Here is a 115,343-nt window from a genome sequence, read left to right as displayed (position 1 = left end):
GCTTGGAATCGTACGTTGAGCGTGACTGATAACCCTGAAGCACAGGATCCAAATACCACTCGTGATGCCACTGCTTTCCGCGTGTTAATGCAGCCGGCGTATTTCCAGGTTATGGACGGTATTGACCTCACGGTACCGATTGGTCTGGGAATTGGTTTGGATGGTCGTTCCTCCGCGGTTAATCAAGCCGGCTTCGGAGTTGAGCATGGTGGCGATTGGAGTGTTGGGGTCAAGGCCACCTACCTGCAGGATCTAGAGTTTGGTGTCAACTACGTCAATTTTTTTGGGCGTAAAGACCCTTTGCTCGACAACAACGCAATCTTTACTTATGGCCAGAGCCTGGCCGACCGTGACTTCGTTTCTGCCTACGTGAAGAAAACATTCTGAGTAAGAGGGTATAAAAATGATCAATAACAATCCCCTGAAGATGTCGCTGATTGCCTTGTTCCTCTTCAGCACACCAGTTGTCATGGCCGCCGTGAGTCCTGAAGAAGCGGCGCATCTTAAAAACGACCTGACGCCCTTTGGCGCTCAGAAGGCTGGTAACTCTGACGGAAGTATTCCGGCTTGGACCGGTGGCTATACACAGACCCCCGCTGGCTATAAGCAAGGTGACAAGAGAGCAGATCCTTTTGCCTCTGAAAAGCCAGTAGTGTCCATCAGTGGCAAGAACCTTGCCGAGTACTCGGACAAGCTTGCCGAGGGCACTAAGATCATGTTGCAAAAATACCCAAACTATCGGTTGGACGTTTATCCCACACACCGTACAGCTGCTGCACCTCAGTGGGTGTATGACAATACCTTGAAAAACGCTACTAGCGGAAAACTCGATACTGCCACTGAAGACGTCAGCGGCGTATTTGGAGGGATACCGTTTCCGATTCCAAAAAACGGTATGGAGGTTCTGTGGAATCACAGGCTGTCGTGGAACGGCGGTGATTCTTTTGCCAGCTCATTCGACACTTGGTTAATGACTGCCGGCGGAAAAAAGGTCTTGGCCACGCGCACGCCTTATTTCTTCCAATACCCGTATTACTTCCAAGAAGGTAGCGCTGAGAAATTCGACGGTAACTATTATCAAGGCAAGATCATTACCGAACTGCCAGCATCTAAAAATGGTGAGGGGTTGATGATTTACTACAACACTACCCAGTCCAAACGTGCCAGCTGGCAGTATCTTGTAGGCCAGCGGCGAGTACGGCGTTTACCTAACATTGCTTACGACACACCAAACTTCGTGACTTCAGGAGTTAGTTACTTCGACGAAGCCTTTATGCTGTTTGGTCCCACCGATAAACACGATCTGAAACTGGTGGGTAAAAAAGAGCTGTATATCCCCTATAACTCGAACAAGTCGGTATTGGTCCCTAGCGACGAACTGGTTACCCCGAACTTTCTTAATCCTGATCATGTGCGTTGGGAAAAACACCGTGTATGGGTGGTAGAAGCCACTCTCAAGGCAGGACAACGCCACGTGGTACCCCGCCGTACCTACTACGTTGATGAAGATACCTGGCAGATCGTACTGATCGATGGCTACGACGCGCAAGGTAAGCTGATTCGTCAGTCCTGGTCCTTACCTTACCTGGCAGGTGACTTGCCAGCACTGACAACGCAGTTCATGTGGGGCATCTACAACATCGATACCGGCGCCTATGTGCATGGACTGTCGTCCAACGACACGCCAAAACACTATGAGCGCACGGCGCGTCAACCATCGTCTGTTTTCACCCCTGATGCCATGGCCAACGAAAGTTCGCGCTGATGCATTGTAAACCGGGCGGACTCGTCTCGAGCCTCCCGGGTCCTGAACAGTTAGGGAGGTGAGAGCACGATGAAGATTCAACTAGGGTGGTCAACTTTTATGCTGCTGGCAGCCCTGTACATGGGGGAGGATGCCATGGCACAGGCGTTACGGCCGCCGGTGCTGGACCAGCCATCCATTATCAACCCGCGCGCCAGCCAAGGGGTGATGTTAAGTATCACTCGTGCCGGTGAGCGGTTGGTTGCGGTAGGTGAGCGCGGCCAAATTCTTCTATCCGACGACAGTGGGCATTCTTGGGTTCAAGCTTCGGTGCCGGCCAATGTGGCCCTGACTGCGGTGCAATTTATTGACCAACAACAAGGGTGGGCGGTTGGCCATCTGGGAGTGGTCTTGCACACCCAAGATGCTGGTCAGACTTGGGAAAAACAACTGGACGGTATGCAGATAGGGCAGCTGTACCTCTCTCAGGCTCAAGGCAGTGCCGAGGCTGTACGCGAAAGATTGCTCAAAGACGCTCAACGTCTGGTGGAAGATGGGGCGGATAAACCACTGCTGGATGTGTTCTTCAGCGACAGCCAGAACGGGTTTGTCGTGGGCGCCTATAACCTGTTCCTCAGAACTTACGATGGCGGCAAGACTTGGACGCCCTGGTCGCAAGCCATCGCCAACCCGCAGGCGTATCACCTCAACAGCCTGTTGCAGAGTGGTGGTTCACTCTATATCGCCGGAGAACGGGGCTTACTGCTCCGCAGTCGCGATAACGGCAATAGCTTCCAGCCCATCGATTTCCCCTATGACGGCAGCCTCTTCGGGATCGTTGCCAGTCTCCATGGGGAACTTGTGGCTTATGGATTGCGCGGTACCGCGTTCTGGTCTGCAGATCAGGGCAACAGTTGGCAGCGCATTGAAACGACTTTGGACAGCGCGTTCTCTTCAGCTACGGCGCTGGCCGATGGCTCGCTGTTGTTGGCGACCCAGACAGGTGACCTGCTGGTCAATGCTCCAGGAAGCCCGCAATTCAAGCCCGTTCCTGAGGCGCGGGGTGTATCGACGGCCGCTGTGGCGATGAGCCCGGCAGGCGAGGTAGTTATTGCAGGCCTAAATGGGTTGGTGCGTGAAGGCCTTGGTGCCTCAGCCAGCGCACGATGATAGGTAAGAGCCAGATGTTCGGAGTTTAACGTGAATAATTATAAAGCCGTCGAACCGCAACAGGTCGTACGCCACCTTGCAGACTTCGACCGTCAATCGGGCAGTCGTGCTGAACGAGCGATCTTTAATCATCGACCTCTCGTAGTCATGTTGTGCCTGCTGGTGACCCTAGTCCTAGGATATAAGGCGCTTGGCATTGGCTTGAATGCTAGCTTTGAAAAAACCATTCCCACCGCGCATCCTTATGTAAGTAATTTCTTGCAGCACCGTAATGACCTAAGTGGACTCGGCAACTCAATACGAATTGCCGTGACGACAAAAAAAGAAAGCATTTTCGACAAGGATTACCTCGACACCCTGGCGCGGATCAATGACGAGGTATACCTGTTTCCAGGCGTCGATAAGCCCTATATGAAATCCCTGTGGACCCCCAGCACGCGCTGGATGGCCGTCACTGAGGAGGGGCTGGAAGGCGACACAGTGATCCCTGCTGGTTATGACGGCTCGACGCAGAGTCTTGCGCAGATTCGAAGCAACGTGGCTCGCTCCGGTGAGATCGGTCAACTCGTAGCTGGCAACTTCAAGTCCAGTGTGATTTTCGTGCCCCTGCTCGAAAACAACCCCGAAACTGGCAAGCCGCTGGACTACGGGCAATTGTCTGAACAGCTTGAAACCTTGAGGCATAAGTATCAGAGCCAGGATATCGAGATCCACATTACCGGCTTCACCAAGATCCTCGGAGATCTCATTGAAGGCCTGAGCCAGATTATGATGTTCTTCCTCGCGGCAGTGGCAATTACCATTGCGATTCTGCTGTGGTACACACGCTGTATTCGCAGCACGGCCGTAGTGGTGACCTGCTCGCTGATTGCGGTGCTTTGGCAATTGGGGCTATTGGCGACCCTCGGTTTTGAGTTGGACCCATATTCGATTTTGGTACCGTTTCTTGTGTTTGCCATCGGTATGAGCCATGGCGCTCAGAAAATGAATGGCATCATGCAGGACATTGGTCGTGGTACCAACCGGGTAGTGGCTGCGCGCTACACCTTTCGCCGGTTGTTTGCAGCCGGGATGACTGCGCTGTTGTGTGACGCAGTAGGCTTTGCTGTGCTAATGGTGATTCAAATTCGAGTCATCCAGGACTTGGCGATCACGGCCAGTATCGGCGTTGCCGTGCTGATTTTCACCAACCTGATCTTGTTGCCGATTTTACTTAGCTATTTCGGTGTTAGCGCCAAGGCTGCCGCCCGAAGCCTACGTTCTGAAGGCGATGAGTCAAACGCTCAAAGCAAACACCCTTTGTGGCGACTACTCGACTTGTTCACTCAACGTGGTTGGGCGACGACGGCCTGTGCGGCCTGCCTGCTGCTAGCGGTGGCCGGTTTTGCGATCAGCCTCCACTTAAAAGTAGGTGACCTGGATCCCGGAGCGCCGGAGTTACGTCCCGATTCGCGCTACAACAAGGATGCTGCGTTCATGAACAGCAACTATGCCGCCAGCTCGGACATTTTCCTGATCATGGTGCAGACCGGAGAAGATCAGTGCACACACTACTCGACCTTGTCAGCAGTAGATGCATTAGCTGCGCGGTTAGAGAAACTGCCTGGAGTAGAGTCAACTAACTCCATGGCAACCATGAGCAAAATTGCCACCTCTGGTTATAATGAAGGCAGTTTCAAATGGTACGAACTAATCCCGAACGACAGTGCACTCGGTACTGTCCAGGGGCGGGCCCCACGAGAACTGTTCAATCAAGGCTGCTCGTTACTTTCTTTGTATGTCTATCTGGCTGATCACAAGGCCGATACGTTGAGCCGTGTTGTTGAAACTACGGAAGCATTCATCGCCGAACACAGAGGTGCTGATGCCAAATTTCTGTTAGCAGCTGGAAGCGCTGGTATTGAGGCTGCGACCAATATTGTGGTTAAGCAGTCGATGCGTGAAATGTTGCTCTTGGTTTATGGCGCAGTAATCGTTCTATGCTGGGTAACTTTTAAGTCTTGGCGTGCGGTGGTTGTGGCAGTTCTTCCTTTAGCGCTGACCTCGATATTGTGTGAGGCATTAATGGTTGGCCTAGGGATGGGCGTAAAAGTTGCGACGCTACCGGTTATCGCTCTCGGGGTGGGGATCGGGATCGATTATGCGCTCTACATTCTGAGCGTGATTATGGCCAGAATGCGTGCTGGTGACACTTTATCTCAGGCGTATTACAGTGCGCTTCTATTTACCGGGAAGGTTGTATTGCTGACTGGTATTACCCTGGCAATAGCTGTAGTGACCTGGGCTTTCTCTCCAATAAAATTCCAGGCTGATATGGGGATACTCTTAGCGTTCATGTTCATCGTCAATATGCTCGGCTCTCTCATCCTGCTTCCTGCTCTTGCGTACTTCCTGCTTCCGCGACGTCTTTTTGTACGAGATTTAGAGCCTGGCGAGACGGCGCCCGCGGAAGTCGTTAGAACGACGAATATGCAGCGAACCGCTCAATCGCTAAGTAGCTAAGTAGCTAAGCCAGCAATAGGGCAACCCCCGGAATATGCTAGTTGTGTTCTGGGCTTATTGAAAAACAAAAAAATACAATTGGTGTGGAGTTAGTCATGTATCCGAAAAATACTTGGTATGTCGCATGCACCCCTGATGAAATTGCGGATAAACCTTTGGGTCGACAAATTTGCGGTGAGAAAATAGTTTTCTACCGCGGAATCGAAGGGCATGTGGCAGCTGTGGAGGACTTCTGTCCCCACCGAGGAGCACCTCTATCACTCGGGTATGTCGAAAATGGCAATTTGGTTTGTGGCTATCACGGATTGGTGATGGGATGTGACGGTAAGACTGTCGAAATGCCAGGACAGCGTGTTCGTGGCTTTCCTTGCAACAAAACATATGCAGTTGAAGAGCGTTACGGCTTTATATGGGTCTGGCCTGGTGATCAACAACAAGCAGATCCTGCATTGATCCATCATCTGGAATGGGCCGTGAGCGATGAGTGGGCCTACGGCGGGGGTCTATTTCACATCGCTTGCGATTACCGGTTGATGATTGACAATTTAATGGACTTGACCCATGAAACGTACGTCCACGCTTCCAGCATTGGTCAGAAGGAGATTGACGAAGCGCCGCCGGTTACAACAGTAAACAATGATGAGGTAGTTACTGAACGGCACATGGAAAACATAATGGCCCCCCCGTTTTGGCGTATGGCGTTGCGGGGTAACAACTTGGCTGACGATGTGCCAGTAGATCGTTGGCAGATTTGTCGTTTCACTCCGCCAAGCCACGTTTTGATTGAGGTTGGAGTGGCGCATGCGGGTAAAGGTGGGTACCACGCAGACCCACAGTTTAAAGCCGGTAGCATTGTGGTTGACTTCATTACACCTGAAACCGAGACATCAATCTGGTATTTCTGGGGTATGGCGCGCAATTTCAATCCAAAAGATGAAGCTCTGACTGCGACGATCCAAGAAGGCCAAGGCAAGATTTTTAGCGAAGATTTAGAAATGCTAGAGCAGCAGCAACAAAATCTGCTCAAGCACCCACAACGCAATCTGCTCAAGCTCAATATTGATGCAGGCGGCGTACAGTCCCGAAAAATCCTAGACCGTCTGATTGCGGCTGAGCAAGCCCATAATGCTGCCATAATTGCTGTGGCTAAATGATGCACGGAGTTCGCCATGATTGACGTTATTGTTGTTTCTCGCACTCAGGAAGCTTTGGATATCTGTAGCTTCGAGTTGGCAAGCGCCGATGGTGCATCATTACCATACTTTAGTGCGGGTGCTCATATTGACGTGCACTTATCAGACGGAATAGTTAGACAATATTCGCTCTGCAATCATCCTGAGGAGATTCATCGTTACTTGATTGGAGTCCTCAAGGACCCAGCTTCTCGCGGCGGATCTAAAGCGTTGCATGAGCAAATTCAAGTTGGCCATCGATTGACTATAAGTGAGCCGAAAAATCTATTCCCATTAGAGCCAGCAGCACACCGCAGCCTGCTATTCGCGGGTGGTATCGGAATTACTCCAATACTTTGTATGGCAGAGCGTTTGTCCCATACAGGCATGGATTTCGAACTTCATTATTGCGCACGCTCTAGTGAACGAGCCGCATTTACGCAGCGAATAAAGGCCTCCCCGTTTGCTGATCGCGTGTTCTTTCACTTCGATGAAGAGCCCGAAACGACGTTGAAAACTGCAAACGTGTTAGCCGATCCACAACCGGGTACGCATTTGTACGTGTGCGGCCCCGGCGGTTTTATGCAGCATGTCTTGGACACCGGAAAAGCACAGGGCTGGGCTGACGATCATCTTCACCGAGAGTATTTCAGTGCTGCACCGGTGGATACGTCAAATGATGGGAGTTTCACTGTCAGGATCGGAAGTACAGGTGAATCTTATGAAGTTCCGGCTGATCAAACAGTGCTACAAGTATTGGAACGACACGGTATTGAAATTCCAGTATCCTGCGAGCAAGGTGTATGTGGAACTTGCCTAACTCGCGTCTTGGAAGGAACGCCTGATCATCGAGATATGTTCCTCACAAAAGATGAGCAGGCAGCTAACGATCAGTTTACCCCCTGCTGCTCTCGTTCAAAATCGCCAACTCTCGTTCTTGATATCTGATTTAACACCAGCGCAGGCGATCAATCAAGTTGATGGTCTGCGTTACTTGATGTTTGGTGCGTCATTTTAACTAATAATAAAAATAGGCTTTGTTGGGTGGATAAATGAGCGCGAATACTGGTTTTCTAGCAAATTTAGGTGTTCAGGCAAAACTTACAATTGGGTTCTCTGCAGCTATCTCGATCGGTATGGTGGTTACTGTCTCAGGTTTGTCAGGAACTTATATGCTTTCACTTCTCATGGACCAAGAATGGAAGGCGAGTTCGATTTCAAAATTAACAGGAAAACTGGAGTCTGCATACCTGGTCGCAACTATAGAACATAGCGACAAAACAGTTGCTGCACTTCGATTAGCAGAAAATAACCTTAAAGATGGGGTTGCTGCACTTGACGGTCGGGAGTTTGGCGGACCTTTCGCAGAGGTCTATTCTCTTTTATCCTCCGACGATGGCAATGTATTGAACATTGCCGATGCAAAGATCGAGCGAAATTACTCTGCGATTTTCAGTAAAATTGATCGTGTTTTGATGAATATCTCCACCGAAGTTCGAGAGCGTCAGAAACAGGTCGTTTTTGGCCTCTACTTGCTCCTCAGTCTGGCAACCCTTATGGCAATAATTGGTAGCGCTTTCGCGGTATGGGTTATTTCACGGCAGATTGTTCCGCCGCTCAAACGTACCGTGGCGATCGCTGAAGATATTGCAGCAGGAAACTTAAAAAATGTTTCAGCCACGACTCGGCGTGATGAAATTGGCCAATTGCAACGCGCAACTCAGAAAATGTCTTATGGGCTCCGAGAATTAGTGAATAGTATCGATAAGAGTACTCGTACGCTAATTCTTGCCTCCGACAACTTGCTAGGTGATAGCGATCGTGAGCGGCTGAATATTGAGAAGCAACGTATAGAAGTTGAACAAGTAGCTAGCGCGATAAATCAGCTTGTGATGACCGTGCAAGAGATTGCCCGAAGCACGGAAATAGCTGCAGGCACCGCCGCGAGTTCAGACACAAAGGCACGATCGGGAGAAATCGTTGTAAGTGAAACGGTTTATCAGGTAGAGCTGTTGGTGCAAGAAATGCAGCAATTAAATCTCGCGATGGAGCAAGTAAAACAGGATAGCGAAAAAATTGGACAAATAGTTAATGTCATTAACGCAATCGCAACCCAAACGAATCTGTTAGCACTAAACGCGGCGATAGAAGCAGCGCGGGCTGGAGAGCAAGGTCGTGGATTTGCCGTTGTAGCAGACGAGGTGAGAACATTAGCGATGCGTACTCAACAATCTACTACCGAAATCGAGGGGCTCGTAAGCATCTTGCAGCAGGGAAGCACCAACGCTTCAAAATTGGTAATGCAAGGAAACGAGCGAACGCTTGAAGTGGTTAAAAGGGCGAAAGAGGTTCGATCGCTACTGCTTGAAATTAGCGTATCAGTTGCCGACATTCAAACTATGAATCAGCAGATTGCCTTGGCCGCTGAGGAACAGGGAACCGCGGTGGAGGAAATACATAAAAATATATCCTGTGTTCGCCAACTGGCGGATCAATCCGCTGCGGCATCTGCAAGCAATAACCGGTCAATCCGAGAGTTGTCCAGCTTAGGAAGGGATTTGGAAGTTTCTGTCGGAATTTTCAGGTTATAAATTTAACTGGAATAGTTAGTGGCACAACATATTGTGCGCTAATTTTCTTATTTTTAGATTCCGGGCCGCATGAAATCATTAAGAATCAACAAGCAAGCGTCACTTTTTAACCTGGAAGTCGTCAGAAATTGCTGACTCGCTTTCGCTTGAAGGGCGATGTTCTTTTCGAGAGGATGAGGGTAGCACCACAGTCATCCGTTTGATCGCAAAGTATCGCCCAGCAGGCGTCCTCGGATGGGTGCTACCTATTTATACTGAAAGCTTCATCAACCAGAACTTTCTCCAGCTCTTTTTAGTCGGACTTTTGCAAGCCTCGTTTGCGTAATCGACCACGTTTTTGCGCGCAAGCCAGGCAGCTCACCATAGATCGGGTGTAAGCATAGATATAAGTAGTGTGCATGTCGGTCTTCGCCAAGGGGGCACATATGGAAGAATAAGTTGCCAATCTGATCATTGGTTCATTGGTTCATTGGTTCATTGGTTCATTGGTTCAATGGTGAGATTGGCAGCTACATTCTGCTGGTTCGAACTTCATTACAGAAACAAATGGCCCCATTTTATTTTCTACTGACCACTGAAGGGAAGGTAGGCAGTAAATGCAATAGGCTACGTAAACCAAAAACTTATATTGGTGCCTATGGAAACCTTCAAGACTATCGAATGCCTGGTGGGCAGCTCCGGGGGCGGCAGTTTCGCCAACGATGTTCGATAACTTAGTAATACCAGCTGCGGGGCCAACACAAAGGAACTGAGTAGGCCTCAATGAATTGCCCCTGGTTTGATAGACGCCATTGAGCGGCATTTATTGTTACGAAGCATGCTGGTCAAGTCCGATGCAAATGGCTGGTCAGATTTTTGCCTTCAGGTGGTCAAGTCAGTGCAATTCCCCACTCTCCAAAAAAACCATTTTTCCCGCCTGAAATCGGGACTCGTTCATGAAAGAGGAGTATCGGGTATTAGATAATGTCTGGCGCAGCCGCATAATCGCATCGGTTATGGATCGTGCATTCGTGTCCAGCGTCTTGCAGAAATCTGTCAGCTCGAAAAACATCTGGTCGAGCAGCTCCAAGCTCGGCCTCAAGAAAGAAAACGAATTTGAAATGAAGCTTCGCGCCTTGCTCGCCGAGTATGGTTACAGCCTGAAAGACATGATCAACCTACTTGCCCCGCAGGCGGGCCGTCGCACTCCATGCGTTGAGTCCAAAACCGACAGCTGTAAGCTGCATCAGGTAAAGGTATACAAGAATCCACACACCGGCGAAGTCGTTGAAACCAAAGGCGGCAACTTTAAAACGCTGAGGGAATAGAAAGTACAACACCGTACCGCGACTGTAGAGTCTTGGCTGGCTAAGGGATATTCGTTTGATACAGAAAGGGCCCTTCGAGGGCCTTTTTTATTAATAGTTTCTACTACAGGTGAGTTTTAAGTTTAGAAATTTTTAATTTTTATACTGCGAGCAACTCATGGCTGTCTTAGGCGTTAGATATAGGCTCTCGTCTCGGTGCAAGATCGTAGAGGCCGAACTCCGAGAGTCTTACGCTTGCTTCAATCATCCTAGTTGCTGTGCGAAGTCGTGAACTTCAACTGTAGGAGTGCGTAAAAAACTGCGGGGCGTTTCAGTTTTTGATGATTCCGTTTCAAGTTTTAATGGAACTTGTCGTTGCACGGGGCTCACAGAGTTCCCAACCAGATGGCTCTGCTGAGTTTTATTCAACTCTCGCCCATCGTGGCCTCGATCGATAATGTAGTTTTCGGGGAACGCCTGGGCGCGGTAAAGCTCACGCGGTTTGAGCATTCGCAGGCAGATGTCGACCATCAGGTACTTGGTGCCATCAACATCAATCGTTACCAGCGCAAGCTTCTCCGTGACGGTTGGCCGAGTGGGGAGGTTCGACGCCTTACCGTGCTCCAGCATAAAGTCGGCAACTCGAAGAGCGCCGGTCATTTGATCCTCTGTGATTCGGAGGCCGAGGTCAGATGCAAGTTGCATCAGGGATGCGGTGGCCAATTGCTGTTGGCTGCCTGCGCTGGTGATGGTGCTAAAGGGCGCCAATGCGCTGTGTGCGGGTGTCGTGTTCTTGCCACCGTTGGCCTGAACAATGATGGGGGCCACAACCGAGAAATGCCCTCCTTTGACCTGCGCGCATATAGTCCGCAGTGGGCTGTTGGCCGGCATGTTTCGCTGGTGTGTGGCGTTGGCGTGTTCGGAGATGAATGGCGCCACTATCGGAGTGCCCAGCATCAGTTCACCACGGTTGGCGCCGGTGACTGTGCGCATTGGCTCGTCGATGCTGTGCAGGCGAACCGCCCCTTGGTGAGTGACTGGGACAATGAATGGTCGTCCGTTAAGGACAAACTTCTCGATGCCTGTGGCGACACGCACATTTGTGGTCTTAACCAACGGTCGGGTACGGGCCCAGATACTCGGACCCAGATCGTTCCAGTCGATGCACTCCGCAGCAGTGCGGTATGGCAGTTGCCCCTTTTTGGGCTCGGCCGCATGGCTCGCCTCCGGCCACTCAATTGGATGACCGTCACGTCGCGCCATCAGAAAGAGGCGTTCCCGAGTTGTCGGGGCTCCATCGTCACAGGCTCGCGAAACGCGCCATGCGACGTCGTATCCCAGCCGGCGAAGGCTTGCGACGAAATGGTCCCAAGTGCGATTAACCGGACTGCCGTGACGTTTGTACTTACGACGTTGCTTGCGACGATGGAGCGCATTGCCGGTGAGCTTACCTTTGTCGGGCACCAGAAACTGTTCGTGCCGTGGAACGTGCTCGCCGGGATTGGCAATGCTCCCATCCAGTTTGATGACGCGGCCGGATTTAGCGCAGCGCTTTGCAACCAATGGGCTCCATAGCTGCATCTTACGAACATTTTCCATGCTGATCGTCACCGGTCTGACCTTGCCGGCCCATTTGATGAGGACCCAGCCAAGATCTCGGATTTCCTTCTTACGCGACTGACCACCGGCCGCTTGGGAGTGGTGGGTACAGTCTGGACTGAAGTGGGCCCATCCTACCGTTCGGCCGCGGCATGCGTTAACGGGATCAACGCCCCATACATCCGTTTGATAGTGCTCAGCGTGTGGGTGATTTGCAGCATGCATCGAGATGGCCGTTGGATTGTGATTAACGCAAAGCGTCACCGGCCTGTTCAAACCCATTTCCAACCCGGTCGAGGCGCCTCCGCCGCCTGCAAAAAGGTCGACGATGATCCAGCTATCTGAGTCGTCGAGAGCGAGTCCGTATTGGGTCGAAAAATCGATGGTCGGGAATTTTTTTGGGAAAGAACTCATGCTGTAAACACCGCTTCCAGGTCAGAGGAGGGCGCGTCGCCCGTTTCTGATCCAGATCTTCCATGCATTCTCAAAACTGCAACTTCAATGCCCCCTTCTGCGGTTGGTACCGATGGGCCATGCGCTTGGGGCTGATCAGATCTGTCGTTTTCCTCCTCGGGTGCGAGAATGCTCACCTGAACTTTCGGAAGGTGTTTTCAGTGGGCAGCATCAGGTTTTGGGGTTTCATTGTGTGGGTATGGTTCGTGGCTTTTTGGGCATTTCCACGCGTTTTTCGGCTGCGGTTGTAATTGACGATGGAACCATTGTCGGTATCCCGCCGGGGATCTGCCAAACGCTCAACCTGCCAGTTGATAATGCGCGCTGCATATTCCGGGGGGAGATACAGGGCACTGTGCGACTCACCTGGGAAGTTGTCAGTGAGGCAGGGCGGGGGGGGAGTTGGAACAGGGTAAGTATCCACTCGCTACTGCAAAGTCGAGGGTTGCCGGTGGAGGGTTTACGGAGTTTGCGTTGTTCGCGGGGTTGGCAAGCTTGCTGCTTCTACCGGAGGGGGTGCTGTTTCTCCGCAGGCGCCAGTCGGTAGCAATGCCAACGCGAAAGACCGCGTAGTCCCGCTTACTACTCAAGGCCCAGCTAAGGGCCAGGGTGTTGGCATCGGCCACAAGTTCATTTCGCGAGAGCTCTCCGAATAGTTTGACTTATACTCTTGAACTGAGTGGCGTATGTTTGACCACGTCACCTCATTATACCTTCCTGCATGGCAGCATAATCGACATGAGCCCATGGCTAGTCACCTGGGAGAGGCTGGATGTGCGGCCAGAGCCCTACGAAAAAGTCGCGGCCATACTTAGCGGCCGGCGGTCAGAACGCTCAGTGGCAGAGTTTATGGAATTTCTTTACCTCCGTGCCACGTGCGATGCCAGGTCAATGGCGTTCTACGCTAACCGTCCAAAAGAAATGATCGTACGTGCCCAGTACCCGCAGCCGATAAACGGGGTGCCCCATGAACGAATTACCTGTGGGCAAAATCCGTTTTTGTATGGGCGCCGCGTCGCGAATCTGAAAATTTCGCAAGACGGCGAGGATGAAGTTTTAAAGTGGCACGAGCCGCCTATTTTTTGTTGGAAAGGAGAGTCACGGACCGAGTTTGAAACGGCAGAAGCGGGGGTACTGAATGAATGGCGGCGCCCAAAAAATCGCCCTCTTAGTGAAGACGTTTATCGCTGGAGAAAATAGGAGGCGGTGTGAAAGCATTGATGCGGCGGTGATAGCAGCGACCGTCCGCAAAGGGTTCGATTGCTGCCTGCTTGCGAAGGGCTGCAGTCGACCCATACCTAAGGGTGGCGAACCTTTGGACGTGGGGGCTGAAGTGACCGTCAGGCCTGCGGAGCTCATCGAAAATGGGCCCCGCAGGTGCTTATGGATGACAAATCCATCCCTGATGCCCCTGAATACTAAGCGGGACGCGGTGCTTCAACAGGCGGGGTGCCATCGTGAAACATCGTTTTCAGTTGAGCACGCAGTTCCGGTGAGTCGGTGTGCTTGTGAACACTGACGGCATGCTGTGCGGCGGCCTCGAGCAGTTCGCTTTCAGAGTCTGCGGACAGTGCGACTGAGCATTGGGAATCGCTCGGAAACTCGCGGCAGTCGATGTATTTACGCGCCATGATTTTCCTCCCTACGATGAAGGCAGGCGGTGGCCTGCGTGAACGATCGCTCGAAGCGTCACCTCAATAATCAAAGACGATTGCATGTCACATCGAGTGCGCCGATGCTAAAAGTATAGGCCCACTCGATGTCAGCGTTAGTTGTGCCAGGCATGGAGAACGGTCGCCCGGAAAACAGGGAACAGATCACTCTTGGGCCGTTTCCTGACTGTCGCCAAGGGCAGCAAGCGGCCGATTCTGTTGAAAAAGTCGGATTTTCAGCTCGCCTGAACTCAGGCACGGCCTTTAGCGGAGAACCTACTCACCACATTGAGTGGTTTCTCGGCCCTTCGTTGACCTTTGCTGCTCTGTTATTGGGTTAGTTTGAGGTTTTTTGCTTCGTGCAGGCGCACCTATCCCGTAGCAGGTGGCCCTTGAGATGCAAGTTTGGCCAGACGCCGCAGGTTCTGTACCGCGGCCGCCAGCGTAAACTCATCGGTCGCGCCACTCATGCCACGTAGTCGCAAGCGATCCAATTTCAGGATGCGCTTGAGGTGGGCAAACAACATTTCGACCTTCTTACGTTCGTGGCGAGAGCGCACGTACGCAGGTGTCGCTGCGATGCGCCGAGCCACATCACGAGCAGCTTCATGGACGCTGCGGGCGATCTTGCGAAACGCAGTGTTCGGGCAGCACTTGGCTTTCATCGGACACGTCGCGCAGTCGGTCTGCCTGGATCGGAAGATGATGGTGTTGGCTTTGGTGACGTGCGAACGCTCGTTCTTGAAGGCTCGCCATTCGCTACGTAATGCATTGCCGGCCGGACAGCGGTATTCCTCAGCCTCTTCATTCCAGTGGAAATCGTTGCTCGAAAAACTGTCGTTCTTACGCTCGGTTTTGTCCCACACCGGCACATGCGGCTCGATGTCCTTTTCCTCTACCATCCAGGCCAGCATCGGCGCGGTACCGTAAGCGGTGTCGCCAATCAAGCGTTCCGGCTTGATGTCGAACTGCGCTTCGACCCGATCGATCATCGTCTTGGTGCTCTCGACTTCTGCGGTTCGATGAGCCGGTGTGGGTTCCACATCCATGATCACGCCGTGCTCGGTATCGATCAGATAATTCGTAGAGTAAGCGTAGAATGCTGGGCCACCTGGAGCAGCGGTCCAGCGGGCTTGAGGATCAGTCAGCGATAGGCGCTTCGGTAGCGTTTCGGCCAGAGCTTCTTCATCGAGGGCTTCAAGGTACTCGCGCACAGCGCGGGTGCTCAGGGCTGGATCGCTCCAGTTGACCTGTTCATCACCCGGTACACCGCGCTGTCGACTCGCATCCGCTTTGATGATGCTGGCGTCCACGGCAAAGCCTTCGCCCTTGACCAGGCCGGCGTCCATGCAACGACGCAGCACTTCATTGAACAGCCAGCGAAACAGATCGCTGTCCCGAAAACGGCCGTGTCTATTTTTGGAAAAGGTCGAGTGGTTGGGGACTTCATCTTCAAGGCTCAACCTGCAGAACCAGCGATACGCCAGGTTCAAATGGGCCTCTTCGCACAGCCGACGCTCTGAGCGAATGCCGTAGCAATAGCCCACGATCAGCATGCGGATCATCAGTTCGGGATCAATCGACGGACGCCCAATCGGGCTGTAAAAATCGGCGAGGTAATGGCGCAAGTCGCTCAGATCGAGACACCGATCAATGCTACGCAGAAGGTGATTGGCGGGGATGTGATCTTCAAGGTTGAACGAGTAAAACAGCCGTTCCTGCCCACTCGGTAGCTGTCCCATCATGCTGCGTGCTTCCCTGCTGGCCAATGCAGAGATTTTGCCGCAGGCCAGACAGGGGAGCTACTTTTTCAACAGAATCGGCCAATAGCGGACGTAGATGGCGGGTTCGCTTCTGGCCAAAAGCCGCTCTTGCTGAAGGGCAACGGCAACGGCAACGGCACGCTGGCAGCTCGGATCATGCTGTTCAAGGGGAACGACATGGTTTAATACGCGTACCAAGAAAGTGAATCACACTGTGTCCTGCTCTTCGGATTCATTGCGATCCCGAATGCAGCTAATCCCTACAAACCTATGAGTGGAAATCCCCGAGTCGTTGTACGTCACACAGCGACCCGCAGTTTATTCAAGCGGCTGAGTAAGGCCAAGGTAGCAAGGACGGGTCACCCTGCCCTGGCAGCTTTTAAGCTCTTTCAGCTCTTCAGGTTATTGCCGTCTATCATTTTCTTAATTAAGGCATTGATCTGGCGGGGGAAGGTATTACTCACCACGTCTCACGGAGTGTTGGAGATAAACGGGATCATCCAGATGTTGATCGACTAACGGTGGGAGCCACTGCTCATCGTCTGGCCGTGGGCGTCCACGAACACCAGGCTCATCGTGTACGAGTCAATACGAAGCCACAGGCTAATGTTAAAGTTAAAACCGCCGCTATACGCCCGGGCCAATTCGCAGTCACCCGATGGATGACTGCAGACTTTCAGGCGCAGGTGGTAATGACCTAGCCCTTCTGGAATTAATACAAGGAGGGCCGACAAAAAAGCCAGTGTCGGAAAAGACTGTTTACAGCCGTGGCCGCAACATCTCCCGCGCTGGAGGAACCTCGACCACAGCGGCATTTTTCGGCACACCCTGGTAGGACTCGACGTCAATATAGACGTGGGAGGTATTCGCGTCGTTGGCCTTCGAAGACAGCGTGAAGAGCGCCTCTTCGTCCCTCATAAAGCTGGCGAAGCCGTACATAGACAACATGATCAGGGCCAACCCCAGTATTTATCGAATGTGCATTACGACTGGCTCAGTAAATGCAGCGTCTCCATGGCCGGAGTGATGGGGCGGATGATAAAGAGTGAGCAGAAATATTAAAGGGCAATCTCTAATAAATACCTGCTCACTATCGACGAGGCACTAATTGGCCGTAACCAGTTTGAGGCCGATCACGCCTGCCAGTATCAGCATAATGCACAGAATCCGTAACGGCGCGGTGGAGTCCCCCAGCAACGCCATGCCAATGATAGCGGTACCGGCGGCGCCGATTCCGGTCCAGACAGCGTAGGCGCTGCCCACCGGAAGCGTGCGCAGGGAGATGGACAGCAGGATCACGCTGAAGACGCCGGTCACGACGGTGAGCAATCCGGGGGTGAATCGGGTGAAGCCATCCGAGGCCTTCATCGAGAACGCGAAGGCAATTTCAAGAATGCCGGCCAAGCCGAGAAGTAGCCATGCCATAGAGTGACCCTCGAGAAATACAGTAGGTGTGGCGAGGGGCCAAGCCTCCTCGCCACCACGAACCTGCTTCGGCTTAAGCCTTGGCAGCCGCCGCTGGAGCGGTTCGGAAGGTGATGCCCAATCGATTGAAGGCATTCATCAAGGCAATGCCATAAGTGAGATCGGCCAGTTCCTTGACACTGAACTCGGCTGCAGCTGCAGCGTAGTCAGCGTCCGAAACATCACTGGCGGTGACCGCTTCGGCAAAGGCCAGCGCCACACGCTCACGGAGGGTGAAGACCGCGCCAGCGTCATGCCATACGGGCACCAGCGTCAATTTGTCCACGGCCAGGCCTTGCTTGAGCAAGTCTCGCGAGTGCATGTCGATGCAAAAGGCACACCCGTTGATTTGCGAAACCCGCAGGTAGACCAGGTCGATCAGTTCCTTGGACAGGCCGCTATTCTGCAGGTAGACGTAAACCCCGCCGAACGCCTTGTAACCTTCAGGGGAAGCTTTGGAGTAGTCGAGACGCGTTGTCATGGTTAAATCCTGTAGCGGTTGGATGAGACCACCATCTTGGAGCGCCATGGCCTAGCCCGAAAGATCCATGATCTGGCTTGAGTGCTAGACCATGAATGCGTCGTTATGGTCTAGTCGAAATCTTTATTCTTGGCTCTCTGGAATGGATCATGGGATTAGTAGGCTGGGGGCCATCCATCCAGGAAGCAGCGCACCATGAATATCCTCCATGTTAGTGCCAGCCCTCGCGGGCAAGCGTCGGAGAGCAACGCGCTCTCCTACAAGATCATCGAAAGCCTGCGCCAGCGGCACCCAGCTGCCGAGGTGACCCAACGCCTCATCGCCGGCAACGCCCTGGCGCCAGTGGACGAGCCTTATGCAACATCCCAGCAGTCCCTCGTGGATGTCTCGTCCGACGGTTCTATGGCCCAGTCCGAGCGGCTTGTTCGCGAGTTGGAGCTGGCCGATGTTGTGGTGATCGCTACGCCCATGCATAACTACACGGTACCCGCGGCGCTCAAGCTATGGCTCGATCACATTGCGCGGGTGCGCCGCACCTTCGATATCTCGGCCCAGGGCAAGATAGGTATGTTGCAGGACCGGCCGGTGTTCGTCGCAATCGCCTCGGGCGGGCGGTTTTCCGGGGAGCGTGCCCACCAGCCGGACTTTTTAACACCGTACCTGAAAACCATACTCGGCATGATCGGGCTGCACGACGTGACCTTCTTCACCGTTGAAGGCACTGCTTCACGCCCGGAAACACTGGCCCAGACGCGCCTCCAAACCGACCAGGCGCTGCACGACTACTTTGCAACCTAAACAGGACCCGTCGCCGGATGAGCACCTCGATTAAGGCCTTTTCACCGCTGGACGCCGGCGCCACTGAGCCGATTTACCGGCAACTTTACTGGCGCTTCCGCAGCGCGATTGCCGACGGTTTGCTCAAGCCGGGCCAACGCATACCCGCGGCCCGGGCCCTGGCCAAAGAGCTTGGGCTGGCCAGGGGCACCATCGACACGGCGTATTCGCTGCTGGCGGCCGAAGGTTATATCCAGGCCCGTGGCCAAGCCGGCACCGTGGTGGCTGAAGGGATCAAGGCCAGCCTGCCGGTACGCCCCATGACGGCCAGCGAGCACAACGCCGTCCGGCACAAGGCGGCCGTTTTGCCGTTTCAAATGGGGTTGCCGGCACTGGATGCGTTCCCGCGCAAGATCTGGTCGAAAATCGCCGCGCGTTGCGTACGGGCCACACAGGTCGCCGACATGGCCAACCCCTGCATCTTCGGCCTGCACTCGCTGCGCACGGCGATTGCCAGCTACCTGCAGGTTGCCCGGGGTATCCACTGCTCGCCTGCACAAGTCTTCGTCACCTCGGGCTACCGCAACTCGCTGGGGCTGATCGCCCACGCACTGCTGGAACCGGGCGATCGGGTGCTAGTGGAAGACCCGGGCTACCTGTTCACTCGGCCGTTGCTGGATTACCTGAATATCAACGCCATACCGATACCCGTGGACCAGGACGGCATGCAGGTATCCCACGCCGTGCAACAGAGTAAAGGCGCCCGCGCTGTGGTGGTCACGCCGGCCCATCAAAGCCCGCTGTGTGTTTCGCTGTCCTTGCCCAGGCGCCTGGAACTGCTGGATTGGGCCAGCCGTCAGCAAGCCTGGATCATCGAGGACGACTACGACGGCGAATACCGTTACGTCAGCCGCCCACTGCCGGCCCTCAAGAGCCTGGACCGCGACGGCCGGGTGCTCTATGCCGGGACCTTCAGCAAGGTGTTATTTCCCGGCATCCGCCTCGCCTATCTGGTGGTGCCTGCGGCTCAAGTGGAACGCTTCGAACACGTGAGCCAGACCTTCCTAGGCGGTTGCCCGGAACTGACCCAGGCGATCGTCGCGACGTTTATGACTGAGGGGCATTTTGCGCGGCATATCCAGCGGATGCGAAAACTCTACGGTGAACGTCGGGAAGCCACGGCCAGGGGGCTGCGCAAAGCATTGGGCGAGCATATTTCGATTGATGCCCAACCGGGCGGGATGCACTTGATCCTGCGCCTGAACGCTCAACAGTCAGACCGCCTGTGCGTGGAACGCCTGGCACAGGCCGGCATTTATGCAGAAGCCTTGAACGACTGGAATATTGAAGGCCAGACTGGCCCCGGCCTGCTGCTGGGCTTTGCCAATATCGAATCGGAGGCCGTCGCCGAGGTCTTTGGAAAACGCATCTTGGATGCGCTCATGGCCTGATCCGCAAGCTAGTTCTTGGCTCTTTCGCCCTATGGCCGGGTCCGCTAGGCTGCACGGCTTGTTCTCACCAGTCTGGAGTCTCCATGCCCACTCCCCTGCGCAGCCTCGCGGTTTTCTGCGGTACCAATTTCGGCTTCAACCCGGAGTATGCGGAGGGCGCTCAGGCCCTAGGCCGGGAAATCGCCCGGCGCGGCATTCGCCTGGTCTACGGCGGCACCCAAAAAGGCTTGATGGGCGTGGTGGCGGATGCTGCATTGGCTGAAGGTGGCGAAGTCGTCGGCATCATCACCCTGTTGCTGCATGAACGCGGTCATTCCCACGCCGGGCTCACCCATCATGAAGTGACCCAGGACATGCGCAGCCGCAAGACCCGAATGAGCGACTACGCCGACGCTTTCATTGCCTTGCCCGGCGGGCTGGGAACATTGGAAGAATTGTTTGAAGCGGCCACGCTGACACAGGTAGGCGAACACCACAAGGGCGTGGCGTGCCTGAATACGGCAGGGTTCTTCAACCCGGTGCGCAGCCTGTTCGATCATGCGGTGAAGGAAGGCTTCATGAAGGTCGAACACAGCCAGATGCTGATGTTCAACGAAGACCCCGGCGCCCTGATTGATGCCCTGGAGCAGTGGCACGCACCGGTGGTTTCCAAACTTATCGAGCCGATGGCGAAGTAATTGTTTTTGGCCTTGGCGATGCTGCTCCCTAATCCTTTCGCCAAAGCCTTTTTATTTACCACTGATGGGTAGCAATGGCCTGCACAGTGCGCTGCGAGCCAAACCAGCACCATGAGGAGGAAGAGTAGGTTTGGGGGGAGCGAGCAGCTTTTGGCGTAAGGGACCCGGCGCTGAGCCGGGTCAATGGTTGTTAGCGAAGACTTTGTCCAGAGAAACCGAGAGTCATAGATAGTTCTTGAGCCACCGACGTACCGATCCGCTTGGCGAATCGATCGAAGGGGTTGTCCTTGATCGAGAAGTCCACAATCTTGCTTGCGCCTACGACTTCGCGGGCAACATAGTCCACATCCCCCAGCTGATCGATCAGGCCAAGCTGCTGTGCCTGTTGGCCGGACCAGATGAGCCCTGAAAAGAGTTCCGGATGGTCAGCTGACCTCAGTCTGTCGCCGCGGCCGGCCTTGACCGCGTCGATAAATTGATTGTGGGTGGTCCTCAGGACTTCGCCCCAGAATGCGGTTTCTTCGGCGTTCCTGGGCTGAAACGGGTCCAGAAACGCCTTGTGCTCGCCAGCTGTGTAAGCCCGGCGTTCGACTCCCAATTTTTCCATCACACCGACGTAGCCAAAGCTTGCTGCGGTGACGCCGATGGAACCGACCAGGCTCGCCTTGTCCGCGTAGATCTCGTCGGCGGCGCTGGCGATGTAGTAAGCGCCTGATGCACCCAGATCCGTTATCACTGCATAGACCTTGATATTGGAGTGCAAGCCGCGTTGACGCTTGATCTCGTCGTACACATAGCCGGCCTGAACCGGGCTGCCACCAGGGCTGTTGATCTTCAGCACTACAGCCTTGGTGCGAGCGTCGGCGAAGGCCTGGCCAATGCTTTTCTTCAGTACTTCCGCGCTAGCTGCTTCGCCCTCGGCGATAGGGCCGTTTACATCGATGCGTGCCGTGATTTCCTTGGCGTCAGCGCCGTCGGCGCTGAAGTGTTCGACCGCCAGCGTTGCTGAGATGATGGCCAGTGTGCCTATCCACATCACGTACTTGAAACGGCGCCGGCTCCGTTGTTCGCGGAGCATCTCGTGGACCAGCTTGTCGAGCACCTCAATAGGTTGAGTCATAACTTTCCTCATTCGGGTTCTGATATTTGGGGTGAGGATGCCCCAAGGAACTGCTGATTAGGCCCAGATCGGCCCCTAAACCCAGACCCAATCCACAGAAGGGATCCTTAAGTAATATGCGAGGACCAGCCCCCGGCAGTCGGTGGATCAGCAATCGGCATCCGTCAAAATGCTTGCGGTTCGCTCAACTGTGGCAAAATCGCGAGCAGCTTTCGGTGGTAATCGGAGGTTGAGAACTGAGGCCGGGTACCCTGCCTCAAGACCCATGCAGGTGCCCTTGAACAATCCACTCATCACATTGCCGGATGATTCGCACAGCGAAGCGCTGCGGAAGGCCCCATATTCTCTGGAAGCGGAGCAGGCTGTTCTGGGCGGATTGCTGCGTGAGAATTTGGTTTGGGAACAGCTTTCTGACGTGGTGTGCGAAGGTGATTTCTACTTCAGCGATCACCGTCATATTTTTCGGGTGATCAGCCTGCTGGCCGAACGTGGGCATCCGTTCGACATGGTTACGGTGCGAGACCGGTTGTCCTTGGAAGGCTTGGATGAAGGCTCACCTGACCTCGATTACATCACCGAGCTGGCCAAGAACACTTGGTCCGACGCAAATGCAAAGTCCTATGCGAGCGTCATCAGGGAGCGAGCAAAACTGCGGGAAATCATCGCCACATGCGAGGACATCCAAACTCACGCTCTGCATCCAGAGGGTAGGTCAGCCTCAGACCTCATTGAAGAGGCCGAGCGAAAGATTCTTCTAGTCTCTGGAAAGCAGCCGAAGGAGGGCGGCCCTGTTGGGGTCAACGAGCTCCTGGTCAAGGGCCGGGAAAAGATTGAATCCCGATCGAAAGGCCAAGTTGCCGGGTTGCGAACCGGGTTCGATGACCTGGACAAAATTGTCGACTCTCTGCAGCCCGCTGATCTGGTCATTGTTGCGGGTCGGCCCTCAATGGGCAAAACAACCTTCGCGATGAACATCGTTGAAAATGCAGTGCTCAAGACCGACAAGGTGGTCATCGTCTACTCCCTTGAGATGCCCGGTATCTCCTTGATCAACCGGATGATTGCCTCGATTGGCGAAATAGACCTGACCAAGGTTAACAACGGTCAACTGCAGGATACAGATTGGCCGAAGCTGGTTAAGGCAGCTGACTTGCTCAACCAACCGAACCGCTTCTTCATCGACGATTCCTCAGGGGTAAGCCCATCGGCGATGCGGGCCGAAACACGACGGATCTTCAGGGCGCATGGCGAGATCGGCCTGATCATGGTCGACTACCTGCAGCTGATGAGGATTCCTGGTTCAAGTGGGAAAAATCGGACCAACGAGATTTCCGAAATCTCTCGATCCCTCAAGGCGCTCGCGAAAGAGTTCGGATGCCCGGTGGTTGCACTGTCACAACTAAACCGCAGCCTTGAGTCGCGGCCGGATAAGCGCCCACTCAACTCAGACCTGCGCGAGTCGGGAGCCATCGAACAGGACGCGGATGTCATCATGTTCGTATACCGCGATGAGGTGTATAACCCCGACTCGAAGTTCAAGGGCACTGCCGAGATCATCATTGGTAAGCAACGTGAAGGTGCTACCGGGTTCTGCAGGCTAGCCTTTGTCGGCAAATACAGCCGGTTTGAAAATCTGAAGGCGGGAACTCACGAATTCAATGAGCTTGAGATGGGGCGCAAACCCCCACGAGTATCGCCGCGGGTTGGGCGCGTCCATGTCCCCGAAGTGGCCACCGTCGACAACTACAAGAAGGCACGGCGCAAGCCACGCAAGAAGTAGTCGCTCGAAAAGGCGGACTAGCGGCCGACCTGTTGAGTGGCCAAAAAAAAACCGGCATATGCGCCGGTTTTTTGTTGTGGACGATCTAGTTGAGCTGAAGCCGCTGAACCGAGCGCAAAGTCCTAACCACCTCAGTAGTACGCGGGGTGAGGGAGTAGCATTGCTCGATTCGATCAGCGAAGCCTTCAAAACTTACGCGTTTGACCTGAGCTGACCCGTCCTTGAGGACGTGGCCAAAGCTGATCAATGCGTGAGTCACGATTTCTGCTTGTTCAGATGTGCCGAGATACGAATCTACGCCAATGGTTTGGCCGCACACAATAATGGGATCTTGCATTTCTCGCTCCTACAGGGGGGAGTGAGGCGATGCCCCGTGGGGACATTGCCCCACTGGCGGTTGAGTTTTACAGAATAAGCCCACGCAACTGAGCTTTACGCGTTGATAATCATCACATCGAAGTAGTTTTTCCCGACGGGACCACTGCGAGACTTCTTCGCCTCATGAGTACCCGGCACAAATCCGGGTTCTCATGGGGTGGCTTTGGACCGTTTTGTACGGCGCCACCAGAGGTGGATCAATACAAAGGCGGTGGCCAGGCACACAAAAGCGACCAGCATAAGGAATGTCGGCTCGTACTGGTAAGAGCCGCAGATCATTGCGATAAACCAAAGGAAAATTTCCATGGAGACCTCATACGTTGTTGAGGTTCCATGTCCCGACAGGGGCATGAAACCCCGGTGGGTGGAATGATGTGCTTTTTTCGGCGAACCCAGGTCCAGCTTGACCTGCCCCGAGGGGACAGCCTGTGGCTGTAAAGGAGACTCGATGGTACACGCGGTCATGCAGCATCGACAACACGACGTTAAGGCCGACCCCCAACGGAAATTGACTGGCCCGATGGGAGGGGAGCTTGCGGAATTTGGAAGTGTGAAACAATTCCGGTTTCTGTGCCAATGGCTAAGCGTCCAATGTCGTCGCCGGCCGCGCGGGTGCGTTAGGATGCAACCCACCTAATTCGCTGATTGACTCGTAGGCTCGGTCTGGGGTCAATTGCGTGCAGTCAAAAACAGCCGGGCCCTGTAAAAATTAGGCTGGGGCTGCAGGTAACGGGTTTTTATTTCACCAGATGAAGATAAAGCGAGCCCATGAACGATATGTCCGCTCCTGAGCAATACGATCTACAAACTGCAGCTCTCAAGGTCCCACCGCACTCTATTGAAGCCGAACAGGCTGTACTCGGTGGTCTGATGCTGGACAACAACGCCTGGGAACGCGTGCTCGATCAAGTCTCCGACGGCGATTTCTATCGACATGACCACCGTCTGATATTCCGTGCGATCGCCAAGCTGGCCGATCAGAACATGCCAATCGACGTCGTGACCCTGTCCGAGCAACTGGACAAGGAAGGTCAGACCTCGCAAGTCGGCGGCCTGGGTTACCTGGGCGAGCTGGCGAAAAACACGCCGTCCGTCGCCAACATCAAGGCCTATGCGCAAATCGTTCGTGAGCGGGCGACCCTGCGCCAGCTGATCGGCATCAGCACCGAGATCGCCGACAGCGCCTTCAATCCGGAAGGCCGTACCGCCGCCGAGATTCTCGACGAAGCCGAACGACAGATCTTCCAGATCGCCGAGGCCCGGCCTAAAACCGGCGGCCCGGTGGGTGTGAATGACCTGCTGACCAAGGCCATCGACCGCATCGACACCCTGTTCAACACCGACAACGCCATCACCGGCCTGTCCACCGGATATACCGACCTCGACGAGAAGACCAGCGGCCTGCAGCCCGCCGACTTGATCATCGTCGCCGGCCGTCCGTCCATGGGTAAGACCACCTTTGCCATGAACCTGGTGGAAAACGCCGTGTTGCGCAGCGAGAAGGCGGTTCTGGTTTACTCGCTGGAGATGCCCGGCGAATCGCTGATCATGCGTATGTTGTCGTCCCTCGGCCGTATCGACCAGACCAAGGTGCGTTCCGGTCAGTTGGAAGATGACGATTGGCCACGCCTGACCTCGGCGGTCAACCTGCTCAACGACCGCAAGCTGTTCATCGACGATACCGCCGGCATCAGCCCGTCGGAAATGCGTGCGCGCACCCGGCGCCTGGTGCGTGAGCATGGCGAAGTCGGCCTGATCATGATCGACTACCTGCAACTCATGCAGATCCCGGGCTCCAGCGGTGACAACCGGACCAACGAGATTTCCGAGATCTCCCGGTCCCTGAAAGCCCTGGCCAAGGAATTCAACTGCCCGGTGGTGGCGCTCTCACAGCTCAACCGCTCCCTGGAGCAACGCCCGAACAAGCGCCCGGTGAACTCCGACTTGCGGGAATCCGGAGCGATCGAGCAGGACGCCGACGTGATCATGTTCGTGTATCGCGACGAGGTGTATCACCCGGAGACCGAGCACAAAGGCATTGCCGAGATCATCATCGGCAAGCAGCGGAACGGGCCGATCGGTTTTATCCGCCTGGCCTTCATCGGTAAATACACCCGATTCGAGAACCTGGCGCCGGGAAGTTACAACTTTGATGACGACGAGTAAGCGTTCGGTGGCCACTAAATCATTGTTAAGGCCCCAGCTCAACGACTGGCGCAAGGGCCAAAAATAGCCGGCGGCTCCGCTGGCTTTGTTGCTGGTAACGTAGGCCTCGTTCTGTGGGCCCCTGACTCATATGAGCCCTTGCTCGCTTTGTACGCTTGTTTTTGACTGGACCCAAAGCTACCTTAGATTCTGATTTTGGCCTGCAGAATGATCTGCAACCAATTGGGTAGCTGGCCCTTCTGCCAGCACTTCGCTCCCTTGGGAATACTTGGTCCGGTTAGGGCCTGCTTCTCATCTCAAACGCCGGGCAACCTTGTCCGGGTTCTTCGCCTACCGGGCACACTCTCCCGGTAGGGTGGGTGTGCCTGCCAAGCTAATTTGGAGGTACACACTATGTCACTAGAACCAACTTTTTCCGGCTTTGAAACCATTGAGGCTGCGCGGTCACACCGTGAGTCGGCAGGAGGGTGGATTTTCGAGGCAACAACCGGTGAGGTAGTTTGGTTTCACTACCGCTTCACCCCCACGGTCATCCTGGCGCACCACGCTATTTCCGGTCTATCCGGAAGGTTGGTGTGACTATGAAGGTGGAAACGGTCGTTCAGCTTCTACCCGAGGACTGTGGTCTGCAACATTCCATCGTCCGCCTGCACAACAGCAACATCGATTCCAAGCGGTTGGACCGTGAAAGGTTTTTCCGGCGGGAAGCGGTGGTTATCTGTAATTCACAAAATGGCTCACGGGTTCTTCGGTATGCGATGGGTACACCAGGTGGCATCTCGATTACCAAGCGAGCTGTTGCTCTGGATTACGATGCTGTCGATGTTCTCGGTGTCAGATTCAAAACTGACGTAGACCTGGAAATCAGGCGGGCGTCGAGCTTTGAGGTCTACCAGTGGTTTTGGAACCATCCTGATCTTGGGATTCGGCTCTCGACTCGACTTGGCGTGATGGGTGGCATTCTTGGGGTAATGGGGTTTCTAGTTGGCCTAACACCATTTCTTCACTTATAGGCAACTGTGCTCATGAGGTGTAATGCTCCATTCGTTGCACCTGAATGGGAAAAAAAGAAAGGCCCGGCATTGTCCGGGTTTTTTTTTGCTCGTGTTTTGGGGTGGGCCGTACATTGGTGACCTGAAATGGCTTTGCGCGCCAAAGCAATCTGCTAGCAGCGTCGAATTTACAATGACCTTTTGGCGCTCTGACGAATCCACAGACTAATGACCTTGCCTACGAGTTTGGTGTCATGGCTTCGTCGAAAGTTGTCTTGCCGTGCCCTGAGCGGATCAAGCCGCAATTGCTGACCATGGCCAGCCGCCCGCCAGACGGCGACGGCTGGCTGCATCAATTAAAGTTCGACGGATATAGGCTGATGGCGCGAATCGACCGGGGAACCGTTACCCTGTTCACCAAAAATGGCTATGACTGGACGAAACGCATGCCGGTGCTCGCCAACGAGTTGCTCATGCTACCGGTGCGGTCAGCATGGATCGATGGGGAGGTCGTCGTGCAGGACGAGGATGGTCGGCCGCTGTTTTCGTCGTTGCAGTCTGCATTCAGTAGTGGCAAAACGGATGCCTTGTGCCTTTTTGCGTTCGATTTATTGTTCGAAAACGGCCGCGATTTGCGCTCTCTGCCGATCGAGCAACGTCTATCGCGACTGAGCAAGCTCCTTAACCGGGTGGAGCTGCTTCATGTGCGTTTATCCGACACACTGGATGTCGATCCCCGGGACCTTCTGCACAATGTCTGTGCATTAGAGATGGAAGGCATCGTCTGCAAGAGAGCCGGCAGCCCCTATGCCTCCGAGCGTAACGGCAACTGGGTCAAGGTCAAATGCTCGCCACGCCAAGAATTCATCATCCTTGGGTACACTCGCGCTGCCGCTGGCATCGGCTCGCTGCTGATCGGTTTACACAATGACGACGGCCAACTGGTTTATGCCGGTCGCGTGCGCTCCGGTTTTGACAGCCGCACGCTCAAACACCTGCGTGTCGCGTTGATGGCGTTGGAACAAGCTGACGCGTCACTTCCGCTACCTCCAAAATTAGCCAAGGGTCTCTCCGCCGTTTGGGTACAACCCCAACTCGTTTGTGAGGTGAAATACACCGAGATTACCCCTGCCGGAAGGGTGCGCCACGCTGTTTTTCTTGGGCTGCGGGAGGACAAGCCGGCATCTGAAATCAGCCTTGAAACGGATGCCCATGACGCACCGTGATCGCGGCGGCACTCCAATGAATACAAGGTGGCCACTGTGTATGAAGTCGCTTTAAAGGCTTTGTGCTTCAGTGCGAAGTCACCGATCTGATTAATGCTGACCCAAGCCCGGGGACATGGACCAGTGATTGGGACGACTAGGGTTACTGGGTTGAACTACGTGAGGCAGCCGGGGTGGTCTACGACGAGAACGATAGGCCTTTCATAGTTGGTCGAAACGGCTGTGCGGAGTCGGCCGAGCGGTATGCGGAGTTCATCGAAAGCGATTTGTGGCGACAGATCGAAGCGCAATCGCATGACCTGGCGTAGGGGGGGGCTTGTAGGTGGCAGGATTGACGCGCTGCGCCTGTGGACACCCGCTATACGGGATCGTAATCTGCAGACGCGATCTGCTCATCTCAAAAAAGGCTTATTCATGAAGTTTACGCTCATTCGACGTATCTCCTTTTCGTCTCCTGAAACAGGTCTCGTCTCGAAAATTGTTTCCAAAGAATTTGAATCAGATATTCCCCCGCAGTTGGGGTATGAATACGAAGACTCCGCCTGGGGCCGAAATGATCATCCAAAGGTCGAGTCGGTAGTGATAAACACAGAGTCAGGAATCTGCACTGTGGAGTTGGAATATCTAAAAGCCGGCAATGCCGATGCTGTTGCCCGTGTTTTTGAAACTACCCTGAAGCACCCGGGCTGGAAAGACGGGCTTCAACGGTAACTCTCACACAAACCGCGCCTGTGGCCACAGCCCGCAGGCGAGGTTTGCATTTGTACGTGATCGATAGATCTTTGCCGACCCTGGTCATCTATGGATTGTTGTTTTAGATGCCTCTGCCGTCGCGCTTGCTACGTAAGGGTAAACGCTGGACGTTGCTGGCTTTCTCACTAGCTAAAAGCCGCTCGATGTACTCGAACAGCGCAGGATTTTTCAACCGCACAACATCCCGTTTCTGATCGGCTGCCTCGAGAACATCTTGGAGAGCTTGGGTAGCCGTGAGTGATTTATCACCACGCTCTCCAGCACGTTCCAAATATTCCAGGCGATCGTTCAGGTCAGACCGAAGGTTTTGCGAGGACACATTGGCTATGTAGGTCAGGGTTTCCTGACGCTTTTCCCAGCGGTCAAAGTCCCGGCCGAAGTGGGAGGACTTACCGCCATCCCAGTAATCCTCAAGGAAATTGCACTCAAACAGGCCCAGGTGCAATTCAACGATGGCTAGAAGCCGTTCGGGTTTGTCGGGCGAATCTTCAGTTACCGGCGGAAACCGGTCATACAGGGCCTGATTGACGGCCTTGGAATATTCATCCCGTTCTTTCGCCCGGCGTTTTTCTTCTCGAACTTTGATTTCCTTCGCGCGCTCGACCCGAACGTTCAATTCTTTGATCAGTACCGCTGCTTGCTTGAGAACATCGCGCTCGGCGAGCTCAAGCAATTCCCCGAGTCCACGATCCGCCTGGGCCAGCTTTTCAAGCTGAGTCGCAGTGCTGGTGAGCTTGCTTTGCTGAGCCTAGATCAGCGCCACTGTAATATCTCATCAGGTCCAGTACCTGCTCAGTCGTGATGCGGTACGAAATGCTTGGAGGCTTTTGTTTGCTCATACATTGTCCTTGATTCGATGATCCAGTAGCGCATTCAGATAATCGTCATAGCCATTACCAGGATGATGGCTTTAAAACACTCATCTGGCGATAGTTGGGGCGTTTCCCTTTGATCACTGAAGAATGATCCAGCGCTCACATCCTTCGGCAGGTAGAGGAGCTCCCTCGATCAATTCTGCAGGTTTGACTTCAACACCCTCAGCCCTGGCCTTACTTTGCACCAACTCCCGCGCTTCGGCGGGGGAGGCGCAGTGGGCGGTGGTGAAAGAGTAACCACTTGCCCCTGCAACATTGCGGTTGATTGCCGTGTAATCAGAACCTGCAGGAATGATTTCCAACCACCTGCCGAAAGGGACTTCCTTGCCATCGGCTGTTGACGCATGCACTTCAAGCACATCGCGCGGATCGTAGTCAGCAGGCAGTGACACGCCAAGCAAGGAATCCAGCTGAAGTGTCCCGTTTTCATCGAGGCAACCATCTGCAAACCAAACCTGAGAACCTCTGCCATCTCGGCGCATCCAGTTCGCGTACGCCGTCGCCAGGCGCGGATCAGGATGAGAGCCACTGCCCATAGGTCTCATATAGGCCCCGGATAGAGGTTTCATGCCTTCATGTCGATGCTCCGCTGATAATTGCGCGAGGGTCCATGGGGATTTGGTGGCTGTTAGCTGGTCGTGATGCGAGGTCGCATATTCCTTGTCGTCGAATGCTCGAATGAATCGACGGCGCATTTCATCTCGGATTTTGTCATCCGGGGCATTGTGGTACAGCCACCCATACGGGTTTGAAATACGAGCGCCGATGTAGTTAACGCTCCTGGTGCTGGGATAGAAGTAGGCGCCTACCGGTATCACCAGGTTGGGGCTGGCAACGGTGTTGGACTCTTCACTCATCTCGCTGCGAAGGTCGAACCAATCCTCGAGCAGCTCCCGGTGTGATGCCGAATCTTGCCCCCTAAGAAGGTTCTTGATCTTGCCGGCGTGGCCAGCGACCTCATCCAAAACCTCTTGTTTGAATTCGTATGATTCAAATACAGAGGTTCGCAACCATTCCTTGATCTCGCTCCATTCCTTAAGGGACGTCTCGGCGGCATCAATGTGGCGCAGGATGACCCAGCGCCGGCTCTTCTCTACAAGTTTGCCCTTGCTATGCTCGACAACCAGGCGATTCACCCACGCATGGGGCTCGAGTCGATTATCAAGCTCGTTTTCTTTTGGCGCGGCGTAGACGACGAATTTGCTGTTGCCTGTCAGGGCAATCCTTAGCGGCTGGTAGCCCGACTGTCGAACGAAGGCTTCAATCTCCTGGGCTTGGCGTTTACCGTTCCCGGCCAGTGCGTACATCTGGTCAAGGAGACCTTTCCACGCTGCTGGGGCCTTGCCATCCACAAACTGCGGGAGTGGCTTGCCACGGTTTGCTGCACGCCATGCAATCACGGTTTGACTAATTATTCCTCGCGCTTCTTCGCCGTGGGCAATGGCCCCATCCGAAAGAGCCTGTCGCATCCGATTACGGGCATCCTGCTCACTTGCTCGCTCTTGTTCGAGGTGCGCGAGCGCTAGCTTGAAGAAGCGAATGAATTGGATGTGGTTGCTCCGAGCTTCCCGGTTGTGGATGTACCAATGCAGCTCTTCAGGCTCCACTGTATCAAGGCACAGGAAGGCCAGGTTGCCCGATGACCAGGTGCGATGTTCAAAGGAGGTTAGATTCACATTGCAGGCAAACGTACGGGCTCTAGAGCCGTAGCCACCGCTGACTTCAACTTTCACGCAAAGCGAGTCGGCGATTCTGGCCGCAATTTTCAAGTCGATCGGGTTTGAGGGGCTGAAAACACGATCAAAATAGTCTCCAGGCCGCTCCTTACAGGCGCCAGGTGCCGTGTCCGGATTCATGAGTTCATGCCACAGACACAGGACCCTGCTACCCGAGCAGAGGTAAGCGTTTTTATCCTTGATCCATTCTGCAACCGGCTGGCGAGGCGTGGACTCGATCAGGCCGTCCCCATCATCATCATGAATGAAGCGGCAGAATTTCTCCTGGAAGTCCAAGGTGACAAAGTGCAGCGATTCCGGCCCTGGGTAAAACTCACCGAACAATTTCTCCCGGTGGTCTAGGCCGCACATCAGCAGCAAGAATCGTTTGTAATGCAACGCATAGCGTGCATGGCTGGACAGATGAGCCGTATAGGCCACGTCCTCAAATTTGATCTGTGATCCGTCTACGCCACGAAAAATCCGGTCCTGGTCATCCCGGGACGGGAAGAGCCGACCGGTGCCTAAATGACTTTCGACAGGACTGAACACACGATGAACATTTTCGCCATTGCGAACCATCAGGAAGACCTTGCGGTTTACATCGTTTCTGGCTTGATTGGTCCACCGATCACCGTAATCTAGATCGCGGCGCGTGGTTGCCATCACCAGGACGCAACGCTCAGTCGGGAAAATTTGATTGACCAGATCATCGTGATTTCGCAGGGCGTCAAAGAACAGCTCTTCCTTGGTGAAATCGAAGTCTTCGTCGACCTCTGCCCAAACGGCCAACTCTTCGTCCATCATCAGTTTCTTCTGAGCAAAACTCAGCGGCTGGGATGGGTCGGCCGGCTTGCCGATGCGGATCGTTTGCACCACGACGCCCTTTCCGACGTAAAGGTCTAGGGACTCGATGCCCTCGATCAGCTTGGCGACATACGACCGGATGTCCTCCGTCTTGGCCAGCGACGCCGCGGCCTTCTCTTCAAAAAAGGGCGTGAGCTTTTTGACCACGGTTGTAATATCGGCTGTCTTGCCCTGAATCCATTGTGACTGGATGGTGGCCACCTGATACTCGCGCTCAGCGACCGCTTTCATTGCCTGTACCTTCTCGGACGTGATGCCGCTGCTCAAGGCATTGGCAATGCTGCCGGTTGCCAGCTGAGACATCTCTTGTCGTACTGAGTAGTCGTAGAGCACCAGGGCCCCGCCTGCTGTATCTGACTCACTCGGGGCCTCGGATTTTTCTCGCAGCTGATCCTCGACCACCCTTGCAAGAATGTCCGGGTTTGACTGCGCTTCGATCAGTTCTGATTGCAACTGCTGGATCGTGCTGTGTATGCGGGCGGTTTCTTCGGCCCGAATTTTATCGGCGTCGGGTTCGTACTCGAACTGGAGTAGGAAGTCTTTCAGCAAGAAGTCATAAGTGCCATGGCTCACATAGGTCCTGCGAACTGTGCCATCGGGCTGAGGGATTTCAATTTCCTCGCGAGTGCCGAATTTTAACGGGTGCGCCCGCATGACAATGGTGTGCGCGGCGTTATCGACCCACTTGATTGACTGCAGCAGCAGAACCGAATCGAGGGCGATTGCCTTTTGCGTAATCGCCGCAATTGCGCGCCAGTACTGACCGGCCTGAAGAGACTGGAATTTCTCCACTCGCTCAAAATCCTCGAGAGGGGGGCGGGTGGTTAGCTGGGTATTATGCGGTTCAGACATGAGGGCATTCCTGCAGTTGCGTTGCAGAAAGGCTCTCACGAAGATGGGAAATGCAAGCCTTCTGTCGGCTTGTGCCCCTTTTACGTCCGCGGTCCCGGCTTTTGAGAGCCGAAGCTTGAGGTGCGGCAGGGAGACTTTTCCAACTTAATCCGGCTTGAAAATCAGGCCTGCTTTCTTGGCCTCTTCACGGGCGGCCTTGTAACCATCCTGCGGGTATGCAGGCCACCCGCTGGGCATGCAAAACCCCTGACGTCGCTCCAGGGATCGGAACTGCGCATGCCAGCCGCGTGCCAAGAACACTTATGGCTGCGGTGACCACTAACGAATTTGTCTCGGCATGTATTAATGACGTGGGCAATTATTTTTTACAAGACATGGCGCTATATGCATGTGTGTGCCGGAAGCAGTCGATTTTTCCTTTGTTTGCCTAACTCTTGGCCCCTTGCTTCCCGGGTGAAAAAATGTATTGTATTGGGCATAAATTGTTTTTCCGTTAGCATCTTGCTCTTGTACTACTTCCTCCAGTAATCCAAAATATCCACCACCTAGATTATCAACAGCCTCTTGAATAATAATATGAGCTAATTCCACAGAGTAGTTAGTAAGCCCTATATCAACGGCTCCTGCATAATGCCCTGAAGAATAGAGAGTTTTGTTCTGTACCCCTCTGTCAGGGGCAGACGGTCCATTTTTAGTCGGTGCGAAGGGGAGCCTATAGGTACTATTAATATACAGGTGACCTCCTGCCTTGTTACTTGCTTGAACAGTGGTGTCGATAATTCTGTTCCGATGAGTTTCTGCTGCTTTTTCTACCTTAATATACCCATCATAAAAAGAGGCAATGCGACTATTAGCAATAGCCTTGTCATTGGCCTCAGCAATTTTCTTTTTTAATTCCTCTCTTTCTTTTCTTGATTCATCTATCTTTCTTTTTAAACGTATTGATTCATCTTTCGCCAACTGTGCCTCTATACTTGCTCTGTCTCTCCTAGATTCAGCCTCTCGAATCCTCTCTAATGAGTGCCCTTCAGACGCGGCGAGCCTCTGCTCTCTGCTTTGCCTAGCCAGATCTGAGGTGGCTCTGGCTACTTCTTTGGACTCGTTTTTGACAGTCTGCACCGTTGAATATTCTCCTGCCTTTTTCAATAACTTTGCTTCGTTCGCCAGTTCTTTTTCGCGCTTATCACTATCACGAGCCCGTTGTTTAGCAATCTCAGACTCACGCATTAATCGGTCATTTGCAGCTGCATCAGTTTCCTGCTGAATCTGAAGCGATTTATGCTCTCTGGCGTAAGCTGCGGACTTTTCCTCCGCTTCTTCCTTAGCCTTTTTTGCCCTATCTTCCCGATATTTAGCTTCTGCTTGTTCACGCTTACGATCTTCGGAAAACTTTTTTTCAGCTTTCTCTTTTGCTTCAGCCTCTTCTCTGATCTGCTGATTATCTTCATCCAATTCTGCTAGGTTTGCGACGATCGTCTTTTGCCATTTCAACAAATTCTGAAATTCTTCTTCACTCATCGAATGCGGCTCAAAAAAATATAACGGATCACCTGGATCGTATATAAATTTTTCGTGATTTCGTTGAATTGTAATTTCTTCTACCCAGCCAGGATCACCGGGGTCCCCAACAGGAGGTATGAATTTAACATCGTTTTTTATTACCTCAACTTCCGGGTTAAGAGGATCTCCTTTAGGTGGAGCAAATGAAGGCCTGGGTTTAGGATCTTTAATATTTGGATTTATAGGCGTGAAAATAGGCGCGCCTATTTGCCATTTTGATGTGTCTAGCTCTTTAGTTTTATATAAATGGCTGTGCGAACTTTGAATTAATGGTGCAGCAAGAACATTAGATGATGTAACTATTGAAAGTAATCCTATAGCCCTAACAATCTTCAGCCATCTTTCATTAGCTTCCATCATGCGCCTCTTTTATGCTGGAGTTCTCTAATAATTAATCCGCTTGCTCCACCACTTTGATTTAATTAAATCACCTATTAGCGACTCCGGGTCTTTTTCGCCAGGCGTACACACCTTGCCGGTGCCTCAAGGTTGCCCTAGCCCACAACAGCTTTCACGGTTTGTTTGCGCTGGCTGTTGAATATAAACGGAGCCTGGCAAGGCATAACCGGACCAACCATTTGAGGCGAAGCGGCTCATCAGGGTTGGTGATCCGCAAGACATCTTCTATTTCTATGCGTGATAATGTCCTATATCACATATAGGTAAGGATTCACCCGATGGCTCAACCTACCGCCCCATCGCGGGCTAACCCCAAAGCGTACGATTAATAAGGGGGGAAGGATGAGCACGCATATCGACTGCGAGATTCGTGAGTTACTCAAATCGCCAGTTGCCAGTAGCTGGCTCAAAGAAGCCCTTGGCAAGGCGCTGGAGCGCGATTGCGTTGACGCCGCGAACGATGCTGAAGTACTCCTGGACCTGCTCAACAAGCGCTGCGAAGAGGCCTTTAAAGGGCTTACTCACTCCTGATCGGAGTTCTCCGCACTTCGCTCACCGACGAGTGCCTATCGGGCATGGTTGCGGTGAGCAAATTTACTATCTCTGTGGATCGGTTAATTCGGGCAATCGACGCGATAAATCTCCTATTAGCGCCAACTGCCCTCCACGGCAGGTCTATTCCCCAACGATTTCATCAATCAGTCGCTTTTCAGCCAACCGATCGCTAACCGGTGACTTCAAGCGATCGACGAAGAGACCCCTCTCATAAGTGACAATGAGTTGGGCCTTCCACTCAATGCCACTCTGAGTGGCGTCCGGCAGCTGCGCTTTGCGTGCACGCTGTCGTGCTTCGCGGTATGCACCTAGCCACTCCTCACGTGTTGAGTTGTAGCGACCCAGGGTTGGTTGGCGGGAGAAGGGTATTCGCTTGTAGATTTTTTGGGGTGTGCTTGGAGTCAGTGCTGCGTAGTTACTTCCTTCGAAATGAAAGGCTGCATTGGCCACGGTTTCTTTGTTTTGTGTGGGGGAGGTACTCATCTTCAGCTCCTGTCTTCGGAATAGGGTTATCCGAATTTCCCATGAGCTCTTCGAACTGCAAGTCAGGGGCGCCCCGTGCTGTTGGGCCACCTGGAACTGTACGCCCGGTTTTGTCCTCGCTCCTACGGTCTCTGTCTATATGACGCAGGGGGCGAAGCGTGCCCGCCTTGATTTCTGGGTGTGCGTGGGTTCGAGGTACCTAAAGTTCCCGTCCATATCTCCGCGTCACATGGGCGTTTTAGAAAGGACTGTGCTGGGCAGTCTGGAATTGGCACCTGTTGAGAGGGCCGAACTCAACCCAAGTCGTGGCTCCAGCCTGCGATCCTTATATGACTGGCTTTAAAGCGCAGGACAATGCTGAAGGAGTACGTATGCCCACAGTGCAGTTCATGTCACGAATCGACGCGCAACGGTATCGGCCGTCAGGGCCCGCGCATTTGCTGTCCATTTCTGACGGTGAGGACGATCAGGCGTTGGTGGAGGCCAGCCATTGGCGGAGTGTTGAATTTCATTATTTTGTGGACGGTGATTTTGACGAGGAAAAAATGGCGATGTTCGGGGCCAAGTTTGAGCATTTGTTCCGCGACTATTTTCTGATACCTCAGGCCGATCGTCTGCGGGAATCCATCAGCCGGCTGGCTGCTAGTGGATTGGACATTGTGGTGAACTGCCAGGCGGGCCGATCGCGAAGCGCCGCCGTGTCACAGTTCATCAGCGAGACCTACGGTTATTCACTGAGTCAGAAGACACCTGATGCGAATCAAACTGTACTTCGCATGCTTCGTCGAGATAGTGCTTTGCTGGCGGCATATCGCGCGACCCAGGCGCCAGTGCCAGCAAAGTCTGATCTCAAACCCGGTGCATTGAAAAGACTGTTGAGTTTCTTCGCGCTGTGGAGGCCGACCAAGTCGTGACGGCACTGGTTGGACCTTCGCCTTTACCTGCCCTCCGAACTGATCACCCAACCCGGCTAAGCCGGGTTTTTTGGTTATTTACCCGCTTCAGGGGATTTGAAGATTTTTTCCATGGGACTGGAAATCGATGTAGGCAGCAGGGGGGGGATAAGGGGATTGGCTGGTCGCAGGGGCGATAAGGAAACACCGAAAGAGGGCATGTCAGATGGTTCTAAAACGTGGGTCGCATAGGGGGGTTGCAGTTTACGAAGCGTCCGTATTCTGAATCTGCTCTCACCATTCCAGCTGAAAAAATAAAGCACATTCAAGGACTCACGATGAATCGTATCTCGCTCCCACTCTCCTTGCTGGCAATCGCCGTAGCGACCTCGGCCGGCTTCGCCAATGCAGAAAGCTACGAGGTCAATGCCGGACCTAAAGTGTGGAATTCCAGTGTAGCTGAAGACCTGACCATCACCGGTGGATTGACCCTTGTCGACATCAATGGTGATCCGGTGCGCCTAATCGAAGTCAACGGCACGGACACAAAATCCATCACCAACCAGGGTATTTTGCGGGCTTTTGCCGACGGAGGTGTTTCGTTCGCGCTGAATCACGCGCTTGTTGACGGCGATGTGCTCAATGCTGGGCAGATTCAAACCAACGGTCCAAACAGCGTCGGGATGATGATCGACAGCAGCGCTGTCGGCGGCTCCTTGTCGAACGCCGGCACAGTCAACGTAACCGGTCGCGTTTTAGCTGTAGGGACACCGGCCACTTACGGGATTCTGGTGAAAAACTCGGACATCGACGGCAACATTGCAAACACCAGCGAAATCTACGGCAGCGGTCACACCGTTGTGGGGTTGGGGATTGTCAATGACGGCCAAAATCAGGTCGGCGGATCAGTAAATAACAGCCGAGTGATTTCGGTCAGCGGCGAACAGTCCATTGCCCTTCAATTGGCAGGGGCGGATGTAAAAGGCGGTATTTCCAACTCTGGACTCCTTTACGCAAGTGGTGCGGGTGCCCGGAGCGCTGTGCTCGAAAACTCGAAGTTCGGCCCGCTGGCCAACACTGGTGTGATTAATGCTGTAGGGGCACAAGGCGTCCCAGACCGCAGTGTGACTGCCATCTATGTCGACAACATTCAGGGGTACAACAACGGCAATTTGGGCACCGCGGTCATTCAAAACACTTCTACCATCGCCTCCTCGGGCGTTGGCATCCTCAACACCGGCGCATCTGATCTGGTAATCAACAATACCGGCCGAGGCACCATTATGGGCAGCATCGCCGCCATTGATGGTGGCGATCACACGACCCTGAACCTGGGGGGCGGATCGGTAACCGGTGACATCCTTGGTCTTAGCCAATTGAATGTCCTGGAGGATGCGTCCTCCATTATCACTGCAAAGTCCATCGAGGCTGACTCGGTGAACATCGGAAAGAATGCTCGCCTGTACCTGCGGACTTCTCAAAGCAGTTTAAAGGGCGATTTGCACCTGGCCGATGGATCGGCGATGGATCTGATGCTTTCCAGTGCCACCGACCCGAACACTGCTTATCTTGACGTCTCGGGTACCGCATCCTTTGACGCGGGTTCGACGGTAGAGGTTTCGGCCAAGCCTTTTGACTTCACACCTACAGAACAAGGCGTTGAGTACGTGCTGGTGAAAGCAGGCTCTATCGCCGATAGCGGCGTGTCCGTGTCCAGCAGTTCCTATCTGTTGAACGTCAAGCAGTTTGCCGTCGATGGAACAACTGTTAAAGCAGTCGTTCAGGCAAAGACCGACGATGAAATCGGTGATATCGAAGATCCGGATGGTGGCGCTGAAAATGGCGGCAACGGCAACGGCAACAACGGTGGCAACGGCGGCGATAGCGGTTCCGGCGGAAACGATGGTTCAGATGGTGGTACGCCAGGGGGCGATAATGGTGACCAAGGCGGTGGGAAGCCGCATGGCAACGACCACGTATTCAATGGCACCACTGGCGCGATTCTGGCAATGAAAAACACCATCCTCGGTCAGTTGCAGCCAACTGACCCGGTTTTCCTAGCGTTGAGCAACGCACAAACGCGTGATGAAGTCCTCAAGATCGCCAAACAGTTGACCCCAGAGGTTAACGGCGGGAGTACTGTGGCTGCGCTCTCAGGTCAAACCATTGTGGGCGGGGCAGTAAGCAACCGTGTGAGCAGCTTGCGCACCGGTCTGTCGTCGGGCGATGTGCTGAAGGAAACGGGTGTTTGGGCTCAAGCTCTGTCCAATAACTCGGACCAGAATAGTCGGGGTGGTGTTGAAGGCTTCCAGTCCAACAGTGCTGGTGTTGCGATTGGTGCCGATGGCAAGCTCAATGACCAGATCACTATCGGTACCGCTTTCAGCTACCTGAATACCAACGTGACCAGCGACAGCGGCGATAAAACTGAGGTGCAGGGCACTGCGTTCACCCTTTATGGCAGCTACGAGCTTGGCAACTGGTTTGTTGACGGGAGCATGACGGCCGGTAAGAACGACAACGATTCCAAGCGCTATGTCGTGGGCACTCAGGCTAAGGGTAGCTATGACTCTGACCTTCTGGGTGCAAGCGTCATGGGCGGCTATGACTTCCGCTTAGACAATCTGGTTCTTGAGCCTCGTGCTGGTGCTCGCTACACCAATGTGAAGATTGATGGCTTCACTGAGCACGGGTCATCGGCGGCCTTGCAAGTAGGTGGCCAGCGCTTTGAAGTAGGCGAGGTGGGTGCAGGGGTTCGCGTTGCAGGTGACTTCCCGCTGGGTATGGGAAGTGTCGAACCAGAAGCTACCGTGATGGCTTGGCACGACCTCATCGGTGACAAAGTATCCTCGACTTCTGCGTTCGTCCTGGGCGGTAGCCCGTTTGTCACCTCGGGTGCTTCGCCGGTCCGTGACAGTTACGAAGCCACCCTTGGCGCCAGCTACAAAATCGGTGCGGTAACCGTGGGTGCAAGCTACACCTTCCAAACGAAAACTGACTTCGATGGCCAAACGGTGCTTGGACGCGTACGTTACGATTTTTAGGCCATACCAATGAGAAAAAACCCGCTTCGGTGGGTTTTTTTTCGTCCAAGGAATTGTCTCATTGAGGGCGTCTCAAGGGGACTTGAGTGGAATCGCTTGGCCAATGGCTGTGGCGTCATCCCGTTTGATTCACGACAAGAAGCGCCCCCCTTGCACTTTAAAAAGTTGGGTGACACTGGGTTCATATCGTAATCAGTGGTGACCCTATGGCCTCGAATCATCATGGCGCTCCTTCCAAACGCGTCTGCGCTCACACCGATGTGTTCACGTTCCACTACAGAAACAAAAGCGATCTGCGCAGCGATTTAAACTATGCCCGAGCTACGTTGTGCGGTGCGTGCGGAAAGAAGGTTACCGATTGGTTGGCCTATCGAGGCAAAGGCTTCCACAAGGTAGACCTCCCCAAACTACAGGGTCGTACGCCCGGTCTGATCATTTGGGGAAACCGTGTTCGCATCGAGCGTCTGCGTACCCTAGGGCCGTTGATGAGCCACCTGCAGACATCGACAGACCCATTGGCCGGCGTGGTGTTAAAAGTCCTGGAATTGATGTTCCAGGTGCCCAGCGCCAGTTACTGGGTGGATGTGGAGCGGCAAAATTACAGTTGGTACTCCCTGCAAGGGGATGTCTCGTTACTGCTCCGAGGCTCCCAATGTCAGGACAACCCTCAGAGAAGTCCGTCGGCAGTTGGCTACTGGCTGGAGGCACAGCCAGCAATTGCTCAGGAAGCGGTTGCCTATGTCAGGGACAACCTGAAGGAATCAATCGCCGCCCAGGCTATAAGTAGTGATCCTGAAAAAGCCTCCGCGTAGTTTCCCGTGGGCGCTTCAGTAAAACGGTAAGGCAAGGCCGAACGTCCCTTCTAACGGACATATCATGGCTGGGGGAGGGGGCCCGGTTTGCCCCTGTACTTAGGCCCAATTGGGGCCCTTGCAATTGGGGGCTGATTGGAGAATGGGGCATCACTTTTCGGAGATGCCTCATGCGCGGAAAACACTGGGGAATGACCTTCCTAGCAACACTCGCGATCTTACCGGCGATTACGCTCGCAGCAGAGCCTAGCCTCAGTAACATTGCCGACAATTTTGACTCATGGGCAAAATTCCTGCCTTCGCTCATGTTCGCGGCGCTCCTGATATGGGGCTTATCCATGCTGTTTTTCTCAGGAGGCTCAGTTTCATCTGTAGAGCAGGACGTGGGCGCCGATTCACCAGCATCCCTGCCGTCCCCCGTGGAGCGCCTTCAGGAGGTCGGAGGGGGAACTGACCAGGTTGTGTTAACAACCACCGCTCCCATTGTGCCGATTCATCCCAACCAATCAGGGCGCTTGGGGAGGAAGCTTCATTTGGACTAATTTCGGTCGTTTGATCGCTATTTACCCCAAAGTCAGATCGATAAGGCAAAAAACGGGTTTTGAGCTCGTAAATATCGGAAGAAGCGTCATGGATGTCCGGTAGGGGCGTCTTAACTGACTATGGGGTAATAAAGGCGAGGTTCTCTTGACCAACCCGAAGGGCTGAGCTGAGAGAGTTGAAACTGTCGTTCGGGATTAAAAAATGACTCTGGTGCCTCGCAACGGACATCTACACCCGGACCTGGAACGTTCATAGATAGCCTTCCAAGGCTGACCATACTTTAGGTAGTCCATTCGGGAATCGCACCAGGTGAATCACTAGTTGAGTGGCCATGCCGACGATAAAATCCTCGACGGGGGGATTTCTCGCAAAGAGCAGCATGGGGCGCAGGACCAGGTTATCGTCATGCTCAAGCCAGCCGGTACTGCAAAGCGAAACGCGTGGAGCAGTCTGACCTCGGCCGCGCGCCGAAGACATGACAAACTCTTGTTCATCGGCAGCCTGCATCAGGCTCTGATTTCTCGTAAGCCGCGGCCATAAAGTTACTGTATGAAGTTCCCGCTGGCTTTGAAAATGTAAAAAAAGCCCTTCCCAGTTGCCCCTTCCGTGGATAGCGAGCAGTCGCTGTCAGTACTCAGCCGGTCCCAGGAGGACAGGCCTTTGGTGCCTGAGTTTACAGCTTTCTGTTCCGCGTCTCGCTTTGCACGATTACATCCATCCACAGGATTCGGTGGATTAATTGAGCCCCCAGCGAGTGCTGCCACGCCTTCAAATTTCACCGTATCTGCGCTGGCCATTGGTATGGTGCAGACTGCGATGGCAAGGGTCACTAGTGCGTATCTCAGTGCAGGCATGTCGATGTCCTCAAGTGGTTAAGCTTGAAGTGCTCAGGGAAGCCTCCTTAGCACCACGGCAAGCAAATCCTTTTCCCTGCCACCGACCCAATCTGTACCGGCCGCGGCTGCGGTAGCAACTGAGATGGGTTATTGAAGATTGAGTTGCTGCCTCCCCAGAACTGGCCTGGGTTCCGGACGAAAGAGTTTGATCCCCCCAAAATCTGGTGCGGATTCCTCACAAAGGAGTTGTCGCCGCCCCACACTTGATCGGGGTTGTTTATCACTGAGTTAGGGCCACCAGCAATCTGCCCCAAGTTGCGAGCGACCCAGCCGTTTCGACCCACAAGATCGTTAGAATCGCCAAAACACCCGTCCCCACCAAAGCCGTCCGTGAGGCACTTAGTGAGCTCTCGCACTGTGAGCCTAGAAGCCATGCAGCCGGCCGCTGCATAGGGTTGACCACCCGTGGAAACAATGCACTGGACGGCAATCTGCTGCTCAGGGTTTAGCTGCATTTTGAACATATTCGCGCCTGCGCACATGGCTGCCGTTGTGGCGTCGCCCTGAGCTTCAGCCGCGCATTGTATGGCGACCTCCTGCTCACGGCTTAACTTGCCACCAAGCAACTTGTCCGCCGAGCAGCTTGCGAACTTTGAATTGCTCCCTCCAGAATTTACAGCGCAATCAAGTACTGCTTGCTCATTGGAGCCAAGACTGTTCCCCAGAGCAGCTGAGCCGGTGCAGGTTAAAAGTTCGTCGGTGTCGCCATCGGCCTGCATAGCGCAACGGGCCAAGATCCTCTGCTCATCAGACATTGTTATCCCGGCGTTGGATGCTGCGCAGCCGGCGAATGACACAGCGTCATTGGACTCAATGGCGCAATCGACAACCGCCTTCTGTTCCTGTGAAAGGACACGCTCTGCAGCGCATGACGTAAATGCTTCAGCGTCGTCGTCCGAGTTCGCCGCACATCTAAGCATGGCCCTCTGATCCCTGTTGAGTGCACCGTCTCCAAGCAAGTCTCCTGCACATGATCTGAAGCTGTCTTCGTCTCCGCTGGCTTCCATTGCGCAGCCAATAAGTTTCCTTTGCTCAGATGATATTTTGATGCCCAGGTTCGGAGCCGCGCACGCGGCAAATTTACTGGTTTCGCGCGATCTTGCCGCGCAGTCAAGTAGCGCCTGCTGATTGGCTGGGAGAACGATCTTCTGGCCGTTGCAGACTGCGAATGCGGCAACATCGACCTTGACCTGTCTCGCACACTCGGCGGCAATTTGTACGGGGTCTGAGACCCCTGCTGGTAACACGAATGAACCCGGAGCCGGCAACACTCCCATGCGATCGAGACTCGATTGTCCGGCGAGCGTACACGGCATCTGTCCAAATTGACCTTGGCATGTGGCCCCGCCACCCCCCCTGCCTGGCTGCGAAACAACTTGAACTGACCTTGGGTTTATTCGCTGATTGGGCTCGGCGCCGACTTGCGCCTGCATCAAGTAGTCAGCCAGCGCTTCACAGGGTGTGGGCCCAAATGGGCCGGTGCAAAGGTTGCCTGACGGTCGCAAGTTGAACTCTTCCTCTGCAACCTGGCGCGAAGCTAGGAACCAAATGACCTGTTGGCACGGTCCGTACCCCAGCGGCCCATTGCAGATTGGACCCGCAAAAGGATCCATGCGGACAACAGGCAAGTTGATAGATGCTGCTCGCATCTGGATTTTGATGAACCGATCAACATCAGGGCATCTGCCCGGCCCCCTAGGGCCAGCACAGATTGGACCGAAAGTTGGGTCGACGTACAGGACGTTGAGGTTTAGAGGCGGGCTGGCGCTTGTAGGGGCGGACCAGATGATGCATAGCGCGAAAAGCGCAGTGAGGAAGAACAAAACAGTGCGCATAAGACTTTCCTTAGGAGTCTTGATCAGCCTTATGCACAAAAACACGACTAACGCGCTGGCTCTCTTCCACTACTCGTATTAGCTAGCAATCGTAGGCGCAAAGGTCTCTTGTCTGGGTCGATGATCGTTACTGCGGAGCGCATACCCACAACACACTCTGTATTGAAGTGGTATAGCCGGTACCACCGAAGGTGGGGTCGAAATACGACGAACGTAAAGTTTGATATGGCAGCAGCGATTGCCACTGGGGCAATTGCCACCTCCTGCGCCCACCCGGTGTCCAAACGCCAACAAGCCGCGCTTATCTGCTACAGATTTTGGTTGTCTAGATCTTCGTAGCAAGCCGGCATTTCGAGAGGTTGCGACAGTTTTGCGTCTTTGTCTTTTTGCGCTGCAGGCTGCCTGAAGCCAGGCCTGACTGCGACAGCTTTTGTTGTCTAAATTCAGGGCCCCGCCTTGGTTTACACCGTCAGTTGATCGATCAAACCTAGGGGGCAGGAGAGGGCGCCTGGCCCAGTATTATCAGGCCCCTTGCGCCTGAATCGCGAACACCCTTCTGCACTCAGATCTCCGCCTGAGTGCTCCTCCAGTAATGGACATCATCCAATACAGCTTGCATTTCCGAGATGGGCGGCATGATTCCAAAGCCTTCTCAGGGTCATCTCCTGGCTGTAACTAACCCCACCCAGTGCAAGTGTGGTTTGCCCCAGTTTCTGGTTCAGATGAAGCCCCAGTTGGCCATGCCTCGTGAAACACTGAATCCATAGATTTTTCATCTGGAGATGAGATTGATGTCTGTACCTGACACCAATAACGATCGCATCAGCATCCCGCTAATGCTTGCTTTCCCCGTGGTGGCCATCAACACGTTTGAGATGAGCCGGGCAATTCAAGTCGTCGCGGCGGCAGCCAAGGAACGAAAGAAGACGTTTGAAACCATGCCTTTCAAGCAGGTGCCTTCACCCGATTACATTAAAAACCTGGCCGGCAAGGCTGAGAAAGGCAGTCGAGGTACGGTGATTTTTGATCAGTATTTTTTTGACCGCAATAAGTCCAATCCTGAAAACCTGCCGAGCCTGAAAGCGTCGTTAGCCGCGATTGAGGAGCTGGGTGTGACTTATGTGATCGCCGGCAGAGATACGCTATCGGAGGAGTTTGTCTACCACATCGACCTCCCCCCGATGGATCAACAGGAGGTAATTGACGTACTCCTAAGTGCTGAGCGCGACGTTCAGTTTTCGAGCGAAAGCCTGGCCTGCCGCGCAGAAAAGGCGCCTACGATCTTCAGCGGGCCTGAGCGCGCAGTAATCGCAAACCATTCGATGGGCCTGTCACACAGTCAGATGCGTAACGTGTTCATCTACTCGGCGTACCTGAAAGCAAAGGGGCATGAGTATCTCGGCGAAATTCGGCGGGAGAAAAATCACATTTTGCGAGAGGTGGGGCTGGATGTTCTAGAACCTGTGGCCATTGAGACGGTAGGTGGTCTGGGGCCGCTCAAGGAGTTTCTGAATATCCGCAAGGCTGGCTGGGAAAAGAATCTTTCAGTCAAAGGCCTGCTTTTGGCCGGCGTGCCTGGCGGCGGTAAAACGCTTATGGCCAAAGCTGCCGCGGGCGTGTTCGGGACGACCTTGGTCCGCCTGGATATGGCCCGCTTTTATTCGAAATACCTCGGGGAAACCGAGGCCAAATTTACGCGTGCATTGCAGACCGTCGAACAGATCGCACCGGTTGTGGTGCTGATCGACGAGATCGAAAAATTCTTTGGTAGCGCTGAAGGAGAGCATGAAGTTTCGAAGCGTCTCCTCGGTACCTTCCTGTACTGGCTCCAAGAGCGGAAGGGCAAAATCTTCATCGTGGCGTCCGCCAACCGCGTGAGTCAGCTTCCTCCGGAGTTGATGCGAGCTGGGCGATGGGATCGGTGCTTTTTCATCGACCTACCGAGTATCGAGGAACGCGCCTCGATCTTCCAGATTCACATCAACAAGGCCAAGGCCAACCCCGCAGAATTCAATCTGCCGGCTTTGATCGAGGGCAGTGAGGGCTATACCGGGGCTGAAATTGAACAAGCAGTAGTTGATGCCTTGTACATCGCCAATGCCAAGGATTCTCCGCTGAACCAGGCGATTCTGCTGGAGGCACTGGGTGATATCACGCCAACGAGCGTAACGCGCAAGGCCGATATCGACAGCATCCGGCGCCTGGGTGAGCAAGGTTTCTACCCCGCCAACACCTACGACCAAGTCCCTGGTTCGGCGATGGGACGCCTGCTCAACGTCGACTAACAAAGAGAAAACGCCATGAGTCATATCGTGAAAGGAAAGGTATCGGTGTCCTATACGGACCTGGAGGTGCTGGTAAAAGCGCTATCCGGGCTCGGGGAAGTCCGCGAGCAGGAAAAGCTGTATCGAGTTGGTGTTGGCTACACGGATGAGCGCTACTCCCTTGTCCTGGTGGACCGCAATGACAATCAGCGCCGGATCGGCTTTCGCCTTGAAGGCGGAGTGTTCAATCAGTACCAGGAGGACTACGGGTCCTATGGGACCTGGACAGCCCAGACCAGCAACAAAATTGTCGATCGCTACCTAGCGTACCACTACGAAAAACAACTCAAAGCTGAGAACTACAACGTGACGGTGATGACCCAGGCCGACGGTACGCTTGAGGTTGTCGCAGAGGAGGTGGTGTGGTGAAGAAAGTCGTTATCACGATCAAGGGTGGCCGTATCAACGGCGACTTCCAGGGGTTCCACGGCAGGACCTGCGAGACACTGGAGCAGCACCTACGTCCCGAAGGGCTTGAACTGCTGGAGGTCGAGAGGAGACCTGAATACGACTTTCAAAGCGAAAACGCCCAGGCAGAGCACGTCTCTTCCTAATTGGCTGATAAATCCCGCGACCTAATCAAGCAACACACGAGCACCGACTGCAGCTGGTTTGCGAGGTGGGTCCGGGGTATGTGTCGATGAAGCCGGATTCATGGTTGGAAGGCCTACAGAGGTTATTGATGAACATCGCACAACGGATATTCGCCCTCTGTGCAGTCGCGGCACTCATTGGGTGGATGGCCACTGGCTGGGGAATTCTTCTATTTCTGGCCCTTATGGTGGGACTGTGCGGTTCGATTGTAGCACTCGGCGTTTCGGTTGCAGCCGCGGAAGGGGAAACCACCAAGAGTCCTGATGCTCCGGAACTGGCTACCATCGCGCCTGGCGCGCGGGTCTTGCCCGAGGATGTCATGGTGCCCTCAACGACAGAAGAGAACGTTAGGCCTTCTGTAGGAAGGCGCCTGTTTTTGGACGATGACTACGATGTTTGACTTGGCCGGGAAAAGCACTCATGTCTCATAAAAGGCGAATTGTCATTCGTAATGGAACCGTTACCGGGTTTGCTGATGAGGTCGATTTTTCAGGCCTTACTGTAACGGGCTTGGACAAGAAACGCGTCTCCCGAGTCATCCCAACAGGATGGTTTCAACGAGTCTGCTTTCTGGTGCTTCGTGCGTTGGTCAGTGATGAGTCCAAAGCCGCAGCGTGGACTCGGCTCTGGCGTTGTCAGTGGAATGTCCAGATCGATTGTGAAACGCATGGCCCCTTCGAGAGTCGCTCTGCCGCTATTCACTTTGAGAAGGAGTTCATTTACAGGCGAGGAAAACTCGGTTGCCCGGTGCAGTTTGGTGGGAGTGTTGAGAAGTGTTGATCGGTTGTTTTATGCGAATCGCGGTCGTTCTGTTGGCTGTCTCATTGGGAGGCGTTACTGGGGCAGCGGCTGCAGAGGAGGGTGCGACCTCGACACAGCAAGCCAAGCAAGAGATCACGACGGTCAAGACGCTGAATCTACGCTGGGATCAGTGGAGTCATGAGGCTGGAAGTGAGCTCAAAGTCTGCCCGGGCCGATTTCGTACAATTGGCGGGGAGGTCCGATGCCGAGTACCCGATGCTGGCTTCAATGGGCTCCTGGGTGGCATGGTCACAGGTGATTCCATGAGCGCTCGGGACGCAATCCGTAAACTCGCGGGAGAATCCGCCAAGATCCTCGATATCACCCAAAACGGCGATCAGAATAGGCTGCAGATCAAGTTCTCCTACCAGGCAACTGGCGGTCGGGTATCGTCTTTGACAGATCTCAGTTCGATTGCAACCCGTACCCCCACTGATGCGGACGATCTTGCCAAATCCACCCTTTTTACGTTTTTTGGAGTTGGGTTTGGAATCGTCTTTTTGATCATCCTCATCATGCTAGTGTTCTACCGCAACGAGCTTATAGATCCAACTCTGCCTGAAAGTAGTGATGCTCTTTCTCGGTTGAGGGATCAGCAGGCATCCCAACGACCTACAACTCGGGTTGTTACGCCCCCGCCACTAGCTTTGGAGCCTACGGCACCACCGATGCCCTCCGCGACGGTGACGTCCCCTACGGCTTTACCGCAATCAGATCCGACACCAGCGTCAGGTCGCAGGCTATATCTGGATTGATTCTTCAGGGGGCATATGCCCTGGTCGGCGGGCGCCGGAGTTACCATCCTCGCTTTTGGGGCGAATAGGCGCCTTTTACCGACTCACATACGTGACCCTTTCTCCTGTCAAAGGCGAGTTGAGGGTCCGTCCCATGAAATACATCAAACCGATCATTTGCTGGTCCGCGTTCTACATCCTGATTCAGCTGTTTTGCATTAAGTCTGGCCTCAATGGCGTGACGTACATGTCAGCTGGCTTCCTTGAGTACCTTGTTGCGGCATTGGTCATCCTGTCTGGCCTATACCTGGCACACAGTCTCGCCGGAACGAAAATACTGATTGGCCTGAAACTGCTGTTGATGGTGGTCCTCGCCTACGCCATATACCTTGGTGTGCAGGCGATGGCCGGCCATTTGGATTCGCTGGTCAACCTAAACCTTCTGGCAATTACCTCCGCCATAATTGTGCTCCTGGGGACCGGAATTTACCTGATAGTCGAAGGGGCACGGCTGGCCAGAGAGAACGTACCAGCAAGGATCGAGTAACAGCGTTGGCCAGGGATGAGCAGTCCCTTTTCGGCGAATCATCGTGTTCATGAATGCCCCGATTCTTGGGTTCAATTGACGGATCATTGAGGAATTAGGACATCAGAATGGACTCATCACTAAGCAGGATGCTGCCATGCTAGACCTCAGTCATTTCAACCGAGCCAAAACGGATGCAGGTTTCCGAAAGGCGCTCGCTGCTTCAATTCTCGAGAGAGAATTCTCCGTTCACCTTATAAGGGCTGTGCTCGATCTCGCGCAAAGCTGGACCTGCACCTTACGCAATTGCCTCTGGTGGGAAGAATCTTCTGATGAGTGTCGGAGTAAGCAGTTGCGCAATCCTGACAACATCGGCCCGGACTCTCAGTGCAGGCCGCACAGGGGGTTGAGCTCGACGACGGCACGGGTGGAACGTTTTGACCACATCTACAAGAACGCCGGCATGACGCACCGAGTTGAGGCTGTCATTCTGTTGGAATTCGGCGGAACCGAAGCCGCGACATTTTGGATGAGAAAGCCGAGCAATGAGGCAATTCAAGCAACCCTCAGAAGGCGAGGGTCGCTGGCTGTAGAGAATTACCAACTCGTTGAATTATAGGCACTTCTCCATTCCCATCGTGGGAATTCACACCTGATTAAGGGGTAATTTTCGGGGGTGGCGGCCGGCTTGCTTATCAGAACTATCCGATACTATGGACCTCCAATCACTGAAAATTGAGCGACCTCGATGCCCCTCGCTGAACTTCGGCCGTATGCGCAGATAAGCCTCGTAATGGTTGGCGCGGCCCTGAGTGTCGGTTGTGTTAACTACTCGGCTCGCCTTGAAGGCAATGCCCAAGCTGCCGGCCGAATAGTCGAGCGCTACACCGGATTGAACCACCCTGTTCTGGCGGTACTGCCCCAGACGGTTAAAAGCCGGGTGTTGAGGGTGTATATCGAAGGCGACGGCCACGCCTGGGCTACAAGCAGTCAACCCAACACTGATCCGACGCCGCATGACAACCTTGTGGCCAATCTCGCTGCAAACGATCCTAGCGGTGCAGCCTATTTGGCCAGGCCCTGTCAGTTTGTCACTAATGAACATTGCAATCCCATGGTGTGGACTGATCAGCGCTTCAGTCTCCAAGCAATTTCAGAGATGTCGTCTGCACTGGACGACATAAAACGGCGGTACTCCATATCGAACATTGAACTGGTGGGATATTCAGGAGGCGGGGCAGTGGCCTTGCTTCTGGCTGCCCAAAGGAATGACATTGTTTCGGTTCAAACGCTCGCCGGCAATGTTGCCGTTACGGCTTGGGCGCAGTTACACGGCCTGACACCGTTGAATGGGTCGCTTGATCCCGTTAGCTATGCTGACAAGCTGGGAGCAATCCCACAGCGGCATTTGGTTGGCGACCAGGACACTGTGGTCCCGCAGGCAGTGGCCTCGGCGTACCTTTCAAAGCTGGGCAGCAGTCATTGCGTAGAGATTGTTACAGTCAATGCCAGCCATCGGGACGGGTGGCAAACTGCTTGGGCGGACTTTAGCCAACGGCCTACCAACTGCATGAAATAGCGATTGCGAACACTGCGGGTCCAAATCAGAAAAGCCGGCGATAAGTGCCGGCTTTCTTGTGCCTCAACGTCCAGTCAGGAGGTGCAGGCAGGTCGCGTTAAAGGAGCCGAGCTGAATCGGTGGGCTAGTTGATGGTACCCATCCACTACCAGCAACTCCTTAATCGCTCTCGATCGGCGGCAGTCAAAGGGCACGTTGGACCTGGGGAGTGCACTAGCGAGGCTGGAAATGCGCGCCGTTCTTGCACGGAGCCAATTGGCGTCGGCGGTCAGTTGCGCATCCGGGTTTGATTGAAGGATCGCAGAGAGCTTTTCTGCCAGTTCAGGGGTGAGCACCACCCGGCCCAGAATGTGGAAGTCGCCATGCCTGATGGTCGCGGCGTCGTTCGCGGTCATGGCTGCTAGGTTCGAAGGTACCCCAGCGCAGAGCTTACGCGTGCCAAAGAGCTTAAACGCTTCCTCAAGCAGATCCCCGGCGCTAAGTCGGCCAACCTGAAGTGGGACGATGACGCGAGATCCCGCATCGATCCAGCGCTTCACACGTTGTGCATGTTCAGCCCAAAGGTCAAGGGTTGACGCCTGGTCGCCGACGACGTCGGGCGCAACTATCGAAAGATTTCCAGTCTGAACTGTTTGATTAATGAGCGTTTCGTAGGTTTGGAAGACCTTCTCCCAGTCCATGCTGGTGCGCTTCTGGAAAGCGGAAAACGCACCGGAATCCACGAACAGTTTCCCGCCGGCGTCTAAGTGTTTAGGCAGGGTGAGGAAAATTTGGCGAGTGGTGAGCAGTGGGGCGACTACGCCGACTGGCAAGCCGAGATCAGTTGCGGCCCGCAGGTCAGCTGATGAGGACATGCCGGAGTGGAAGGCGTGCTTCCATGGAGTATCTGAAACTGACATAGCGCAGTACCTGAGAGGATTCAGTCTCCATCCTCTCGTGTTTCCAAATAATGCAAGTCCGGCCACTTGGATCTCAAATTGCGTTTGTCGGAGTTTCATATCGGGTTCATCCCGAATGGCGGGGCGAATTGCTGTCATGGACAAAGGGGCGATCTGTGATTCTTTGCGAAAGTCCCCTGGAGCAAAGCCGTGTCAATTCGATCGCTTTTCAATGAACTCAATGAGGCTGGCATTACTGCCGTTGTAATTGACCAAAATTGCTTAGGTGCGGTGCTCGACGGACGCTTAAGTAGTCAATCTTTACTGGGAGATATGAGTTCGTTAGCTCGGAAGAGTGGGTATTTTGTTCGCATTTCCGGTGCGAATGAATCGCTGGTCCAGCAGTGCCTTCGGAAATGGGGGGGCGAAGGAGCGGTCGAATTCTTCCACCGCCCGCTATTTGACAATGCCTTCACGAACGGTGATGAGCGTACCTTTCTTCGTACAGAAGCCGCTCACCTGATGCACGAAGGGCTGGCTAGAATACGCGGTGCCGCCGGCAGCGATCCAGCATTCGTCGAGTCAATATCGGACGCTCTCTACCACCTTCCGAACAACATATTAGAGGATGACCCACGCAGCCTGGAAAACTTGCGAGAGCTTATTGGTCCGGTACGGAAAGTTCTTGTTGAGGCTAGGGCTAGCAATAAAAAATATCCTAATTATTATCGGCGGCTTCCGTCGTCAGCTGTATTGTTTGTTATGGCAGCCATCTCAGGAATCGACTCAATAAACTCGCTGATGCAGGGTAAGTTAGTGTATGGCGGTGTGGCTGGAGCTCTTTCTGTTATATGCGGAGTGATAGGGTTGATCCGTTGGCACAAGAAATAGACAAAAAGGTTATCTGTGCGGTGGTTGGGGATGTCTTGTTTGGGTAGGTGGAGCCTTCATCAGCGGAGCTTATAGTAAATATGGTTAATGCATATGCTCTAAAGGGTATCTAGGTATTAAGTGGTCGAGATATCTATCGTGGAATCCAAGGTTATGGTCAACATAATTTGGTGTGAGATGCAGAATCAGCCTGAATAGTCACGCTTATCGCCTGATATACGGCCTAGGGCTTTAGACTACCCCTTATGAGGTGGTCGCAGGATGTCACTATACATCCCTATATTTTGTCTCAAATCATTGTTGGTCGACTTCCCGATGCTGGCCATAGTCTGACTTGGTTTAATTGCACATCGCCATGTTTGTGCCATGTCCCAAGCAATACGGCTCGCTGGACAGGCAACTCACCGTGAATCTTCATGACTGATGTCAGTAATCGAGAGGACCTCTTTCTGCATTTGAGGGAATAACCGTAAGTGGTATCCGGGGTTTCCTTTAACTAGGAGGAACATGACAGACAAAAGATTTCTTGCAGCAAAGCCTGTTATTAATCGTAAAATGTGATGCCGAGCCACCAGCATGGAGAGCAATGGAGGGCAAATTCACCGTAGTGGAGCCCGGTCTTGCACATTAAGAAGTCCATGAGAGGGTCGTACCAAAGACGCGAGGTGTTTGGTATGACAACTAAAGATAAATACCCTGATTTCCCACTGGCTATTCGGTGGCATGCAATCAAGGTAGCGCTGATGGCGAAGGGGATCTCCCTTTCTTCACTCTCCAAAACTTCAGGCGTGACCGGCATCGCCTCGGCTGGAAATCGCAACTATCCAGCGGCGCAAACCGAAATCGCCAAAGCTCTGGGCGTTACTGAAGGAACGCTATTTCCTGAGCGCTACGATGTCGCCTGGAGCGATGCACTCCAGGCGAAAATTGAGGCCACGTTGCCTGAACTTTTTGGCCTCCCTGTGGCGGTGCCCGCGCGACAGCAGTTCAGCGATCTCTTGGACAGTCATTCGGGTAATCCACTCGATCTTAAAGGCCTGCCAAGTGAAGAGCCTGCACGTTTGGCGTGGGTTAAGTCTGCCTTGCGCAATCGAGGTTTTGTTCTTATCAGCTTAACCACTTACCTTGGAATCAGGCGCTCGGCTCTGGATACCTTGGGTACTGCTAGGCTGGATAACCTGCAGCGTCTGGTTGCCAGATGTTTAGGGGTCAGGCCAGAGCAGATATGGCCAGAACGATACGATGCCTTAGGGCGGCCAATTCCAAAGGCAAGGAGCCGGGCTAAGGGCCCAGAGCACCGTGATCCCCAAGTGGTGTATCGGCTTGATCTCACGAAGGGGCTCTGGTTGCCCGTGAGGGACCTGGTTGGGCTACCGGGTATGGCCATCGATGAAACGTTCATCGAGCACCGGGCCCATGTGCAAGGGTGGCAGATGCGACAGCGTTTCGGCGTAAACGAGCTTGCCTTTGGATCGCTCCCAGAAGCAACAAAGCAGTACCTGCTCACGCCCACTGCGCTTGGGGCAGAAGAGGCAATAGTTCGTTCGCGTCGCCGGTTGAGTGGTCCCGTGGAGGTTGAGGCAACTGGCGAGCATGAGGCAGCGACAACCACAGTTGTAATGGTCGACGTGGTGGATAAAGCGGTTCACCTGCAAATGGGGGGGGAGGGGGAGTTGGCTGTTCTAAACAGGGAGCAGGTCTCCCTACTCGCCGCTGCACTCATTGATGCCAGTCAGGAAATCCCTGAGTGACCAGCTTATTCGGTACCAAGCGCTCGCCTACTGGCCGCCTTGACGGCCAAGCAGCGGCACTTTGCAAACAGCTGACGTTCCACCATGGGAAGCCATATTTCTCCCCGTAGGTCCCGATCCAAGGTTGCAGTTTGGGGTTACGTCGTATCGTTGTCTCAAACTTTTCAGGAGCTTAACGATGACGCCTTTTTTAAATCTCGCCCCTCACATGTCAGCATTCGCCGCGTCGCTGACCATGGAGGTGATGACAGTATCAGCCGGTGAGCTGCAAGAGCTTTACGTTGAGGCCCTGCTTGAGGCGGATTGCCAGGTGCTTCATCGAATCAGCGACGGGCACCTGTACGTGCACCCATTCGCAGCCATGGCAGTTCACTCTTCGTGGCTTGTGCGTGTAGCCGATCTACTATGCGTTGACGCGGAGGATGTAGCGGGCGCCTTTCTCGGCGCCGATTGCGAGCTTTCCGAGGCGGCCCTCGCCGATCTTATGCGCGCCTGCGCAGCGGCACTTATGAAGGCATCGGATGACATGAGACGAATTTCCGGTGCGGGTCTGGTTGATGCAGTCAGACTTTCATCGGCGTCGGGTGAACCGCTGGCGCAATCTCAGGTGCGCTTGGCTCATATGCAACGTGGACTGAGTCTTGTCACGGCAGCTTGAGTCGCGAGAAAGATTCTTTTGTGTGGCTTAGGAGGTGAGCTCGGCACGCCGGCTCATCCGCGTCTCGCAACCATCTGTTTGCCCCCTGATCGGGTACAAACCTGCCCCCTCCGGTTCGGCCGGGTGTTTACAGTTGCTCCCATCAATGGCCTGGCGTCGCTAGGCAAAGAGTGGATAAGGCAATTCGTAGATGCAGATTCGATTCGGCCTCGACGCCCAGGAACTGAAAAAAGGCAAGACTGTCCCTGTTATCTGGGACAGTTCAAAGCTTGTGAACGGTCATACGTTGGTTGTCGGCATGTCCGGCTCGGGTAAAACCTTCACGCTCCGAAAAATGATTTCCCAGGCGCTGAGAACGGCCGGGCATGAAATTCCGCGCGTTCACCTTTTTGATGTGCATGGTGACCTGGAAATTCCTGGTGCGTCCGAGGTGCGCTTTTCCGAGCAGACGTGTTGGGGGTTGAATCCACTGAAGGTGAACCCTGATCCGCATTTCGGGGGCGTCCGGAAGCGCATACAGTCCTTCATGGCCACCATGAATCGAACGATGCGCACTATGGGGCCCAAGCAGGAAGCCTGCTTGCGAAATATCCTGACCGACGTCTATGCCCAGTATGGGTTCAAGCAAGATGACCCCTCGACCTGGTATGTCCAGGACGAGACCGCGGTGCTGATGAGCGATGGTCATGAGGATCGGTTGTTCCTTGATGTGCCAAAGGCTGAAAAGGACGAGGCCAAGGCCTTGGGCGCCCGTTGGAGCGGTGGTCCCCTCTACTCCTGGTACATCAATCAGAACCAGTACGAGGGGGCTGTGACTCGATGGCCGCCGAAGCTCATGTCCAGAACAAACCCGTCGATCAAAGATGCCCTACGGATGGCCCAGAACATCTTGCAGCAGTCATTTCTGGGGTCCGGTGCTGACGCTGTCACCTACCTTGAGCTTGCCAACCGATCGGCGCAGTCATACCGGAAAAAGGCGATTCAGGCGCTTCGTAAGGGTGAGGCGAACTTTGAAGATGAGGCGGGCAAGCTCGACCTGGACAAAGCGAAGAAGAAGGCAATTGATGCATTTGCTACCTACGTGGAATCCATCACCACGGGCCGAGAGCTGAACTCCCTGATGAAGTACGACAGCACTGATGTGCTCAAGTCTGTTGTCGACCGCCTGCAGAATCTCGATGCGATCGGCATTTTCAAACCGTCGCCTCCACCTTTCGAAATGAGTAACCCCATCTGGCGTTACAACATCCATGCGCTGTCCATGGAGGAACGAAAGTTGTTCGTTCTCTTCAAGCTCGAGGAGTTATTCATGGCCGCAGTGGAGCGGGGCCCTCAGGACCATATTCAGGACGTGATCATCTTGGACGAGGCGCATATCTACGCCGACGAGGATCCTGACAATCCAATCAACACCATCGCAAAAGAGGCGCGAAAATTTGGCGTGATGCTCGTGGCAGCATCACAGAGCCCGACGCACTTCCCGGAGGACTTTGTCGCTTCTGTGGCCACCAAAATTGTGTTGGGTATTGACGAGATTTACTGGAGGCCAAGCGCGACAAAACTGCGCCTGCGCGAAGAAGCATTGGCGTGGGTAACCTCGACGAAGACGATGCTGGTCCAGCTCAAGATTAAAGGCGAAACACAAAACGACTGGGCTTGGTGTTCAATAGCCTAATGGAGACAGCCAATTGAAAACTCTAACAATCGCGCTGCTTACGCTGTTGCCGCTGTTTGCAATAGCGAACCAGGCACCAGGTCCACAGGATCCGGCACGAGAGCGAATACCTGAGGCGGCGATGCTAGATCGTCTGGAACGAATTTCCTTTCCCATTGGCAAGGGAGCAATCTTGCAGGATCGCCGCGGCTGCCTGTGGAGTGTCATGGAAGGGGATAAGGCCCCTCGCCTGGTTGCTCTGACCGATGAGGTGAACAAGCCTCTTTGTCGGCCCGTGGAAGCTGAGCAGGCTCCACAGAATCCGGGACCCGGGCCTACTCAAAAATAAAAGCAATTCTTGGGGAATGCCAGGTGGTATTAAGTCGCCGCAGAAAGCCTGCTCTGGCACAATCGGCGGCGTGACGTTCTCGCCTAACCTCGACCGGATACCCTCAGATCAGGGTCGCGCCTCGGCTGAACCGGCCATGCAGTTGGCGTCCGCAGTCGATGCCACGGGCAAGAAAAACCACCGTCCTGAAGCGAGTGTTGAATGGCGACGCTTTTCCAACAGAATTGACAAATAAGAAACGATTTATGAGCGAACGAGCCCAACGCAAGTCAAATAGCCACAAACTGGATGAGATCCCCGAAGCTGTGATCCAGCAACTCGGTAAGCGCTCGGATCGCGATCTTTCGGTTGAATGTGGTTTTTCGGCTTACTTCTTGAAGCAGAAGCGTCTTGCCTTGGGTATCGACCAGTTCAAACGTGGTGTTTACCCAGAAGAAATGCTTCAGCTGCTGGGGAAGGTTACAGACCGGGAGGTCGGTGAGCAGTTTGGGTATCATATCGCAAGCGTCTGTGCACTTCGAAAAAAAATGGGCATCGCCTCCACGGTTAAGCCCGCAACCACACCAACTCAAACGCCCAACCCAAAAAAGCGCGAGATAGTTAATTTGCCGCAGGAGCTGATCAGTCAACTGGGGGTGCGATCTGATCAGGATCTATCCACTGAGTTTGGTTTCACCCTGCACTACCTGAAGAAGGAGCGGAAAGCCCGGGGTATCCCGAGTGTAAATGTGCCTAAGTACCCCGAAGAAATGTTGTCCTTGCTTGGGAAGGTAGCCGATCGTGAGTTGGTGGCCAGGTTTGGCTACTCATCAACCACACTTTCAATACTTCGAAAGAAGTTGGGGATCAAGCGGCACCATAAGGTCTGGACGGCCGAACGCATTGCGTTACTCGGCAAAATTAAAGACTCAGAGGTCGCGGCCTTGCTCGGCGGCGCATTTACAAAAGGATCGGTCGGTCAATGTCGTCGCTCCCTGGGAATACCTATTTGCCGAGGACCAAGAAATGGCGCCCCAACTGCCCTTTTCCTCTCGCTCAGTCGGGGCTTAACCACCGGGAAGATGGAAGCATTGCCAAGTACACAGCCAGGTGAGACCGGACAATTGGCTCAATATCCGCTAGTCCCTGGTTCAGAAGCCAATTCGCTTCAAGCCTAAGCCAAAGGAATAAAAAAAGCCCCGGCTCGTGCTGGGGCATTTTGTTTGACCAACTAATGCTTAGAAGCGATAGGTCAGGCCTAGGCCTAGGCCGTGTGCGCTGTTTTCATACTTGGCGTTGTAGGTGGTGTTGACACCTGGGGCAAGCGGCTTCGAATGGCTGACTTTAACGTCCTCCTCCATCAAGTAGGAGTACGCCATGTCGACAGTGATGTCTTCGGTTGGGCTCCAGCCAGCACCAAGGCTGAACACTGTGCGGTCCCCGGTCGGTATCCGTGGCGAACGGTCTTCGTTGTTGGTAGGCGACTGGTCGACCGAGAAGCCGGTACGGAGTGTCCATTCCTTGTTGAGCTTGTAGCTTGCACCGATAGCGTGGGCCCAAGTGTCGTGCCAGTTCTGTGGCTCACTGATAGTGCCAATTGCGCCAGTGCTGCCGCCCAACTGCGCAGGTACGCCACTATTGTTGACTGTGATGTCCTCCAGGCGGCTCCAGCGGGTCCAAGTGCTGCCGAGGTAAAGGGTCACGTTGTCGTTCAGCTCGTGGGTAACCGAGAAATCCACGGACTCAGGTGTCTTGAGTTTCAGTGACGCATCAAACTTGGAGCCACTGAAAACGCTGAAAGGAGCACCAGTAATCCTTGTTTTGCCCTCGAGCTTGTAATCAACCATCGAGTGGTAGGTTAAGCCTAGACGCGTGCTGTCAGTGGCCTGGACCATGACACCGATGTTGTAGCCAACGGCAGTGTCGTCACCGCTGATTTTCACTTCGCCGTCGTTCGTACCAGCAAAGTTACCGCGGACATCAGACTTCAATGTGCCGTCAATACGGTTGATGGTCGGACCGAAACCGATCGAAATCTTGTCATTGAAGGCGTAGCTGACGGTCGGCTGCAGAGTCACAACCGAAACTTTGCTATAGCTGCCGAAGTAACGGCCGGCAAATCCGTTTTCATAGTCGGTGACCAGGCCGAACGGTGCGTAAATACCAAATCCGACCGCCCATTGATCATCAATTGGCTTGACGTAATAGCCCATCGGTACGCCAACGGTAGGAACCATGTCGCCATCGAAGCTGCCGCCTGGAGAATTGCTGCCGTCTCTGCTGATATCTGACTTGGCGAGAATGGCAGCCGCGCCTACGGTCACTTGTTCCCGCTTAAGGCGTGCCATGCCGGCTGGGTTACCAAATACAGTGCTGGCGTCATCGGCAGAAGAAGAGCGGCCGGCAAAACCAGTGCCCATCCCGCTGATGCTTTGTTCGTTAAGAGCGAATCCAGCAGCGAAGAGTTGAGTGGATGCCACGGCCACAGCGAAACCGATGGTGTTCTTGAGAAGCACTTTTTTCATTATTATTAATCCTTGGTGGTCAGCGCCGACGAAATTACCAATAAAATGCTCGCAACGCCATAGCCTGTATTGCCTGTATTGCAGGAGATAGAGCGGTTTTGTAGGACAATCCAACACAACTTAGTGAGCCCTCCGTAAATATTATCGGAAGTGTTAACAGGTGATGTATGCGTTAGGGAATCACAGGACTGTCCAAATATTATCGGGTAATCATGATCTGAGCAGCCAATTGTTCTTGGCACGATTCATCGCCTCATCTCGGGGGCGCAGAAGATTCTTTTGGGCTATTGGCGGCACCAACGGGGGAGTCTTTAGCGGATTTATACTGAGTGCTCAGCGCTACCCGTCTCGGTCAGTTAGAGATGACTGGACTTTCTCGGTGGGTTGAAGCAATAACTGCCCGACGTGCCGCCCATTAGCATTGGCTCGGAGTGGATGTGGGCACGCGATAATTCCGCCCATTGCTCGGCATTTTGCCCTAGGTTTGTGAGACAGCCAGGGGCATTGTCGGCATGTCCGTACAGTGCTGCCGATATGGTCCCCGCCATCATTCCGGTGCTGATTGTTGCGGCAAATCCAAGCGCCAAGAGCGTTGCAATCCCCAAACCAGTAGCGATTGTTTTTTTCGTAACCATGGTGGTGGCCTCGTGAAATCTTTCCCCTCGAGGCTACCCATTCGGCCTGGCGGTAGCGGTCCTATCTGAGACATGTCAGGGGCATCGGTCACCAATTATGAGGCGCCTCGTTCGTGCCGGTGTGGCCTAAGAGTCCAGCAGTTGCAGATAACTGTGCGATTGACCGCGTGTCCCTCGCAATATCAGTAATAGGCAATCCTGCCTATGCAAGGCATTAGGCAAGGTTGCCTACTCATCCAGTTTTCGGGCCCGCGCATAATGCCTGTGCTTCTACGCGTCGGATGTCCTGAATGCTTCCTCTAATGCCGGATTGATCCAGAAGCCTTGGAATGAACGGAAGAGCTCGGCTGCTCCACGCACGTACTGCAATGCACTCTCGACGCAGATCCAGCGACGTTGATTCTCTTCAGCTGCTCGACCGGTCATGGCCCTGCCAGAAAAAATATCAGCGACCAAGTCGCCGGGTTCTGTTAGGAATTTGATAAAAAAATCAGGTACAGCGAATGGCCAGCCGGCGCCGTGCTGAGTCAGCCCCAGGCCGGTTAGGGCCTTTCTGTGTTCCCGGCCGCGGGCACAGGAGTGGCCAATCTGGAGCGTGTTCTTTGGGATGGCGCCGTTGGTGATTCCGCCAAAGCTTCCAGGACGGAGCCGATATGCGTTGTCTCCATAACTTGTGCTTCGATGCTCACCGCCTTGACTCAAGAGCTTGGCATGGCGCTCAGTGTGAGGCCTTAGTACCCTTCGATTATCTGCCTTACACAAAATAGGATCGCGGGCAAACCACAGGCACGGTTCCCACGAAATATTCAGCTGCTGGCGCGTCCGACTTGCCCATTGCAGTGGGGCTGGGGCCTTCGAGAAATTTACCCATGGCACGCGGTCCATCAACGTCAGTCCCAATCGGTCCTCGAGGGCAATAATTGTGCGTTCCAAATACGTGGATCTGCCTGGAGATTTGTCGAGGAATGAATCATTGGTCAGGTTTAATACGAGGCTTCCAGATGCCGAAATTTTCGGCACGATGTGCTCAAGGACCTGGCAGATAAAGTCGACAAATTCACTCGCCGTAGGGTTGCCATAAGCTCGAGATATTTTCAGGGGGAATGGCGGGGATGTTAGGACGAGTTCAATCGGCTCATCGAGCCCGGCCAAAGCGTCTGGAGAAGTTCCCCACAAGGCCAGGCCGAGGTTGGTGCTGAACCCCAGCAGGGTGACACCGGGCGAAGCTTTGTTCAGGCCCTTTTTAGCCTTCTCGGTAAGCTGCCATAGCCCTCTGGTACCTTCGACCCTTTCAACCACTCCAAGTGCTTTGAGCGACTGCTGTTGCCAGCGGATCGATCGCCGGGTTGTAGAGTGTAAATCGCCGGCGGCGCCGATCGGGCTCCGAGCGTTCATCACATGGTCAGGAATCTCGGCCGTGCGGCCAACGATGTGATAAAGCTCATCGTTGCTTAGAGGGCGGTTAGGGTTTGCCATAAAGGCATTTTCAACATGCTCGAACAAATCGAGTTGGATTTTTGCCGGGGGAACAGTCATTGGGGTGCGGCCTCGCGTTGCTAGGCTGAAGGTGCAGAGTTGAATAGCCCGCCGCGGTGACCGATGCGGGCGTATGTATGATCGAGGGGTTAACAACTTGGGAGGGGGATGGCTCTGTCTCGCCGCCTTGAGCTCGCCAAAGGAGTGAGAGGTTAAAAGGCTCAGTCGATCATACGGAGAATGGCATTCTGCTCCGGGTGGGATTTCGCTTCGGCCTGGACCTTAACGAGTTCATCCTCGTTGAGCGGCCGTGTTCCTTCCTCGGCACTGGCGTCGATGATGAAGCCGTACCTGCCGCTAACGGCATCTTTCAACGCAAAGTAGTAATCGTGCAGCATCAGGTTGCCGGCCTCGTCTTCCTTTTCGATGGCAGTGGAATTGCAAGCCGAGAACGCCATCAGGTTAGCGACAAACGAGGCAGCTTCCATGGTCATACTTTCCTCACTATGCCCGTATCTGACGACCTTCTTTGCGCCCTGATCTGGAAGGATCAGCGCAAATGCGCCATTGAGGTACTCACGAATTTCATAGCTTCCCCCCTGGTACTCGCTGCCCAGGAGATAGGCCATGGCGTTTAGCACCATCTGCTCCCACGCGACGCAATACACACCCAGTTTTTTATGGAGTGCATCGGGAGTAGTGAGGGTGGTGGTGAAAGGCTGAGCAGTATCGATTTGTTGAGACATAGTTAGACTCCCTTGAGCAGTGATATGTGGAGTCACGCTCTCACAGCTTTCCAATATGCAAGCAGGGCTCACCGGCGCAGCAGCACTTGCGCTTTTCGCTTGTGGCCGTAGTCTTGCCTCTGGATTGACTTTGCGTGGTTCCTTGTACGTCTGGTACGCACATGGAGAAAAGGTCGGTGGCCACACCACCACCTATGACTTGAGGGAATATGAGATTGACAATGATCGAGCAGCGAACGACACCTGCGATCAAAATTGCCCAATGGCGGACCTGGTTGAGTGGTGCGCTCCCCATATTTCTCAGGGTATTGCCGCTCTATTTCTTGGTTACCTTCCTGGCTGCGATGATTGCAATTGTGTTGTTGCTGACGGTGGGCAAGGCCGCCTTTCACGTCTTCAGCTTGGGGAGTCCCCTCGTATTTTTTGTGTTGGCGCTGTGCTGTTGGAAGGCAGGGGCCATCCCTGGTTCGCAGTTGTTTAAAAAGGCTATCGGCCCAGGCTCTCCTTGGCGAAACTTTTTCAGGCTAGCCACGCCTCTCGCACTGATTATTGGCGGTCTGCTAAACCTCGTCGCGTTGGGGGCAATGCTTAGTTCCGACATCGCTGCCTGGCAAGCGGGATCTCTCCCTCGGTTTGAAATTCCTAGCCAGCTGTTTGGGGAAGGGAAGAGGAACCTCTTGGTTATCCTCTACACGAGTGCAGTCGAGCAGCAACTCAGCATCATGCCTTTGTTTATCATCATGGGCGGGAAGGTCGAGCCCTATCTGGTTGGACTTGCCCCTACAAAACCGGACACCAACTCCCCGTTAAATTGATGCTGCCGCCAAGCGCCTGAACTCCCTCGGTGAACGGTAATTCAAGGCGCTGTGCGGATGCTGCTCGTTGTAATGCTCGAAGGCAATTGCCAAGTTACGCAACGCCGTTTCTCGATCCGGCTTAGGCATGTGCGCCACGTAGTCACGCTTGATCGTTTTCACGAAGCTCTCGGCCATGCCGTTGCTCTGCGGGCTGCGAACTGGGGTGGTCACCGGCTGCAAACCGATCTGTCGAGCAAACAGGCGTGTCTGTTCGGCGGTGTACGCCGAGCCGTTATCGCTGAGCCATTGCACCGGCGTGGTCGGCAGTTGATCACCGAAGCGCTTCTCCACGCTTTCCAGCATCAAGTCGCGGATATCATCGCCACTGTACCCGGTCGGGCTGGCGACCCACCCGATGGCTTCGCGATCACAGCAGTCCAGGGCAAAGGTCACGCTCAGTTTGGCGCCGTCCTCGCAGCGGAACTCAAAGCCGTCCGAGCACCAACGCGTATCGCTGCTTTCCACCGCAATACGGCCTTCGTGCCGACGCGGCACGCCGGGTTGTTTGATCCGGCGTTCAAGTAGCAGGTTGTGATCACGCATCACCCGGTAAACCCGCTTCACGTTGATCGCGGGTAGCAACTGGGTTTCACGGGCGCGACGCAGCAATCCCCAGACTCGACGGTAGCCATAGCTGGGCAGTTCGCTGACCTGTTGCTGGATTTCGGCCACCAACTCAGCATCGTTCACAGGTCTGCTTCGCCGTATTTTGGGCGATACCGATTGCTTGATTCGAACCGTTAATTGCGAGCGCGCCACACCGAGACATTCGCTGACCAGCTTCACTGGTCGTCCCCCGGCAACAAGGGTGAGTGCGCAATCCATTTTCGCGACCGGGCGATCTCCACGGCCTCTTTGAGGATTTCTGCTTCCATCGTTTTCTTGCCCAGCATCCGTTGCAGTTCACGGATCTGCTTGAGCGCATCGCTCAGCTCGGAGGCCGGCACCACGGCTTCACCGGCACTGACCGCCGACAGGCTGCCGTCCTGATACAGCTTGCGCCACAGGAACAGCTGGTTGGCATTGATGCCGTTACGCCGAGCCACCACCGAAACGCTTTGCCCTGGCTCAAGGCTCTCGCGAACCATGGCCAGCTTTTGCTCTGGGCTCCAGCGGCGCCGCCGCTCCTGGCCCAAAAGCTCCCCACTCTTATCGTTGCTGTTAGTCATAAACATAACCGTTTGCCTATCCCTTATCGTAAGGGGGAAACGGTGTCCTGTCTTTCATGGGGCTCGTTCACTGGTCGCCGCGATGATGTCCGGGCGCGTCACCTGGAAGAAGGCCAAGTTGTTGCAGGAAGGGCTGTCGAAGCGCGACAAATTAATTCTTGGTCCCATGCGGCTGTTGGTGATCTGTGGCGTTCTTCTGCAAGCTTCTGCGAAGTGGTTGGACGCAACCACGAACTCACTTGGAATGGCTCTGCTTCTGGTCAGTATTTGCGGCTGGTTGTTCTACTGCAGCCTTGTGGCATCAGCGGCACAGGATCTAGTACCGGCTGAGCGTTGAGATTGTGCAGGCGAAAAAAAACCCGACACAGTGCCGGGTTTTTTTTCGACCACGCTTTCGCGAGGGTCTGTGCTTTAGCCTGGTATGCCAGTTGCCTGGAAAAACTCTGCAGTGCAGAGTGGAGGCGAGTTAGTCCTTTCGTTCGGGGGAGCCCTACTTGATGTAACTATCTCTCATACCATCTGCAGCTGCAGTTGTTATTTGGGACTGAAAACATCCCGAGGCACCGACTGCGGACCTCGCTGACCAGGTTTATAAAAACCTTGGCCCGGAACTACACCGAAGTGTTGAGTTCCCGCTTACTGACAGCGGCAGCCATCTGAACGTCTAGAATTTGTTCCTGCTGGGCAGGGGCCAATGACTCGTATTGGAGGCATTGCTAATAGGAAGCGGATAAATACGGCGGAGCTGATGCCAACACCTGAAATCAAACCAGGTCACGGCAATGAAATATGGATTGTTCGGTTTCCTGTATGAGCGAAGCGGCTTTAGCGCGGCGAGGTTCAAACAGCATTGAAAAGTGTCCCGGGCTGAATCCTAAAGGTTCAGGTAGGGTCATAACGATCGAATGAAGCGCGGGGGCGTGCTGCAAGCAGCTTGGCTTTCGCCGATCTGGTAAGCAAGCACCAGAGAAAGAGTGAGCATAATGCCAGTGGGCCTCTCTGTGAGCAAGCAGTGCCCTGGAAGTTTCGATGGCTTTCAAACCTGTAGGGGTCGGGCATAAAAAACCCCTGAATCAGGGGTAATGGTTTTCATCGTTGCCGCGAGCGTTAGCCACGCAGCCAGGAGTCAACGGTGCCAGCACCGTACTGCTCTTTCCAGGCTTTCAGGCCGCGGTGGTTACCGCCCTTGGTTTCAATCAACTCGCCGGTGTGCGGGTTCTGATAAACCTTGACCACACGTGCGCGGCGGATTTTAGGAGCTGCCTGCTTCGCGCCAGTTTTTGCTTGGGTAGGGTCAAGCAGGTTGATAATGTCGCGCAGACTTTTTTGATACTCACCCATCAGCTTGCGCAGCTTGCCCTCGAACTCCAGCTCCGTTTTCAGGCGGTCATCGCTGCTGAGCTGGGCCAAGCGGCTTTGCAGCTCCTTGATAGCATCTTCGGTTGCACGGAACTCGTTTAGCAGGGACATCAGTTTTCTCCTAGATGCCTTCAAACCAAGGTTGAAGGGGTAAACGCAATTGGACCAGTTTAAGATTGATCCGCTGGGCCATCGGACTTCATTTATAGAATCTTACACCTGGGGAAGGAGATCAATCAGGTAGTTGACGCACAAAACCGTCGATGATTCGAACAGTACTTGTTGATCATCAGCTCGCACGCAACAATCGGACTTGCATTTTCAGAACTGGTGTCACCATGACGTCAAATATTGGAGGTGCTCTATGACTACCGAGTCTTTCAGTCAGGACCTAGCGGCCCTGGTCAAAGCCGTTCCGACTCTGCATCTGACCCCCGGCGAGCTTGACGGGGTACCCCGGCGATCTTTGCCGGTAATGAGCCTGTATTTCGCTGTAGATCTACTGAGCTCGGTCACCGGTACGCCGCTTTGGCGGTGATTGCGTTTGAACAGCTGGCGGCGGGCGCTGAAAAGCCCGTTACTGCACCGAGCAAGGCGGTGCAGGCGGTTACTCTGATGTGCTCAGCAGCAGCCCATGCCGATCTGGCGCAACGCGTCTCCTCGGTCTTGTCCTTGCAACCCGAGCTGGCATCGAAGGTTCCCTTATGGACCAAGTTGGTGGTCGCGGCCGTGTCTCCCTTTATGGTTGGGGCAGAAAACGAGGTCCCAGAGCTTCCGAGCTCTGGAGGCGTTGCTGTGGCTAAGGCCCAGACCGAACTGGGAGCCAAGGATGCGATCCTTGGATTCATCTCATGGCTATCCGACTCGGGTAAGCCAGGCGAACAATTTTCACTTGAGCGGCTCGCGGAGCTCGCAGGCGATTGGGAAGAAACACATGCTTGAACAACACACATCCGCACCTGTGGTCTGGCCGGACTTTACGGATTCCGCGCCGGAGCTGTTGACCCTGGTAAAGCGGTTTCTTGAAGAGGCCCATGTAAAGCACAAGCTCCATCGTGGCGAGCCCGTGAAGACAACCAGCAAAGGGACACAGCGCCTGATCTCGTGTGATGCGGTCCTCTCGCAAGTTCAGTACAGGCCGGACCGCTATAACGCATTGCGGTTTGATTTCAGTCTCTACATGGGCCATGGATTGCATGGGACGATCGGAACAATCAGCGTGATATCTGCGCTGCGGCAGGAGCTTTTGTCTCGGGTGGGAGCGGTGGTTGACCAGTCTAAATTCTCAATCATGGACACAGGTTTTGAAGCGGTCCTGAGCAACGGTTCACTAACGGTCTCGAGTGAGATGAGGCCTGCCGGAGCAGTGCTTAAAGCTCATTTATGGGTTCGTGCCAGTGCTCTGGACCCGACCCAGCGCCCAGAGTATTCTTTCGGCTCCTAAAGCATGACGGCAAATTGATCTGCCTACATGAGGCCACTTGGCCACCAGCTGTGTTACAGCAACCATCAACCCTTGCGGGCTCTTTCCCGCTAGGGGAGGGGCTCGTGAATTTCCATGGAGTCCCTCAATGAATAGTTCCCAATTTCTTGTTTTGGCGGCAATAGTTCTGTCCGGTTGCGTTGACATGCAGCCAATTGTGAACTCTTCGCTCGCCGTCCCTGCTCGTGTCGTTCCGGTGTGCCAGCAGTACGGAGGCTCATACCCGTGTCAGTGGATTGAGTTGACATCTCAGCATACGAATCCCGTACGGCCTTCGGATCGTCGAATCGTCCTCTAAGCGCAAATCAAATTTTAAACCCATGCGGTGCTCACATCCCGCGTGGGGCGTGGCATCGCTCTAATCTGGAGCAAAAACCATGAATTACATGCAATTTCCCAACGGCAAAATTTGGCCAGTCCACCTTGATCGCTTGACTGCTTTCGTCGAGGTCGACCTGGATGCCCTGCATGATTTTGACGTCGACGGTCTGGTCAATATTCTTCATGACCAGGCCATTGGATCGCCGGCACTGCGCAACATCGAGCACAAGGCCATGCACGCCAAAGGCAGTGCTGTTGTGTTCCAAGTTGAGGCGCATGTGGAATGGTCCGCCTTTCCTGGAGCGGCCTTGCCAAAGGAAGTGGCAGTTCATGAAGTTGTGCAGCAGTACGCCACTGAACTTGGTTGGGGAAAGGTCGAAAGCACTCATGCGCTGCAGTCCTTCGGGACTGCTTATGGCGAGGAGCGGGTAGTATTGGGAGCCAATGGTCGAGAGCTGAGAACGCCGGTCAGCGGCCCAGGATCCTACGTGCGAATCGTTCAGGCAGGGTTCGAGATCATGTATTGGAACTCCGCTGAATGGGCGTCGGCACCGGAAGAAGTCATGGGAGCAATTTTGGGACTTGCTGGTCAGTCGGCAATTTGTCGGCTTTAGCCCGGAACATTACATAGAAATCAAACCCTCGGTCGCGTCAGCGGCCGGGGGTTTTTTGGTTTCAGGTCGTGGGCCGGTGCTTCGCAAGCTCGAAAAGGCCCTGCGCGATTCGCCATACGGACCAAAAAAACCAGGTCGTGAGGACGACGTAGCCAACGCCTACCTTGACGGTAAGTCCACCCAACACAACCCAGAGTAGGCTCCAAAAGCAAAGTCGGGCCTGGGTGCGAAAATGTGTGGCAAGAACTTCATCAGGACATTTTCTGTGGAGAAGGGCGACGACTGCCCCCACTAAAGCTGTGACCCCGAAGAAATATCCGGAGATGTAGAGCAGGTAGACCAGCAAAGCAACTCGCTGAGTAGGCAAGGCACGGGCTATGTGTTTCGCGACCGACATTAGTACTCGTCCATTTTCCAAAGCAGATGTGCAGTGCGGTAGTGAGGTCTCCACACGAGTGCACACCATAGTCACATCCTCACACATCCGTGTTGGTCGAGTCGGCCCCGTCCTAGGGAGCAAACCCAAGCTCGTACCTTTGTGGCACCTGAGACCATAAGCGTCATCTTTGAGTTTTGGACACCATGATGCTGAACGATCAAACATGTGAAGTTATGGGCGACTCTTCCGATGCCGATCACTCGCAAGAATGGGATGGTTTCAAGTGGGCCTTCTGGTTCGACTCGGATGAGAAAGGTTTGGCCCGAGGGGTCCCGGAAGGAGAGCTCAATGAGTTTCTTATCCGATTTGGCGGGTCTTGGGTAATCACGCACCGGTATTACAGAAGACCTGGTTACGTTGCCTCAGTGGTAGTCGAGCTAGTTGGAGGCGCGGAGGCCGCGTGCCGTGACACCTTCATTGGCGAGGCCCTTCGGAAATTTATTTCCCAGAACTTTGGGCTCGACTGTATCTACCGGGAATATCAAGGCCACGACATAGGTGAAAGGGATGGCCGATGGTACAGCGACGTACACGACCCCAAGTTCCCAGATGTCCCTGCAGAGATTGGAGCCGATTGGCGACTCGATCCGCGTAGGCAATCTGCGTCAGAGCAGGCCCAGCGCCTGCATGAGGGGAGGTGCCCGATACATGGGATCAAAATGAGCTTTTCTGGCATCAGCATGTGTGACGATCACCCCCTCGTTGTGAAATGCACCCGGCAAGGTTGCGGGGTCATTGGGCACCAGGGCCGCGGTTATGTAACGAAACTCGCTAAAAGAATCGCCGGGAGTTGCTCATTGTCGTGTGGGTAACACGAAGCATCGAAATCCACTCAGTGAGAACCTTCAGCTCTGGCTTGCCATTTAAAGGCATTTTCAACCACAAATAACATCTGGATGCGCTATGAAAAACGCAAACGCTGACGGCGAGACATTGGTGAACGAGGCCGGATCTACCAGGGGATCATTTGTCCTGATGTGCAAATGGATTGGGGGGTTAGCGCTACTCTGTCTCATCGGCTATCCAGCGGTCTCGGCACTAAACAAGCCGTGGCAAGTGGCGTCCGTCGATGAAATTCGAACCGTGATCGCCGAGTCGGCCTGTGCGAAAAAACTGCTTGCCGATGCGAACAGCAGCGCTCAAGCAATCACGCATAGGGACCTGAAACATGTAACGGATCTCTGTCAGCCGGTGGATCAACAGAGCAAGGCGTTCAACTAAATCCAATTTGCACTTTCACGGCCTTGTGGTCTCATTTAGAAAAACCAACGAGAGGTCCAAGGATGAAGTCCATCGGATACACACTGATCGCTGCAGCTATCGCTTCACTGGGTGGATGTGCCACGTACGACGGCGCCAAAAAGGCTCAAGTCGACGGATTGGGAATGGCACAATCTGCGTCAGTGCAATATGAATTTCGCGCGGCTGATGAGATGACCATCAAGCACGCAAACAGCCAACCTCAGAAGTTTGCCAGCACTGCGACGGCAACCGATAAGGTCTTTGCGGTAATGGGAATGCCGTCCCTGAAGGCAGCCCCGGCTGGCTCGTTCACAGGCACCCAGTTGCGTCAGTCGACTAAGGAGGAAACGATTCGCTACATGTCGACCGACTCTTCACGCCCCAGCTCAACTGGTAAGGACCTTGAGGCGATTGGCTTAAACGCGATCGGTGGAGACGTGGGTGGCGCCGGCATGGTGCTGAGCCTGGTGGCTGGCTCCCCAAAATTCGACCCGCGCATCACGCAAGGTTATGTTGTCTGCTTTATGCCTAAGGTCGATGGACAGGACATGGCAGCAGCCGTGGCAGGGTGCGGGGCGAAGATGGAAGCCATGTTTGCCAAGACAGTGGTCGACGTTACCAAATCGTATGACCTGCCAAACGGACAATTCCGGTTGGGCAAAATTGAGACCACGGCTGGCATGAAGGCGGCCAAAGTCTTCATGGGACACCGAGGTATCCTCGCTGCAGACGGTTACGCCCCTGTAGATCGTGGTGGCTTCCCAGCCCTAATCGTGGCCATCCCGGTAGGGCACGAAACCACGAATGGCTCGGCCTCTGGCTCTCTCTTCGACTCGATGGTGCTCAAGACCCGTGGTGAAGTGACGTCTGAGCAACTGGCTACCGCCCTGTCCAAGAACCTGCCGAAGGATACTGCTTTTTATCTGCCTGACAGTGAGCGTGGTCCATCTGCGTTCTATTGAGACCGGGTCTGCCAATCCGCTGGATTACGAATTAAAATCGCCCTCGCAAGAGGGCTTTTTTTGGGCCAGCGAAATGCTGACTAACCATCGCTTCTGGGTAGAACGAATGCTCACCTGTCGAGCTTCATGCCAGCGATGGCCAGCGGTACTTGGTAGATGGAGACGGAGTTAGGCGGGCACCATTTCTCTGGACTGTATGGCGGCTAGCTGGTTTTTCACGCTCGCGATTAATAGCTCCAGTTCGTCCAGGCCATCAAGGTATTGACTCATCCCGTGTATGAGTTCTTGGTTGATGCTTCGATTATTCGCTCGAGCTTTCTCACTGATTCTCTGAAAGAGAATATCGGGAAATCTTGCCGTAAATTTTGCTTCATTAGTCGTCACGTTTTTTGTCATGCGTGCTCCTGTTTGTTTGCAAACAACCATGGATCCACGGTTGTGTTGAATTTAAAGACTCATTTCGCACACCTAGTTGAGGTAGCCGACCTCATATACGCCCGTCGGCAATAATCAATGATTCTCATCATTGGAATTTTGTAATTCGCCCCTGGACGTGGCCATCAATGGACCTCAAATGGCGGGTTGCATATTTCAAACTGTCGGCATGATTCAGGTGATGAAAACACCCTGGAGGTTGACGTGACGAAAAGTGAAATATTGCTCATGAGTGCCGATGACTACATGTCCGGCTCTCAGCTTCAGTTCTTCCGCGAACTGCTCAATACCCGTATCAGCGAGCTCCGTTTACGTATCGGCGATTGGAGGGAAGAACTTGAGCGTTTGGAGAACGTCCCGGATCCTGGTGACGCCGCGACAATCGAAGAGCAGCGTCAAAAGGTAACCAGCTCGATCCGACGTGACTCATCGGCCCTGAGTGAGCTTGTGGAAGCTCTCACTCGAATTGACGAGGGAACCTACGGGTACTGTGAAACTGGGCCTGAAATCGGGTTACGCCGGTTGCTGGTACTGCCTTCGGCCAAACTTTGCGTTGAAGAGCAGGAGCGCCGTGAGGCCCGCGACCGCCATCGCGCGAAATTTGCAGCCTGAAGTTTGCGGGGGTGGCACCAGCACAGTGGTGTGTTCAACCCCCGCTTCCGGAATCGTGAAGAGTTGATCTAACACAACCATCAGTCCAGTTAAAGGGGCGAACCGCCACAAGCGTGGTACGCCCAGAGGTGATAATGGCTATTCAACTGTCAGACATCGGCACCATAAACATGAAAGACCAGACCGCCCATAAAGCAGAGCTGCTGTTGATGCGCAAAGAAGCCCGCTGCGTTCTTCAACTTTTCGTCGAGGAGAGGCAGAAGCTGAGATCGGCCGAACGCGCAATGGGTATGTTGGATGCGAAGGGGAAAGGTCAGGGGCTCCCAAGGGATGACATTTTTCTCTATCAAAGTCACTTGGCTCAAAGCCGTTTTTTTGCCACTCGTATGAGTAATCTGGCGGTTACTCTCGCCGCCTATGGCCACAGGTTAATTGTGCTGCTAGACGCGCTCTCACCAGTCTTGAAGCTTGAGCAGCGTCTAGATCTAATTGGCGCACAAGCGAAAAGTCTACCTGGTGCCGGATGGACGAAGGCTTCACTTGTTCAATTAGTGACTCGGTACAAAGCAGAAGATTCTTCTTCCTGCAGCAGAGGTGTAATAGGGCCCCTTCTGGCGTGTGTGTTGGCGAGTCGCGGCGAGCTGATCGCGGTTCAGAATTCGGTGCGACAAGCCACGCAGATCCACGACCCGATACTGCCCTCAGTTGTTTCTCTCATGCTGGTTGCCGCACGGTAACCGAGCCTGTTTGAGGGGCTGATTAGCCCCTTTCGGTTTCCGCGGCTGAGTATCGTCTCCTGCACTAGATACCACTGCAGGAACAGCCATGCTCAACCTCAAACCGCTCTTCCCGGCTATAGCCATCTCAGTCGTCCTCTCCCAGGTTGCAACCTTTGGCGGGCTTGCTGCATTCAACGCCTTGCAGGGCGGTCGATATCTCGATGACAAGGTGGCCGCTGCTGTTGACGGTCTCATTGTCCAGCGCGAGCTTAAGGAAATTGAAGCCTACGCCAGTGCCCAGTATGCCCGGTACCCCAATGCAGTCGACACGGTGCCAAATGACGCGCGCGTCTACGGTGATCTGAAAGCGCGGTTTACCCTGGCCGAGTTCTCTGACATGGAATGTCCGTACTGTAAAAAGCTGCACCCAACAATGAAGGAAATTGTTGAGCGTTCTAACGGTGCCGTTAACTGGCAATGGCGACATCTACCTCTACAGTTTCACAACCCGGCCGCCAACGATGAGGCAAGGGCCTCCGAGTGTTTTGCAGAGCAAAAAGGCAACAAGGGTTTTTGGGTCTTTCTCGACCAGGTGTTCGACCTTTCCGCCGGCAACGGGGGCGGGGTAAAGGACTTGCCGGCGCTGGCCAAACGACTCGGTGGCGACAAGGAGAAATTTAAAGAGTGCATGGCCAGTGAACGTCACAAGGACCGTATCAACGAGCACATGTTGATGGGCCAGAAGATTGGCGCCACCGGCACGCCTGCGACGATGGTCATCGACAATCTCACAGGTGAAAAGGAGTTTGTTACAGGGGCTCAGCCGGCCAGCACCTTCATTACCGTCATGAAAAAAATGATGGTCAGCGAACGCGCGGACGCTCAGGCCGATGAGCAAAAGCGGAGGGGTGAACAGGTTGATGGTGGGGCAGTTGTAAGCGAACAAATACTGGGCTACGGCGCTCGAGGCATTGCATCGCCGGTGGCAGAGAAAACTGCCCCGGTGGCGACGGCTGGCGAGGGACAGGCCGTCGGCACAGATGAGCAGTAGAGCAGCATTCTGAGCAGCTTTCTCAGGAGCAGGACTTGCATATTGGCTCTCTCGGTTGATTCTGAGGGAGCCATTTTGTTTGGAGATAAAAATGTCACACCAATGCGTCATAGCCATTCTGGGGACCCTGCCGGTCCGCGCTTTACCCTCAAGAACCGTTGACCTATACGCGCGAGCATTTTCTGAGTTTCAGCTTCAGACTGGGCGACCTCCCTATCGGATGCCTGGCTTGGCAATTGGGATGAGTCACTGCAGCGAATGCGGGGCCCGGGTCGAGCCAGGCCCGGTGATCGACGAGATCCTTCTGCAGATGAAGGCCCTAGAGTCTGATCAGGAGTATCCGAAAATTGTTGAGGGGGCGATCGAAGAGTGGGCTCAGCACGCCCGGGAGTCACTGGTCGCGGCGGATAAGGCTGTCCCTGCTCATCGAATGGAAACGGAGGGAGGGGCTAATCACAGCGATATCCAGGGTGCAGCCGGAGCCACTGCTTAATGAAAAAGGTCAACTCCCATCCGCGCCGGTCGGCATTTGGAGCGACGATCATCAGGCCCCTTGCCTACGCCTGCTTCTTCTATTTTGGTGTGGGTGATCTGTTTCCCGCCTTTGTGCGCCGGCTAGGCATGTTGGAGGCGTCTTCGATTCTTTCGGGTGCTGGTGTGGCCTTTGCAGTGCTCTGCGCCGTGCGGGCGCTTGTAGGGGGTCTCCGCTGGATTCGGATAGGACGTCTTTGGCAGGTTAAGGCCCTTTTCTCAGGCTTTAGTGTGGACCCTCGGGAAGACCTTAGAAAGATTCCCCCATTGAAGGGCGAGTTAAGTGAATCGAAGAAGGTTGAGCTGCTGGCGCTGACCAAGATGGCAAGGGGGTGGGGGGAGCTCGAACACGAATTGAAGGTTCGCGGATTTCGCATGGTTCCCCATAGCCTAGATCTGTGTCTTGCTACGCTGGACTCGAATATCGAGGTGCTATGCACAATGTCGAGTTTGGGATTCGGCTCAAGCTACGAGTCGCTCTGCAAACGATATGGGGCGTCACCGGATCACCTGGTACCGCTCCGTCAGTCGATATGAGACATCGGAGATTTAGGCACCCTGCGTTTGTTTGGCCGCCATTTTTGCTAAGTAAGCATGCTCACGCATGAGGCCTATCACGACTTGATTGACCGCCAACTGGTACTTCGCGCGCGTGGCCGCGACGTATAGCAAATTGAGCTCGTCCTCACGCGACCCATGGTCCATCTGAGGGTCCAGCGGGTCCGGGAAATCATCCATCAGTGCGACATTGTCAAACTCAAGCCCTTTCGAACGGTGGGCTGTGGCCAGGATGATGTCGGCTTTGTCCTCCTCGTTTACCGTCATCGCGCGCATCTGCCGAAGGCGGGCTTCAAGGTCGTCGTAGGCGCTGATGATTTTGATGGCTCGGACCATTTCGCGATCTTTCGTTTCCTCTGCGATGGTCAGGTACTGGTGCCAGTCGCTGAACTCTTTCAATAGCCGTTTGTTTTTGACCTTGTCAGTGCGGCCTTCGCTGAACCAATACAGGTCCTCGATGCTCGAGATCTGATACGAATCAATTTTTCCGATCCAAAACACTTTTTTGCCGGCGGCAGTGTAGTCCAGCGCTGAAAGAATGACCCCCATGACCGTACGGTGGAGCAACGCGGGACGTTTGGCATCGCTGTCCAGGGATGATCGAATTTTAGTTCGAGCGCCGGCCCCTATTACCGGTATCGTCTCGCCTTTGAAACTTAGAATGATGTTGGCAAGGGCGGCTGTTGCTGGCCCAAATCGAAACGACCTGGTCAGGCGAAGGTCAACTGCATCGTCGAGGTCGGGATCATCCAACGCATTGTCAGAACCTCTAAAGCGATACAGTTCCTGGTGCCGATCACCGACGAAAATCTTCCTGCAGGATTGTTTCTTGATAAGAGCCAGTGTCAGGCCGTTCAGGTCTTGGCTCTCATCGGCCAGGATGACATCGTAGGTTCTACTGAGATCCGGATTGCTGAGCAAATACATCTTCAGGTAACCGTCGTGCAACAGGGGTACCGACGTGTCTTCAGGGTCGATCATCCGTTCCCAAAGATACTCTGCAGACTTGAATACGTTCTCGATGAAGCTTGGTGGCATCTGCGAGCCCTGCATCCTTTTGACCATTGGGAGATGGCTTTCATGAAAGGTCTCGAGGGGGCTGCACAAAAAATTGTTCAGGGTATCGACCACTGCCCTTACCACGGTCCAATCATTCGTATTCAGTACCTTGGCCATATCCCCAAGCCGCAGCCCGCCCTCAAGCTTATGCTCGAATTTTGCCCTATAGCCCTTGTAGGCCAACTCGTGTGTGGTCGCGCAGGTCACGTGTTTCGGAAAGCGTTTTTTGGCCTCGTCCCTGATGGCTTTGTTGTAAGCCAGGTACAGGTACTTGAGGCGGTTATGTTTTCGCGAATAGCCTTCGAGGGAGGTCGTTTTGGACGCACCAGCAAACGCTCGGAGCCTTATGAGCGGCGCCGTGCAATTGAGAAATTCCAGCTGCTCCGATGTCCAGTTAATGTCCACGGCCGTTCCCCTAGATTTGATCAGGCCAATCTAGCAAGGGGGCAGGAGCGCAGGTGTCGAGACTGAGCCAATAGGCGGGCTCGATGTACGTAGGGTATTTGGCGCCGTGGGCGGGCATCAATGGCGCCCCGCGGCGAGCTTGAACGAAGGGAGAATGGGCGGTCCCCACTTTTCGTGAGCCTCCAATGTTCAATGATTCAAACTGGCAACTGATCGTGCAGTACCTGGCCTACATCTTCCTGATGCCGCCCGTGGTCATCCTGATTATGGACAGGTTGGTTCAGACGTTTGTCCAGAGCGTTTTCCCCTTCTACGCGGTCACAGGTGTTCTCGGTACACCCATTCATGAAATGGGGCATGTGTTGGCGTGTTGGATGTTCGGTTTGAAAATTACCAAGATCCGACTCTACTCACCCGATGCAGCCACGGGACGACTGGGCTATGTAGCATTCAGCTATCGTCCGTCCTCAACACTTAACGCTGTCGGTTTGGTGGTGCAAGGTGTGGCTCCAATCTTTATGGCATTCCTGCTGTTTGAGTACCTCTTTCCATTTAACCCAGCCGTGGTTCCCTGGGTGGATAGTGACTTCCATCCATCTGTCTTTCTGGACGGTGTGGCAGGTGCATGGTCCTTGATTTACGGGAACCTCAGCAACGGCGTGAAAGGCATCATGTGGTGTTTGGCCGCCCTGATCATCGCGATGCACTGCATACCTTCTTGGGCGGATATTCGTCTGGCCTTAAGGGGAGGTGTGGTGCTGCTGGTTATCGCGCTTGCTGCGTCATTCCTCCTCAAGATGGATATCGCGAGTCATCTTCCCAGTGTGGTGCGTAATGGCCTTGCTCACGGCCAGAGCGTGGCGGACGCGATGGGCATGAGGGCGCTCGAGTGGATTATTTACGCGGTGACCATGGTTACGACTGTGGCTGTTGCCGGTGTAGCTTTCCTGCTGGTGGTTCCCTCGCTTGCCATGATTGTTATTAAGCGCTTGCGATTCGGCAGGGTAGATGCAAATCACCTTGCTGGAGGGATTGACCTTGCCGGCGGGGGGCGCACGGGTGTGGGACTAGATGCTCTTGGCAGGCCAGTAAACATTGTTGCCGTCGAAAATAGGACTCTGGAATTATCGCCGAGAGTACCTGGTACCAGTGTGGATGAACCACCCAGCGGACCAAATGGTATCGGCGAACCTGCAGACCAAGCAGGTTTGCCCCGGACGTAGGGCCTATTTGGGGCCCAGCGTGGGCAAAGCTCGCATACAGTCTTCTTACGTTCTTAGCGAGTGCCATTAATGCGAGTTGTCGTACTGCTGACCCTGCTCCTGGCCTTACCCGCATCCGCTAGTGACCCAGCGTCACTTGAGGCGAACATTGCAGATGCCATCTCTCGAGACGACATGGACGCTGCAGGTGTGGCGTTGGTCGAGCTCAAGGAAATGGCTTGTAGCGGTAATCCAGAGGCCGCCGCCAAGATTGGTCGGCTCTACCTCTTCGGAAACGGTCTCCTTGGGCGGGACCTTGAAAAGGCTAAACCCTTTTTGAGGTACGGAGCAGAGAGTGGGACCCCACAGGCAGCAGCTGATCTGGCGATCGCGATTGCAACAAACACAGCTGCTGAGGAACTGCGGGAGGCGGCAAAGTGGGCGAAGGTTGCACGATACATCGACGGCGAGGGCGCTTCAGATGTCGTTGTTCAATTGGTCAACCTGGCCGCAGCTGGTACTGATTTAACCGAAGGGGTTCAGCGAGGTGCTCGCTGGATTCAACTCTACCGAACTCGAGGTGTAAACGTTGAAGGATCTCCTTGTCAGCCTGGGTAGGTATGTGAAACCGGGATTGTGCATCACCGCTGTAGCGCTTCTTTTCAACGCCCTTTGTCAGATCTTGCTACCGACGTTCAAGCCCCTGATCCTGGTCTATGGATTAGCGCTGCTGTTTGGCTTTCTAATGGTTGGCCAAGGCATCGTTCGATGGGCAAGCTCCTGGATTGATGGAGGCACCAAGCGAGCCGGCTTCAAGGCCAGGTGTAATCATCTGTGGTCCATGGCTCCGCAACTCCATGACCATAGTCACGACGGCGTAATGCAGGATCTGACAGTCCAACCGCTGCCAGACGATTTCAGTGGGCAGTGCTGGGCATTTGGGATCGATACCTCCGGATACCCCGGGTACGAAGCGGTAGGTTACTTGCTTGCCAATGGTTCAATGCTGCACCTCGCTGTGGTAGCAGGGGTACGTGGTAAATGGCACATCGATTCTTACTGTCGGGCAACATGCACCGTGGAGGGGGCAGTGTTCACCATCCAATCTATGTGTGGTCCGCTGAGAGGCTGGGTCGGCGTAGGTTCGATGCTAGGCGTTAATGTGAGTCAAACCGGGGATGAGGGATTGCGCGGGGGGCCTTTCGGATACGTTCGAATTTCCAAGTGCGGTGTGCCACAGGTACTTCAGCGGTTTACCAGTTTGGTAAGTCCCTCTAGGTGATTACGGCGTTCACCACCCAGATAAAAAAGAACAGACCTTGTCAGCAACTGTAGGAGTTACTGCTAGGCAAATCCCAAACGCCCTGGCGATTGCGGGGTTTGATTTGACATGGTGTTCTCCGAAAGTGTGGAGACCATGTCCCCCAGTGGGGAAATGGACCCCACTAGGTTGGTAATTGGTGCTGATGATTGCCATCAGCTGGACTTCACGCCAAGACATCCTGGACGCGAAAGAATCTTTTTGAGGATATCACATGTCGACTGCTACAAAGCTAGCCCGGGCAATCTGCGAACGATAGTGCCGATGGCGCTGACTGGGGTGGCTCAGCTATCGCGTTTTTCTTGAAGACAGCCTGACCCTGATTTCATCGTCGGTGTCACACACTGCGCTTGTGGGGCTAACCCCAACGACGCTTCGCACGAGGTAAGCGGCCAAGATAAGATACAGAAACATGGATGCTTATTTCGAATTCTCGCTAAAAGCAATCAGAGCGAACCAAATTATGACGGGGCGAATGAAGGCGAGCACGCGGACACCTTTGATCGATCTGACTATTTCTCTTCATTACTCATTTGAATTCTGTAATCTGTCGGTCCGTGCGATAAGGTAGGATGAAACTACGAGCTTGAATTCCCCGGTGGGCGCAGGCCGAAGAGGGAGATCAGATCCCCAAATTCACGACGACCTTCCCCCAGCAATAGGAAATCCTCAGTCGTCGGCTGAAGGCCATGCATCACCTTCGAATTGACCCGCTCAAGCGATGCGGTCAAGTCAAGTAGACGTTGTAGTTTGACCTTTGTCTCGGGGGGCAGGACGTCAGTGTCGAACATGTGATTCGCGCCCATCTTTACTCTGTCTGGCGAGGAACATTAGCCTACGAGCCTCCATTTCAGCGCATGCACCCTGGTCAAAGGTCGGTGGTGAAACGTCGAGGTCACCCAGTTCCTCGAGCAAAAATTCCATGTCGTACCCAGCGAATTTGTATAGCTGCTGCAAAGCCACTTTGACTCGCTCTTCCCGACAGCCTACAACCCCGCCGACCAGAAAATCATTGATCAGCTCGCATGCTCTTGTGGGCTGGAGACCCACGGCCTCCATTTCAAGAGAGCTGATTCCAGCCTTAGCTTCATCACCACAGTAAAGCTCAATGACACCAGGCACGACACCGATTACGACATTGAGGGTGTTGGTGCCGGTGGCAATTCCTATCTCAACAGGTAGCGTTGAGTTCGCTGATGAGTAGCTGGTTACTGCGATAGCGCCGTCGATGCACATAAACCATCCATAAGCTTCATACAATCGGCGCATTATCCCGATGTCGTAATGAAGAGAACTTCCGAATTGGCCCCCCTCGCAGGGACCAACTCAGGTCGTCTGTGGTGTTGACATTAAGGGCTTTCCACCATCATCCGGCGCCGTTCCCTTGCAAGAAGGGTAGCCAAGGCACCCCCAAAACGAGCCCTTAGGACCTGGGCGTAACGACATTTTCTTCTTCTTGCACTTAGGGCAATTCACTTCAGATATGACGCGCTCCGGCTTAGGCGTGCCGTTATCAGCTGTCGCGTCCTTAGTTCGAATGCTTGAAAGGTCGGGTTCAGGAGGCTTTCCTCGCACCTTGGTGTCATTGCATGACGCTGTGCACGCTGGATACTTCGTGCATCCCCAAAAGGCTCCGGAACTGGTCGTCCGGCGGCGGAGAACTCCAGAGCTGCAGATCGGGCAACTGACCTGGTCACCGAACATCTCGGATTTATGATCTGCCATTGCTGCAGAGATGCTCGGGTCACCTTTGATCTTTTCGACTTCGCTCGTGAGTACCTGGTGTTGGTAACCCACGACGGCCAAATACGATGCTTTGCCGGTGGCTATTTGGTCCAGAGCGCCCTCGATCATCTTTGTGAAATCGTAGCTAACGAAGCTGAACCGGCCTTTCAAAATGGTGATCACCCCAATGCCGAGGGGGGTAGCGAAGAGTTTTCGGCCTTCCTTGCGGATGTACTCGCGTTTGTAAAGCGTGGCCACAATCGACGCGAAGGTAGAGGGTCTACCAATCCCCATGGACTCAAGCAGCTTTGTGAGTGATGCATCCGTCAGCCGGGGCGGAGGCTTTGTGGCGGTTGTGAGGGCATGAACCTCATTGCACTGGAGTCGGGCTTGTTCCTGAAGCTCTGGGAGCGCCTTGTCGGAATCGTCAGCATTGGCCTCGTCCTTGTCGTCTGCTGCGTCGTCGGGGGTTAGCGCCATCCACCCCGAACTCAATAGGACTCGACCTTTTGCCAGGAACTGCAGGTTGTGATCCTTCACTTTTACGGCCGAGAGGAGCAGAACCTTGGTCGCATGATACCGGGCCGGAACCATCTGGCTGGCCACTGCGCGGAGCCAGATCAGCTTGTAAAGCTTCATCTCGTCGCTGTCAGGTGCAAAGTCGGACGGTGGAATGCCGATGGCTGTCGGTCGAATGGCTTCATGGGCTTCCTGAGCGTCAGCCTTGGACGCCCAAGTGTTACGGGTCTCAGGCACAGCATGTCCCTGTCCAGTGAGCCACGCACGAATTTCCTGAGCGGACTCCTCAGCAAGGTTGGGACTATCCGTTCGGTGATACGTGATCAGGCCTGCTTCGAAGAGCGCCTGGGCCTTCTTCATGGTGTGATCTACGTCCATGCCAAGCTTCACACTTGCAGCCTGCTGCAGCGTAGAGGTCGTAAAGGGGGCCGGTGCCTTTCTGTCTTCCTCCCGACTATCAACCTTGTAAACCATGAATGCTGGCTGGCCTTTAATGGCGTCGGCGAGGCTTTGTAGATAGGGGGCGTGTGTAAACAGGTCGGTTTGCTCAACCCCCATGGCTGCTTGTAACGGCTGGTGTTGCCATTCAGCAGTCCAAACCGCTTGTCTGCCTGGCCAGGGAAAACTCACTTTCAGTTTGTAGTGATCAACTGAGACGAAACTGGCGATAGCCTGTTCTCGTTCTACCAGGAGCAAGAGGGCTGCAGACTGCACGCGGCCAGCGGATAGGTTGACGCCGGCCCCTGATATCTCGGTCAAAAGCGGAGAGACTGTGTATCCCACGATGCGATCAAGAACTCTGCGAGCCTCCTGGGCTGCCACCAGCATCATGTCGATGTCGCCGGCCCTGGAAATCGCTTCAGTCAGCGCTTTCTTGGTGATTTCGTTGAACTTAATTCTTCGGTATTTTTTTGGCTTGAGTACCTCCCTCAAATGCCAGGCAATGGCTTCACCTTCCCGATCAAGGTCGGTGGCGAGGTACACCATATTTGCCTGCTGGATTGACTTCTTGAGGTTGGCGACGACCTTCTTTTTGTCCTCACTAATCTCGTAGTCAGGTACGAAATTAGGGGCCTCCACACCCATCCTCCTGAGGGGGAGGTCTCGGAAGTGCCCTACGCTAGCGGACACTTTGTAGGAGTCCCCTAGAAATTTCTGGATTTTTTTAATTTTGTTGGGTGATTCAACTATTACGAGATCAAACACAATGCTCAGCCCTGGGAAAACTTAGAGCAACATTGCCTTCTGACTTGGAAAGGAGGGGGGCAATTTGCCCCCTATTGGCGTTACTTACGCAGGCGTGCAACTTCTTCTGCGGTGCCGGCATTGAGCACAGCCCGGAGATGAAACCGTTCGTGCTCAGTTTCACCTTGACTGGCCATTGCTTTCATCTCTTGCGATGCCGTATCGGACAGGTTGAGTGCAACCATCAATTCACACTGGCCGAGTTTTGATAGTTCGGTTGCTGATACTGACCTTGGGTGGCGGCCGTTACGTTTACCGCTCATACATCACCTCATGGATTGTCGTTTTCGCACTTATAGCCTCTCACGTTTTAGCCAACTGCAACTATTGGCTGACTCAGGGTGCGCGTCTTCGACCAGCGATCAGGGCGACTCGCGCCGGAGCAGTAACCCTTTGCGGCCCGATACCTGTGACGCTGAGGTTTCGGAATGTCTTCGTCTTCTAGCATTTGGATGTGCGTTCAGATTGATTGTTCTGTGCACCTGGAAAAACTCTACCTATCCGCTGCGTTGGGCGGGGCGTGCAGCTGCGCGATGCATTGGATTTCGAGATTCCTCCACGGGTGTTTGCGGGTCGCTCCTTGAGGTCGTGGCCTGTAACGCTGCCCAAAGCGGCAGTGGAGTGAATGAAGTACTCGTAAAGCTCGATACGTACGCCTCAAGGTCCGTGGAGTCTCCGACAAGCATGGCTAATGTAGGCCCAAATCCAGACACTGAAGGGGGTTGCACTTTCCGAGAAGAAGGTACTGTAGTGGTGTGAAAAAAAAAGGTGAGTAGATGAATCGTGCAATTGGAGCCTGGAGTGAGAACCTCCCAGATGCACTGAGAGGGGGACGCGTAGTCCTTTCTGAGCGCGACTTGGCAACTGAAATTCCTGTCCCGCTACATGGCCGGGGTGACCAGGTTTTCTTGGCCAATGGCTGGCTTGTGCCCGTAGATACCAAACGAAGAAAAAGCGAATCGGTCTACATGAAGGACGTGATTCAGTTGAGCGTCTACGCGTTCATCCTAGCTCGCCAGTCGCAATCGCTGTTTGGGCGAAACTTACCAGTGTCTGGGACAGGGTTCATACGAATTTCGAATTCAATGCGCACCGTATACAAGCCCGTGACCCTACTATCCAGTGCGCAAGTGATTTCGCTCTGGAACAGGTATTGGATGCTGCGAGGGGAGGGGTTGCGTGCTGCGCCCCGGCACCCACACGAACGGGCCTGTGTATCCTGCCCGAAAAGATCGAACTGCCCGGTTGGTCAGAGGATTCGATAAGAAAGGGTAAAAAATGGGGGTGGCAGAAGGTTCTTCTGGCGCCCCCTGTGTCTCTGCGCATCAACTGGCCAAGCCGAGTACCTGCTGGCTTTTATCACTGTCAGGCGTATCAGCGGAGTCCTCCTGCCGATGCTTCGAAACCTCGGTGGAGATCGACATGAATCGCTCGTATTCGTCGATCGGAATCTGCACTGAAATGGTTCCATTGCTTGCATCAATAGTCGCGGACTCGCGCATCAACTTCGAAAGCCCGGTCATTGTCGACGTCATATTTGTAATCAGCTTCTTACCGATTCGTTTTGTCGGAGCTGAAATGTGGCGACTGGTTAGGCGAATCTCTGGCTCTGGCTTCGCTGCGGGCGACGTCTGATCAACGGCCTGGTCTGGCGTGGTCAGAGGATCATCCCCGGCAAGGGCTGCCTTGGCCAAAAGTTCAGCGTGCTCCTTCTTGCGCGACTCATAGGCATCGAGAATGATTCGTTCGCTCCCAGTGCCATATTTCCGCCATAGATCAAGAGCGAGAAATGGTTTGATGACGCCCTTTTCAAGGAGTACCTGGATCGAGTCTGGCAACAGGAGCAGGCGTAACGTTTCACGCACGTGCGTATCGGTCATGCCGATATGAGAGGCGATCTGCTCATCCGGCCAATTGAAGTCGCGCAATCGCTGGTAGCCATGCGCTCGCTGGATAATGCTGAGCTTGAGCTGCTCATTTGAGGTCAAAATTCTCACGCAGGCGAGCTGATCGTTCCCCTTGAGTTCAATGACTGGCAATCGCTTGATGGGGGCGCCACGCGAGGCGGCCAATCGAGCTGCTCGGAGCCGGCAATGTCCATCCCGTACATAGCAATGTCCGTCGACGACTTGGACTTCGATCGGTTGAAACTGTTCGCTTCGGGCCCAGGCGAGCGCCAAACGCTCGATGTGCTTCACGGTATCCGGCCGGTCATAGTCACGAAGGTTGAAACCCTCTTGTTCTTCGATGAGATCAAGGGCCAACCACGTGAGATTGGTCTCCCCGACGTTGCCGGAATTTCCTGACGCGACAGCTACCTCACAGAACGTGCTCAGGTCATTGGCTGGGACTTGGTTGTGGGCAATACCCTCATTGTTTTCGTCGTACTGATTTTGATCCGTCATCGTCGTAATTCGCTTGTGTAGGTGTGAAGCGGCGGAAGGCACTCAGCCGATACCGCCGGCCCGAACACGAGAGCGATGTTTCAACGAGTCCCGGTCATGCGTTCTATTGCGGCGGGTGTTCATCGAAGTGCTTCTTCGGTTCTTGCTGGCCACCTTACCGCTGATTGCAGCTTTGCATATTGGGCATCCGACCCACCAACGGTTGCGAATAGGGCCTGTGCCGGGCTTGATTTTTGGTACGGTCCCTGAATCACAACTGGTGGGGGGACGTTCATGGGCAGTGCAGGGCCAACCGCGCAAATTGCAAAACGACTTCGTAAACGGGTCTCCCTGAGATCGTTGATCTCTGCTCATGAGGCAGTCACCAGCAGCCAAGAAAATCACGGGCAGAACGAAGAAATGGACAAGGCAGACGTTACAAGAAGTATGAACAATGTTGGATTGGATCTGCAGCTCAGATCGAACCGCTTGCATGCTCTTCCAAACGCAATGAAGGAGGGATCGAAGGGGACGTATCTTAGGGGAGTGCGGGTTCAATACCTCGTTACCGTTGAGATCGTGTTTGGGGCGCTGATTGGTGTGATTCTGGGGATGGCCACCTATGACACCCGGGCCTATTGGTGGGTGATTCATTTGCTTCTAGGCTAGAAATTGCCCGGTGTGACCGGGCTTATGCCCTGATGGTGGTTTCTCGTCCTATTTGTAGGAAAGACACTTCCCACGAAGAGTTGCGGGGACACCTTGAGGGCCGCCCAGGGCAACAATTTCCCATTCGCGCTCGGTCATTTCCATGCCAGCGCCACGACACAGCTTTCGATATGCTCGTTCGTACTCTTCCTTGGTGGCATTGAGCCCACTGGAACGGGGCGCGGGAGGTTGAACAGCTGGTGTGAATGTCAGGGCCTGGTCAATAGCCTTGTTCATTCCGTGATTTAGTGCGGTGACCACTACGCTGTTTCCAGCACCCTGTCCGGAACGCAGTTCAGCGTAATTACCTTGGGTGGTCATTACCGCATCATCGCTGCCCATCACGTGTTCGTACGCTGGCTTGCGAAGAGCAGCGCCGCCGCGGCCATCATGCCCCCAGCTGCTGTAAAACTCGTGCGCAACCCTTACGGGCACGTACACCGTGGCGTCTTCAGCGATTTGGTCATAGGGGTGTTTGTGGGTGCTGGTGCAAGCCGTAAGAAACACAGCCGCCGCGATAGAGATTGCCTTTGTCCGGACCATATTGCCCTCCCGTAGTGTGTGAGAGGGATCATATGGACGTGCAAACTGCTGGTGTGTTGAGTCCGACCCGCGAAGTGGTATCGATTCAGGCACCGCCTTTCCGACATCTAGACAGAATGCGTGCATCAGGAGGACTGCATGCAATTACTTAGAATATTAAAGGGGCTTGTTACACGCACCCCCATTGACGCTGGGCGTGAAGGCAAGCGCAGTCTTACCATCAACCAAATTCAAGAGCTGGAGCTTGAAGATCCCGAGTTGCAGAAGTATTTGATGCGCGGCGACGAGGCTTCGCTCAAGTACCCACCTTTTCTGGTAGGTCTGCCAGCAAGGGTCCCGGGAAAATTCCTTCTGAATGCACACGCCGCAAAGGTGCGCTCTATTGCCAGCGGTATTGGACTCCCTCCCAGGGAGTTCAATCGTTTGATCCTGCCGGTTCTTGATTCCTTCGCTAGCTTTGCGCACATGCTGCCAGCATCACAGGCGCATCATCACCGCGGGGCTGGTGGTCTCCTTGCGCATTCCCTTGAGGTTGCGGTGCATGCTCTGAATGCGTGTCAGGTGACCAGCTTTGACCATGATCGGTTTCCGGCTGATCGCATCAAAAGACGAGATCGTTGGAACGCAGCCGCAGTCCTTGCAGCGCTTATGCATGACGTAGGCAAGCCTCTTTACGACTTGAGGGTGACCGATGCATCGGCTGAGAAGGTCTGGCAGCCGGTCGCCAACTCGATCCCTGAGTGGGCACAAGAGAATGGGGTTGAGCGCTATTTCTTTCATTGGAATCCAAATCGGCATGATGTCCATAAGCATCTGTCGACAACAATGATCGATAGGCTTCTGCCAAAAGAACTGCGGCTATGGCTCATGGAAGCGGGGCAGGACCTCTATTTCGCAATGGTTAATGCGATCGCCTGTGATGACGAGAAAAGCATTTTAACGGGGCTGGTCATTAAGGCAGACTCGACCTCGGTAGAGGCTGACCTCAGGAAGTGGGGAGGTGATGCTTCTGGCCAATCCGCTTTGGGAATTGGCGTGCCCGTTTCGTCGCTCGTGGTCGATACGATGCGGCATCTCAAAAGTATCGGCGTTTGGCAGGTCAATGAGGTTGGACACCGAGTCTGGATCATCGGTGATGGCGTCTATATTGCCTGGGTTCAGGGCGTAAAGGACATTACGGAGGAGCTGAACGAAAAGGGCGTCAAGGCGGTACCGCGTAGCGCGGATGCGCTGGGTGAGGTGCTACTTGACCACCATATCCTCGAACGATCGCCAGATGGATCGATTTATTGGTCGGTTTTCCCTGATCTGCTCAGTGAGGGGCGTCCAAAGCCGATTAAATTGAAGTGTGTCAGGTTGGCAGCATCCAACCTCCTTTTCCCCTTCGAGCCGGTACCACAATCCATTGCGGGTGTGGTGGGTGAGGGCGGCCACGAAACCAGATTTGCAGCGAATTCCAATAATGGGGCGGTTACGTTACCCGGAGGGGCAGTGGTTCCACAAACTACTGATCCACTGGCGGGTTTCCCAGCTCCAGTAGCGAATACTCCGACGACTATGGAGCCGATGTTTTCCCTCGGCGACGCTACCATTGATGCCTTTGCTCCAAAACCTGCTGCGGAAATTTTCAGCACGTCCACTTTAAGTGTCCCTGATTTTTCAGGTCCCGCTGGTGGGACCGACCCCTTTGGAAATATCGCGCCGACACAGGCTGGCTCGAGGCCAACGGAAAGGGCGCCGAAAACGGTCAGCGCACCATCGGCTATGCCTGGCGATCAATCCGCTCAGTCGCCTCGGACAAAAGCACCAAAGGCCACTCTCGAAAAGGTGGCGCCGGGTTCGTTATCCGCCCCCGAAATCAAGATCGTGGGCGCTCCTTCCTACGCAGCGACAACAGAGCAAGGAATTGTTGTAAGTGGCAAGCAGCAAGTCGCGCTCGAGGGCATTAAAATTGGTGGGCGTGATGCGCCATCGCCGAAGACAACGGCTGCTGGAAAACCGAACAAGGGTGGAGGCCCTCACAAAGGTGGCGCGGACAAACGGCAGAGCGGTGACACGAAAGAAGTTCAGTTGCCCCAAAAAGGCGGGCCTGCTTTTTCACTGCCGGAGCTCGCTGATGATGCGCGCCTGTTCCCTAGGCCGGCTGCAGATGAATTTCCGTCGTCAAAAACGCCGGCTAAGCCAGCACCAGCGCGGCCAGCGTCAGGGGGTGTTCACGATGGAAATGGAGGGCAGCCTTGTGATCCAGCGGAGCGTGATGCTGAGTATGCCTACAACTATGCGGACATTGACGATGATGTCCTTGAGCTCGCAGGTATGGCGATTCCTAATCGGTCGCTGAGGGCCGCAGAGGCCGAGCAATACAAAATGCCAGCAACGACCATTCGACCTGGTCCGGTGGTGAGCGAGGAGGATGACCAAGCTGAACCGTCTCGCCCTCGCGTAACTCCGGAACCGGCGTTGGCCAATCCACAGACTAAGGCAAGTCGACAGGGTGGGGAGGTCAAAATGATCATTCCGCCGGAACTGGCGGGGATGGACGAGTTTGGCTTTGGCGACTTGCCGACGGATATTTCGCTGGAGTTCATTGGTGATCTGCCGACAGGTTCCCCGATATCAGTGAGCCTTCCCAAAGGCATGGAGCGCGTTTTTAATTCTTCAGGTCTCGATGTAGCGGACCTCGAGGCAGGCCCGATCTCAACTGAGCAAATGTCGCATTCGGTGGTGGGGGATTCAACGCATCTCGACTCCCCAAGGTACGAGTTTGACCTCCCGGTGATGAGCTCGAGTGTGATGCTGCCGAGTATCGATTTCGATTTCGACTTAGAGCCGCCACCCGACCAATTCCCGCCCGCCCAGTCGATGCCTGATTGGGTCGAGGAGCCTTTTCAGGACGTAAATCTGGAGGCTCAGGTTTGGCTTGAGGCTTCTGCGCCAGCGCCAGCGCCAGCACCGTATCCAGTTTCTGCTCCAACTCCCGCTAGGAAGGAAGCGCCGAAGGCTGATTTTGGAAGACCGGAACACCGTGGCGTTGCGCCGGGCATCAGTGTTTCGAAGAGTAGTAGTGCGCCATACCCAGACATCAAGGTTGGGCAACCGAGGAAGCCGCGGGAGCCCCTACCGAGCTCTCCTGTCGAATGTCTCCCGCTGCCAAAAGAATCTTCCGCGATTGATGTGAGTTTTAATGGATATGAGTGTTCATCGAAGGACGCGGTCGAGTACGAAGAGTTTCTTGCTCTGACACCGGATCTGTCCAAGTCCTTGAGGTGGTACGCATCGAACATTGACAAGACCGTTTCCATGGTGAGCTACAAGCCAAACTTCGAGTTCACCAGCGAGGGTTTTGTTATCGATGATCTGCCGAAGCTGCAGAAGGCGATGTGGCTTTGGGACGATTTTACCGGAACCATGACCCGTAGAGCGCCCAAGAGCGTCATGCTGAATTGTTACCTGGGGGCTATCTTTGAATACCTCACAAAAGGGAAGTACAGACATTCGTTAGCTGTCGCAAAGGATCAAGTTGAGGCGGAGAACTTTCGACGTATCGCTACAGCTGCACTTGCGCTCTGCAAGGAGTCGGAACTGAACGGAAAGCGGGTTGTGAGCATTCAGCCAAGAAAGCTGAGTGATATTTCCAATGCCCTGCAGGTTGATGAACCGACCCTGAAGAGGGCGCTAATTGCGACTCATCAATACCTCTTAGTCAGGAACAATCACGTCATCGAAATTGTGGACTGATAGCGATGAGTGAGTGGGCGTATGAGATGCCATGGAGGCCCAATTTTGAGGCCTTCGAGGCGAGTGGTTGGGTGCTGGGCATGGCGGCTACTAGTGCTGTGCACTTGCTCACCGACCTGCCGCCTCAACCATTCTATTTGTCATTAATTGTGATGGGTGGATTCGCGCTGCGCCGCATCCCCGCGGCCGTACACCTGTATCGGGTAAAGCAAGGGCTTAAGGCAAAGCCGGCTGTACTGATGGGGCAGGATGAACTAATTGAGCAGATGCTGAGAAAAAGGGGAAAGCTGTTCTTGGGAACAGGGTTCAAATGGACTCAGACCGAGGGGCAGCAGGTATTTGAGTTGCTCAAGCGCGACATCACTAAGCTGATGCCGAAGATACCTGATGGGTTCATGGGCTCTCCCTGGATTCATGGCATCTCTATGCAGCCGGATCGGCCAATCGAGATGCAGGAAGACCTGACGTCGCTCCATACCCTGATCGTAGGGACGACAGGCTCGGGGAAGACCCGTGAATTTGACATTTTGATCAGCCAGGCCGTCCTCCGTGGTGAGGCTGTAATCATACTTGACCCCAAGGGCGATAAAGAGCTTGCTGAGAATGCCAGGCGTGCCTGCGAGCTTTCTGGGCGTCCCGAACGGTTCAAATATTTCCACCCGGCCTTTCCAGAAAAGAGCGTCCGGATCTCGCCAACCAAGAACTTTGGTCGAGCAACCGAAGTTGCATCGCGCATTGCAGCGCTGATGAAGTCCGAGGGTGGCGATCCATTCCAGGCCTTCGCACAGATGGCTCTGAACAACGTAATCCAGGCGTTGCTGTTGTGCGGCATGCTGCCGACCCTCGTTGAGTTGCGTCGTACGCTCGAGGGGGGCTTGGCGCCCTTGGTAATCCGTTCGATCAAAGCATATGGAGAAAAAGTCCATCCGCATTTTGAAGCGCTCGCTCGTGCTGCCCTAAGTAAAGCCCAAACAGATGAAATGAAGGCGAAGGCCTTGCTGGGGCTTTATCGAACCGAGATTGTGCCGCTGGCGCCAAGCTCGGATCTGGAGGGTCTGCTCTCGATGTTTGAGCATGACAAGGCTCACTTCGGCAAAATGATCGCATCGCTGTTGCCAGTTCTGAACATGCTTACAGCGGGGCATATGGGCCCGATCCTATCGCCGAACATGGATGATCCAGATGATGAGCGTGAGATCACTGACTCCGGCAAGATTATCCAAGGGGCCGATGTGCTCTACATGGGGCTGGATTCGCTTTCCGATAGCATGGTTGGTTCGTCCATCGGCTCGATCTTCTTGGCCGACCTGGCGGCAGTAGCGGGTCAGCGCTACAACTTTGAAGATCCGGAGGAACTAAAGCGCCGGCCAGTAAACATCTTTGTTGACGAAGCAGCTGAAACGGTAAACGACCAACTTGTTCAACTGCTCAACAAAGGCCGTGGCGCTGGTATGCGGCTGTATGTTGCAACGCAAACAATTGCGGACTTTGAGGCTCGAATGGGCTCGCCTGCGAAGGCGCTTCAAGTATTGGGTAACTGTAACCATGTAATTGCTCTGCGCGTTACCGATCAGGAAACTCAGAAGTATATTGCGGAGATGATTCCGCCGACTTACTACAAATACGTCATGCGGACTCAGGGCAATACCACCAAAGATGATCCACATATGCACTCACTTAACGTAGGTGAGCGACTAATGGATGAAGAAGGCGAGTTATTCCCTGCTCAGCTGTTGGGACAACTACCTAACTTAGAGTTCCTGGCTATTCTGGCTGGCGGTAGAGTTGAGAAAGGTAAAATTCCAGTTCTAACCCGTCCTAAAAATTATGAAAAAGCAGTTGAGCGTGCGAAACTGCTAGTTAAAGAGGCTGCATAATCGTGCGATCCCGTTTTGAAGCAGTTACGCGTATGTTGCCAAAAGATGATAAGGCGAGAATGGTTCTGAACATTCTTGAGGCTGACTGGCCAACTGCAGTGGAGATCGTTCCTGCTGCTCTGGAGTTAGCTGGACTAGAATCGACAACACCCCAATGTGTGGAATTGCTCAAAAATTGCTTATCTTCTTACCAGTCCTACCTGGGGAAAAATGATCGAGCGCGTCTGGTATCGTTTCTTGAGCCTTTTCTGTCAGGCGTTACTGCATTGTTACTTCAAGATCCTACGCCTGAAGACTCAGTGTTGGAAATAAAAGGTTTGCTCAATGGCGTGGTAAAAAATAATGGCAGCGCTGGGGCACGGACCAAAATCGAAGAGATTCTAATGCCAGAAGGTTCTTCTATCGGTCGTGTGTGGCGGGACATTAAGGAATACTAGCATGGCTGACGTCGAAGAAAAGATGCCCCAAGGTCTCTGGGCGACTTTGGTGTTTATCTGTATCGAAATTCTTCTGATCGTGTGTATTGTCCCGAACGAGTTTATCGATATGGCGATTCTCAAGGAGCAAGACTGGGGCGAGGTGCTCATGGGAAAAAAACAGCATGATGCGCTGATTAATAAAACAAATATACTTTATAGTAAATTAAATCTAGAAACGGGTCTAAATCAAACAGTTCAAAGCTTTTTTGTGCCGACTGCTGAAGAGCGAGAGAAATCAAAGGCATGGGAAGGTCTTGGTCGGGTGTGGTTCTCCTTCATTGGAAATCGCGGCGAAGCGTTGACAAAAGTGATGTATCACATTTACTACCGTCTGTTGCTCTTGCTGATGTGGCTGCCATATATGGCTGTAATCCTCGTCCCGTCAGTACTGGGGGGCTATATGAGCTGGAACATCAAAAGATACACGTTCCGCCATACCTCGCCCTTCCTCAATACGTACAGTTCCAAAATCATCGCCTTCATCATTGCTAGCCTCTGCGTTAGCTTCATCGCCCCGGTGCCAATCCCGCCGATGATTATTCCGGTAGTGATTATCACGCTGCTTCCCATCGCCTGCAGCCTGTTGATTGGTAACCTGCCAAAGCGTCTCTGACTCACCAAATAAAGGAAAGCCCCGATTTCTGGGGCTTCTTCTTTTGACCCTTTTTGCGGGTCGGATTCAGTCCAAAACGCGCGACCTAGACCTCACCATGTGCTCAATGGTTGAGGTGTCTCATGAAAAAAGAACTTGTTGTTCCTCTCGCGATTTCGTCGCTTTCCCTTTTGGTTGCCGTGGGCTCTTTTTTCCTGGCAAACCATAAAGTTAGCCAGGCCGTAGACCTGTCAAGCCAAGTCAATGACCAGCTCTCCAAGGTTAAGCCTTGGGCGTTCAAGCGTGACGTCCTTGATTCAATCATTGATGAGAACAGGATCACTGCGGCGATTCGAGGAAAAGATTCTTCTGTGCCGGAGAAAGCTCGTGTGCGAGAGGCGCAGCCGGCCAAGATTGATCGGCGCTATGGAGATCCAAAGGCCCAATTTACGCTTATTGAGTACTCTGATTTTGAGTGCACTTTCTGCAACCAGTACTTTGCTGTTCCTAAAGCGCTCGCCGACGGATCCAGAGGGAATATTTCCGTCATTTTCAAGCACGTCCCTATCCATGGTGATGCATCGCGCCGAGAAGCGTACGCCGCTGAGTGCGCTGCTGCGCAAGGCGGGAATGACGCATTCTACCGGATGGCAGGCGCCATATTCAGTTCAACACCTGGTAATGGTACTGGTACAGAAAAGCCACTTAGTGTTATCGCCGAGAGTATTGGGCTTGACGGAGTTGAGCTATCCAAATGTATGGATAACGAAGACTTCTACGCCAAAATCAAATCTGATTTTCAAGAAGCGATTGATCTTGGGATTAACCAAACCCCGACAACGATCGTTCGCCACAACGTAACAGGTCAGCAGGTCAGATTAGACGGCGCTGTTACTCCTGAAGCTATCTTGAAAAGTATGTCTAAGATCGCGCAAAGTCCTGGAGCTAAAAAACTAAATGCAGCCTGTTCGCATTCCTCAATATGTAGATGATCCACCCCATCTTCTCTTTTGGCAGGCTGATGAAGTTGCGCCAATTGGAATTGGACTTGTTTTTGGTATGTTCACCGGCTATGCGGCTATTTGTACTATCGGAGGGTTCTTGTTGACCCGATGGTACAGAAAGTACCGTGATGATCATCCTGATGGATTTATGGTGCACATGATTTATTGGTTTACCGGGTTGACTGGGGCGAAGTCCAGAACGATTCCAAACCCATTTATCCGTGAATTCCATTGAGGCAGTTATGCTGTTTAAAAACTTCAAGCAAACGTTCCGCGAAACGGTTTCGGAGAATAAGTTTCTCCGTGGCTTGGTAGTCGCGTTGATTGCAATTGACCTGTTTGCGATCATCGGATGGCTTAATAAAAGCACTGTTATCGACATGCAGCCGCCGACCTTGACGGAGCGTGCTTGGGTCGACGAGTCATCGGCCTCCGATGAGTTTGTCGAAGGCTGGGCGCTTTACATCGCTGACCGACTCGGCAACGTAACTCCGTCGTCGTCGAAAGTGATTCGGAAGTCCATTGAACCATTGCTCGCTACTGAGATTTACCAGGACGTAGTTAATAAAATTGAGGCGCAAGTGCTTCAGATTCGCCAGGACAGGGTGACTCTGAAATTTAACGCAAAAGACGTCTTGCGAGATCGGTCCAATACAAGAAAGTTTTACGTGACCGGTCGCTCGTACATGACTGGGCCCAATGGTAAACCCGAGCCGAAAAATGTCACCTATGAACTTGATTTGCGAATTAAAAACTACAAGCCCGTTCTGACCTATATCGACACGTACGAAGGCGCACCTCGAACTGAAGATGTAATTCGCCGACAAGAGAAAACCACCCAAGCTCGTAAGCGTATGGACCAGATTAATAATGAAAAGTAAACAGGTGAAACTAGCGTTGATTCTCACTGCGTTTGCGGTTGTTCAAACGGTTCATGCGCGTGAGTTGAATATTCCTAAAATGCCGACGGCCTCGGCAGAGACACTGGTGGTCGATGCGATGCCGAAGTCGGTTGACCCCTCTGACTATGGTCTGGAGGAGGGAGAGGCGGCCGCGCATGCTGCCCTGGATCAAGAAGCAGCGAAAAAAGGCCCTGAGTCAGCCCCGAAGCCGGCTCCTGAGCCAGTTTCGAAGCCGACGCCGCCCATTGCCGCGAAAAGCGCGACCATCCCACCGGCGAAGAATGACACCGACATGATGAAGGTGTCCGGTGGCGGCCGGGAGGGTGACCTTCAGGCGGTACCTTCGTCGGTGGCCAAAACTACTAAGGGTGGTGAGGAGTCAGTTGCGATGGTTTCCTCCCTGGAGGATGTCGTTGTTCAGCCGGGCGTTAACACCATCGTTCCTGTAGCTATTGGTCACATCAACCGAATCGTTACGCCATTCGAGAACCCCATCGTCCAAACCGTCTCAACGAGCACGGTCGAAATCAAAGGCAACGTTCTTTACGTTTCAACCCAGGACCAAGCTCCGATCGCGATGTACATCACGCCGAAGGACGATGAGTCGGTGGCCATCAGCCTGACACTGGCGCCGCGGAAGGTACCCCCCATTCAAGCCAACTTGATACTGGGACAGGTGCCAGGGTCTGGTGGACGTGCATCGCCAGGCGGCATGGGTGGCTTCCGCTACTCGGGCCAGGCCAAGAAGTGGGAGGAGGGGCAGCCCTATATGGAGTCCATCAAAGGGATCATGCGATCTCTGGCTTTGGGTGGCATTCCAAGGGGGTTCTCCATGGGCAAATTGAGTCGAAGCGACACGCTCCCTGCCTGCTACCAGGAGGGTATCGCTTTCGATTTCTCGCGCTCACAAATTGTGATGGGTCATAACTTCAAAGCCTTAGTGGGTGTGGCGCGCAACAATTCGAACATCCCGGTCATGTTCGACGAAACTTCCTGTACGCATCCCTCATTGGCTGCCGCCGCCGCATGGCCGCGGAACATGCTTGAGCCAGGTCAAGCGACAGAGATTTACATCGTGACGCGAGTTGGTGAAGCGCCTGCAGAAGAGTCTTCCAGGCCGAGCCTGCTGAACTAAAGGGGGGGGGTTATGATCAAGTCAATGTGGTCGGGTCTGAGCCCGAGTAAAAAGAAAATCGTGGCGATTGTGGGCGCGATCGGAGTGGTTCTCGTAGCCGTCTTTGCGATGAGCTCCATTGGTGGGAATGAACAGCGAAAGCAGGGTGGAAAGCAAACGATCGGCCGAGTTCTGTACGACGGTGATCCACGTTCCGTGGGCATCGACTCCATCAACTCAAAACAGCGCGACCAAGAAAAAACCATCACCGAGGTTCAGCGCAACATCAAGACCCTAATGGAACAGAGTAATAGCCAGAAGGAGCTCAAGGACAGCATAAAGACCGTCCAACAGACGGTAGATGACCTCAAAGAGCAGGTCTCCCTTGCAAAGGATCAGGCCGACAAGGTTGTAGCTGAAAATCAGAAGCTTGCGGATGAAGTGCGTAACAACCTGGCGAAGGCACCACCTCCTGAGAAAGAAGCCGAGCTCAAGGAAAAGGAGGAGCGAATCAAGCGAGACAAGGCCTCCCAAGACCGTTACAACGCGGTGGGCAATGACCCGAACAAAAACCAATCGGCCTTCTTTGAAAATGCGCCGGCTCCGGCTCAGGACCCAGTCAAACCCGGTCAGACTCCGAAGAAGGAAGAGAAACTGACGATCAGATCCATTGGCAGTGAGCAACCAAAGGAGGATGACGGCAAGGACGAAAAAGAGCAGGAAGTCTTCTTGCCAGCCGGTTCCATTATGTCCGGTGCGTTGATAACTGGCTTGGATGCACCGACCGGTACCAAGGCTCGCCAGGATCCTTTTCCAGTACTCCTGCGGATCAAGAAAGAGGCCGTTCTGCCAAACCGATTCCGTGCAGACGTTCGTGAGTGCTTCTTGATCGCCAGTGCCTTTGGCGACATGTCCTCAGAGCGAGCATACATGCGCGCGGAAACCATTTCCTGTGTTCGTGATGACGGGGGCGTTATCGAGACCGGTATGGATGCCTACGCGGCGGGAGAAGATGGTAAAGCGGGTGTGCGCGGCCGCCTGATCTCTAAGCAGGGCGCGATTCTCGCCCGCTCACTCGCAGCAGGATTCATGCAAGGCGTCAGTGAAGCGTTCAGCGTTCGCCAGGTGCCGAGCATTAACGTGACGAGTTCGGGAAGCAAAAGCGGGAGCAGCTCGGACGTTATCGATCCTGTGTATCAACAAGCATTCAACTCTCAGGCGCTTCAGGGTGCTGCCATCGGCGGTGTCGGTTCGGCGTTGGAGCGCATTGCTGATTTTTACCTGGAAATGGCTGAGAACCTATACCCGGTTATCGAGGTTGATGCCGCCCGTGAAGTCGACTTCGTCGTCAAGAAGGGTGTCCAGCTGAAGCTCATGACTAAGGCCCCACGTCGCTGACCCGAAACAGGGGCGGATTCGCTCCTGTACCCAACAACATATTTGGATACTTCAATCATGAACTCGATTTCAGCGGTGAATGCTTTCCGATTTTTGGCCATGGCAGCAGTGACCACGGTCATGGCTGGTTGCTCGTTTTTGCAGGTGGGCGAGTCTGAGTACTCCTGTAAGGGCATGCCAGATGGTGTGACATGTATGTCCGCCCGTGATGTTTACCAGCTGACCGAAAACGAGAATTTTCGGCAGGAAGTAGAGCTGCGCCAGGCAGCTAAGGATCAGGCGATCAAGCAGGGTAAATCGATGGATGAGGTTCTCCCTGCGGTGCAGCCCCACATCGCGGCTGGCGAACGCTATGTCGTTCCAAAACCAGCGCGTAACCCGATTCCGATTCGCTCGCAGGCCACCGTCATGCGTGTATGGGTTGCTCCTTGGGAGTCCGACTCAGGCGACCTGAACGTGCCTGGATTCATCTACACGGAAATTGAACCACGTCGCTGGGAAATCGGCACTCCGGCGCCTAAACCAACCCCTTCAATTCGACCATTGGAGTCGAGGAAGAACAATGCTTCACCTGCAACTTAAACATTCCCCAACCAGCATGACCTAGGAGATACACCCATGCAAATCAGCATGACCCCAAGCCAAGTCCGGCGCACAAAGGACGTAATGAAGTTCGGTGTAGCACTGATGCTCACCGTGGCAGCAAGCAATGCACTCGCTGGCACCGGTGGTGACAGTTTCGACTCGATCTGGACAACCCTGACGGACTGGATGCAGGGCACCCTGGGTCGGGTAGTAGCCGGCTCGATGGTTCTGGTCGGGATCGTCTCCGGAATCGTGCGCCAGTCGATCATGTCGTTCGCTACCGGCGTGGGCGGCGGGGTTGGCCTGTACAACACGCCGACCATTATCGAATCGATCATGACCGCCACCCTCCCGGTTGCGCAATCTCTCAACTGAGCAACGAGTACTACCAAAGCCGGCCTTCGCCGGCTTTTGGGTTTTCAAACCAGGATCGGGAAGCTAATTGTGAACTGGATTAAATCGACAGGCCTTCTTGGGGTGACGTTGATGTCGGCGGTCTTCTCGACACAGCTCCTTGCTGCGGCGCAGTGCGTTGAGAGCGGAGAGGCGCTGTCATTAAATCCAGTTGTAGCGGTCGTGGGCGAAACACTTAACGTGACCTATACGTTGGATCGTGTCGGGTGCTCATCTACAGGGTCTTACAGTCTTCCGATCAATATTGGCTCAGCGAAGGGCGCGAATATTGGTAAGTGCGAGGGGGTACGGAGCAAGGAATTATTCTCCTGTACGGGTGTGGCAACTCTGCCCCAAGGTTTCACTGGGCCGTTGGTTATCAGTGTCGGTAAAGTGCTTGCAGAGACCATTGTCGAGGGGAAAAAAACACAACCTCATGCCGAGGACATGGAGGTACTCAACAATGAGGACGAAACGTTGCTTATCCCTCTCACCCTCACCGGTGCGGGAGTTCAGGCCGAGTCTTTCGAGCTACTGGACATGCCATCTGAAAAAATTGGACAGTTTCTTCTGAATGGATCCACCGTAACCTTCAAGCCATTTCCGCAGTGGTATGGGATTACGTCCTTCACCTATCGCGGAAAGGACACCACGGGCAACTTCTCCAATCCGGCGACTGTTCGCGTGGTTACCAGTCTGGTAAATGATGCACCAACCATCATTCCGCATCCTGCGATTGGGGTTGAGGACGAAACATTTGTGTATGTGCCGGTCGTTCAAGATCCTGACCAGGTCGACATCTATCAATTGGTTGTCGAGGCGCAGGGCGCGCATGTCACAGCTTCTGTCCAGCCTGACCTTCACTCTTTGAAAATTGTTCCGGAAAAAGACTGGAATGGGTCTGACACCCTAAAAATCAGTGCTGTAGACAGTGCCAACGCGAAGAGCGAGGTGATGTCTGTTCGTGTCGTCATTCAGCCTGAAAACGATGCCCCCATTCTCACGCCGGTTGCCATGACGGCCAATGAGGACAGCGAGGGCCGGGCCAAAATCGTTTTTTCAGATCCTGACGGTAAGCCCCCATACCGATTTTTAATTGATAAACAATCGCCACTAAGTACTGGCGGTTGTGGCATTGATGTGGATGAAGTGGTCTTCACACCGGCCAAGAACTGGAACGGAACAACGAATTGCTCCGTTGTTGTTATTGACGCTGACAGCGGCGCATCGCTCCCAAGCAAAGTGTCCATCACTGTAGCTGCGGTAGCCGACAAGCCTGTGGTGGAAACCAAGACACTGACGTTGAATCAGGGTGACTCATCAACGTTCAACCTGGTGGTGACTGACCCAGATGTCGGCGACAGTTTCACACTCAGTAGTTCGTCTTCTCAGGATGCTGCATTCGGTTCGTTTAGTTTTACGGGTTCAACCATCTCGATTGCACTAAACCCGGCTTTCGTTGGGACTCGATCAATTTCGTACACGGCAAAAGACTCTTTTGGCCTTGTGTCGATTCCCGGTGAGCTGACAATCAAGGTGCTGCCGGTTGGCAAGAAACCTGTTGTCGCTTCGGCGCAGGTCTACACAGGTATTGATACGCCAGTGACGATGGAGCTCATGGCTACCGATCCAAATCATGACGCACCAATAACGTTTGCCATATCTCAAACAGTGCCAGTAGCCTCTGGAGGGCTGAGCTTAAGTGGCAATCGACTGACCTTCACGCCGGCGGCAGGATTCGTCGGTACCGCGACAGCTAGCGTCGTAGCTACTGACCCAGGTGGTTTGGTATCGGCGCCACAGCCTGTATCTTTTATTGTCCAGGCGGATCAAACCATCGCCTTTGACCCTGATATCCCAGACAGCCATTCGATCATAATTGTTCAGCAACCCAATTCGGCTGTAGGCGCTATAACAGTCAATGGCATGTCGTTGACCTTTACGCCCGTTCAGGGCTATTTCGGGACGGCGACATTCACGTACAAGGTACGTGACGTGGCCGGGCTTGAGTCGGATATCAAGCAAGGCACAATCGATGTAGCCAAAACCAATTACGCCCCTACGTCCGCGAATGTGGCCATCAGCGTTAACGAGGGTGAGGCATCGAGCCCCTCAGTGCCGACGGTAGTAGATGAGAACCTCTACGACGCAGGGATGCACACTTTCTCCATCCCTATCCAGAGCATGACTGGGGTCGCGGAGGTAGTGAACAATCGAATTATCTACCACGCCCCATTTGGCGCGAGCGGCACGAACACCTTCAAGTTCATCGCCCGAGATGTTGCCGGCGCAGAAGTCGTGGGCCTGGCGACCGTTAATGTGGTGGCCAAGAATTTCCCTCCAAGCGCGGTGGATTTAGCTCTTGATACCCTGGAGTCAACTCCGGTTAGCGGCGTGCCAGTGGTCGTCGATCCAAATCCAACCGATTCGTTCACCTACACGATTGATTCGAGCCCGATTGGCGGTACCGCGGCTGTTGTAAGTGGCAAGGTTGTCTATACGCCTACCGCAAACTGGGTAGGATCTGATCGCTTCGCAATTTCGGCTTACGATGCTGCTGGCGCTAGAGTCAGTGGACAGGCCTACGTGACTGTGCGGCCGACAAACGTCGCGCCTGAGTCATTAATCGGTAGCATAACGGTTCCAGAGAACATCACGAGTGCACCGTACTACCCAGTCATCGTCGATAAAAACCTCAACGACAAGGGTAAGCATCAGTTAGTCGTCAAGGGTCAACCGGCAAACGGTTTTGTATCGATTGCAGGTAATCGACTGGTCTTCACGCCCAAAAAAGACTTCATTGGCGACGACACCGTTTCAATTGAGGCAACCGACCTTGGCGGGCTAACCGTACAAGGAGTTGTCGCTCTTCGTGTCACGAAGAACAACCTTCAGCCCGAGACCGCAACGCTCAAGATCGTAACGTACGAGAACACATCGTCAGCAGTGACTGCCCCGACGGTGGTTGACCCAAATGCCTGGGATCAGTTCACCTACGAGGTTATTGCTCAACCGGAGCATGGTTCAGTAGTGGCTGGGGCCAATGGGTACGAGTACACGCCGCAATCGAAGTACACAGGCAACGACAGCTTTGCCTTCCGTGTCGTTGACGTGGGCGGGAAATACGTCGAGAGCGTGGCCATGGTATCGGTTCTGCGGAAAAACACCGCACCGACTGGTGTGACACCTAACACCGTGTATTTCTACGAAGGGATCGGGGGCAAACAGCGCCTGGCAGCAATCGACGATAATCTCTGGGGATCGCATACCATCGAAGTCCAATCCCAGCCCGGGCATGGCTTCACTTGGTTCAACAATGATGAGTTGAACTTCAAGACCGATGGCCGTACAGAAACGACGATGACCGTCAAGGTGACGGACCAGGATGGTTTGTCAGTGGTGGTTCCTGTCCGCTTGGTGCCCAAGAGCATTGACAGCGTTATCGATCAATTGCCGGTCCAAGAGCTAGCCAGCGATAAAGTGGCCACCCCAGCAATCACCAAAGAGTTTCTGCGGGTGGATGGCCGGCCAGGTCTATTGCTGACTGATAAAGACGCGATAGCGGCTCTGGGCAGTGACATCGTCGCGGTGATCGAAAAGTCCTCGACTGTTGGCTTGCGTATCGGTCGGAGGCCTTTGGCACCGAGCCAGGGCACAAGGTTGTCAGTAGAGTATTTCACTGCTGACGCGCTCGGCTCTGCGTTGGCAGGTATCCAAACGAGTGCTAGTGGCCATGGTCGGGTGCTGCTTGTAAGAGGGGATCTGACGGGTACTGCGTACGCAATACCCTTTGAGGTATGGAAACTCGAAGGTGCGGTGAAGACGTCAACCGACACGGCTGCTCTGGGGTTGCAAGCAGTACGTGCGCAGTTTGAGCCGTCGAACACGGTGTGCTTGAACACAGTTCGACAGGCCTCTGCGGTTAATGGCAACCCGTACGACAATCCGGTATGCCTTCTTGAGTTCACACAGAAGTTACCTGAGTACAAGGACCTGTCCAGTGACTCGACATTGGTGATGACAGGGACCGCGACCGATGTCGGGATTACTCCGATCGAGGTGACTTCCTATATCGTCGGCGCCGATGGTGAGAAAACCTTGCTGGCGACATATACCAAGTCTGTCGAATTTGTTTCGCCCGTTGGTGTGGTAAAGGTCGGGCCGAAATACCCATTCACGACGGCCTATTACAAGGTCGAGGATTTGGATATTGAGTACGTCCAGCAGGCAGGGCCTCCATGCGATCTTACGATTATCGAGCGCCGGGCAATCTCAGCGGCTGCATCGTTCAATACAAGACCACTGTGCCTGCTTGAGTGGGTGGAAATTCCAGTCGGTTTGGTCGGTCGACCAAACTGGGAGCGTCCGTACCTCCAGGGGACGGCCACCATGCTCGGCCTCAATACGTCGAGCTGGAGACTGTCTGTTTTCACGCCGTCCGGAAAGAAAATCGACCTTGGGCCGGACGCCTTTGGCTTTACAGCGGTCGAACCGACCAGGGCGACGGTTACCTACGAGTCCAATGCGAAGGTCAGCGATACACTCCTGACCTCACCGATCGAGGGCGCGTACATCGGTGACGCAGTGATCCAGTCTGTCAGCGCAAGACTGATGCTCCAGCACAACCTCAACTTGGGTGTGGAGCAAACTGAGGATGCAGCTCCAGCCTACGGCGCCATCAGCAAGATTTACCGTCGGATTTACACGGCACCTTTTGATTCTCTGTGGCAAATGAAGAAACTCCACGTGGACGCCGCCTACAAAGTTCTGCCCGATATCGCGACTCATACTGCAGTTGATGTTCTGGCCGTACCTGACGAGAGTGTTGTGCCGATCATCGACAACGAAAACGGAAAGGTTCTTTCAACGGAAAGCCTCGAAGTTGGAGTGACGATGGGGGATGCGTACGACGCTAAGAAGACGTACTCGGCCGACAACATGGGTGAATGGGAAATTCGCCTGATCCTTAAGCCAACCTGGAACACGGTGACGGAGCTGGCGCCATGGCAAAAGACCGACGGTGTTGGCCATGCTGCCTTTGCGATCCCTGTTGAAGAGCTGGCCGGTAAGAATCTGCGCATTTACGCAGAGGCACGGGTCATTTCGCCTGTGCCGGAGTACAAAGTAACTCGCACCTCGCCCCGGCCTTTGAGTCTGGCGATCCTGAATGGTGCTGCTCTCGATGGTTCAATTAGGTCACTTCGACTGACTGGTGAAGCCCCTATGCGGGTGACTCTGTTCGCGGATGTGACTAATCGAGCGTGGACCAAGGACCTGGGCGCTGTACGTTGGGAGTCGTCGACGGACGGCGGACCATGGGTCGAATTGCCGAACAAAAGTCGGACGCCGCAACGGATTGCCTTGACTCTGATGAAGGGCAACTACAAGGTCCGGGCAGAGCTCACCAATAAGAACTCTGGGGCTAAATCGATGACCGATGAGATAGAAATCATCGTTTACAACGTTCCGAAAGGCGTGTTGAAGGGGCCAGGGAATACCTTCCTTGATGCCCCTGCGCGGTTCAGCGTTCTGCAGATAGACGCCCAGCCAATTGATCTCTCAAATATCGAAGTCGAATGGAGTTTGGATCGCGGCAAGACTTGGGAGCCGGGTAGTGATACGAACATACAAACACGCAGTACTGAGCAGCGAGTGAGTGTCTATGCACGCATGCGGTACAAGGATGCTCCCGCTGACGATGTGCACGTTTGGAAGGTTCTGCGGTCTGGTGTCGCTGTCCGGAAAATCAGGCCGCCTCGAGTGCAGCTGATCGGACCGCGTCGGCCAGAGGTCGGGAAAGAGGCTACTTGGATTGCGAATATGATGATGCCTTACCCAAACATGGATCTGACCATGGGTGGGGAGTTCATCATGCCCGACGGCACAACGATTGTGCCTGGCCAGGAGACCAAGTACACGCCAGTGGATGCTGACATCACTGATGCTAAAACCTATTTGAGCTATAGAGCTTGGATCGACGGCTACCGCGATCGGGGGGGCGAGGGCATTACCCAACAGCGCATAACCTTCTGGATTTATGACTGGCCAGAATGGGCAATCCAACCGACCTTCAGCGCCGAGTACGCGCCCGCGGAGCTCTCACTCCGGGTGCGGAACATTGGTGAGTTCAAAGCGGTAGAGGGCGTGAACTACGACTGGGAAATGCCGGCGATGCCCGGGTACGAAGTCGTGAAGGACGACACCATGGTTCTTAGGATGATCAACATCCTCGAGCCTGCCGTGTACCCCTTCAAGGTCCATATCTACGACGCGCGAGGCAACTACAGTCTGGTGGAGCGGCGGATGACGTTCAAGGAGCCACCCCCATGGACGATTAATCTGCTCTGGAGTGGTGACAACAATGCTTCCCGGGCGCCTCTGGGCATCATGGTCCGACCTCAGATTTCGGGTGGACACCCGAAGGACCGGATCACAAGCCTGAAGTACAAGTTGAACGGCGAAGAGATTGATACCAACGGCTCTCGCTATGCTAGAGCCACGTTGCAGGACGAAGGGCAGTACCAGGTAGACCTAGAAATTGAGACCAAAATGAACAAGGGCTCAGATGGAAGGGTTGAGATCGATGTGAAGAAGAACCAGCCTCCTACGTGTGAGCTGCAGGTTAAAGAGGGTGGCTCCGCTTGGTCGGCGCTCGCCAAGTGTACGGATCCCGATGGGCGAATCGCGAGGCATAACTGGTACGTGAACGACAAAGTGCAAGGGTTGGGCGGGTCCGCGATCACGATTTCGAAGCGGACTTACCCAGACGCTCCAAAAATCGTGCTCTTTGCAACTGACGATTCAGGGGAGGATTCAGCACCGGTAATCTGGTGATGCGAATAGAAGGGCGCCATTGGGCGCCCTTCATTTTTGACCCTGCTACAGGGTCAGATTCGAACCTAATGGCGGGGCAAGTTCTCTAGCCTGATGACATCGAAATCGAGGTGTCCTCATGCTCAGAAGAATCTTTTTTCCCCTCCTGCTGGCCACGTCTGCATGCGCTTTGGCTGTCGAGCCGGCTGAAGGTCAGCACAACCAAACCGCCCCCATGCCTATTAACGGGATGATCGCCGCGGTTAAGAACGGGAAAATGGCCTTCGTTAGTGATAACGGACGTTTCGTGTTCCGCGGATCTATGTATGACACCTGGGCGCAGAAAGAAATAACGACTCTCGAAGAGGCTGAGCATGCCTCTAAGTACATAGACCTCAAGAAGCTCAAGTTCAATATAGAAGACCTGGTTCCATTTACTGTTGGAACAGGCTCGAAAACTGTCGTTGTCTTTACTGACCCTCTTTGTCCTTCTTGCGCTCACCTAATTACCGATTTGAAAAAAGTTGATAGTTACAGTTTCAAGATCGTTGAAGTTCCAGCGCTCGGTGACGAAAGCGCCAAGATAGTTCGAAGTTTGCTTTGTGCAAAAGACAAGGGCGCCGCCTTCGATATTGCAACGGGGAAGGATAAACCGAAGGTGCTTGATCAGCGCGGAAACGATTGCGATACCTCGCCGATCGGCAAACGAATTATTTCTGCTCAGATGTTCGGTGTGAAAGGGGTTCCTTTCATGATCCGGGATGATGGATTGATCAAACACGGTTACGAGAAAGGAACCCTTTCAAGCTGGCTGACGGGAGCAAATTAAGTGACTGCGTATGCCAAGGCAAACTACCCGTTGGCGGACCTCCTGAGCGTAATCGCCTATGACGACGAAAAAAAATACTTCGTCATGGATGACAACTCGGTTGGCTTCTCGTTCTTATGCCGGCCGTTGCCTGGAAGTGACGGGAAGGAAGGCGATCAACTCAAGTCTGTGATGAAACAGGCTTGGCCGGCGGGGACGACAATCAACTTCAACTTGTTCCCGTCGCAAAATATCAACTCCCAAGTAAATAGCATGCTCAGGATGCGGCTGGGGTGCGAGGACAACATCGCACACCAGGCGATTAAAAGCCGGGCGAGCTATCTGGTTAACGGAACCCTAAAGCCCATCGATGATTACTCCGGAATCAAGGTTCGTGAAATTCACGTTCTGATCACCGTGGTAATGCCGATTGACGATGTGCTGCCGACAGAAAAGGAGATTCAGACTCTGTCGGAGCTGCGGGCACAGTTTGACTCCACCTTCAAAAGCATCGGTTTTGCCCCACAGGCGCTAACCAATCATCTCTACCTGGAGATGATGTCTTCGATTTTGAACCAGGGACAACAAGCATCCTGGCGCGATCGAATGCACGCCGAAGCAGAAGATGACAAACCGTTGAAATGCCAAATCCTCGATTACGACCGAACCGTCGAGGTGTTCAGTGATCATCTGAAAATTGGCGATACGCTCGTAAAAACGCTGAGCGTTAAAAAGTTTCCACGTCAGACGCTTCAGGGGTATGCGGCGTGGTACCTCGGCGATCTGCTGACCGGTGCCAACGGAATCCGCGAAAACTGCTTGATTAGCTTTACGGTGTACTTTCCCGAGCAGCAAGCGGCGAAGGACAAGCTCAGTACCAAGCGCCAATGGGCAAACAACCAGGCCTACGGGCCGCTACTTAAATTTGTGCCAAAGCTGGGTGCGAAAAAACAAGGCATGGATGACCTTTTCAAAGAAATTGAAGAGGGAGAGGCGGTTGTCCGGTGCAACATGACTGTGGTCATTTTTTCTGGTGACCGTGACCGCCTAGTACGTGCCACTTCTGAAGCTCGTAACTATCTGGGTATTCGGCAATTCACACTGCTTGAGGACAAATACTTCGTTCTTCCGCTGTTCCTGAACGCGCTTCCCTTTGGCGCGGACCGCAAAGCTATCGACGAAAGCTATCGCTACAAGACGATGGCAATCACCCATGCGTTGCCGTTGATTCCCATCTATGGCGATTGGAAGGGGACTGGTTCACCGATAATGCAGTTCGTTTCACGCAATGGACAGCTGATGTCCTATTGCCTGTTCGACTCAGAAACCAACTACAACGCAACCGTTGCCGCCCAATCCGGCAGTGGTAAGTCGTTTCTGACCAACTACCTCATCACCGCCTATCAGTCCGCGGGCGCTCAAGTTTGGGTGATCGACGTAGGGCGGTCGTACGAGAAGCTTTCAAAGGCTTTTGGTGGCGACTTTATTGAGTTCACGCCCGAGTCGCATATCTGCCTCAACCCCTTCGAGCTGGTTCAGGTTTACCAGGACGAAGAGGACGTTCTGATTGGACTGCTCTGTGCAATGGCGGCGCCAACACAGCCCCTAATCGACCTGCAAATTGCTGGTTTGCGTCAGCACTGCGCAAAGGTCTGGGACGAAAAAGGCCGGAAAATGATTGTCGACGATGTTGAACAATCTCTGCTGGCGGATGTAGACACCCGGATCCAGGATATCGGCAAGCAACTCTTCCCGTTTACCTCGAAGGGTATGTACGGGAAGTACTTCAATGGTCGAAACAACGTCGATTTCAAAAACCCCTTTACGGTGCTTGAGCTGGAGGAGCTGAAGGGGCGCAAACATCTTCAACAAGTGGTTCTCCTGCAGCTGATCTATCAGATCCAGCAGGCCATGTTCCTGGGCGATCGTGACAGGAAGAAAATCGTAGTTATCGACGAAGCGTGGTCGCTGCTTACCGAGGGTGACGTGGCCAAGTTTATCGAGCATGGCTATCGACGTTTCCGTAAGTACAACGGAGCAGCAATCACCATCACGCAGTCGGTAAACGACCTCTACGCAAGTCCTACTGGCCGTGCCATTGCCGAAAACTCAGCGAACAGCTTCTTGCTCGGGCAAAAGCCCGACGCGATCAACATGATTAAACGGGAAGGCCGGTTGGCTCTGAGTGAAGGCGGCTTCAGCATCCTCAAGTCAGTTCATACCATTCGTGGGCAGTACTCCGAAATTTTCTTCCAGACCGAGCAGGGCACAGGGGTTGGGCGTCTCACCGTCGATAATTTTTCGAAGCTGCTTTATTCGACTACGCCGAAGGATGTCAGCGATATCAATATTTACATTGGCCAAGGGCTGAACACAGCTGAGGCAATTAACGCCGTGATGCGAGATCGTGGGGTAGCAGCATGAAAGATGTGTTTGTAAACGCGCTGGTTTCATTGGTTGTTGCTGTCGCAGTTGTGATGGGGCATGACTTTCTAAAAGTGCAGGATTCCGGTACGCCGATTGCGGTCGTTAATTATGATGTTGTTGCCAGTGGCGCAAAACTCGACCCTGAAGCCGCCGAAGCCGGTTACGAACAGCTACGGGCTTCTGCAACTAAGCTCGCCGCGGCAGGGTTCGTGGTAATTGATTCGCGAGCGTTGACCGCATATCCACCTGATCTAGAGGTGCCTTCGCCAGTTCTCCAAGAAGATAAAGCCACGAGGGCGAAGGATGAATAAGCACACCCGCTTCATAATTCGTGCATTGCCTCTGACTGCGATTATGGTCGCGGCGAGCTTGTATGTGACCACCCGCTTTGGGATAGGTATTGATCCGCAAAAAAATACCTGCTTGGATTGGCGCGTGTTTATTATTGATAAGGATAATACCTCAGTTGAGCGCGACGGTATTTATGCGTTTAAATCGACGCAGATGGAACCCCACTTCCGTAATGGCACGATCATCATTAAGTATGTGAGGGGTGTTACGGGTGATCGCGTAACGGTAAATCCTACCCAAGTATCGATCAATGGAAAGGCGCAGGGTCAGGGGCTTTTGCTGGCCGATAAATTAGGGATGCCACCAAGCCGATACGTTCGTGACGAAATAGTACCTGCAGACAAATACTGGTTCATGGGGACGTCCTCGGACAGTTTTGATTCCAGATATTGGGGGTATGTTGGTCAGAGTGACGTTATTGGAAAGGCGTATCCGATATGGTGAGTAGGACATATGCATTGGCTCTCCTGCTGATTGTTCCTGTGACTACCTGCTTCGCTGATATGAATTTTGCCGCTCAAGAGAAAGCAGCGTTAGAGCAATTTTCGGCTGAGCTTGACCAAATCAAGCATCAAACTGACAGGCAAGTTGATTTCACTTTGAAGAATGAGGACTTCGCATTTGCTAAAGCTCCTACACCACGGGCACCAGAAGGTAGCGCGCCACCTGCTATCGATGACAGGAAAGTTATCTATCAGATATTTGTCTCTTGGTCTCTTGGTGAGCAAGAGATTAAAGGTCTGCTTGATCTTTACAATGGCAATAAGACTGTGGAACTTGTGTTTCGTGGAATTCCGGAAGGCATGCCGTTCCCGCAGGCCCTGGCCAAGTTGCAGAAGTTGGCGCTTGAGACAAAATCCGACACTCCCGTATTAATAAATCCTGTTGTGTTCGCTGACGCCGCGGTGATGACTGTTCCTCAAATACGAAAGCTTGTTGGAGGAACATCCCAATATATTGTTGCCGGTACCACTTCCATCGAAGCAGCGGATACGGAATACGGAAACCGCAACAAGGCAGATCTGGGGTCTGTCGGGCCAACGTTAGATATCTTAGAGCGTGACCTAATTGAGGTGCTGAAAGAGCGTTTAGCGAAAGTTGATTTTTCGGATTTGAAGGAAAAGGCGACTAAGCGTTTCTGGGACAAGCAAACATTTGTCGACCTTCCCACGGCGACTTCCCACCGCATCAGGAAGCTGGACCCAACAGTCACGGTCCCTGAGGACATGACCGCGGCAGATGGCTCATTAATTCATAAGGCGGGAGACCGAATCAATCCGCTTTCAATACGCCCCTTTACTCAACGCCTGGTGATCATTGATCCGGTTGACCCAAAGCAGATCGAATTAGCTAAAGCTGAAATCGAGAAGCACGGCAACGATCAGAACGTTGTGGTGATTCTTTCAAGGGTTGACCGAAGCGCAGGCTGGGATGGATTCACGGGCGTCCAGGACCGGGTCGACAGGGCTGTATATCTCCTCAAGGACGATGTTCGCACCCGCTTCTCACTTGACTTTGTTCCATCCGTAGTCACTGCGGATTCATCCAACTTTTATATCGAAGAATTCCCAGCAGGGGGGCTCTGATGAAAGCAATAGCGCTTCAGGCAATCCATCAGCCGAACGGGGTCATTCTGGGACATGAGGTCCTTGTACGTCAGTCCGTTGGTGGCTCTTGGGTTGGGCCTGGAGCGTTTATGGCTGGTTCTGATTCTCATGCTTGGGTGAGAATGGACCACGCGGTTGCGGACCTGCTGATCAAGCACGCGGCCGATCTGAGAGGCCGCGGCCTGTCCTTTGTGAATGTCAGTTCCCACACACTCTCTGATCCGGTAGAGCTACGCGCACTATGTAAGTCCCTTTCCAAACTTTCTCCTATGGGAGTTGAGGTTTGTGTCGAGATTTCAGAGGCATTCGACGCCATTGGCAGTTCCTTTTTTCAGGCGATGGCTTTGATCAAGGACCAAGGTCTGTTGTTGGCTATTGATGACTTTGGAATGGAGTGCTCTAACTTCAACCGCTTAAGTTCTTACCCATGGGATTTCTGTAAAGTCGATTTAAATGCAGTTTGGGCCAGTGACAATCTCGATTGGTTAATCGAGGTTCGGGACTACTGTAACGCCAACGGGATTGGTCTGATTTTGGAAAAGCTCGAGTGCCTTCAGCTCCTAAGTGGATTGCTTAAGCCGTTGAACTCTGCATCGGTTCAAGGCTTCGCCTTATCCAAACCGTTCATTCTTCAACGCAACTCTTTCGCTGAACGCACGGCAACACAACTCAAGGCGCAGTAATCACGGTGATGAAAATAAAAGTTATTTTAGCACTGCTGCTTTCAACGGTATTTTATTCGGGGGCAGCTGTTTCTGATCAGACAGTTACCGACTCCCTGTCATGCCCCAATGCGCAACTATTCAGTGGCAAGCTGTTTACTGACGTCTGCTGGGCTTGCTTATTTCCCATACGTATTGCCGGCGTGAGTATCACACCAGGTGACGCGCCATCAGGTGCTTCTAATAAAAGCCTGTGTATGTGTGAGGACAAGCTGGGGCTGTACATGCCCGGTATTGTTAACTCCATGTGGGAGCCGGCGCGATTGATTGAGGTCGTTCGAAAACCTGGTTGCTCACTGGCACTTGGCGGTGTGACGCTGCCGATAGGCGATAAGCGTCTATGGGGTACTTTATCGGATGCAACAGCGGGCAACGGAATTACAAAAGAACGCACATCATTCTACAACGTCCATTACTACGCGTTCCCATTGCTTTCAATCCTAGAAATGTATATGCCAAAGCGCTGTTCTCCAGACGGCTATGCGGACTTTGATATTATTCAGTTATCAGAAATTGACCCAACATGGACAAATGACGAGCTGGCTTTTTTTGTGAACCCAGAAGCAGCGGCGGTTGCTAATCCTTTAGCCCAAGCCGCGTGCACAGTTGATGCGGCGTTAGGTGTAGCTGGGCAAGAGCCATTAACGTCTCTCTGGTGGTGCGCTGGTACCTGGGGAGAAATATATCCTATGGCTGGTACAGCGCTACCTAACGATTTTGGTCGAACAACATCATTACTCGCGGCTCGGACGATAGCAACTCAGCATCGACGTGGGCTTGCGCATTTAACTATTGGAGATTCAACGATTTGTAGGGGGTCGATATTCCCGACAATTCCAAAATCTCAATACAAGATGAGCATGTTTTTTCCAAGGGCTGAATCAAAACGTGCGCACTACATCGGCTCACACCCACTTACATGGCAAGGCGGGGAAGGACGTGTTATTCCACAAGTTGGTGAGGACGCACTTTATATGATGTTTCGCTGGAATGACTGCTGCAATACTTTGTGAGGATGTGTATGACGACTGCCGGTAGAGTCACAGCAGCAGCGACCCTGTTGTTCTATACCTATTCCTGTTTTCTCCCTGCGTGGGCGGATAACATTGCTGCCTCTGCGTCCGCTGGTAATGCTGCGGCCCAAGAAGCCATGTCGGCGTGGTCGCCACCGTCGGTTTCTGGTAGCTCAATCAGCTATGGGGCGGGTGGAGAAAAGCAGAGTATCAATATTTCGGAGTTGTTCCCGGGAGCTGGGCAAAGCGACGGAGCTTCTGACCTTTCCAATTTGTATGGGGATGATCACGGTACCTTGAGTGCTGGTGCGAGTGCGAATACAGCACTCAATAGTGAAAACTCTATGAATGGTGAAGCCTACCGTTTGTTGAAGAATACTGCAGGTCAAACTCGGCCTGACCTAAATAATGATCCCTTGTGGACCAATAGCGACAAGGTTATCGATAATCAGGAAGTCTTCAATAAAGAATTTTCTGACTGCAAGCAAATAACCGACACTAAACAGACCACAACTACAAAGCATGTTTCTGAGATGAAAACCTGCGAACGGGTTGCCGACAAGTCTGGCTCTTTTACGCTGAAACATGATTATCTCGCTGGCGTGATCAAATACACCTCAGGGCCTACCAATATTCAGACCTGCGGTGAAGGCTGCGTAGATATTTGGCTCGGCCAAGTTGGCGACGACTATTGGAGTGGTTCCTGCACAGTCTACGAAAATGAAATGCAGTTTGAGGTGCTTAAACCAGAAGCCATTACCGATGCTTTGTTGACCTATGCAAAATGGGACGACTATATGCAGGTTTTGGTTGCGGGAACAAAGATCTGGTCCGGCCCCAATGAAAACTTTCCACCTGAAACAGCGGGCAAGTGTGAGCTTGGTACCTCCTGGTCAGCGACGCCAAACGTAGATCTGACATCACTCTTAAAAACGAAAGGTGTGGTGCCGTTTAAAATTCGTGCATCTGTTACTGGCGAGGGCGAGGCCTACGCGAAATTGCGGGTTCACTTTGATCCAACCAAAGTAGTCAGCGACGAGAAATGGTACCCCCAAGAGGCATTGGACGCGCTTACATCCGTCAATGATGGCGCCTGTGCGGGCAATTATGTGTGCACCAAGATGCCGGCTGTATCGGAAGACGGGTGCGCGTTGATCAATGGCGTTAAGGTTTGCGAGAGCAACTTTTCTGCCTCCCCAGTACCTGGTATTTCTCCTCTGTGCGAAGAAGTGGCGGTCAGCACCCAATGCGATTTCTATAAAGGTCCAATGGACTGCTATACCGATGCACAAGGCCAACAACAATGTCCTGTCAATACAGACAAAATATGCTCGGTCACCCACAACCTTAACGTCATCGAGGTGCCTTTCGCGGCCAAGGTAGCCGTCGAAGACAAGGCCGGCGCCAATGAAACTAACCGGGTAAAGGTCGATTTTGTAGCCAGCACCTTCACCAACACATCGAGCTCTTCGCGGTCCGATAGCTCTCTGGATAAGGTGAATTACGACCAAATTTGCAAGGTTGGTCCGAATGGAAAACCGCTCCCGCAAAAAATTGCCGTGTCATCCATAGGGGTCTGGACGGGACATAAGTTCGCTCCAAATACTCTAACAGTGGACTCTGTAAACATCGTTCAAATGCCCAGCTGCCAGAACGGCTTGCAAATGATCGCTGATATCAAAGATACCGGTAGCGGTAACCCTGGCTGGTTTTACGCGCATGAATTCCGATTCAAAGTGGTCCGAGTCAATGCGGAAACGTATGGCCCCCAGTTTTGCATCGACTCTGCAAACAAAATTCAGAAGGGGCAGTGTTCGGCGGGCGGCACCGTGACCGTCACCAAAGGGGTGACATCAGGTTGTTTGCCGTTAAACGGTATTCAGGTGTGTCCAGGTGATGAGATGTATAACGCGATGCTGCCGGCGCCGGTTGCAGGCGTTGATAAGCTCGCGCTTTCGATGAAGGTAGAGGGCTGTGTGGAGGGTGGGCTAAATCTCAACTCATGCCAGAAATTTGAAAATGACAAATCGTGTGGATTTATCTCACAGAAATGTGTATCCGGTGCCACTGGTGCGTCTGGGCAGTGCTACGTGACAGAGGAGGTATGGGACTGTGGTTATGAGGTTGAAGTCCCGTCAACTGAAACGAGCAGCTCTTACCAATGTGATGGCCCTGTGCGATGCCTTGGCACTGAATGCTTCAACCCGGTAGATGAGAAGTCCACGGATTTTGCGTATGCCGCGGTGGCACTGCAGATCGCCCAATTTGCCGAGCATGATCTCGACTGTGGCAAAGATCCGACTGACACGAGTTCGGATCATACTTGCAAGGTCTGGAAAGGGGAGGCCATGGAATGCAAGAAGGCTGTGGGGGGGTGGGTCGATTGCTGTGAAGCTCCTGACGGCGTCTCCCTCATGGACTACGTCACCTTGGTGTACACGTCCATCCAACTGAGTGAGAAGGTCGGTATTATCGACGCGGCCCCTACATTGGAGAGTGCGTGGGCGTTCAGCAAAACCTTGCTCTCGAGTGGTTGGGATGCAGCGTGGAGTGCTGCAGGTGCTACTAACGCTGCGGTGACTGAAGTTGCGCAGCTTGGTGTCATCAGTGCGTTTAAGCAGCAAATGATGAACTACGTCGCTAACTGGACCGCACAGACATTTGGGGCGGGTGCAGCGAATATGATTTTTGCCAGTGGCTTCGCCGCCAACGGCGCAAGCGACGTTGCGTACGCCTCGACCGATGCTGCAACTGGTACGGTTACGCCGGCGGCGAATGCGACCTGGGCCTCTGGTCTGGCATCCGTCGTATCCGTGGTGATGATTGCCTATATGGTCTACCAGATCGCTAACATTCTCGTAAACATCATCTGGGAGTGTGAGCAGAAGGAATTTGAGCTTGGAGCGAAAAAGGAAACCAAGGTTTGCCATCATGTTGGTAGTTATTGCGCCTCTAAGTCCGTACTTGGCTGTATTGAAAAGCGCGAGGCGTATTGCTGCTTTAACTCGCCGTTGGGACGGATCATCCAGGAGCAGGCCCGGCCGCAACTTGGCATGAGCTGGGGGGAGCCAGAAAATCCGTCATGTGAAGGTTTGGCTGTCGAGGATCTCAGCCGCCTGGACTGGAGCAAGATCGACATCTCGGAGTGGATTAGTTTGCTCCAGGTAACAAACCTCTACCCGACCATCAGCAAGTCCACATTGGATAACCTGACCGGCAGCGGTACAGCACTCAACATCACTGGCGAGCGGGATGACACTCTGACACGGAACGAGAACCGGCTGCAGGACAAGGATTTCTCAGGGACCCGCAAGGAAGCCGAGGATAAGGTTCGGGGTACCTTCAACCACTAAGCAAAGAAAAAGGGCGCCGGTTGGCGCCCTTTGTTCATCAACGCGTTCTTAAGCGGCTTGCTCTTCCTCTTCCTCGAT

91 protein-coding genes and 1 pseudogene (2 of these 92 only partly in view) are annotated in these 115,343 nt (G+C 53.8%); 66 read left to right on the top strand and 26 right to left on the bottom strand.

What is annotated here, in order from left to right:
• From PG5_RS00795 to PG5_RS00765, 8 genes and pseudogenes are all read left to right on the top strand, one after another.
• Nucleotides 1-387, top strand: partial view of a DUF1302 domain-containing protein gene (locus PG5_RS00795; protein WP_052024666.1) — the 3' portion only. It extends 1,266 nt beyond the left edge of the window; the window shows 387 of its 1,653 coding nt (coding positions 1,267-1,653); its start codon lies off the left edge, out of view; its stop codon occupies nt 385-387.
• A 16-nt stretch (nt 388-403) separates the two neighbouring features.
• Complete coding sequence (locus tag PG5_RS00790) at nt 404-1,765, top strand: DUF1329 domain-containing protein (protein WP_020795182.1); 1,362 nt, start codon at nt 404-406, stop codon at nt 1,763-1,765.
• Nucleotides 1,766-1,834: 69 nt separating this feature from the next.
• Nucleotides 1,835-2,914, top strand: a complete 1,080-nt coding sequence (locus PG5_RS00785) for a YCF48-related protein (protein ID WP_155943684.1) — start codon at nt 1,835-1,837, stop codon at nt 2,912-2,914.
• 30 nt (nt 2,915-2,944) lie between these two features.
• Nucleotides 2,945-5,416: an RND family transporter gene (locus PG5_RS00780; protein ID WP_052024655.1), complete on the top strand. Its 2,472-nt coding sequence runs from the start codon at nt 2,945-2,947 to the stop codon at nt 5,414-5,416.
• A gap of 95 nt (nt 5,417-5,511) precedes the next feature.
• Nucleotides 5,512-6,570, top strand: a complete 1,059-nt coding sequence (locus PG5_RS00775) for an aromatic ring-hydroxylating dioxygenase subunit alpha (RefSeq protein WP_020795179.1) — start codon at nt 5,512-5,514, stop codon at nt 6,568-6,570.
• 15 nt (nt 6,571-6,585) lie between these two features.
• Nucleotides 6,586-7,536 (top strand): PDR/VanB family oxidoreductase, encoded by a 951-nt coding sequence (locus tag PG5_RS33055; protein WP_081648116.1) that lies wholly within the window; start codon nt 6,586-6,588, stop codon nt 7,534-7,536.
• Between the two features lie 104 nt (nt 7,537-7,640).
• Nucleotides 7,641-9,179 (top strand): methyl-accepting chemotaxis protein, encoded by a 1,539-nt coding sequence (locus PG5_RS00770; protein WP_020795177.1) that lies wholly within the window; start codon nt 7,641-7,643, stop codon nt 9,177-9,179.
• A gap of 1,006 nt (nt 9,180-10,185) precedes the next feature.
• Nucleotides 10,186-10,486: pseudogene (locus tag PG5_RS00765) on the top strand (histone-like nucleoid-structuring protein, MvaT/MvaU family).
• Nucleotides 10,487-10,729: 243 nt separating this feature from the next.
• Here the strand turns inward: PG5_RS00765 and PG5_RS00760 are convergent.
• The 5 genes from PG5_RS00760 to PG5_RS00730 all read right to left on the bottom strand — a co-directional run bounded on the left by PG5_RS00760 (nt 10,730) and on the right by PG5_RS00730 (nt 17,877).
• Nucleotides 10,730-12,478, bottom strand: coding sequence for a DNA cytosine methyltransferase (locus PG5_RS00760; protein ID WP_020795175.1), 1,749 nt, complete (start codon nt 12,476-12,478; stop codon nt 10,730-10,732).
• Between the two features lie 1,457 nt (nt 12,479-13,935).
• Nucleotides 13,936-14,148, bottom strand: coding sequence for a DUF1059 domain-containing protein (locus PG5_RS00750; protein WP_020795174.1), 213 nt, complete (start codon nt 14,146-14,148; stop codon nt 13,936-13,938).
• 392 nt (nt 14,149-14,540) lie between these two features.
• A complete protein-coding gene (locus PG5_RS00745; RefSeq protein ID WP_020795172.1) occupies nt 14,541-15,914 on the bottom strand; it encodes an IS1182 family transposase in 1,374 nt (457 codons plus the stop codon).
• 1,122 nt (nt 15,915-17,036) lie between these two features.
• Nucleotides 17,037-17,357: a multidrug efflux SMR transporter gene (locus tag PG5_RS00735; RefSeq protein WP_042955101.1), complete on the bottom strand. Its 321-nt coding sequence runs from the start codon at nt 17,355-17,357 to the stop codon at nt 17,037-17,039.
• Between the two features lie 73 nt (nt 17,358-17,430).
• The gene (locus PG5_RS00730; protein ID WP_020795169.1) at nt 17,431-17,877 is read right to left on the bottom strand and encodes a carboxymuconolactone decarboxylase family protein; all 447 of its coding nucleotides are present in this window, start codon (nt 17,875-17,877) and stop codon (nt 17,431-17,433) included.
• A gap of 195 nt (nt 17,878-18,072) precedes the next feature.
• Here PG5_RS00730 and PG5_RS00725 point away from each other — a divergent pair, with 195 nt between their 5' ends.
• From PG5_RS00725 to PG5_RS00715, 3 genes are all read left to right on the top strand, one after another.
• Complete coding sequence (locus PG5_RS00725; RefSeq protein ID WP_020795168.1) at nt 18,073-18,675, top strand: FMN-dependent NADH-azoreductase; 603 nt, start codon at nt 18,073-18,075, stop codon at nt 18,673-18,675.
• Nucleotides 18,676-18,692: 17 nt separating this feature from the next.
• Nucleotides 18,693-20,105, top strand: a complete 1,413-nt coding sequence (locus tag PG5_RS00720) for a PLP-dependent aminotransferase family protein (protein WP_020795167.1) — start codon at nt 18,693-18,695, stop codon at nt 20,103-20,105.
• Between the two features lie 83 nt (nt 20,106-20,188).
• A complete protein-coding gene (locus PG5_RS00715) occupies nt 20,189-20,782 on the top strand; it encodes a TIGR00730 family Rossman fold protein (protein ID WP_020795166.1) in 594 nt (197 codons plus the stop codon).
• Nucleotides 20,783-20,972: 190 nt separating this feature from the next.
• Here the strand turns inward: PG5_RS00715 and PG5_RS00710 are convergent, their stop codons facing one another.
• Nucleotides 20,973-21,902 (bottom strand): S49 family peptidase, encoded by a 930-nt coding sequence (locus tag PG5_RS00710; RefSeq protein ID WP_020795165.1) that lies wholly within the window; start codon nt 21,900-21,902, stop codon nt 20,973-20,975.
• A 265-nt stretch (nt 21,903-22,167) separates the two neighbouring features.
• Here PG5_RS00710 and dnaB (PG5_RS00705) point away from each other — a divergent pair, with 265 nt between their 5' ends.
• Complete coding sequence (gene dnaB / locus PG5_RS00705; protein WP_020795164.1) at nt 22,168-23,682, top strand: replicative DNA helicase; 1,515 nt, start codon at nt 22,168-22,170, stop codon at nt 23,680-23,682.
• Between the two features lie 85 nt (nt 23,683-23,767).
• Here the strand turns inward: dnaB (PG5_RS00705) and PG5_RS00700 are convergent, their stop codons facing one another.
• Entirely contained in the window at nt 23,768-24,019 is a 252-nt protein-coding gene (locus tag PG5_RS00700; RefSeq protein WP_042955098.1) for a hypothetical protein, read from the bottom strand.
• 809 nt (nt 24,020-24,828) lie between these two features.
• Between PG5_RS00700 and dnaB (PG5_RS00690) the strand changes: the two genes are divergently transcribed.
• The 4 genes from dnaB (PG5_RS00690) to PG5_RS00675 all read left to right on the top strand — a co-directional run bounded on the left by dnaB (PG5_RS00690) (nt 24,829) and on the right by PG5_RS00675 (nt 29,155).
• Entirely contained in the window at nt 24,829-26,226 is a 1,398-nt protein-coding gene (dnaB, locus tag PG5_RS00690) for a replicative DNA helicase (RefSeq protein WP_042955095.1), read from the top strand.
• Between the two features lie 581 nt (nt 26,227-26,807).
• Entirely contained in the window at nt 26,808-27,239 is a 432-nt protein-coding gene (locus PG5_RS00685) for a hypothetical protein (protein WP_042955094.1), read from the top strand.
• Between the two features lie 233 nt (nt 27,240-27,472).
• Nucleotides 27,473-28,444, top strand: coding sequence for a non-homologous end-joining DNA ligase (ligD, locus tag PG5_RS00680; protein ID WP_020795161.1), 972 nt, complete (start codon nt 27,473-27,475; stop codon nt 28,442-28,444).
• A gap of 414 nt (nt 28,445-28,858) precedes the next feature.
• Nucleotides 28,859-29,155 carry a hypothetical protein gene (locus PG5_RS00675; RefSeq protein ID WP_020795159.1) on the top strand — a complete coding sequence of 99 codons (297 nt, stop codon included), beginning with the start codon at nt 28,859-28,861 and terminating at the stop codon, nt 29,153-29,155.
• A 103-nt stretch (nt 29,156-29,258) separates the two neighbouring features.
• Here the strand turns inward: PG5_RS00675 and PG5_RS00670 are convergent, their stop codons facing one another.
• The 3 genes from PG5_RS00670 to PG5_RS00660 form a co-directional block, all read right to left on the bottom strand.
• Nucleotides 29,259-29,870 carry a hypothetical protein gene (locus tag PG5_RS00670; protein ID WP_020795158.1) on the bottom strand — a complete coding sequence of 204 codons (612 nt, stop codon included), beginning with the start codon at nt 29,868-29,870 and terminating at the stop codon, nt 29,259-29,261.
• Between the two features lie 279 nt (nt 29,871-30,149).
• Nucleotides 30,150-33,506, bottom strand: a complete 3,357-nt coding sequence (locus tag PG5_RS00665) for a hypothetical protein (RefSeq protein ID WP_042955091.1) — start codon at nt 33,504-33,506, stop codon at nt 30,150-30,152.
• 342 nt (nt 33,507-33,848) lie between these two features.
• Nucleotides 33,849-35,423: a hypothetical protein gene (locus PG5_RS00660; RefSeq protein WP_155943683.1), complete on the bottom strand. Its 1,575-nt coding sequence runs from the start codon at nt 35,421-35,423 to the stop codon at nt 33,849-33,851.
• 384 nt (nt 35,424-35,807) lie between these two features.
• Between PG5_RS00660 and PG5_RS00655 the strand changes: the two genes are divergently transcribed.
• Nucleotides 35,808-35,996 carry a hypothetical protein gene (locus PG5_RS00655; protein ID WP_020795154.1) on the top strand — a complete coding sequence of 63 codons (189 nt, stop codon included), beginning with the start codon at nt 35,808-35,810 and terminating at the stop codon, nt 35,994-35,996.
• A gap of 144 nt (nt 35,997-36,140) precedes the next feature.
• On the opposite strand, the gene PG5_RS00650 is transcribed toward PG5_RS00655, so the two are convergent.
• A complete protein-coding gene (locus tag PG5_RS00650) occupies nt 36,141-36,503 on the bottom strand; it encodes a hypothetical protein (RefSeq protein ID WP_256227769.1) in 363 nt (120 codons plus the stop codon).
• Between the two features lie 371 nt (nt 36,504-36,874).
• On the opposite strand from PG5_RS00650, the gene PG5_RS00645 reads away from it, so the two are divergent.
• The 3 genes from PG5_RS00645 to PG5_RS00635 all read left to right on the top strand — a co-directional run bounded on the left by PG5_RS00645 (nt 36,875) and on the right by PG5_RS00635 (nt 41,252).
• Nucleotides 36,875-37,417: a hypothetical protein gene (locus PG5_RS00645; RefSeq protein ID WP_020795153.1), complete on the top strand. Its 543-nt coding sequence runs from the start codon at nt 36,875-36,877 to the stop codon at nt 37,415-37,417.
• A 317-nt stretch (nt 37,418-37,734) separates the two neighbouring features.
• Nucleotides 37,735-40,440: an autotransporter outer membrane beta-barrel domain-containing protein gene (locus PG5_RS32875; RefSeq protein WP_020795152.1), complete on the top strand. Its 2,706-nt coding sequence runs from the start codon at nt 37,735-37,737 to the stop codon at nt 40,438-40,440.
• Between the two features lie 206 nt (nt 40,441-40,646).
• Complete coding sequence (locus PG5_RS00635) at nt 40,647-41,252, top strand: hypothetical protein (RefSeq protein WP_042955088.1); 606 nt, start codon at nt 40,647-40,649, stop codon at nt 41,250-41,252.
• Nucleotides 41,253-42,696: 1,444 nt separating this feature from the next.
• Here PG5_RS00635 and PG5_RS00615 read toward each other — a convergent pair.
• The gene (locus PG5_RS00615; RefSeq protein WP_155943682.1) at nt 42,697-43,968 is read right to left on the bottom strand and encodes a hypothetical protein; all 1,272 of its coding nucleotides are present in this window, start codon (nt 43,966-43,968) and stop codon (nt 42,697-42,699) included.
• Between the two features lie 1,349 nt (nt 43,969-45,317).
• On the opposite strand from PG5_RS00615, the gene PG5_RS00610 reads away from it, so the two are divergent.
• From PG5_RS00610 to PG5_RS00575, 7 genes are all read left to right on the top strand, one after another.
• Nucleotides 45,318-46,811 carry an AAA family ATPase gene (locus PG5_RS00610; protein ID WP_020795148.1) on the top strand — a complete coding sequence of 498 codons (1,494 nt, stop codon included), beginning with the start codon at nt 45,318-45,320 and terminating at the stop codon, nt 46,809-46,811.
• A gap of 15 nt (nt 46,812-46,826) precedes the next feature.
• Nucleotides 46,827-47,219 (top strand): hypothetical protein, encoded by a 393-nt coding sequence (locus PG5_RS00605; protein ID WP_042955083.1) that lies wholly within the window; start codon nt 46,827-46,829, stop codon nt 47,217-47,219.
• On the top strand, nt 47,216-47,404 hold the full coding sequence (locus PG5_RS00600) for a hypothetical protein (RefSeq protein WP_020795146.1): 189 nt from the start codon (nt 47,216-47,218) through the stop codon (nt 47,402-47,404). Before PG5_RS00605 ends, PG5_RS00600 begins: the two co-directional genes overlap by 4 nt.
• Nucleotides 47,405-47,532: 128 nt before the next feature.
• Nucleotides 47,533-47,844, top strand: a complete 312-nt coding sequence (locus tag PG5_RS00595; RefSeq protein WP_042955082.1) for a DUF3329 domain-containing protein — start codon at nt 47,533-47,535, stop codon at nt 47,842-47,844.
• 1,289 nt (nt 47,845-49,133) lie between these two features.
• Nucleotides 49,134-49,526 (top strand): hypothetical protein, encoded by a 393-nt coding sequence (locus PG5_RS00585; protein WP_020795145.1) that lies wholly within the window; start codon nt 49,134-49,136, stop codon nt 49,524-49,526.
• A 136-nt stretch (nt 49,527-49,662) separates the two neighbouring features.
• Nucleotides 49,663-50,124, top strand: coding sequence for a hypothetical protein (locus PG5_RS00580; protein ID WP_042955079.1), 462 nt, complete (start codon nt 49,663-49,665; stop codon nt 50,122-50,124).
• Nucleotides 50,125-50,253: 129 nt separating this feature from the next.
• Complete coding sequence (locus tag PG5_RS00575) at nt 50,254-51,084, top strand: alpha/beta hydrolase (protein WP_042955077.1); 831 nt, start codon at nt 50,254-50,256, stop codon at nt 51,082-51,084.
• 74 nt (nt 51,085-51,158) lie between these two features.
• Here PG5_RS00575 and PG5_RS00570 read toward each other — a convergent pair whose 3' ends face one another.
• Complete coding sequence (locus tag PG5_RS00570; RefSeq protein WP_256227766.1) at nt 51,159-51,983, bottom strand: SIR2 family protein; 825 nt, start codon at nt 51,981-51,983, stop codon at nt 51,159-51,161.
• Between the two features lie 189 nt (nt 51,984-52,172).
• Here PG5_RS00570 and PG5_RS00565 point away from each other — a divergent pair, with 189 nt between their 5' ends.
• The 5 genes from PG5_RS00565 (at nt 52,173) to PG5_RS32870 (ending at nt 58,422) form a co-directional block, all read left to right on the top strand.
• Nucleotides 52,173-52,853 carry a hypothetical protein gene (locus tag PG5_RS00565; protein WP_042955076.1) on the top strand — a complete coding sequence of 227 codons (681 nt, stop codon included), beginning with the start codon at nt 52,173-52,175 and terminating at the stop codon, nt 52,851-52,853.
• A 674-nt stretch (nt 52,854-53,527) separates the two neighbouring features.
• Nucleotides 53,528-54,604, top strand: a complete 1,077-nt coding sequence (locus PG5_RS00560; protein WP_020795142.1) for a helix-turn-helix domain-containing protein — start codon at nt 53,528-53,530, stop codon at nt 54,602-54,604.
• A 178-nt stretch (nt 54,605-54,782) separates the two neighbouring features.
• On the top strand, nt 54,783-55,262 hold the full coding sequence (locus tag PG5_RS00555; RefSeq protein ID WP_020795141.1) for a hypothetical protein: 480 nt from the start codon (nt 54,783-54,785) through the stop codon (nt 55,260-55,262).
• A 190-nt stretch (nt 55,263-55,452) separates the two neighbouring features.
• Nucleotides 55,453-56,937 carry an ATP-binding protein gene (locus PG5_RS00550; protein ID WP_020795140.1) on the top strand — a complete coding sequence of 495 codons (1,485 nt, stop codon included), beginning with the start codon at nt 55,453-55,455 and terminating at the stop codon, nt 56,935-56,937.
• A gap of 573 nt (nt 56,938-57,510) precedes the next feature.
• Nucleotides 57,511-58,422, top strand: a complete 912-nt coding sequence (locus tag PG5_RS32870; RefSeq protein WP_155943681.1) for a DNA-binding protein — start codon at nt 57,511-57,513, stop codon at nt 58,420-58,422.
• A 60-nt stretch (nt 58,423-58,482) separates the two neighbouring features.
• On the opposite strand, the gene PG5_RS00535 is transcribed toward PG5_RS32870, so the two are convergent.
• The 3 genes from PG5_RS00535 to PG5_RS00520 form a co-directional block, all read right to left on the bottom strand.
• On the bottom strand, nt 58,483-59,769 hold the full coding sequence (locus PG5_RS00535; RefSeq protein WP_020795138.1) for an OmpP1/FadL family transporter: 1,287 nt from the start codon (nt 59,767-59,769) through the stop codon (nt 58,483-58,485).
• Nucleotides 59,770-60,674: 905 nt separating this feature from the next.
• The gene (locus PG5_RS00525; protein ID WP_020795136.1) at nt 60,675-61,940 is read right to left on the bottom strand and encodes a DNA methyltransferase; all 1,266 of its coding nucleotides are present in this window, start codon (nt 61,938-61,940) and stop codon (nt 60,675-60,677) included.
• Between the two features lie 161 nt (nt 61,941-62,101).
• Entirely contained in the window at nt 62,102-62,626 is a 525-nt protein-coding gene (locus tag PG5_RS00520) for a hypothetical protein (RefSeq protein WP_020795135.1), read from the bottom strand.
• Nucleotides 62,627-62,847: 221 nt separating this feature from the next.
• Between PG5_RS00520 and PG5_RS00515 the strand changes: the two genes are divergently transcribed.
• Nucleotides 62,848-63,441: a hypothetical protein gene (locus tag PG5_RS00515; protein ID WP_042955069.1), complete on the top strand. Its 594-nt coding sequence runs from the start codon at nt 62,848-62,850 to the stop codon at nt 63,439-63,441.
• On the opposite strand, the gene PG5_RS33040 is transcribed toward PG5_RS00515, so the two are convergent.
• Nucleotides 63,433-64,652, bottom strand: a protein-coding gene (locus PG5_RS33040) for an IS3 family transposase (protein ID WP_371106590.1) whose coding sequence is annotated in 2 segments (ribosomal slippage) — nt 63,433-64,307 and nt 64,307-64,652 — 1,221 coding nt in all. Because the reading frame shifts where the segments join, the coding sequence is not laid out codon by codon here. The two genes, PG5_RS00515 and PG5_RS33040, sit on opposite strands and share 9 nt — an antisense overlap.
• A gap of 1,107 nt (nt 64,653-65,759) precedes the next feature.
• The gene (locus PG5_RS00495) at nt 65,760-66,122 is read right to left on the bottom strand and encodes a histone-like nucleoid-structuring protein, MvaT/MvaU family (protein WP_020795130.1); all 363 of its coding nucleotides are present in this window, start codon (nt 66,120-66,122) and stop codon (nt 65,760-65,762) included.
• 417 nt (nt 66,123-66,539) lie between these two features.
• Between PG5_RS00495 and PG5_RS00490 the strand changes: the two genes are divergently transcribed.
• The 5 genes from PG5_RS00490 to PG5_RS00460 all read left to right on the top strand — a co-directional run bounded on the left by PG5_RS00490 (nt 66,540) and on the right by PG5_RS00460 (nt 71,072).
• A complete protein-coding gene (locus PG5_RS00490) occupies nt 66,540-66,953 on the top strand; it encodes a hypothetical protein (protein WP_155943679.1) in 414 nt (137 codons plus the stop codon).
• The gene (locus tag PG5_RS00485) at nt 66,946-67,455 is read left to right on the top strand and encodes a hypothetical protein (protein ID WP_042955065.1); all 510 of its coding nucleotides are present in this window, start codon (nt 66,946-66,948) and stop codon (nt 67,453-67,455) included. The genes PG5_RS00490 and PG5_RS00485 overlap by 8 nt, the downstream gene beginning before the upstream one ends.
• 416 nt (nt 67,456-67,871) lie before the next feature.
• Nucleotides 67,872-68,429, top strand: a complete 558-nt coding sequence (locus PG5_RS00480) for a hypothetical protein (protein ID WP_020795129.1) — start codon at nt 67,872-67,874, stop codon at nt 68,427-68,429.
• 1,342 nt (nt 68,430-69,771) lie between these two features.
• On the top strand, nt 69,772-70,089 hold the full coding sequence (locus PG5_RS00465; RefSeq protein ID WP_052024651.1) for a hypothetical protein: 318 nt from the start codon (nt 69,772-69,774) through the stop codon (nt 70,087-70,089).
• Between the two features lie 62 nt (nt 70,090-70,151).
• A complete protein-coding gene (locus PG5_RS00460; protein WP_020795125.1) occupies nt 70,152-71,072 on the top strand; it encodes a hypothetical protein in 921 nt (306 codons plus the stop codon).
• 168 nt (nt 71,073-71,240) lie between these two features.
• Here the strand turns inward: PG5_RS00460 and PG5_RS00455 are convergent, their stop codons facing one another.
• Nucleotides 71,241-71,468 (bottom strand): Arc family DNA-binding protein, encoded by a 228-nt coding sequence (locus PG5_RS00455; RefSeq protein WP_042955062.1) that lies wholly within the window; start codon nt 71,466-71,468, stop codon nt 71,241-71,243.
• A 243-nt stretch (nt 71,469-71,711) separates the two neighbouring features.
• Here PG5_RS00455 and PG5_RS00450 point away from each other — a divergent pair, with 243 nt between their 5' ends.
• The 4 genes from PG5_RS00450 to PG5_RS00430 all read left to right on the top strand — a co-directional run bounded on the left by PG5_RS00450 (nt 71,712) and on the right by PG5_RS00430 (nt 74,957).
• Nucleotides 71,712-72,119, top strand: a complete 408-nt coding sequence (locus PG5_RS00450) for a TraR/DksA family transcriptional regulator (protein WP_020795124.1) — start codon at nt 71,712-71,714, stop codon at nt 72,117-72,119.
• Between the two features lie 134 nt (nt 72,120-72,253).
• A complete protein-coding gene (locus tag PG5_RS00445; protein WP_042955061.1) occupies nt 72,254-72,856 on the top strand; it encodes a hypothetical protein in 603 nt (200 codons plus the stop codon).
• Between the two features lie 88 nt (nt 72,857-72,944).
• Complete coding sequence (locus PG5_RS00440) at nt 72,945-73,889, top strand: DsbA family protein (protein ID WP_020795122.1); 945 nt, start codon at nt 72,945-72,947, stop codon at nt 73,887-73,889.
• A gap of 492 nt (nt 73,890-74,381) precedes the next feature.
• Nucleotides 74,382-74,957, top strand: coding sequence for a hypothetical protein (locus PG5_RS00430; RefSeq protein ID WP_042955058.1), 576 nt, complete (start codon nt 74,382-74,384; stop codon nt 74,955-74,957).
• 12 nt (nt 74,958-74,969) lie between these two features.
• Here the strand turns inward: PG5_RS00430 and PG5_RS00425 are convergent, their stop codons facing one another.
• A complete protein-coding gene (locus tag PG5_RS00425; RefSeq protein WP_020795120.1) occupies nt 74,970-76,442 on the bottom strand; it encodes a 3'-5' exonuclease in 1,473 nt (490 codons plus the stop codon).
• 185 nt (nt 76,443-76,627) lie between these two features.
• Between PG5_RS00425 and PG5_RS00420 the strand changes: the two genes are divergently transcribed.
• Entirely contained in the window at nt 76,628-77,665 is a 1,038-nt protein-coding gene (locus PG5_RS00420; RefSeq protein WP_020795119.1) for a M50 family metallopeptidase, read from the top strand.
• Nucleotides 77,666-77,839: 174 nt separating this feature from the next.
• Nucleotides 77,840-78,262 (top strand): hypothetical protein, encoded by a 423-nt coding sequence (locus tag PG5_RS00415; protein ID WP_155943678.1) that lies wholly within the window; start codon nt 77,840-77,842, stop codon nt 78,260-78,262.
• Nucleotides 78,263-79,742: 1,480 nt separating this feature from the next.
• On the opposite strand, the gene PG5_RS00400 is transcribed toward PG5_RS00415, so the two are convergent.
• The 3 genes from PG5_RS00400 to PG5_RS34055 form a co-directional block, all read right to left on the bottom strand.
• Nucleotides 79,743-80,234, bottom strand: coding sequence for a hypothetical protein (locus PG5_RS00400; RefSeq protein ID WP_177326125.1), 492 nt, complete (start codon nt 80,232-80,234; stop codon nt 79,743-79,745).
• Between the two features lie 57 nt (nt 80,235-80,291).
• Nucleotides 80,292-82,415 (bottom strand): type I DNA topoisomerase, encoded by a 2,124-nt coding sequence (gene topA, locus PG5_RS00395; RefSeq protein WP_020795116.1) that lies wholly within the window; start codon nt 82,413-82,415, stop codon nt 80,292-80,294.
• 80 nt (nt 82,416-82,495) lie between these two features.
• Nucleotides 82,496-82,717, bottom strand: coding sequence for a hypothetical protein (locus tag PG5_RS34055; protein WP_155943677.1), 222 nt, complete (start codon nt 82,715-82,717; stop codon nt 82,496-82,498).
• Between the two features lie 513 nt (nt 82,718-83,230).
• On the opposite strand from PG5_RS34055, the gene PG5_RS35185 reads away from it, so the two are divergent.
• Entirely contained in the window at nt 83,231-83,719 is a 489-nt protein-coding gene (locus PG5_RS35185; RefSeq protein WP_155943676.1) for a PD-(D/E)XK nuclease family protein, read from the top strand.
• Between the two features lie 60 nt (nt 83,720-83,779).
• On the opposite strand, the gene PG5_RS00390 is transcribed toward PG5_RS35185, so the two are convergent.
• Nucleotides 83,780-84,859: a hypothetical protein gene (locus tag PG5_RS00390; protein WP_155943675.1), complete on the bottom strand. Its 1,080-nt coding sequence runs from the start codon at nt 84,857-84,859 to the stop codon at nt 83,780-83,782.
• Between the two features lie 273 nt (nt 84,860-85,132).
• On the opposite strand from PG5_RS00390, the gene PG5_RS00385 reads away from it, so the two are divergent.
• Complete coding sequence (locus PG5_RS00385) at nt 85,133-85,507, top strand: hypothetical protein (protein ID WP_042955054.1); 375 nt, start codon at nt 85,133-85,135, stop codon at nt 85,505-85,507.
• A gap of 48 nt (nt 85,508-85,555) precedes the next feature.
• Here the strand turns inward: PG5_RS00385 and PG5_RS00380 are convergent, their stop codons facing one another.
• The gene (locus PG5_RS00380) at nt 85,556-86,089 is read right to left on the bottom strand and encodes a hypothetical protein (protein ID WP_020795112.1); all 534 of its coding nucleotides are present in this window, start codon (nt 86,087-86,089) and stop codon (nt 85,556-85,558) included.
• A gap of 138 nt (nt 86,090-86,227) precedes the next feature.
• Between PG5_RS00380 and mobH the strand changes: the two genes are divergently transcribed.
• The 20 genes from mobH (at nt 86,228) to traN (ending at nt 115,265) form a co-directional block, all read left to right on the top strand.
• Nucleotides 86,228-89,827 (top strand): MobH family relaxase, encoded by a 3,600-nt coding sequence (gene mobH / locus PG5_RS32865; protein WP_020795111.1) that lies wholly within the window; start codon nt 86,228-86,230, stop codon nt 89,825-89,827.
• 5 nt (nt 89,828-89,832) lie between these two features.
• Nucleotides 89,833-91,704 (top strand): conjugative transfer system coupling protein TraD, encoded by a 1,872-nt coding sequence (gene traD / locus PG5_RS00370; RefSeq protein WP_042955053.1) that lies wholly within the window; start codon nt 89,833-89,835, stop codon nt 91,702-91,704.
• Nucleotides 91,705-91,736: 32 nt separating this feature from the next.
• Nucleotides 91,737-92,141 (top strand): hypothetical protein, encoded by a 405-nt coding sequence (locus PG5_RS00365; RefSeq protein WP_042955052.1) that lies wholly within the window; start codon nt 91,737-91,739, stop codon nt 92,139-92,141.
• A gap of 1 nt (nt 92,142) precedes the next feature.
• Complete coding sequence (locus PG5_RS00360; protein ID WP_020795108.1) at nt 92,143-92,796, top strand: DUF4400 domain-containing protein; 654 nt, start codon at nt 92,143-92,145, stop codon at nt 92,794-92,796.
• A 122-nt stretch (nt 92,797-92,918) separates the two neighbouring features.
• Entirely contained in the window at nt 92,919-93,767 is an 849-nt protein-coding gene (locus PG5_RS32860; RefSeq protein ID WP_052024650.1) for a thioredoxin domain-containing protein, read from the top strand.
• Nucleotides 93,733-94,014: a type IV conjugative transfer system protein TraL gene (gene traL, locus PG5_RS33035; protein ID WP_050682337.1), complete on the top strand. Its 282-nt coding sequence runs from the start codon at nt 93,733-93,735 to the stop codon at nt 94,012-94,014. The genes PG5_RS32860 and traL overlap by 35 nt, the downstream gene beginning before the upstream one ends.
• Nucleotides 94,015-94,021: 7 nt before the next feature.
• Nucleotides 94,022-94,660: a TraE/TraK family type IV conjugative transfer system protein gene (locus PG5_RS00350; RefSeq protein ID WP_020795107.1), complete on the top strand. Its 639-nt coding sequence runs from the start codon at nt 94,022-94,024 to the stop codon at nt 94,658-94,660.
• Entirely contained in the window at nt 94,650-95,816 is a 1,167-nt protein-coding gene (locus PG5_RS00345) for a type-F conjugative transfer system secretin TraK (protein WP_020795106.1), read from the top strand. The genes PG5_RS00350 and PG5_RS00345 overlap by 11 nt, the downstream gene beginning before the upstream one ends.
• Before the next feature lie 12 nt (nt 95,817-95,828).
• Nucleotides 95,829-97,193, top strand: a complete 1,365-nt coding sequence (locus PG5_RS00340) for a TraB/VirB10 family protein (protein WP_042955051.1) — start codon at nt 95,829-95,831, stop codon at nt 97,191-97,193.
• Between the two features lie 57 nt (nt 97,194-97,250).
• Nucleotides 97,251-97,775, top strand: a complete 525-nt coding sequence (gene traV / locus PG5_RS00335) for a type IV conjugative transfer system lipoprotein TraV (RefSeq protein WP_052024649.1) — start codon at nt 97,251-97,253, stop codon at nt 97,773-97,775.
• A gap of 36 nt (nt 97,776-97,811) precedes the next feature.
• Complete coding sequence (gene traA / locus PG5_RS00330; RefSeq protein WP_155943674.1) at nt 97,812-98,153, top strand: TraA family conjugative transfer protein; 342 nt, start codon at nt 97,812-97,814, stop codon at nt 98,151-98,153.
• A 69-nt stretch (nt 98,154-98,222) separates the two neighbouring features.
• Entirely contained in the window at nt 98,223-105,005 is a 6,783-nt protein-coding gene (locus PG5_RS00325; protein ID WP_256227753.1) for an Ig-like domain-containing protein, read from the top strand.
• 118 nt (nt 105,006-105,123) lie between these two features.
• Nucleotides 105,124-105,813, top strand: a complete 690-nt coding sequence (locus PG5_RS00320; protein ID WP_042955048.1) for a DsbC family protein — start codon at nt 105,124-105,126, stop codon at nt 105,811-105,813.
• Nucleotides 105,814-108,216: a type IV secretion system protein TraC gene (gene traC / locus PG5_RS00315; RefSeq protein ID WP_020795100.1), complete on the top strand. Its 2,403-nt coding sequence runs from the start codon at nt 105,814-105,816 to the stop codon at nt 108,214-108,216.
• Nucleotides 108,213-108,530: a hypothetical protein gene (locus PG5_RS00310; RefSeq protein WP_020795099.1), complete on the top strand. Its 318-nt coding sequence runs from the start codon at nt 108,213-108,215 to the stop codon at nt 108,528-108,530. The genes traC and PG5_RS00310 overlap by 4 nt, the downstream gene beginning before the upstream one ends.
• On the top strand, nt 108,523-109,014 hold the full coding sequence (lepB, locus tag PG5_RS00305) for a signal peptidase I (RefSeq protein WP_042955047.1): 492 nt from the start codon (nt 108,523-108,525) through the stop codon (nt 109,012-109,014). Before PG5_RS00310 ends, lepB begins: the two co-directional genes overlap by 8 nt.
• 14 nt (nt 109,015-109,028) lie before the next feature.
• A complete protein-coding gene (locus PG5_RS00300; protein WP_256227748.1) occupies nt 109,029-110,156 on the top strand; it encodes a TrbC family F-type conjugative pilus assembly protein in 1,128 nt (375 codons plus the stop codon).
• Entirely contained in the window at nt 110,156-110,860 is a 705-nt protein-coding gene (locus PG5_RS00295; RefSeq protein ID WP_042955045.1) for an EAL domain-containing protein, read from the top strand. The genes PG5_RS00300 and PG5_RS00295 overlap by 1 nt, the downstream gene beginning before the upstream one ends.
• Before the next feature lie 5 nt (nt 110,861-110,865).
• Nucleotides 110,866-111,912 (top strand): TraU family protein, encoded by a 1,047-nt coding sequence (locus tag PG5_RS33030; protein WP_020795096.1) that lies wholly within the window; start codon nt 110,866-110,868, stop codon nt 111,910-111,912.
• Nucleotides 111,913-111,920: 8 nt separating this feature from the next.
• Nucleotides 111,921-115,265, top strand: coding sequence for a conjugal transfer protein TraN (gene traN, locus PG5_RS32855; RefSeq protein ID WP_020795095.1), 3,345 nt, complete (start codon nt 111,921-111,923; stop codon nt 115,263-115,265).
• 48 nt (nt 115,266-115,313) lie between these two features.
• Here traN and PG5_RS00280 read toward each other — a convergent pair whose 3' ends face one another.
• Nucleotides 115,314-115,343, bottom strand: the 3' portion of a protein-coding gene (locus tag PG5_RS00280; RefSeq protein ID WP_020795094.1) for a hypothetical protein. It continues 624 nt past the right edge of the window; the window shows 30 of its 654 coding nt (coding positions 625-654); its start codon lies off the right edge, out of view; the stop codon is at nt 115,314-115,316.

The sequence above is a fragment of the Pseudomonas sp. G5(2012) genome (genome assembly GCF_000408945.1).
GTDB classification, from domain to species: Bacteria; Pseudomonadota; Gammaproteobacteria; order Pseudomonadales; family Pseudomonadaceae; genus Aquipseudomonas; species Aquipseudomonas umsongensis.
Note: the sequence above shows the minus strand (reverse complement) of the source record. Positions and strands in the feature narration are given on the sequence as shown.

Bases quoted from the DNA above. Each gene is read 5' to 3' on its own strand.
- PG5_RS00790 (WP_020795182.1), top strand. From the start codon at position 404: ATGATCAATAACAATCCCCTGAAGATGTCGCTGATTGCCTTGTTCCTC.
- PG5_RS00785 (WP_155943684.1), top strand. From the start codon at position 1,835: ATGAAGATTCAACTAGGGTGGTCAACTTTTATGCTGCTGGCAGCCCTG.
- PG5_RS00775 (WP_020795179.1), top strand. From the start codon at position 5,512: ATGTATCCGAAAAATACTTGGTATGTCGCATGCACCCCTGATGAAATT.
- PG5_RS33055 (WP_081648116.1), top strand. From the start codon at position 6,586: ATGATTGACGTTATTGTTGTTTCTCGCACTCAGGAAGCTTTGGATATC.
- PG5_RS00770 (WP_020795177.1), top strand. From the start codon at position 7,641: ATGAGCGCGAATACTGGTTTTCTAGCAAATTTAGGTGTTCAGGCAAAA.
- PG5_RS00760 (WP_020795175.1), bottom strand. From the start codon at position 12,478: ATGAGTTCTTTCCCAAAAAAATTCCCGACCATCGATTTTTCGACCCAA.
- PG5_RS00750 (WP_020795174.1), bottom strand. From the start codon at position 14,148: ATGGCGCGTAAATACATCGACTGCCGCGAGTTTCCGAGCGATTCCCAA.
- PG5_RS00745 (WP_020795172.1), bottom strand. From the start codon at position 15,914: ATGATGGGACAGCTACCGAGTGGGCAGGAACGGCTGTTTTACTCGTTC.
- PG5_RS00735 (WP_042955101.1), bottom strand. From the start codon at position 17,357: ATGGCATGGCTACTTCTCGGCTTGGCCGGCATTCTTGAAATTGCCTTC.
- PG5_RS00730 (WP_020795169.1), bottom strand. From the start codon at position 17,877: ATGACAACGCGTCTCGACTACTCCAAAGCTTCCCCTGAAGGTTACAAG.
- PG5_RS00725 (WP_020795168.1), top strand. From the start codon at position 18,073: ATGAATATCCTCCATGTTAGTGCCAGCCCTCGCGGGCAAGCGTCGGAG.
- PG5_RS00720 (WP_020795167.1), top strand. From the start codon at position 18,693: ATGAGCACCTCGATTAAGGCCTTTTCACCGCTGGACGCCGGCGCCACT.
- PG5_RS00715 (WP_020795166.1), top strand. From the start codon at position 20,189: ATGCCCACTCCCCTGCGCAGCCTCGCGGTTTTCTGCGGTACCAATTTC.
- PG5_RS00710 (WP_020795165.1), bottom strand. From the start codon at position 21,902: ATGACTCAACCTATTGAGGTGCTCGACAAGCTGGTCCACGAGATGCTC.
- dnaB (WP_020795164.1), top strand. From the start codon at position 22,168: ATGCAGGTGCCCTTGAACAATCCACTCATCACATTGCCGGATGATTCG.
- PG5_RS00700 (WP_042955098.1), bottom strand. From the start codon at position 24,019: ATGCAAGATCCCATTATTGTGTGCGGCCAAACCATTGGCGTAGATTCG.
- dnaB (WP_042955095.1), top strand. From the start codon at position 24,829: ATGAACGATATGTCCGCTCCTGAGCAATACGATCTACAAACTGCAGCT.
- PG5_RS00685 (WP_042955094.1), top strand. From the start codon at position 26,808: ATGAAGGTGGAAACGGTCGTTCAGCTTCTACCCGAGGACTGTGGTCTG.
- ligD (WP_020795161.1), top strand. From the start codon at position 27,473: ATGGCTTCGTCGAAAGTTGTCTTGCCGTGCCCTGAGCGGATCAAGCCG.
- PG5_RS00675 (WP_020795159.1), top strand. From the start codon at position 28,859: ATGAAGTTTACGCTCATTCGACGTATCTCCTTTTCGTCTCCTGAAACA.
- PG5_RS00665 (WP_042955091.1), bottom strand. From the start codon at position 33,506: ATGTCTGAACCGCATAATACCCAGCTAACCACCCGCCCCCCTCTCGAG.
- PG5_RS00660 (WP_155943683.1), bottom strand. From the start codon at position 35,423: ATGGAAGCTAATGAAAGATGGCTGAAGATTGTTAGGGCTATAGGATTA.
- PG5_RS00655 (WP_020795154.1), top strand. From the start codon at position 35,808: ATGAGCACGCATATCGACTGCGAGATTCGTGAGTTACTCAAATCGCCA.
- PG5_RS00650 (WP_256227769.1), bottom strand. From the start codon at position 36,503: ATGAGTACCTCCCCCACACAAAACAAAGAAACCGTGGCCAATGCAGCC.
- PG5_RS00645 (WP_020795153.1), top strand. From the start codon at position 36,875: ATGCCCACAGTGCAGTTCATGTCACGAATCGACGCGCAACGGTATCGG.
- PG5_RS32875 (WP_020795152.1), top strand. From the start codon at position 37,735: ATGAATCGTATCTCGCTCCCACTCTCCTTGCTGGCAATCGCCGTAGCG.
- PG5_RS00635 (WP_042955088.1), top strand. From the start codon at position 40,647: ATGGCCTCGAATCATCATGGCGCTCCTTCCAAACGCGTCTGCGCTCAC.
- PG5_RS00615 (WP_155943682.1), bottom strand. From the start codon at position 43,968: ATGGGAGTGTTGCCGGCTCCGGGTTCATTCGTGTTACCAGCAGGGGTC.
- PG5_RS00610 (WP_020795148.1), top strand. From the start codon at position 45,318: ATGTCTGTACCTGACACCAATAACGATCGCATCAGCATCCCGCTAATG.
- PG5_RS00605 (WP_042955083.1), top strand. From the start codon at position 46,827: ATGAGTCATATCGTGAAAGGAAAGGTATCGGTGTCCTATACGGACCTG.
- PG5_RS00595 (WP_042955082.1), top strand. From the start codon at position 47,533: ATGAACATCGCACAACGGATATTCGCCCTCTGTGCAGTCGCGGCACTC.
- PG5_RS00585 (WP_020795145.1), top strand. From the start codon at position 49,134: ATGAAATACATCAAACCGATCATTTGCTGGTCCGCGTTCTACATCCTG.
- PG5_RS00580 (WP_042955079.1), top strand. From the start codon at position 49,663: ATGCTAGACCTCAGTCATTTCAACCGAGCCAAAACGGATGCAGGTTTC.
- PG5_RS00575 (WP_042955077.1), top strand. From the start codon at position 50,254: ATGCCCCTCGCTGAACTTCGGCCGTATGCGCAGATAAGCCTCGTAATG.
- PG5_RS00570 (WP_256227766.1), bottom strand. From the start codon at position 51,983: ATGTCAGTTTCAGATACTCCATGGAAGCACGCCTTCCACTCCGGCATG.
- PG5_RS00560 (WP_020795142.1), top strand. From the start codon at position 53,528: ATGACAACTAAAGATAAATACCCTGATTTCCCACTGGCTATTCGGTGG.
- PG5_RS00555 (WP_020795141.1), top strand. From the start codon at position 54,783: ATGACGCCTTTTTTAAATCTCGCCCCTCACATGTCAGCATTCGCCGCG.
- PG5_RS00550 (WP_020795140.1), top strand. From the start codon at position 55,453: ATGCAGATTCGATTCGGCCTCGACGCCCAGGAACTGAAAAAAGGCAAG.
- PG5_RS32870 (WP_155943681.1), top strand. From the start codon at position 57,511: ATGAGCGAACGAGCCCAACGCAAGTCAAATAGCCACAAACTGGATGAG.
- PG5_RS00535 (WP_020795138.1), bottom strand. From the start codon at position 59,769: ATGAAAAAAGTGCTTCTCAAGAACACCATCGGTTTCGCTGTGGCCGTG.
- PG5_RS00525 (WP_020795136.1), bottom strand. From the start codon at position 61,940: ATGACTGTTCCCCCGGCAAAAATCCAACTCGATTTGTTCGAGCATGTT.
- PG5_RS00520 (WP_020795135.1), bottom strand. From the start codon at position 62,626: ATGTCTCAACAAATCGATACTGCTCAGCCTTTCACCACCACCCTCACT.
- PG5_RS00515 (WP_042955069.1), top strand. From the start codon at position 62,848: ATGATCGAGCAGCGAACGACACCTGCGATCAAAATTGCCCAATGGCGG.
- PG5_RS00495 (WP_020795130.1), bottom strand. From the start codon at position 66,122: ATGTCCCTGCTAAACGAGTTCCGTGCAACCGAAGATGCTATCAAGGAG.
- PG5_RS00485 (WP_042955065.1), top strand. From the start codon at position 66,946: ATGCTTGAACAACACACATCCGCACCTGTGGTCTGGCCGGACTTTACG.
- PG5_RS00480 (WP_020795129.1), top strand. From the start codon at position 67,872: ATGAATTACATGCAATTTCCCAACGGCAAAATTTGGCCAGTCCACCTT.
- PG5_RS00465 (WP_052024651.1), top strand. From the start codon at position 69,772: ATGAAAAACGCAAACGCTGACGGCGAGACATTGGTGAACGAGGCCGGA.
- PG5_RS00460 (WP_020795125.1), top strand. From the start codon at position 70,152: ATGAAGTCCATCGGATACACACTGATCGCTGCAGCTATCGCTTCACTG.
- PG5_RS00455 (WP_042955062.1), bottom strand. From the start codon at position 71,468: ATGACAAAAAACGTGACGACTAATGAAGCAAAATTTACGGCAAGATTT.
- PG5_RS00445 (WP_042955061.1), top strand. From the start codon at position 72,254: ATGGCTATTCAACTGTCAGACATCGGCACCATAAACATGAAAGACCAG.
- PG5_RS00440 (WP_020795122.1), top strand. From the start codon at position 72,945: ATGCTCAACCTCAAACCGCTCTTCCCGGCTATAGCCATCTCAGTCGTC.
- PG5_RS00430 (WP_042955058.1), top strand. From the start codon at position 74,382: ATGAAAAAGGTCAACTCCCATCCGCGCCGGTCGGCATTTGGAGCGACG.
- PG5_RS00420 (WP_020795119.1), top strand. From the start codon at position 76,628: ATGTTCAATGATTCAAACTGGCAACTGATCGTGCAGTACCTGGCCTAC.
- PG5_RS00415 (WP_155943678.1), top strand. From the start codon at position 77,840: ATGGACGCTGCAGGTGTGGCGTTGGTCGAGCTCAAGGAAATGGCTTGT.
- PG5_RS00400 (WP_177326125.1), bottom strand. From the start codon at position 80,234: ATGCGCCGATTGTATGAAGCTTATGGATGGTTTATGTGCATCGACGGC.
- PG5_RS34055 (WP_155943677.1), bottom strand. From the start codon at position 82,717: ATGAGCGGTAAACGTAACGGCCGCCACCCAAGGTCAGTATCAGCAACC.
- PG5_RS35185 (WP_155943676.1), top strand. From the start codon at position 83,231: ATGAATCGTGCAATTGGAGCCTGGAGTGAGAACCTCCCAGATGCACTG.
- PG5_RS00390 (WP_155943675.1), bottom strand. From the start codon at position 84,859: ATGACGGATCAAAATCAGTACGACGAAAACAATGAGGGTATTGCCCAC.
- PG5_RS00385 (WP_042955054.1), top strand. From the start codon at position 85,133: ATGGGCAGTGCAGGGCCAACCGCGCAAATTGCAAAACGACTTCGTAAA.
- PG5_RS00380 (WP_020795112.1), bottom strand. From the start codon at position 86,089: ATGGTCCGGACAAAGGCAATCTCTATCGCGGCGGCTGTGTTTCTTACG.
- mobH (WP_020795111.1), top strand. From the start codon at position 86,228: ATGCAATTACTTAGAATATTAAAGGGGCTTGTTACACGCACCCCCATT.
- traD (WP_042955053.1), top strand. From the start codon at position 89,833: ATGAGTGAGTGGGCGTATGAGATGCCATGGAGGCCCAATTTTGAGGCC.
- PG5_RS00365 (WP_042955052.1), top strand. From the start codon at position 91,737: ATGTTGCCAAAAGATGATAAGGCGAGAATGGTTCTGAACATTCTTGAG.
- PG5_RS00360 (WP_020795108.1), top strand. From the start codon at position 92,143: ATGGCTGACGTCGAAGAAAAGATGCCCCAAGGTCTCTGGGCGACTTTG.
- PG5_RS32860 (WP_052024650.1), top strand. From the start codon at position 92,919: ATGAAAAAAGAACTTGTTGTTCCTCTCGCGATTTCGTCGCTTTCCCTT.
- traL (WP_050682337.1), top strand. From the start codon at position 93,733: ATGCAGCCTGTTCGCATTCCTCAATATGTAGATGATCCACCCCATCTT.
- PG5_RS00350 (WP_020795107.1), top strand. From the start codon at position 94,022: ATGCTGTTTAAAAACTTCAAGCAAACGTTCCGCGAAACGGTTTCGGAG.
- PG5_RS00345 (WP_020795106.1), top strand. From the start codon at position 94,650: ATGAAAAGTAAACAGGTGAAACTAGCGTTGATTCTCACTGCGTTTGCG.
- PG5_RS00340 (WP_042955051.1), top strand. From the start codon at position 95,829: ATGATCAAGTCAATGTGGTCGGGTCTGAGCCCGAGTAAAAAGAAAATC.
- traV (WP_052024649.1), top strand. From the start codon at position 97,251: ATGAACTCGATTTCAGCGGTGAATGCTTTCCGATTTTTGGCCATGGCA.
- traA (WP_155943674.1), top strand. From the start codon at position 97,812: ATGCAAATCAGCATGACCCCAAGCCAAGTCCGGCGCACAAAGGACGTA.
- PG5_RS00320 (WP_042955048.1), top strand. From the start codon at position 105,124: ATGCTCAGAAGAATCTTTTTTCCCCTCCTGCTGGCCACGTCTGCATGC.
- PG5_RS00310 (WP_020795099.1), top strand. From the start codon at position 108,213: ATGAAAGATGTGTTTGTAAACGCGCTGGTTTCATTGGTTGTTGCTGTC.
- lepB (WP_042955047.1), top strand. From the start codon at position 108,523: ATGAATAAGCACACCCGCTTCATAATTCGTGCATTGCCTCTGACTGCG.
- PG5_RS00295 (WP_042955045.1), top strand. From the start codon at position 110,156: ATGAAAGCAATAGCGCTTCAGGCAATCCATCAGCCGAACGGGGTCATT.
- traN (WP_020795095.1), top strand. From the start codon at position 111,921: ATGACGACTGCCGGTAGAGTCACAGCAGCAGCGACCCTGTTGTTCTAT.